The organism is Planifilum fulgidum (assembly GCF_900113175.1).
Lineage (GTDB): Bacteria > Bacillota > Bacilli > Thermoactinomycetales > DSM-44946 > Planifilum > Planifilum fulgidum.
The window spans coordinates 1-114,654 of sequence record NZ_FOOK01000008.1; the positions used below are offsets into that span (position 1 = coordinate 1).

Annotated in this window: 115 protein-coding genes, 1 tRNA gene, 3 pseudogenes and 2 other annotated features; of the genes and pseudogenes, 93 read left to right on the top strand and 26 right to left on the bottom strand. The window is 58.4% G+C overall.

What is annotated here, in order from left to right:
• Positions 1-217, bottom strand: a 217-nt coding sequence (locus BM063_RS06130) for a transposase (protein WP_483878451.1), incomplete at its 3' end; no start/stop codon positions are given.
• A gap of 378 nt (positions 218-595) precedes the next feature.
• Between BM063_RS06130 and BM063_RS06135 the strand changes: the two genes are divergently transcribed.
• The 8 genes from BM063_RS06135 to BM063_RS06170 all read left to right on the top strand — a co-directional run bounded on the left by BM063_RS06135 (position 596) and on the right by BM063_RS06170 (position 8,998).
• Positions 596-973 carry a GntR family transcriptional regulator gene (locus BM063_RS06135; protein ID WP_092036944.1) on the top strand — a complete coding sequence of 126 codons (378 nt, stop codon included), beginning with the start codon at positions 596-598 and terminating at the stop codon, positions 971-973.
• Positions 970-1,869 carry an ATP-binding cassette domain-containing protein gene (locus tag BM063_RS06140; RefSeq protein WP_092036946.1) on the top strand — a complete coding sequence of 300 codons (900 nt, stop codon included), beginning with the start codon at positions 970-972 and terminating at the stop codon, positions 1,867-1,869. The genes BM063_RS06135 and BM063_RS06140 overlap by 4 nt, the downstream gene beginning before the upstream one ends.
• Positions 1,844-2,569: a hypothetical protein gene (locus BM063_RS06145; protein WP_092036948.1), complete on the top strand. Its 726-nt coding sequence runs from the start codon at positions 1,844-1,846 to the stop codon at positions 2,567-2,569. Before BM063_RS06140 ends, BM063_RS06145 begins: the two co-directional genes overlap by 26 nt.
• 661 nt (positions 2,570-3,230) lie before the next feature.
• Positions 3,231-4,886, top strand: a complete 1,656-nt coding sequence (locus BM063_RS06150; RefSeq protein WP_092036950.1) for an acyl--CoA ligase family protein — start codon at positions 3,231-3,233, stop codon at positions 4,884-4,886.
• Positions 4,887-4,891: 5 nt separating this feature from the next.
• Positions 4,892-5,686, top strand: coding sequence for an enoyl-CoA hydratase (locus tag BM063_RS06155; RefSeq protein ID WP_245752113.1), 795 nt, complete (start codon positions 4,892-4,894; stop codon positions 5,684-5,686).
• Between the two features lie 309 nt (positions 5,687-5,995).
• Positions 5,996-7,249 (top strand): extracellular solute-binding protein, encoded by a 1,254-nt coding sequence (locus BM063_RS06160; RefSeq protein ID WP_092036954.1) that lies wholly within the window; start codon positions 5,996-5,998, stop codon positions 7,247-7,249.
• Between the two features lie 49 nt (positions 7,250-7,298).
• Positions 7,299-8,180: a carbohydrate ABC transporter permease gene (locus BM063_RS06165; protein WP_092036956.1), complete on the top strand. Its 882-nt coding sequence runs from the start codon at positions 7,299-7,301 to the stop codon at positions 8,178-8,180.
• The gene (locus tag BM063_RS06170) at positions 8,177-8,998 is read left to right on the top strand and encodes a carbohydrate ABC transporter permease (protein ID WP_092036958.1); all 822 of its coding nucleotides are present in this window, start codon (positions 8,177-8,179) and stop codon (positions 8,996-8,998) included. Before BM063_RS06165 ends, BM063_RS06170 begins: the two co-directional genes overlap by 4 nt.
• A gap of 461 nt (positions 8,999-9,459) precedes the next feature.
• Here BM063_RS06170 and BM063_RS06180 read toward each other — a convergent pair whose 3' ends face one another.
• Positions 9,460-10,647, bottom strand: a complete 1,188-nt coding sequence (locus BM063_RS06180) for an ROK family transcriptional regulator (RefSeq protein ID WP_092036962.1) — start codon at positions 10,645-10,647, stop codon at positions 9,460-9,462.
• Between the two features lie 188 nt (positions 10,648-10,835).
• Between BM063_RS06180 and xylF the strand changes: the two genes are divergently transcribed.
• From xylF to BM063_RS06225, 7 genes are all read left to right on the top strand, one after another.
• The gene (gene xylF / locus BM063_RS06185; RefSeq protein ID WP_092036964.1) at positions 10,836-11,900 is read left to right on the top strand and encodes a D-xylose ABC transporter substrate-binding protein; all 1,065 of its coding nucleotides are present in this window, start codon (positions 10,836-10,838) and stop codon (positions 11,898-11,900) included.
• A gap of 45 nt (positions 11,901-11,945) precedes the next feature.
• Positions 11,946-13,451 (top strand): xylose ABC transporter ATP-binding protein, encoded by a 1,506-nt coding sequence (locus BM063_RS06190; protein ID WP_092037169.1) that lies wholly within the window; start codon positions 11,946-11,948, stop codon positions 13,449-13,451.
• Positions 13,444-14,580: a sugar ABC transporter permease gene (locus BM063_RS06195; RefSeq protein WP_092036966.1), complete on the top strand. Its 1,137-nt coding sequence runs from the start codon at positions 13,444-13,446 to the stop codon at positions 14,578-14,580. The genes BM063_RS06190 and BM063_RS06195 overlap by 8 nt, the downstream gene beginning before the upstream one ends.
• 325 nt (positions 14,581-14,905) lie before the next feature.
• A complete protein-coding gene (locus tag BM063_RS06205) occupies positions 14,906-16,180 on the top strand; it encodes a glucuronate isomerase (protein WP_245752114.1) in 1,275 nt (424 codons plus the stop codon).
• A 576-nt stretch (positions 16,181-16,756) separates the two neighbouring features.
• On the top strand, positions 16,757-18,838 hold the full coding sequence (locus BM063_RS06215) for an alpha-glucuronidase family glycosyl hydrolase (RefSeq protein ID WP_092037174.1): 2,082 nt from the start codon (positions 16,757-16,759) through the stop codon (positions 18,836-18,838).
• A 32-nt stretch (positions 18,839-18,870) separates the two neighbouring features.
• Complete coding sequence (gene uxuA / locus BM063_RS06220; RefSeq protein WP_092036972.1) at positions 18,871-19,929, top strand: mannonate dehydratase; 1,059 nt, start codon at positions 18,871-18,873, stop codon at positions 19,927-19,929.
• 93 nt (positions 19,930-20,022) lie between these two features.
• Positions 20,023-20,868 carry an SDR family oxidoreductase gene (locus tag BM063_RS06225; protein WP_092036974.1) on the top strand — a complete coding sequence of 282 codons (846 nt, stop codon included), beginning with the start codon at positions 20,023-20,025 and terminating at the stop codon, positions 20,866-20,868.
• A 959-nt stretch (positions 20,869-21,827) separates the two neighbouring features.
• Here the strand turns inward: BM063_RS06225 and BM063_RS06235 are convergent.
• Positions 21,828-23,000, bottom strand: a complete 1,173-nt coding sequence (locus BM063_RS06235) for an MFS transporter (protein ID WP_092036979.1) — start codon at positions 22,998-23,000, stop codon at positions 21,828-21,830.
• A gap of 236 nt (positions 23,001-23,236) precedes the next feature.
• Between BM063_RS06235 and BM063_RS06240 the strand changes: the two genes are divergently transcribed.
• From BM063_RS06240 to BM063_RS06260, 5 genes are read left to right on the top strand one after another with little or no spacing between them, the layout of a single operon-like run.
• A complete protein-coding gene (locus BM063_RS06240) occupies positions 23,237-23,470 on the top strand; it encodes a DUF2249 domain-containing protein (protein ID WP_092036981.1) in 234 nt (77 codons plus the stop codon).
• Positions 23,471-23,484: 14 nt separating this feature from the next.
• Positions 23,485-23,832: a hypothetical protein gene (locus BM063_RS06245; protein WP_092036983.1), complete on the top strand. Its 348-nt coding sequence runs from the start codon at positions 23,485-23,487 to the stop codon at positions 23,830-23,832.
• Between the two features lie 13 nt (positions 23,833-23,845).
• Positions 23,846-24,394, top strand: a complete 549-nt coding sequence (locus BM063_RS06250; RefSeq protein WP_092037177.1) for a DUF2249 domain-containing protein — start codon at positions 23,846-23,848, stop codon at positions 24,392-24,394.
• 13 nt (positions 24,395-24,407) lie between these two features.
• The gene (locus tag BM063_RS06255; protein WP_092036985.1) at positions 24,408-25,640 is read left to right on the top strand and encodes a hypothetical protein; all 1,233 of its coding nucleotides are present in this window, start codon (positions 24,408-24,410) and stop codon (positions 25,638-25,640) included.
• Between the two features lie 36 nt (positions 25,641-25,676).
• Positions 25,677-25,982, top strand: a complete 306-nt coding sequence (locus tag BM063_RS06260; protein WP_092037179.1) for a metal-sulfur cluster assembly factor — start codon at positions 25,677-25,679, stop codon at positions 25,980-25,982.
• A gap of 118 nt (positions 25,983-26,100) precedes the next feature.
• Here the strand turns inward: BM063_RS06260 and BM063_RS06265 are convergent, their stop codons facing one another.
• The 4 genes from BM063_RS06265 to BM063_RS06280 form a co-directional block, all read right to left on the bottom strand.
• Positions 26,101-26,628, bottom strand: coding sequence for a nitroreductase family protein (locus tag BM063_RS06265; RefSeq protein ID WP_092036987.1), 528 nt, complete (start codon positions 26,626-26,628; stop codon positions 26,101-26,103).
• 232 nt (positions 26,629-26,860) lie between these two features.
• The gene (locus tag BM063_RS06270) at positions 26,861-27,118 is read right to left on the bottom strand and encodes a ferredoxin (protein WP_092036989.1); all 258 of its coding nucleotides are present in this window, start codon (positions 27,116-27,118) and stop codon (positions 26,861-26,863) included.
• Positions 27,119-27,366: 248 nt separating this feature from the next.
• Positions 27,367-27,975 (bottom strand): NAD(P)H:quinone oxidoreductase, encoded by a 609-nt coding sequence (wrbA, locus tag BM063_RS06275; RefSeq protein ID WP_092037181.1) that lies wholly within the window; start codon positions 27,973-27,975, stop codon positions 27,367-27,369.
• A 157-nt stretch (positions 27,976-28,132) separates the two neighbouring features.
• Positions 28,133-28,579 carry a MarR family winged helix-turn-helix transcriptional regulator gene (locus tag BM063_RS06280; RefSeq protein ID WP_092036991.1) on the bottom strand — a complete coding sequence of 149 codons (447 nt, stop codon included), beginning with the start codon at positions 28,577-28,579 and terminating at the stop codon, positions 28,133-28,135.
• Positions 28,580-28,747: 168 nt separating this feature from the next.
• Between BM063_RS06280 and BM063_RS06285 the strand changes: the two genes are divergently transcribed.
• Both BM063_RS06285 and BM063_RS06290 read left to right on the top strand, forming a co-directional pair.
• Positions 28,748-29,554 (top strand): cyclase family protein, encoded by an 807-nt coding sequence (locus BM063_RS06285; RefSeq protein ID WP_218154418.1) that lies wholly within the window; start codon positions 28,748-28,750, stop codon positions 29,552-29,554.
• Positions 29,551-30,549, top strand: coding sequence for a fumarylacetoacetate hydrolase family protein (locus BM063_RS06290; protein ID WP_092036992.1), 999 nt, complete (start codon positions 29,551-29,553; stop codon positions 30,547-30,549). The genes BM063_RS06285 and BM063_RS06290 overlap by 4 nt, the downstream gene beginning before the upstream one ends.
• An 8-nt stretch (positions 30,550-30,557) precedes the next feature.
• On the opposite strand, the gene BM063_RS06295 is transcribed toward BM063_RS06290, so the two are convergent.
• The gene (locus BM063_RS06295; protein ID WP_092036994.1) at positions 30,558-32,216 is read right to left on the bottom strand and encodes an alkaline phosphatase D family protein; all 1,659 of its coding nucleotides are present in this window, start codon (positions 32,214-32,216) and stop codon (positions 30,558-30,560) included.
• 298 nt (positions 32,217-32,514) lie between these two features.
• On the opposite strand from BM063_RS06295, the gene BM063_RS06300 reads away from it, so the two are divergent.
• From BM063_RS06300 to BM063_RS06375, 16 genes are all read left to right on the top strand, one after another.
• On the top strand, positions 32,515-32,964 hold the full coding sequence (locus BM063_RS06300; protein WP_092036997.1) for a MarR family winged helix-turn-helix transcriptional regulator: 450 nt from the start codon (positions 32,515-32,517) through the stop codon (positions 32,962-32,964).
• A gap of 120 nt (positions 32,965-33,084) precedes the next feature.
• Entirely contained in the window at positions 33,085-33,918 is an 834-nt protein-coding gene (gene racE, locus BM063_RS06305) for a glutamate racemase (protein ID WP_092037187.1), read from the top strand.
• Positions 33,919-34,014: 96 nt separating this feature from the next.
• On the top strand, positions 34,015-35,064 hold the full coding sequence (locus tag BM063_RS06310; protein ID WP_092036999.1) for a GerMN domain-containing protein: 1,050 nt from the start codon (positions 34,015-34,017) through the stop codon (positions 35,062-35,064).
• A 105-nt stretch (positions 35,065-35,169) separates the two neighbouring features.
• Positions 35,170-35,982, top strand: a complete 813-nt coding sequence (gene rph / locus BM063_RS06315; protein ID WP_092037002.1) for a ribonuclease PH — start codon at positions 35,170-35,172, stop codon at positions 35,980-35,982.
• A complete protein-coding gene (locus BM063_RS06320) occupies positions 35,915-36,565 on the top strand; it encodes an XTP/dITP diphosphatase (RefSeq protein ID WP_092037004.1) in 651 nt (216 codons plus the stop codon). Before rph ends, BM063_RS06320 begins: the two co-directional genes overlap by 68 nt.
• Positions 36,562-37,065 carry a metallophosphoesterase family protein gene (locus tag BM063_RS06325; RefSeq protein ID WP_092037006.1) on the top strand — a complete coding sequence of 168 codons (504 nt, stop codon included), beginning with the start codon at positions 36,562-36,564 and terminating at the stop codon, positions 37,063-37,065. Before BM063_RS06320 ends, BM063_RS06325 begins: the two co-directional genes overlap by 4 nt.
• Before the next feature lie 79 nt (positions 37,066-37,144).
• Positions 37,145-37,221 (top strand) — tRNA-Arg (locus tag BM063_RS06330).
• A gap of 188 nt (positions 37,222-37,409) precedes the next feature.
• A complete protein-coding gene (locus BM063_RS06335) occupies positions 37,410-37,973 on the top strand; it encodes a hypothetical protein (RefSeq protein ID WP_177199017.1) in 564 nt (187 codons plus the stop codon).
• A 22-nt stretch (positions 37,974-37,995) separates the two neighbouring features.
• Positions 37,996-39,321: a vWA domain-containing protein gene (locus BM063_RS06340; RefSeq protein ID WP_092037010.1), complete on the top strand. Its 1,326-nt coding sequence runs from the start codon at positions 37,996-37,998 to the stop codon at positions 39,319-39,321.
• A gap of 238 nt (positions 39,322-39,559) precedes the next feature.
• Positions 39,560-40,852 carry a trigger factor gene (tig, locus tag BM063_RS06345; RefSeq protein ID WP_092037012.1) on the top strand — a complete coding sequence of 431 codons (1,293 nt, stop codon included), beginning with the start codon at positions 39,560-39,562 and terminating at the stop codon, positions 40,850-40,852.
• Between the two features lie 90 nt (positions 40,853-40,942).
• On the top strand, positions 40,943-41,539 hold the full coding sequence (clpP, locus tag BM063_RS06350) for an ATP-dependent Clp endopeptidase proteolytic subunit ClpP (protein ID WP_092037014.1): 597 nt from the start codon (positions 40,943-40,945) through the stop codon (positions 41,537-41,539).
• A 4-nt stretch (positions 41,540-41,543) separates the two neighbouring features.
• The gene (gene clpX / locus BM063_RS06355) at positions 41,544-42,809 is read left to right on the top strand and encodes an ATP-dependent protease ATP-binding subunit ClpX (protein ID WP_092037016.1); all 1,266 of its coding nucleotides are present in this window, start codon (positions 41,544-41,546) and stop codon (positions 42,807-42,809) included.
• A 149-nt stretch (positions 42,810-42,958) separates the two neighbouring features.
• Positions 42,959-44,644, top strand: a complete 1,686-nt coding sequence (gene lonB, locus BM063_RS06360; protein WP_177199018.1) for an ATP-dependent protease LonB — start codon at positions 42,959-42,961, stop codon at positions 44,642-44,644.
• A gap of 117 nt (positions 44,645-44,761) precedes the next feature.
• Positions 44,762-47,158, top strand: a complete 2,397-nt coding sequence (gene lon / locus BM063_RS06365; RefSeq protein ID WP_092037193.1) for an endopeptidase La — start codon at positions 44,762-44,764, stop codon at positions 47,156-47,158.
• Positions 47,139-47,720: a ribosome biogenesis GTP-binding protein YihA/YsxC gene (gene yihA, locus BM063_RS06370; RefSeq protein WP_092037018.1), complete on the top strand. Its 582-nt coding sequence runs from the start codon at positions 47,139-47,141 to the stop codon at positions 47,718-47,720. The genes lon and yihA overlap by 20 nt, the downstream gene beginning before the upstream one ends.
• Positions 47,721-47,947: 227 nt before the next feature.
• Positions 47,948-49,054, top strand: coding sequence for a D-alanine--D-alanine ligase (locus tag BM063_RS06375; RefSeq protein ID WP_092037020.1), 1,107 nt, complete (start codon positions 47,948-47,950; stop codon positions 49,052-49,054).
• 54 nt (positions 49,055-49,108) lie between these two features.
• Here BM063_RS06375 and BM063_RS06380 read toward each other — a convergent pair whose 3' ends face one another.
• Entirely contained in the window at positions 49,109-49,567 is a 459-nt protein-coding gene (locus BM063_RS06380) for a LiaF transmembrane domain-containing protein (protein WP_092037022.1), read from the bottom strand.
• Positions 49,568-49,597: 30 nt separating this feature from the next.
• On the bottom strand, positions 49,598-50,572 hold the full coding sequence (locus tag BM063_RS06385; RefSeq protein WP_092037024.1) for a DMT family transporter: 975 nt from the start codon (positions 50,570-50,572) through the stop codon (positions 49,598-49,600).
• A gap of 210 nt (positions 50,573-50,782) precedes the next feature.
• On the opposite strand from BM063_RS06385, the gene BM063_RS06390 reads away from it, so the two are divergent.
• The gene (locus tag BM063_RS06390) at positions 50,783-52,630 is read left to right on the top strand and encodes a GAF domain-containing sensor histidine kinase (protein WP_177199019.1); all 1,848 of its coding nucleotides are present in this window, start codon (positions 50,783-50,785) and stop codon (positions 52,628-52,630) included.
• A complete protein-coding gene (locus tag BM063_RS06395; RefSeq protein WP_092037028.1) occupies positions 52,605-53,261 on the top strand; it encodes a response regulator in 657 nt (218 codons plus the stop codon). Before BM063_RS06390 ends, BM063_RS06395 begins: the two co-directional genes overlap by 26 nt.
• A gap of 38 nt (positions 53,262-53,299) precedes the next feature.
• Here BM063_RS06395 and BM063_RS06400 read toward each other — a convergent pair whose 3' ends face one another.
• Genes BM063_RS06400 through BM063_RS06410 form a run of 3 tightly spaced genes read right to left on the bottom strand, consistent with a single transcriptional unit; the run spans position 53,300 to position 55,969 of the window.
• Positions 53,300-54,139, bottom strand: coding sequence for an ABC transporter permease (locus BM063_RS06400; RefSeq protein ID WP_177199020.1), 840 nt, complete (start codon positions 54,137-54,139; stop codon positions 53,300-53,302).
• Positions 54,136-54,906: an ABC transporter ATP-binding protein gene (locus BM063_RS06405; protein WP_092037031.1), complete on the bottom strand. Its 771-nt coding sequence runs from the start codon at positions 54,904-54,906 to the stop codon at positions 54,136-54,138. Before BM063_RS06405 ends, BM063_RS06400 begins: the two co-directional genes overlap by 4 nt.
• A 37-nt stretch (positions 54,907-54,943) precedes the next feature.
• Positions 54,944-55,969 carry an ABC transporter substrate-binding protein gene (locus tag BM063_RS06410; protein ID WP_092037034.1) on the bottom strand — a complete coding sequence of 342 codons (1,026 nt, stop codon included), beginning with the start codon at positions 55,967-55,969 and terminating at the stop codon, positions 54,944-54,946.
• A 205-nt stretch (positions 55,970-56,174) separates the two neighbouring features.
• Here BM063_RS06410 and hemA point away from each other — a divergent pair, with 205 nt between their 5' ends.
• The 31 genes from hemA to BM063_RS06565 all read left to right on the top strand — a co-directional run bounded on the left by hemA (position 56,175) and on the right by BM063_RS06565 (position 87,370).
• On the top strand, positions 56,175-57,548 hold the full coding sequence (hemA, locus tag BM063_RS06415; RefSeq protein WP_092037036.1) for a glutamyl-tRNA reductase: 1,374 nt from the start codon (positions 56,175-56,177) through the stop codon (positions 57,546-57,548).
• 12 nt (positions 57,549-57,560) lie between these two features.
• The gene (locus BM063_RS06420; RefSeq protein WP_092037038.1) at positions 57,561-58,376 is read left to right on the top strand and encodes a cytochrome C assembly family protein; all 816 of its coding nucleotides are present in this window, start codon (positions 57,561-57,563) and stop codon (positions 58,374-58,376) included.
• 14 nt (positions 58,377-58,390) lie between these two features.
• Positions 58,391-59,077, top strand: a complete 687-nt coding sequence (locus BM063_RS06425) for a precorrin-2 dehydrogenase/sirohydrochlorin ferrochelatase family protein (RefSeq protein WP_177199021.1) — start codon at positions 58,391-58,393, stop codon at positions 59,075-59,077.
• A gap of 19 nt (positions 59,078-59,096) precedes the next feature.
• Entirely contained in the window at positions 59,097-60,023 is a 927-nt protein-coding gene (gene hemC, locus BM063_RS06430; RefSeq protein WP_143085258.1) for a hydroxymethylbilane synthase, read from the top strand.
• Entirely contained in the window at positions 60,020-61,570 is a 1,551-nt protein-coding gene (gene cobA, locus BM063_RS06435; protein ID WP_092037042.1) for a uroporphyrinogen-III C-methyltransferase, read from the top strand. The genes hemC and cobA overlap by 4 nt, the downstream gene beginning before the upstream one ends.
• The gene (gene hemB, locus BM063_RS06440; RefSeq protein WP_092037043.1) at positions 61,567-62,547 is read left to right on the top strand and encodes a porphobilinogen synthase; all 981 of its coding nucleotides are present in this window, start codon (positions 61,567-61,569) and stop codon (positions 62,545-62,547) included. Before cobA ends, hemB begins: the two co-directional genes overlap by 4 nt.
• Complete coding sequence (ahbA, locus tag BM063_RS06445; RefSeq protein ID WP_092037044.1) at positions 62,547-63,599, top strand: siroheme decarboxylase subunit alpha; 1,053 nt, start codon at positions 62,547-62,549, stop codon at positions 63,597-63,599. Before hemB ends, ahbA begins: the two co-directional genes overlap by 1 nt.
• Positions 63,600-63,728: 129 nt before the next feature.
• On the top strand, positions 63,729-65,015 hold the full coding sequence (hemL, locus tag BM063_RS06450; protein WP_245752116.1) for a glutamate-1-semialdehyde 2,1-aminomutase: 1,287 nt from the start codon (positions 63,729-63,731) through the stop codon (positions 65,013-65,015).
• Positions 65,016-65,084: 69 nt separating this feature from the next.
• The gene (locus tag BM063_RS17590; RefSeq protein ID WP_177199022.1) at positions 65,085-65,243 is read left to right on the top strand and encodes a hypothetical protein; all 159 of its coding nucleotides are present in this window, start codon (positions 65,085-65,087) and stop codon (positions 65,241-65,243) included.
• Positions 65,244-65,252: 9 nt separating this feature from the next.
• Complete coding sequence (locus tag BM063_RS06455) at positions 65,253-65,546, top strand: GNAT family N-acetyltransferase (RefSeq protein ID WP_092037046.1); 294 nt, start codon at positions 65,253-65,255, stop codon at positions 65,544-65,546.
• Positions 65,547-65,969: 423 nt separating this feature from the next.
• Positions 65,970-67,307 carry a LysM peptidoglycan-binding domain-containing protein gene (locus BM063_RS06465; protein WP_177199023.1) on the top strand — a complete coding sequence of 446 codons (1,338 nt, stop codon included), beginning with the start codon at positions 65,970-65,972 and terminating at the stop codon, positions 67,305-67,307.
• Positions 67,304-68,425: a phosphotransferase gene (locus BM063_RS06470; RefSeq protein WP_092037055.1), complete on the top strand. Its 1,122-nt coding sequence runs from the start codon at positions 67,304-67,306 to the stop codon at positions 68,423-68,425. The genes BM063_RS06465 and BM063_RS06470 overlap by 4 nt, the downstream gene beginning before the upstream one ends.
• Positions 68,426-68,698: 273 nt before the next feature.
• Positions 68,699-68,857, top strand: coding sequence for a hypothetical protein (locus tag BM063_RS17595; RefSeq protein ID WP_170070530.1), 159 nt, complete (start codon positions 68,699-68,701; stop codon positions 68,855-68,857).
• A 62-nt stretch (positions 68,858-68,919) separates the two neighbouring features.
• Positions 68,920-69,156: a binding site (T-box leader), on the top strand.
• Between the two features lie 42 nt (positions 69,157-69,198).
• A complete protein-coding gene (locus BM063_RS06480) occupies positions 69,199-71,850 on the top strand; it encodes a valine--tRNA ligase (RefSeq protein WP_092037062.1) in 2,652 nt (883 codons plus the stop codon).
• A 120-nt stretch (positions 71,851-71,970) separates the two neighbouring features.
• The gene (locus tag BM063_RS06485) at positions 71,971-73,314 is read left to right on the top strand and encodes a bifunctional folylpolyglutamate synthase/dihydrofolate synthase (protein ID WP_143085253.1); all 1,344 of its coding nucleotides are present in this window, start codon (positions 71,971-71,973) and stop codon (positions 73,312-73,314) included.
• Positions 73,315-73,319: 5 nt separating this feature from the next.
• Positions 73,320-74,714, top strand: coding sequence for a UDP-N-acetylmuramate--L-alanine ligase (gene murC / locus BM063_RS06490; RefSeq protein ID WP_092037067.1), 1,395 nt, complete (start codon positions 73,320-73,322; stop codon positions 74,712-74,714).
• A gap of 43 nt (positions 74,715-74,757) precedes the next feature.
• Positions 74,758-75,240 (top strand): ribonuclease E activity regulator RraA, encoded by a 483-nt coding sequence (gene rraA / locus BM063_RS06495; RefSeq protein WP_092037069.1) that lies wholly within the window; start codon positions 74,758-74,760, stop codon positions 75,238-75,240.
• 304 nt (positions 75,241-75,544) lie between these two features.
• Positions 75,545-76,336 (top strand): glutamine ABC transporter substrate-binding protein GlnH, encoded by a 792-nt coding sequence (glnH, locus tag BM063_RS06500; protein ID WP_218154420.1) that lies wholly within the window; start codon positions 75,545-75,547, stop codon positions 76,334-76,336.
• An 88-nt stretch (positions 76,337-76,424) separates the two neighbouring features.
• Entirely contained in the window at positions 76,425-77,093 is a 669-nt protein-coding gene (locus tag BM063_RS06505; RefSeq protein ID WP_245752119.1) for an amino acid ABC transporter permease, read from the top strand.
• Positions 77,094-77,133: 40 nt separating this feature from the next.
• Positions 77,134-77,943 carry a nitrilase-related carbon-nitrogen hydrolase gene (locus BM063_RS06510; RefSeq protein ID WP_092037073.1) on the top strand — a complete coding sequence of 270 codons (810 nt, stop codon included), beginning with the start codon at positions 77,134-77,136 and terminating at the stop codon, positions 77,941-77,943.
• Between the two features lie 137 nt (positions 77,944-78,080).
• Entirely contained in the window at positions 78,081-78,827 is a 747-nt protein-coding gene (locus BM063_RS06515) for a prepilin peptidase (RefSeq protein WP_177199024.1), read from the top strand.
• Positions 78,828-78,891: 64 nt separating this feature from the next.
• On the top strand, positions 78,892-79,884 hold the full coding sequence (pilM, locus tag BM063_RS06520) for a type IV pilus biogenesis protein PilM (RefSeq protein ID WP_092037077.1): 993 nt from the start codon (positions 78,892-78,894) through the stop codon (positions 79,882-79,884).
• Positions 79,881-80,456: a hypothetical protein gene (locus BM063_RS06525; RefSeq protein WP_092037079.1), complete on the top strand. Its 576-nt coding sequence runs from the start codon at positions 79,881-79,883 to the stop codon at positions 80,454-80,456. The genes pilM and BM063_RS06525 overlap by 4 nt, the downstream gene beginning before the upstream one ends.
• Entirely contained in the window at positions 80,453-81,190 is a 738-nt protein-coding gene (locus BM063_RS06530; protein WP_092037081.1) for a hypothetical protein, read from the top strand. The genes BM063_RS06525 and BM063_RS06530 overlap by 4 nt, the downstream gene beginning before the upstream one ends.
• A gap of 379 nt (positions 81,191-81,569) precedes the next feature.
• The gene (locus tag BM063_RS06535; RefSeq protein ID WP_143085254.1) at positions 81,570-82,442 is read left to right on the top strand and encodes an SPOR domain-containing protein; all 873 of its coding nucleotides are present in this window, start codon (positions 81,570-81,572) and stop codon (positions 82,440-82,442) included.
• A 134-nt stretch (positions 82,443-82,576) separates the two neighbouring features.
• Positions 82,577-83,194: a Maf family protein gene (locus tag BM063_RS06540; protein ID WP_092037085.1), complete on the top strand. Its 618-nt coding sequence runs from the start codon at positions 82,577-82,579 to the stop codon at positions 83,192-83,194.
• An 84-nt stretch (positions 83,195-83,278) separates the two neighbouring features.
• Positions 83,279-83,965 (top strand): RadC family protein, encoded by a 687-nt coding sequence (gene radC / locus BM063_RS06545; protein WP_092037203.1) that lies wholly within the window; start codon positions 83,279-83,281, stop codon positions 83,963-83,965.
• Between the two features lie 188 nt (positions 83,966-84,153).
• Positions 84,154-84,831 carry a septum site-determining protein MinC gene (locus BM063_RS06550; protein WP_092037087.1) on the top strand — a complete coding sequence of 226 codons (678 nt, stop codon included), beginning with the start codon at positions 84,154-84,156 and terminating at the stop codon, positions 84,829-84,831.
• 13 nt (positions 84,832-84,844) lie between these two features.
• Positions 84,845-85,639, top strand: a complete 795-nt coding sequence (gene minD / locus BM063_RS06555; RefSeq protein ID WP_092037090.1) for a septum site-determining protein MinD — start codon at positions 84,845-84,847, stop codon at positions 85,637-85,639.
• A 101-nt stretch (positions 85,640-85,740) separates the two neighbouring features.
• A complete protein-coding gene (locus tag BM063_RS06560) occupies positions 85,741-86,514 on the top strand; it encodes a M23 family metallopeptidase (RefSeq protein ID WP_092037092.1) in 774 nt (257 codons plus the stop codon).
• Positions 86,507-87,370 (top strand): M50 family metallopeptidase, encoded by an 864-nt coding sequence (locus BM063_RS06565; protein ID WP_092037094.1) that lies wholly within the window; start codon positions 86,507-86,509, stop codon positions 87,368-87,370. The genes BM063_RS06560 and BM063_RS06565 overlap by 8 nt, the downstream gene beginning before the upstream one ends.
• Before the next feature lie 492 nt (positions 87,371-87,862).
• Here the strand turns inward: BM063_RS06565 and cotE are convergent, their stop codons facing one another.
• Together cotE and BM063_RS17210 are read right to left on the bottom strand one after the other, a co-directional pair.
• The gene (gene cotE / locus BM063_RS17945) at positions 87,863-87,973 is read right to left on the bottom strand and encodes an outer spore coat protein CotE (protein ID WP_245752121.1); all 111 of its coding nucleotides are present in this window, start codon (positions 87,971-87,973) and stop codon (positions 87,863-87,865) included.
• Between the two features lie 145 nt (positions 87,974-88,118).
• A complete protein-coding gene (locus BM063_RS17210) occupies positions 88,119-88,370 on the bottom strand; it encodes an MBL fold metallo-hydrolase (protein ID WP_143085255.1) in 252 nt (83 codons plus the stop codon).
• Between the two features lie 480 nt (positions 88,371-88,850).
• Positions 88,851-88,921: a sequence feature (ribosomal protein L21 leader region), on the top strand.
• A gap of 12 nt (positions 88,922-88,933) precedes the next feature.
• On the opposite strand from BM063_RS17210, the gene rplU reads away from it, so the two are divergent.
• The 5 genes from rplU to obgE all read left to right on the top strand — a co-directional run bounded on the left by rplU (position 88,934) and on the right by obgE (position 92,126).
• Complete coding sequence (gene rplU, locus BM063_RS06580; RefSeq protein ID WP_092037098.1) at positions 88,934-89,245, top strand: 50S ribosomal protein L21; 312 nt, start codon at positions 88,934-88,936, stop codon at positions 89,243-89,245.
• A gap of 6 nt (positions 89,246-89,251) precedes the next feature.
• Positions 89,252-89,593: a ribosomal-processing cysteine protease Prp gene (locus tag BM063_RS06585; protein ID WP_092037100.1), complete on the top strand. Its 342-nt coding sequence runs from the start codon at positions 89,252-89,254 to the stop codon at positions 89,591-89,593.
• A gap of 17 nt (positions 89,594-89,610) precedes the next feature.
• Positions 89,611-89,895 (top strand): 50S ribosomal protein L27, encoded by a 285-nt coding sequence (gene rpmA, locus BM063_RS06590; RefSeq protein ID WP_092037102.1) that lies wholly within the window; start codon positions 89,611-89,613, stop codon positions 89,893-89,895.
• A gap of 202 nt (positions 89,896-90,097) precedes the next feature.
• Positions 90,098-90,844 (top strand): Spo0B domain-containing protein, encoded by a 747-nt coding sequence (locus BM063_RS06595; protein WP_092037104.1) that lies wholly within the window; start codon positions 90,098-90,100, stop codon positions 90,842-90,844.
• A 7-nt stretch (positions 90,845-90,851) separates the two neighbouring features.
• On the top strand, positions 90,852-92,126 hold the full coding sequence (obgE, locus tag BM063_RS06600; RefSeq protein WP_092037106.1) for a GTPase ObgE: 1,275 nt from the start codon (positions 90,852-90,854) through the stop codon (positions 92,124-92,126).
• Between the two features lie 3 nt (positions 92,127-92,129).
• Here the strand turns inward: obgE and BM063_RS06605 are convergent, their stop codons facing one another.
• Entirely contained in the window at positions 92,130-93,032 is a 903-nt protein-coding gene (locus BM063_RS06605; RefSeq protein ID WP_092037108.1) for a fructosamine kinase family protein, read from the bottom strand.
• Entirely contained in the window at positions 93,033-93,500 is a 468-nt protein-coding gene (locus BM063_RS06610; protein WP_092037110.1) for a low molecular weight protein-tyrosine-phosphatase, read from the bottom strand.
• A gap of 347 nt (positions 93,501-93,847) precedes the next feature.
• On the opposite strand from BM063_RS06610, the gene BM063_RS18285 reads away from it, so the two are divergent.
• On the top strand, positions 93,848-94,258 hold the full coding sequence (locus BM063_RS18285; RefSeq protein WP_092037112.1) for a DUF4937 domain-containing protein: 411 nt from the start codon (positions 93,848-93,850) through the stop codon (positions 94,256-94,258).
• A 425-nt stretch (positions 94,259-94,683) separates the two neighbouring features.
• Here BM063_RS18285 and BM063_RS06625 read toward each other — a convergent pair whose 3' ends face one another.
• Entirely contained in the window at positions 94,684-95,082 is a 399-nt protein-coding gene (locus BM063_RS06625) for an Asp23/Gls24 family envelope stress response protein (RefSeq protein WP_092037116.1), read from the bottom strand.
• A 154-nt stretch (positions 95,083-95,236) separates the two neighbouring features.
• Between BM063_RS06625 and BM063_RS06630 the strand changes: the two genes are divergently transcribed.
• From BM063_RS06630 to BM063_RS06655, 6 genes are all read left to right on the top strand, one after another.
• Entirely contained in the window at positions 95,237-95,686 is a 450-nt protein-coding gene (locus BM063_RS06630; RefSeq protein WP_092037118.1) for an ACT domain-containing protein, read from the top strand.
• Between the two features lie 54 nt (positions 95,687-95,740).
• The gene (gene thrC / locus BM063_RS06635) at positions 95,741-96,814 is read left to right on the top strand and encodes a threonine synthase (RefSeq protein ID WP_177199026.1); all 1,074 of its coding nucleotides are present in this window, start codon (positions 95,741-95,743) and stop codon (positions 96,812-96,814) included.
• Positions 96,801-97,757, top strand: coding sequence for a homoserine kinase (thrB, locus tag BM063_RS06640; protein ID WP_092037122.1), 957 nt, complete (start codon positions 96,801-96,803; stop codon positions 97,755-97,757). Before thrC ends, thrB begins: the two co-directional genes overlap by 14 nt.
• Complete coding sequence (pheA, locus tag BM063_RS06645) at positions 97,754-98,638, top strand: prephenate dehydratase (protein WP_092037124.1); 885 nt, start codon at positions 97,754-97,756, stop codon at positions 98,636-98,638. Before thrB ends, pheA begins: the two co-directional genes overlap by 4 nt.
• A gap of 246 nt (positions 98,639-98,884) precedes the next feature.
• Positions 98,885-99,802, top strand: a complete 918-nt coding sequence (gene ilvE, locus BM063_RS06650; RefSeq protein ID WP_092037126.1) for a branched-chain-amino-acid transaminase — start codon at positions 98,885-98,887, stop codon at positions 99,800-99,802.
• 150 nt (positions 99,803-99,952) lie between these two features.
• The gene (locus BM063_RS06655; RefSeq protein ID WP_092037128.1) at positions 99,953-100,459 is read left to right on the top strand and encodes a GNAT family N-acetyltransferase; all 507 of its coding nucleotides are present in this window, start codon (positions 99,953-99,955) and stop codon (positions 100,457-100,459) included.
• A gap of 43 nt (positions 100,460-100,502) precedes the next feature.
• Here BM063_RS06655 and BM063_RS06660 read toward each other — a convergent pair whose 3' ends face one another.
• From BM063_RS06660 to BM063_RS06675, 4 genes are all read right to left on the bottom strand, one after another.
• The gene (locus tag BM063_RS06660) at positions 100,503-100,913 is read right to left on the bottom strand and encodes an acyl-CoA thioesterase (protein WP_245752123.1); all 411 of its coding nucleotides are present in this window, start codon (positions 100,911-100,913) and stop codon (positions 100,503-100,505) included.
• Positions 100,914-101,097: 184 nt separating this feature from the next.
• A complete protein-coding gene (locus BM063_RS06665) occupies positions 101,098-102,090 on the bottom strand; it encodes an ABC transporter permease (protein ID WP_092037130.1) in 993 nt (330 codons plus the stop codon).
• On the bottom strand, positions 102,083-103,009 hold the full coding sequence (locus BM063_RS06670; protein ID WP_092037131.1) for an ABC transporter ATP-binding protein: 927 nt from the start codon (positions 103,007-103,009) through the stop codon (positions 102,083-102,085). Before BM063_RS06670 ends, BM063_RS06665 begins: the two co-directional genes overlap by 8 nt.
• Positions 103,006-103,818, bottom strand: a complete 813-nt coding sequence (locus BM063_RS06675; RefSeq protein ID WP_177199027.1) for an SGNH/GDSL hydrolase family protein — start codon at positions 103,816-103,818, stop codon at positions 103,006-103,008. Before BM063_RS06675 ends, BM063_RS06670 begins: the two co-directional genes overlap by 4 nt.
• A gap of 165 nt (positions 103,819-103,983) precedes the next feature.
• Between BM063_RS06675 and BM063_RS06680 the strand changes: the two genes are divergently transcribed.
• The 5 genes from BM063_RS06680 (at position 103,984) to BM063_RS06700 (ending at position 108,422) form a co-directional block, all read left to right on the top strand.
• On the top strand, positions 103,984-104,748 hold the full coding sequence (locus tag BM063_RS06680) for a LysM peptidoglycan-binding domain-containing protein (RefSeq protein WP_177199028.1): 765 nt from the start codon (positions 103,984-103,986) through the stop codon (positions 104,746-104,748).
• A gap of 44 nt (positions 104,749-104,792) precedes the next feature.
• Positions 104,793-105,734: a phosphotransferase gene (locus tag BM063_RS06685; RefSeq protein ID WP_092037137.1), complete on the top strand. Its 942-nt coding sequence runs from the start codon at positions 104,793-104,795 to the stop codon at positions 105,732-105,734.
• 171 nt (positions 105,735-105,905) lie between these two features.
• A complete protein-coding gene (locus tag BM063_RS06690) occupies positions 105,906-106,763 on the top strand; it encodes a nitrilase-related carbon-nitrogen hydrolase (protein ID WP_092037139.1) in 858 nt (285 codons plus the stop codon).
• The gene (locus tag BM063_RS06695; RefSeq protein WP_245752125.1) at positions 106,760-107,611 is read left to right on the top strand and encodes an NAD+ synthase; all 852 of its coding nucleotides are present in this window, start codon (positions 106,760-106,762) and stop codon (positions 107,609-107,611) included. The genes BM063_RS06690 and BM063_RS06695 overlap by 4 nt, the downstream gene beginning before the upstream one ends.
• Positions 107,612-107,660: 49 nt before the next feature.
• Positions 107,661-108,422: a YebC/PmpR family DNA-binding transcriptional regulator gene (locus BM063_RS06700; protein ID WP_092037141.1), complete on the top strand. Its 762-nt coding sequence runs from the start codon at positions 107,661-107,663 to the stop codon at positions 108,420-108,422.
• 55 nt (positions 108,423-108,477) lie between these two features.
• Here BM063_RS06700 and BM063_RS06705 read toward each other — a convergent pair whose 3' ends face one another.
• The gene (locus tag BM063_RS06705; protein WP_092037143.1) at positions 108,478-108,945 is read right to left on the bottom strand and encodes a DinB family protein; all 468 of its coding nucleotides are present in this window, start codon (positions 108,943-108,945) and stop codon (positions 108,478-108,480) included.
• A 318-nt stretch (positions 108,946-109,263) separates the two neighbouring features.
• On the opposite strand from BM063_RS06705, the gene BM063_RS06710 reads away from it, so the two are divergent.
• Positions 109,264-110,286: a polysaccharide deacetylase family protein gene (locus BM063_RS06710; RefSeq protein WP_245752127.1), complete on the top strand. Its 1,023-nt coding sequence runs from the start codon at positions 109,264-109,266 to the stop codon at positions 110,284-110,286.
• On the opposite strand, the gene BM063_RS18290 is transcribed toward BM063_RS06710, so the two are convergent.
• Together BM063_RS18290 and BM063_RS06725 are read right to left on the bottom strand one after the other, a co-directional pair.
• Positions 110,207-110,803 carry a tyrosine-type recombinase/integrase gene (locus BM063_RS18290; RefSeq protein WP_425439131.1) on the bottom strand — a complete coding sequence of 199 codons (597 nt, stop codon included), beginning with the start codon at positions 110,801-110,803 and terminating at the stop codon, positions 110,207-110,209. The two genes, BM063_RS06710 and BM063_RS18290, sit on opposite strands and share 80 nt — an antisense overlap.
• A gap of 230 nt (positions 110,804-111,033) precedes the next feature.
• A pseudogene (locus BM063_RS06725) lies at positions 111,034-111,335 on the bottom strand (alcohol dehydrogenase catalytic domain-containing protein); the annotation flags it as partial.
• Between the two features lie 407 nt (positions 111,336-111,742).
• On the opposite strand from BM063_RS06725, the gene BM063_RS17600 reads away from it, so the two are divergent.
• The gene (locus BM063_RS17600; protein ID WP_177199016.1) at positions 111,743-112,012 is read left to right on the top strand and encodes a hypothetical protein; all 270 of its coding nucleotides are present in this window, start codon (positions 111,743-111,745) and stop codon (positions 112,010-112,012) included.
• Between the two features lie 92 nt (positions 112,013-112,104).
• Here the strand turns inward: BM063_RS17600 and BM063_RS17950 are convergent.
• A pseudogene (locus tag BM063_RS17950) lies at positions 112,105-113,449 on the bottom strand (transposase); the annotation flags it as partial.
• A 572-nt stretch (positions 113,450-114,021) separates the two neighbouring features.
• Here BM063_RS17950 and BM063_RS18295 point away from each other — a divergent pair.
• The 3 genes and pseudogenes from BM063_RS18295 (at position 114,022) to BM063_RS18160 (ending at position 114,614) form a co-directional block, all read left to right on the top strand.
• A pseudogene (locus tag BM063_RS18295) lies at positions 114,022-114,281 on the top strand (sigma 54-interacting transcriptional regulator).
• Complete coding sequence (locus tag BM063_RS18155) at positions 114,235-114,384, top strand: sigma 54-interacting transcriptional regulator (RefSeq protein ID WP_281246683.1); 150 nt, start codon at positions 114,235-114,237, stop codon at positions 114,382-114,384. The pseudogene BM063_RS18295 and the gene BM063_RS18155 overlap by 47 nt, the downstream one beginning before the upstream one ends.
• A 41-nt stretch (positions 114,385-114,425) precedes the next feature.
• A complete protein-coding gene (locus tag BM063_RS18160; RefSeq protein ID WP_281246684.1) occupies positions 114,426-114,614 on the top strand; it encodes a sigma 54-interacting transcriptional regulator in 189 nt (62 codons plus the stop codon).
• The last annotated feature ends 40 nt before the right edge of the window (positions 114,615-114,654 follow it).

Here is a 114,654-nt window from a genome sequence, read left to right on the forward strand (position 1 = left end):
TTCCGTACAAATAACCGATCAAAAGCATTTTGAACAGCATGACCGGATCGATGCAAGGACGCCCATTATCTTGACAATACAAGGGGCGGCATTTTTCCGCGATAAACGAAAAGTCGATGGTTTCATTGATTTTTCTAAGCAAGTGATCTTGGGGAACAAGGTCTTCTATGTTGACTGTTTCGGGTTGAAATTCCCTGGATGGGTTCGTCCTAAACATATAAAAACCTTCCTTCGGAATTGTTTTATTCCAAATTCAACAAAAAAGGCTGTTGACCCTTCTTTGTCAACAGCCTCACCCTGCCGAAGGCAGGGTTTCATTTTTTTGGAGGAAAACCCAGGCGCATCCGGCGTGAACGGCTTTGTCCCCTTGACAGAGGGATGATGGAATGAGGGGAGGAGAATCCCCGTTTGGCCGGGATGCTCCGGCAAGCGGAGAAAAACCCGCGGCGATTCGGCGGAAATCGGGGAATGGGTCGCGGCGCCCCTGACGGTCGGGTCTGAAAAGGGATTGACATCGGACCCGGTTACCTATATGGTTATATACAGAACTATATAACCATAGTTGCCTGCCGGAGGCGGACAAGGAGGTGTTTCCTTGAGGCGCGGTTTCGATGAGACGAAGCCGATTTATCTGCAAGTCAAAGAACGGATTGAAGACCAGATCATCAGCGGCCAGCTGAAGGAAGGGGATCGGATTCCCTCCACGACGCAGCTTGTCCAATTCTACAAAATCAATCATCTGACGGTTTCCAAGGCCGTTCACTTGATGGTTGAAGAAGGAAATATATTCAAAAAAAGGGGTGTAGGGATGTTCGTGGCAGAAGGCGCCCAAGAGAAGTTGCTCCGCCGGCGCAGGGACCAGTTCGTCGATCGCTATCTCCTGCCGATGATTCGGGAAGCGGAACGCTTGGGGATGACGGAGGAGGATGTGATCCGTTTGATCCGGTCGCAAAAGGAGAGGGATCAAGAGTGAATTTTGACATCGAGATGCATCGGGTGACGGTGAAATACGGGGAGGTCGAGGCGCTGAGGAACGTTTCGCTGAAGCTTCTCCACGGGAAATTGTACGGATTGCTCGGCAGAAACGGCGCGGGGAAAACAACCCTCCTGTCCCTGTTGGGTTCCTTTCTGGAACCGACCGTCGGCACGGTCCGGATCGGGGGGATGGAGGTTTTCGACAACGAGAAAGTCATGCCGTGGGTGACGTTTGTCTATGATTCGGGCAACAGGGATGAACATGAAACGGTGAAGGGGATGCTGGAAGCGGCGGAACGGTACCGTCCCACCTTCGACCGCGAGTACGCGAACTATCTGGTGAAGCGTTTTCAGCTTCCGCTCGACCAACCGATGAAACTGCTTTCCAAGGGGCAGCAGGCAGCGGCCCGGGTCACGGTCGGTCTGGCAAATCGCAGCCCCATCACCATTTTGGATGAGGCTTATCTGGGCATGGACGCGCCCACCCGGGAAACCTTCTACCAGGAACTGCTGGAAGATCATTCCCGGAATCCGCGCACGGTGATTCTGTCGACCCATCATGTCTCCGAGGTGGAACATCTGTTTGAAGAGGTGGTCATCCTTCATCAAGGCAGCATCCTCCTGCAGGAATCAATGGATCAGGTGTTGGAATGCGGGGCGATGGTCACGGGAGATGCGCAGGCCGTGGATGAATTTACCGCCGGGATGCAGGTGCTCCATACGGAGCGGCTGGGCGGGACGAAGCGGGCGATGGTGTACGGGAAGCTTTCGGAGAATCAGCTTCTGGAAGCGGGACGGCGGGGGATTGAAATCGGATCCGTTTCGCTTCAGCATCTGTTTATTCATCTGACGGAGGAGGGAAACGCGGATGGAGTCCGCAAAGACTTATCGTAAAGTGGCCTTCGACATGTCGTACGTGCAGCTCGGTTGGTCCCTTTGGTTTTTCGGGATCGTATTGATCATATACATCGCTTTTTCGTTCCTTTTCGGCATGGATGCTCAAGGGAACAATGATCTGGGACAATGGGTCTTCAGATTCATGGGAGGGGTGGAGGCCAGAGAAACGGATTTGGGACGCGGTTTTATCGGCTTCATCCTGATGCCGGCAAAAATCTACATGATCATATGCGGATATAATTCCGTTTCGCACTTCCTGAACTATTTTGTCAGGCATGGCGTGACGAGAAAAGCGTATTTTTACGGCGCGGCCATCTCGTCCGCGGTGCTGTCGCTGGGGATTGCGCTGATGGCGGGCGCCGTCGTCTGGATTGAACAGGTGCTGTTTTCGCGGGTTCGCCTTGACGCTTCCTGGACCGCCGTCGTCCTGTCGCTTGCGTTGAACATCCTCGCTTATTATGTTATCGGATGGTTGATCGGTGCCGGTTTTTACCGGTTCGGCATCGGGGGCGTCCTGTTCATTCCGCTGGCTTTGGCATTGCTGCTGGTCACCGAATCGCTGTGGGCGGCGGAAACGCTGAGGGGGATGAACGTCGTTCCGAACGTTTCCGTCCCGGCTCTGGCCACCCTCATTCTGCTCGGCGTGGCTTTGTGGATCGTGCGGATGACCACCAAGCGGGTCCGGGTTCGATTGTAAGGGGCTCAAAGGACCAAAAGGACGTTGCTCCGGAATTTGTCCGCGGAATCCATCCGCTTCCCGAGCATGCAGAATGAATGAAGAAGGGGGAAAGAGCGGCGGCCCTTCCCCTTGAAAACGCGCCGGGGCATGATTGGGTGCGCCGATCGGGGACGGTGGCTGCTTCCGATAAGTCTGTCTCCCGATCGGCTCCAACACGCCGCCGGCGTGTTTTCTTTTTTTGAAAAGGCGGACTTCCCGACGCTCCCGTTCATTTTTTGCGTGCCGGGCGGCGGCATCGGTCCCGTGGGCTGAAGGTGAATTTGATCGAGGGACCGGCGGTTTGAGGGATTTATTGCTCAAGAGCAGGGGGGAGACGTTGGCCTTTTTACCGATCCGAACCTTTAAAATATTAATTTCAGACTTGATTAATATGATAAATCGGATTAAACTGATATCACGAAGAGACTATTTTGCATGAGCGAAGGAGGGCAGGCGGTTGGAAAGGGATGAACCTCGGCGATTGGAGGAGGCGGCGGATTGTCGGTCGGCGGCTCAAACCCTTGACGTCCGGCTGTAGAGGTTTTGCTTCTTCTTCGGCGCAGGGGAGAAATTCCCGCGCCCGTTTTCGAATAAGGGTGAATATTGAGTCTTCCGGTTTTGCGACAAAGGAGGGGCGGTCATGGAGAAGCGGTTGTTCCAGAAGGTGTGGTCCAAGGGGCAATGGGAGGGTCTACCGGTTCACCGTTCCCTCTTGACCCCGATGATGTTTCTGGAGCGTGCCCTGCACGTCTTTCCCGAAAAGACGGCCGTGGTGGACGGAAACCGCCGGTATACCTATGCGGAGTTCGGATCCCGCGTCTATCGTTTGGCGAGCGCCCTGATCAAGGCGGGAATCGACAAGGGGGACCGCGTGGCGGTGCTGCTTCCCAACACGGCGGAATTCCTGGAGATCTATTTCGCCGTTCCCCAGGCGGGGGGCGTGCTGGTTCCCATCAACCGGCTGCTCTCTTCCGGGGAAGTGAAGTACATTCTCCGGCATTCGGGAGCCAAAGCCCTGATTGTGCACGGGACGCTCGGTCACCTCCTGGAGCCGATTCGGGGTGAGCTGGATCTCCCTTTGGTGATCTGGACCGGACCGGAGAAGAAAGCGGGGGATCCGGCGGATTTCAGCTATGAAGACTTCCTGCGGGAGGGCCGGGACGAGCCTTTTGTCTACCGGGTGGATGACGAGGACCAGATCATCAGCATCAACTACACCAGCGGCACGACGGGGCAGCCCAAAGGGGTGATGTACACCCACCGGGGAGCTTACCTCAACGCGATGGGAGAGATCGTGGAGACGGGTCTGAACCTTTCCAGCGTCTATCTGTGGACGTTGCCCATGTATCATTGCAACGGATGGTGTTTTCCCTGGGCCGTCACCGGGGTGGGCGCGCTCCACGTCTGCCTGCCGAAGGTGAGGTCCGAAGAGATCTTCCGGCTGATCGGGGAGGAAAAGGTGACCCATCTCTGTGCCGCTCCCACCGTGATCATCAAGATGATCAGCGAAGCTCCCCGGGATTACCGCTTTCCCCGACCGCTCCGCATCGTGACGGCGGCGGCCCCGCCGCCTCCGGCGGTGATTGAACAGGCGGAAAGGATGGGGGCGGAGGTGATCCACGTGTACGGCCTCACCGAAACCTACGGGCCCCACACGGTTTGCGTGTGGAAGGAGGAATGGGACGGTGAGGCACCTGCGAAGCGGGCCCTGTTGAAGGGGCGGCAGGGGGTCGGATACATCCACGCGCCGGAACTTCGGGTGGTGGATGAGAACATGGAAGATGTCCCCGCGGACGGAAAGACGCTGGGGGAAGTGGTGATGCGGGGCAACAACGTGATGAAGGGGTACTACCGCGACGAGAAAGCGACGGCGGAGGCCTTCCGGGGAGGGTGGTTTCATTCCGGCGATCTGGCGGTGGTGCATCCCGACGGGTATATCGAGCTGAAGGACCGGAAGAAGGATATCATCATCAGCGGCGGGGTCAACATTTCCACGATCGAGGTGGAGCGCGTCCTTTACCGGCACCCGGATATCCTGGAGGCGGCGGTGGTGGGCGTCCCCGACCCGTATTGGGGGGAGGTGCCCAAGGCTTTTGTCACCCTCCGGCCGGGGGCCCGTCTCCGGGAAGAAGAGGTGATCGCCTTCGCCCGGGAGCACCTGGCCCATTTCAAATGTCCAAAGGAGGTATCCTTCGGCCCGCTGCCGAAGACATCAACGGGCAAAGTGCAGAAGTTTAAATTGCGGGAGCGGGCGTTGGCCGAAAAAGAGGCCCGGCTCGCCGATCGGGAGGGATGATGTTCGTGACGTTGGTGCGGGCGGAAAATTACCGGCACATTTTGCCCCGGCTGGACGGAAGGGTGGCCGTCGTTTCGATGAACCGCCCCGAGCGGCGGAACGCCCTTTCCGAGGAGCACATGCGGGAGTTGACGGATTTTTTGAAAGCCGTCGGCGGCAGCAGGGAAGTGTCCGTCGTCATCCTGAAGGGAGAGGGCCCCGCCTTCTGCGCAGGGCACGATTTGAGCGAGATGGTCGATCGGGACATTTCCTTTTACCGCCATCTCTTCGACGTCTGCACGGAATTGATGGAGACGATTCAGGCCATTCCGCAGCCGGTCATCGCCCAGGTACACGGGATGGCCACGGCGGCCGGCTGTCAACTGGTGGCCACCTGCGATCTGGCGGTCGCTTCGGAAGAGGCCCGATTTGCCACGCCCGGAGTGAAGATCGGCCTGTTCTGTTCGACGCCGATGGTCGCCTTGAGCCGGGCGGTGGGGAGGAAAAAGGCGATGGAGATGCTGCTGACCGGCGAACCCCTCACCGCCCGGGAAGCGTTGGCGGCCGGCCTGGTGAACCGGGTGGTTCCCGCCGAGCGGTTGGAGGAGGAGACCCGCGCCCTGGCCGAAAAAATCGCGGAGGCCAGCGCCTTTACGGTGGGGATCGGAAAGCAGGCCTTTTACCGGCAGCTGGAGATGCCGCAACCCCAGGCCTACGCCTACGCCAAGGAAGTGATGTCCCTCAACGCGACGGCCGCCGACGCCCAGGAGGGGATGTGCGCCTTCCTGGAGAAGCGGTCGCCCCGGTGGCGCCATCGGTGATGCGAGATGCCCGGTGAACCGGATCACCGGGCTTTTTTCGTCGGGACGGATGGATCTGAAAAAGGCGGGTTTTCAGGCAACTTTGTTTAACTAATATCCAAAATACGCGGCTCCGTTTTCTTTCTCAAGCGGATCAAATAAAGACATATCAAGCGATTGGAGGAGAAATTCCGGGTCTGATCAAGGGGAAGAAGGTTTAATCAATTGACAAACAAAAAAAGCAGTGCTATAGTTAACGTGGAAACGGAAATATTGCGATAATACGCATCTTTCGGTATGTATGCGAATTCTTCTTTGAGGGGGAGGGCCATGAAGAAGCCGGGATTGTTGCTTGTGGTGGGACTCTTGGTTTTTTTGACCGCCTGTATGCCTTCGGCCGACAGCGGGAAGAAGACGCTGACCTTCTGGCACATCGGCGTCGGAGAGGAGAGGACCATTCTAGAAGAGGCAGTGAAGCGCTTTGAGAAGAAGCACCCGGATGTCAAGGTGGAAATCGTGGTGCACCAAAACGATGCGTACAAAACCAAATTGCCCGTCGCCATGGGAGGGGGGAATCCTCCGGACATTTTCCATTCCTGGGGAGGAGGATGGCTCGGTGAATTTGTGGAAGCGGGGCAAGTCTATGACCTGACGGACAAGGTGGACGCCGACCGCTTTGCCCCGACCGCCCTGGAGGCCGCCACCTATGATGGGAAAATCATGGGGCTCCCCTTGGCGATGGATATGGTTCCGGTCTGGTACAATAAAGAAGTTTTTGAAAAGTACGGCGTCAAGCCGCCCAAGACCTGGGACGAATTGATGCAAGCGATCGAAACCTTCAAAAAGAATGGCGTGATTCCCATCGCCCTCGCCAACAAGACGAAATGGACGGGCGCCTTCTATCTGATGTATTTTGCCGATCGAGTCGCGGGGGAGGAACTGTTCCAGAACGCGGTGAGCCGGGAAGGATCCTTTGCCGATCCGGGGTATGTAAAGGCCGGCGAATACATTCAGAAGCTGGTGAAGGCGGGAGCTTTCCCCGAAGGGTTCAACGGTTTGGATGAGGATACCGGACAGTCGCGGCAGTTGTTTTACTCGGGGAAAGCGGCCATGTACGTAAATGGAAGCTGGTTTTTGAACATTATCCGCGATGAAAATCCGGAAATGGAGAAAAAGGTGGGATTCTTCCCCTTTCCGACCGTGCCTGACGGCAAGGGGGATCCGAGCAACCTGGTCGGGGGAGTCAGTCCGGTCTATTCCGTCTCCGCTTCCTGCAAATATCCGGACTTGGCCGTCGAGCTGCTGAAGGAACTGACCAGTGAAGAGACGATCAAGACCTTTGCGGAGCACCGGGGTGCCATTCCGGCCCTCAAGGGGGTTGAAGTCGACGACCCGTTTGTGAAGCAGCTGAAGGAGATGGTGGAGAAGGCGAATCACCTGCAGGTTTACTACGATCAGACCTTGCCGCCCGAGCTGGCGGAAGAGCACAAAAATACCACCCAGTCTCTGTTCGGTCTCAAGATGACGCCGGAAGAAGCGGCAAAGGCCATGGAAAAAAAGGCAAAGGAGATTCTGAAAAAATGACGGGGGCATTGCGATGCCCCCGTACAAAATCGGTTGAGGGGCAGGATAAATGAAAAAATCGTCCGTTATTCTCGCTTTCATCGGTCCGGCACTGCTCGTATATTGCATATTCGTTCTTTATCCCATCTTTTCCACCTTTTACTACAGCTTGTTTGAGTGGAGCGGGATTGAAAGCGGTGCCACCTTCGCCGGATTGTCCAATTATCTCAACATCTTGTCGGACAACGTGTTCTGGATGTCGCTGGAAAACAATCTGCTGCTGGTCGTCGCATCCCTGTTGACCCAGCTGCCCTTGGGCCTCCTTCTGGCTCTGCTCTTGTTCGCCCCGATCCGGGGTGTGCGCCTCTTCCGTACGGTCTATTTTCTTCCCTTGCTGATGTCCAGCGTTGCCGTCGGGATTTTGTGGATTTATATTTATGAACCCAACCAGGGGATTCTGAACCGCACTCTGGATCTCATCGGGCTTTCCTTTTTGAAGAGCAGCTGGCTCGGTAGCGAAGAAACCGCTTTTTGGGCGGTGGTTGCCACGATCTGCTGGCAGTTCACTCCTTTTTACATGATTCTTTTTCGGGCGGCTCTTGTCGGCATTCCGGAGGAGATCTATGAATCGGCGAGCATTGACGGGGCCGGCGCCTGGCAAAAATTTCGCCATATTACTCTTCCGCTTTTGCTTCCCACGATCATCACGTCCTCCATTTTGTCCATCATCGGTTCTCTCAAATATTTTGACTTGATCTTCGTGATGACGGGCGGGGGGCCCAACAATGCCACCGAACTGATGGCGACCTACATGTACAAGCAAGCCTTTTCCTATTTCAACATGGGTTATGCGAGCACCATCGCCTTTGTCATGTTTCTGATCGCCTTCGTCGTGACCGTGATCGTATATTCCCTCGGTTATTTCAAGAGGAAAGGAAATGAAGCCGTATGATCAGGGAGTTGAAGAAAGTTCCGCTGTACGTCCTGGCGATCCTGTTTCTGATCTTTACGGGATTTCCGTACTTGTACATGGTCATGATCTCCTTCAAGAGCCAATCGGATTTTTTTCAAAATCCGTTCTCCTTTTGGACATCCTTTACGTTTGAAAACTATGTGCGGGTCTTGCAGATGGAAATCCCGCGATATTTTCTCAACAGCGTCATCGTTTCGGTCATATCCGTCTTCGGGGTGGTCATCCTGGCGGCCATGGCCAGTTATCCCTTTTCCCGGATGAAGTTTCGGCTGAACCGCCCCCTCTTTTTTCTGTTTTTGGCGGGGATGATGATTCCCGTCCACACGACCTTGATTCCGCTTTATGTTCTCGTCAGGCAATGGGGCTTGTACGATACCCTGTGGGCTTTGATCGGGCCCTATATCGCCTTCAGCCTGCCGGTGTCGATCTTCATCTTGACGCAATTCATGCAGGAAATTCCGAGGGAACTGGAAGATGCCGCGCGGATTGACGGTTGTTCCCACTTCAGGATGTTTTGGAAGATCCATTTTCCGCTGTCGACACCGGCGATCGCGACGGTCGCCATCTATAACTTCATTCAGATCTGGAACGAGTTCGTGTTTGTCCTGGTGCTGACCTCCAGTCCGGAAAACAAGACGCTGCCCCTGGGGCTCCGGGATTTCTTCGGGGAGTTTTCCGTCAACGTGCCGGGGATCATGGCGGCGCTGGTTTTGGGAACGTTGCCCCTGCTGGTCGCCTACTTCATTTCCCAGGAGAAAGTGGTGAAGGGTTTGGCCGCCGGGGCGGTGAAGGGGTGATTTGAAGAGGAACTGTCTGCGAACGAAAGGGAGGTGGATTGCAGTCCGCCGTTCGGGATGTTTTTCACCGGTTGAAGGCGGGCCTGGCGCCTCCGGGACCCGATGGGGGAAAAGGCGGAAGGAAAGAGGAAAACGGCGCGACGCTTCGGCGCTGTCTCGGGGAGACAAGAGGGAAATCCCCTTCCGGCAGGGGCCGGGGACGGGTCAGCCCGGACCGGCCGGATTCGCCGACCGGAGAGGAGGCGTTACAGGGCGGCGGAAGCGGGGCGCCTTTCTCTTTCATCCGTCGGCGGTCCCAAGATTCGGCCGGCTGCTTTCGGAGCTACCCGGAACTTGAAGGATCGAAGGCGCCGGACCGGTTTTTTCCGCAGGGATGGCGGCAATTGGTGCCCCCCGGGGCGGGGTTCGGGCACCTGCCCGGACCTTCGGCAAAGCGCCGGGGGTTTTTTCTTTTGGCGCATTTATTCGATGGTCACCTTTGATTCGGAAAAAAAGTTTGTGATCGCCAAAGAGGAGGCTCCCAGGGCGCTCGAATAGGTGCCCAGGCTGGAGAATTCGACCCGCAGTTTTTCCCGGTGATAGGGCATGAGCCGATTGCTCAGGACTTTTTTGACCGGATTTACGATCCACTGTTGGGCTTTGCTCAGCCGGTTGCCGATGACCACCAGTTCGGGATTGAAACTGAGGGCGATGTTCATGATTCCGATTCCCAGGTATTCACCGATCTGGTTGAACAGATTGATCACCTCGGTGTGCCCTCCATCGGCAAGGTGGACCAGGAATTCCAGATCGATATCCCGGTCGTCTTTTCCGCGGAACATCGGCAGGGATTTCGCCTGGGAAAGCAGGGCGTGTTCCGATGCGTAAAGCTCCCAACAGCCTTTGTTTCCGCACCGGCACCGTTTTCCGTTCACTTCAATCGTGGTGTGTCCGATCTCCCCGGAAAACCCGGAGATCCCCTTGTACAGCTCTCCGTTCAACACGATTCCCGTTCCGATGCCGATTCCGACGCTGACGTAGACGAGGTTGGAGGATTCCCGTCCGGCTCCGTACAGTTTTTCTCCCAGGGCCCCCGTGTTGGCTTCGTTGTCGATCCAAACGGGCACCTGGAACTCGCTGTTGATCACCCCTTTGAGGTCGACATTTTTCCATCCCAGGTTGGGAGCGAACAGGATGGTTCCGTCGTTTCCGACAATGCCGGGGATGCCGATGCCGATCCCGATGATGCCGTAGGTGCTGGAAGGGGCCTGGTCGAAGACCGTCCGAAGGTCTTTTTTCAGAAGGGAGAGGATCTCGTCGTAGGACAAATCCTGGTAAAGGGTCATTCGTTCGAGGACGATGTTTCCCTGCAGGTCGGTCAGCACCGTCAGCAGGTAGTTGACGCCCAAGTCGACGCCGATGGCGTACCCGGCCGCCTTGTTGAACATGAGCATGACGGGACGTCTCCCGCCGCTGGAACGTCCGGGACCGATTTCGTACACCAGGTTGTCTTTCATCAGGTCGTTCACGATGGTGGAGACCGTTCCCTTGGTCAATCCGGTCAATTCGGCGATCTGGGCCCGGGAGATGGGGCAATGGTCCCGGATCATTTCGAGAACGATCGATTGATTGATTTTCTTGATCAGACTTTGATCCCCAGTGACTGGCATGGACAAGCCTCACTTTCCTTGATCATTCAACCATTATACTTTACAGTATCCAATAAATTGACGAAAAAAGCAAATCAGGCGAAAGAAAAAGGGTTAATTAGTTAAGTCGATGGACAAAGTTAGTCGGGTTGTGATAAGATGAAAAGAGACTGATGTTTCAGTAAAATGCGAATTGGGGGTGGGTCGGGATGAGCGGGCGGCTGCCCCGCGCACGGGCGTTGTTTGCCGTTTTCGCGGTCCTTCTTCTTCTTGCGGCGTGCGGTCAGGATGTGGGCTCCGACGCCGGGGACGACAAAATCACCATCGGCCTGTCGATAGACGATCTGCGGCTGGAAAGGTGGCAGAAGGACCGGGACTTTTTCATCGAGAAGGCCGAAGAGCTGGGAGCGGAAGTGATCGTGCAGTCCGCCAACGGGGATGATTCCAAACAGCTGGCCCAAATCGAAAGCATGTTGTCGAAGGATCTGGACGTGCTCGTGATCATTCCGCACAGTTCCGACGCGATGGCTTCCGCGGTCAATCTGGCCAAACAGGAGCAGGTGCCGGTGATCGCCTATGATCGTATGATCAACAATTCCGACGTGGACCTGTACATCTCCTACGACAATGTTCGGGTGGGCGAGCTGCAGGCGCAATATCTGGTGGAGAAGGTCCCGAAGGGAAATTACTTCCTGCTCGGGGGATCGCCCACCGACAACAACGCCAAGCTGTTCCGGGAAGGGCAGATGAAGGTGCTCAAGCCCCTGGTGGACAAGGGAGACATACGGATCGTCGGCGACCAGTGGGCCAAGGACTGGCAGGCGGATGAAGCCCTCAAAATCATTGAAAACGCCCTGACGGCCAACAAAAACCGGATCGACGCCGTGGTCGCCTCCAACGACAGCACCGCGGGGGGAGCCGTGGAGGCGCTGGCGGCTCAAAATCTGGCGGGGAAAGTGGCCATCTCCGGTCAGGACGCCGACCTGGCGGCCTGTCAGAGGATCGTGGAAGGAACCCAGACGATGACGGTTTACAAACCGATCCGGGAGCTGGCCCATCAGGCGGCCGAGGCGGCGGTTCGGCTGGCCAAGAAGGAAAAAATCGACACCACCGATGCGGTCAACAACGGCAAAAAGGACGTTCCCGCCCTCCTGCTCGATCCCATCGCGGTGGACCGGAAGAACATGATGGAGACGGTGATCAAAGACGGGTTTCATTCCTTCGACGATGTTTACAAAAACGTGCCGGAGGATGAACGGCCGAAGCGAAAATGAAAAAAGTCGGCCTTCGATGGGGGGGATTCCGTGCACGCCCTGGAAATGGAAGGGATCACCAAGGAATTTCCCGGCACCCGCGCCCTGGACGGCGTTTCCTTCGCGGTGCGGAAGGGGACGATTCACGCGCTTCTCGGCGAAAACGGAGCCGGAAAATCCACCTTGATGAAGATTTTGAGCGGCGTGTATCCTGCAGGAAGCTATGAGGGGCGGATCCGGATCAACGGGGAGGAAAAGCGTTTCCGGAACCCCCGGGATGCGGAAGCGGCCGGAATCGCCGTCATTCATCAGGAACTTTCCCTGGTGGGGGAGATGACCGTTTCGGAAAACATTTTTTTGGGAGACGAACCCCGGAGATGGGGGGTGATCGACCGGGAAGAGATGCACGTTCAGGCGAAAAAGTGGCTGGATTTCCTCGGATTGGATCTGGACCCGGAGGCGAAGGTGGGCAGTCTGGGAATCGGGCAACAGCAATTGGTCGAGATCGCCAAAGCACTCTCCAAAAAGAGCGACATCCTCATCCTGGACGAGCCCACCTCCGCGTTGGCGGATGAGGAGGTACGGCGACTGACGGGGATTTTGAAGGACCTGAGCGGGAAGGGGGTCACCTGCGTTTATATTTCCCACAAGCTGAACGAAGTGATGGATTTGGCGGATGCGGTCACGGTTCTCCGCGACGGAAAAGTGGCGGGCACCTCTTTGATCGGCGAATGGACCGAAGACAAGATCATCTCCATGATGGTCGGCAGAAAGCTTGGCGCGCTGTATCCCGGGCGGAAGAGGGGGGCGGGGGAAACGGTCCTCGAAGTGAGGAACTATTCGGTGTATCACCCGGCGCGCAGAGGAAAAAAGGTGGTTCATGACGTGTCCTTTTCCCTGCGAAAAGGGGAGGTGCTCGGGTTTGCCGGGCTTGTCGGCGCGGGAAGGACCGAGCTGTTTGCCGGCATTTTCGGCGCGCATGAGGGTAGGACGGAAGGGACGGTCCTTCTCGAGGGGCGGGAGATCACTCTGCGCCATCCGGGGGAAGCGATCCGCCGCGGCATCGTCTATCTTCCCGAAGACCGCAAACGGTACGGACTGTTTCTCGGAATGGACATCAAGAAAAATCTCACCATGGCCTCCCTGGACCGGCTGGTGAAATGGGGAATCGTCGACGAGGAGCGGGAGCTCAGGGAGGCGGAGGAGCAGGCGGCCCGCATGCGGGTCAAGATGGCCGACATCGAGATGAGAATCAGGGGATTAAGCGGCGGAAACCAGCAGAAGGTCCTCCTTGGCAAATCCCTGATGACCCGTCCGAAGGTGCTGATCCTGGACGAGCCGACCCGGGGGGTGGATATCGGCGCCAAGGCGGACATCTATCAGATCATTGGCGAGCTGAGCCGGGAAGGCGTTGCAGTGGTGCTGATCTCCTCCGATTTGCCGGAGGTGATCGGGATGTCGGACCGCATTCTGGTGATGGCCGGAGGAAGGTTGGTGGGGGAATTTGAGCAGGGAGAAGCGACAGAGGAGAAAATCATGGCTTGTGTGACGGGAGGGGGCGCCTTTGCGTAAAGCGCTGACCTTCGACCTTCGCGCATACGGTTTGATCATCGCCCTGGCATTCATTGCCCTCTTGTTCACCGTTTTGACCGACGGCGATTTTCTGTCGTCACGCAATCTGTCCAACCTGTTTCGCCAGATGTCCGTGATCTCGATTCTCGCGATCGGAATGACGCTGGTGATCATCACCGGGCACATCGATCTTTCCGTCGGCTCCCTCGTCGGATTGGCCGGAGGGATGGCCGCCATCCTTCAAGTGTGGTACGGGTGGGACACGGTGAGTGTCCTCCTGTTGACGCTCCTCGCCGGGCTTCTTCTGGGGGCCTGGCAGGGATGGTGGGTGGCATACCGGGGGGTTCCCTCCTTTATCGTCACCCTGGGAGGCATGCTCATCTTTCGGGGAATTCTCATCGGGATCAGCAAAGGGGAGACCGTCGCTCCTTTGAAGGAGAGTTTTCAGCGCATCGGCCAGAGCTACCTTTCCTATGCCGCCGGATACATACTAGCCGGAATCGCCGTTTTCCTCCTTTTTTTCCTGACCGCCCTCAAGCGAAAGAAGCGGCGCAAATGGGGACTGAAGCTGGAACATCCGGTCGTCTCCTACGGAAAAATGGCGGGTTATTCCGTCCTGATCCTGGCCTTTGTCTACATGATGAACCGCTATTTGGGAATCCCCGTGCCCATCCTGTTCGTTTTGTTCCTCCTCCTGATCTTCGGTTTCGTCCTGAACCGAACCCGTTTCGGCCGGTATCTGTACGCCATCGGCGGAAACAGCGAGGCGGCCAGGTATTCCGGCATCAACGTCAAAAGGCACATTTTTGCCGTCTTTGTCATCATGGGGCTGCTTTCATCGCTGGCAGGCCTGATCTTGACGGCCCGCCTCAACGCGGCGACGGTGGGGGCAGGTCAGATGTTCGAGCTGGATGCCATCGCCGCCTGTGTGATCGGGGGAACCAGCCTCAAGGGAGGAACCGGCAGCGTGACCGGCTCCATCATCGGGGCGCTGGTCATGGTCAGCCTGGATAATGGCATGAGCATGCTCGATATTGATCCTTTTTGGCAGTACATCGTCAAGGGTTTCATTTTGATCCTGGCCGTCTGGTGGGATCTTTCGTCGGATGCGGGAAGAGAGAGGTCGTGAGCGGCTCGTGCCGGGACTGCATGCGGCACGTCCGGTCCCGGAAGAAAGTGAAGGGGGCTGTCGGGCTTGGAAAAGTCCGGTCCTCCGAAAAGGACCCGTGAAGCGGGAGGGAGCCGGGCCGGGGTTGGATTCCGGAATTCTCGATCCCTGATGGATGATGAGGCCGGCCGGGAGAAAATGGCCGCGAAAATCTTGTGTGGTTGGGCTGGATCGGCTGACGACGGGGCCGACGCGGGGAGCGTTTGCGCCCGCTCCGCCCGCGAAGTGCCGGCGGGCGCAGCCGATCCTTTCCTTCCGGAAGCTTCTGATGACGGGAGGGAAGCCATTGTCGGGAGCCATTACCGATAAGGAACGTCTGAGGCGGGTCGTGTTCGGGGCCGTTTATAAAACCCCCGTGACGGACATGCACACTCATCTGTATGCCCCCGCCTTCGAAGGTCTGGGGTTGTGGGGCGTGGATCACCTGCTTACGTACCATTATTTGATCGCGGAAACGATGAGGCAGACGCCCCTTTCCCATGAGGAGTTCCAGTCCCTTGACCGGAGGGCGATGGCGGAGCATGTCTGGAAGACGCTTTTTGTCGATCACTCCCCGTACAGCGAAGCGTGCCGGGGGGTGCTGACCACCCTGGGGCGGCTGGGGCTGGATGTGTCCTCCCGCGATCTTTCCGCGTACCGCAAATGGTACGATGGCCTCACGTACCGGCGGTTTGTGGATCTTGTGTTTTCCGCCGCCGGGGTCAAAACCGTCGTGATGACCAACGACCCCTTCGATCCCAGGGAACGGGAGCTGTGGCTGAAAAAGGGGGACGCGCTTACAAGGGACCCGCGCTTTCGCCCTTCCCTGCGCATCGATCCCCTGCTTTTCGATTGGGGGAACCAATACCGGGTGTTGCGGGAGCTGGGATACGACGTGGGGCCGGTGTTCTCCGCGGATGATCACCGGACCGTGGAGGAGACCCGCCGGTTTCTGATCGACTGGGGGCGAAGGATGGATGCCCTCTATCTGGGGGCTTCCTTTCCCCCGGATTTCGACTATCCGTCGGATTCCCCCGCATCCCAGCTGCTGGATCACTGCGTCCTGGAGGCCTGTGGCCGTCTGAACGTTCCCTTTGCGATGATGGTCGGGGTGAGAAGGAGAGTCAATCCGTCCCTCGGCCTCGCCGGCGACATGGTGGGCCGGGCGAGGGTGGAGGCGGTGGAGCGGATCTGCGCCCGGCATCCGGCGAGGCGCTTTTTCGTAACCATGCTGTCCCGGGAAAATCAGCACGAGCTGGCCGTGCTCGCCAGGAAGTTTCGCAATCTGATGGTGTTCGGGTGCTGGTGGTTTTTGAACAATCCCTCCCTGGTGGAGGAGATCACGGAAATGCGGTGTGAATTGCTGGGGACCGCCTTCATTCCCCAGCATTCGGATGCGAGGGTGTTGGATCAGCTGATCTACAAGTGGGATCACTCCCGCCGGGTGATCGCCCGGGTGCTCTGCAGGAAGTACGAGGACCTTTTCGACACCGGCTGGCGGATGGAGCCCCGCGAGATTGAACGGGACGTGAGCGATTTGCTGGATCGAAACTTTTGGAAGTTTGTGAAGGGAAGCATCTAGCCGAACCATCCGTTTTCAACGCCATCGCTCCCCCGCCGGCGCCTTCGTCTGCTTTTACGGCCCGGAAACGGCTGAACGCTTCCGGGATTTCGGGATGACCGATCTTTCCCGGGAAGCGGGGAAACCGGCGGAGAGATGGGCCGTTCCATCGCCGCAAGTGTGGGGAGAGACTGATCTTCCGGCGATTATCGGAGGAAAACTGCGCAAAGCCCATCCCGGCCATTGGGAAGACTGACGTTTTTCCGCTTCACGCCGAAAGGCCATTCCGAGGAGCGCTTCGGTCATTGCGTGCAGGCCCTGAAACAACATCTGAAAGCTGTGCTGGTGAAGGGACATCTCTTTGAGGGCGGGATGGAGAACATCCTCCACCGGCGGGTTCAAGGCAACCTCCGCCTTTGTCAGTTTAACCCCCGCAAAGGCCGGGGGCGAGGGGGAAAGGCGGGTGCGGCTGCGGACCGGGCCCGTGCGGCCCGGCCCACCCGCCCCTGTCCTTATAAAGAGGGCGGTCAAATTTAAGGGGCGTCGCCAACATCCTGTGGCTGGAAGAGGCGGCCCATGAGGCGAAGGGGGGATTTGATGGATTTTCGCCGGGTTGAAGGGGACAGGGAGACGATCGGGGATTATGACCCGTGCTGGCTCCGCTATGAACGGATTGAAGATGAAGCGCTGGCGGAGCAATACCGGAAGTGGTGCGGAAATTTGACGGTTCTCGGCAGCTCCCCGATTCTCGAATCCGCCAGGGATGAGCTGACGGCGGGGATTTCTTCGCTGCTCGGCGTCGCGCCGGCCCTCTCCCGCGATCTCCGGGACTTTCCGTCGCTGGTGTTGACAGCGTCAGCAGAGGGACGGGGCTGGGTGGACCGGCGGGTGTGGGAAGGGCTGGACGAAGAGGGATACCTCTTGAAAACCGTGGAGCGCGGGGGAGATGCGTTCCTTCTTCTCCTCGGAAAGACGGACAGGGGCGCGCTTTACGGAGCCTTCCATCTGCTCAGGCTGATGCAGACACGCCGGCCCCTCCATTCCCTGGAGATCGTCGAAAATCCGGGAAACCGGCTAAGGATGATCAACCACTGGGATAATCTCGACGGGAGCGTCGAGCGCGGTTATGCGGGCAAGTCGCTCTTCTTTCGGAAGGGGCGGATCGTCCGCCGGCTGGATCGCATCCGGGATTATGCCCGGCTTCTGGCTTCCGCCGGAATCAACGCCATTTCCATCAACAATGTGAATGTGGGGCCCGATGAATGCAGGTTGATCACCGGCTCCCTGCTGCCGGACGTGGCCCGGTTGGCGGATGTGTTTCGCGCCTACGGAATCCGGATGTTTCTCAGCGTCAATTTTGCCAGCCCCATGTGGATCGGAGGGCTTTCCACCGCGGATCCGCTGGATCCGGAAGTTCGGAGGTGGTGGCGGGAAAGGGCGGAAGAGATTTACCGGCATATCCCCGATTTCGGCGGATTTGTGGTCAAGGCCGATTCGGAACATCAGCCGGGTCCGCTGACCTACAACCGGGATCACGCCGAAGGGGCCAACATGCTGGCCGAAGCCCTCAGACCCCACGGAGGGCTGGTTGTTTGGAGGTGTTTTGTCTACAATTTCCAGGATTGGCGCGACCGTTCCACGGACCGGGCCAGGGCGGCCTACGATCATTTCAAGCCCCTGGACGGCCGGTTTGTCGACAATGTCGTCCTTCAGGTCAAGAACGGTCCCATGGATTTTCAGGTTCGCGAGCCGGTTTCCCCCCTCTTCGGCGCCATGGAAAGGACGAACCAGATGCTGGAGCTTCAGATAACCCAGGAGTATACCGGCCAGCAAAAGGATCTCTGCTTTCTGGTGCCCCAGTGGAAGGAAGTTTTGGACTTTGACACCCATGCCGCGGGAAAGGGATCGACGGTGAAGGCCATTGTGGGGGGGAAGGTGTTTCCGTGCCGCCACAGCGGAATGGCCGGGGTGTCCAACGTGGGGGATGACCGAAACTGGACGGGGCATACCCTGGCGCAGGCCAATTTGTACGGATTCGGACGGCTTGCCTGGAATCCCGACCTTTCGGCGGAGGAGATCGCGGAAGAGTGGGTGCGCCTCACTTTCGGCCATGATTCCCGGGTGGTGGAAACCCTCCGCGACATGCTCCTGGAATCCTGGCGGGTCTATGAATTGTACACCGCCCCCCTGGGAGTCGGATGGATGGTCAAGCCGGGGCACCATTACGGCCCGGATGTCGACGGTTACGAGTATTCCTACTGGGGAACCTATCACTACGCCGATCATCGGGGGATCGGGGTGGACCGGACCATGAAAACCGGAACCGGTTTTACCGGACAGTATTTTTCGCCGAACCGCGAAAGGTTCGAATCCCTGGAAACCTGTCCGGATGAACTGCTGCTGTTTTTCCATCACGTCCCCTACACCCACCGGCTGAAATCCGGAGAGACGGTGATCCAACACATTTACAACACCCATTTTGAAGGGGTGGAGCGGGTGGAGGACTTTATCCGGCGGTGGACCCGGCTGAAGGGGAAGATCGATGCGGAAAGATATGAGCATGTATTGTCCAAGCTCCGGGAGCAGCTGGAAAACGCCCGGGAGTGGCGGGACGTCATCAATGCGTATTTCTTCAGAAAATCGGGCATTCCCGATGAAAAGGGCCGAAAGATTTATTGATATCCTTGACTGGACATCGGAGGAATGAAAAAGTGCGAATGGTATTTCGCTGGTTCGGAGTGGGGAACGACACGGTCACCCTGGAGCAGATCCGTCAAATCCCCGGCGTCGAAGGCGTTGTCTGGGCGCTTCACCGGATTCCCGCCGGTGAGGAGTGGCCGATGGAGGAGATCCAAAAGGTAAAAAAGCAGGCGGAAGAATACGGACTGCATGCCGAAGTGGTGGAGAGCCTGAACGTTCACGAGGACATCAAGCTGGGACTTCCCACCCGTGACAGGTATATCGAAAACTACCAAAAGACGATGGAAAAATTGGCGGCCGTCGGGGTGAAGGTGATTTGCTACAACTTCATGGTCGCCTTCGACTGGATTCGCACCGATTTCAACAAGAAACTGGAGGACGGATCCCGGGCGCTGTTCTATGAACATGCGAAGATCAACCGCATCGATCCGCTTAAACTGGCGGAAATGTATTCCCAAAAGTACACGCTTCCGGGCTGGGACCCGAAACGGCCGAAGGAACAGCTCGCCGCCTTGATCGAGCGGTATCGCCGTCTGACGGAGGAAGAGCTCTGGGAAAACCTTCGATATTTTCTGGAAGCGATTATCCCGGTGGCTGAAAAACTCGGAATCCGGATGGCCATCCATCCCGACGATCCGCCCTGGAGCGTGTTCGGGCTGCCCCGCATCATGAAAAACCGGGAGGATCTCCGCAGGTTGACCCGATTGGTGGACAGCCCCTGTAACGGCATCACCCTTTGCAGCGGGGCCTTGGGCGCCGATCCCGCCAACGACGTGGCCGGGATGGTGAGGGAATTTGCCGACCGCATTCCCTTTGCCCACATCCGGAATGTGAAGATCTGCGGGAACGGCGATTTTGTTGAAACTTCCCACCGGGACGGCTCCCTCGATCTTTATGAGGTCGTCAAGGCTTATCACGATTGCGGCTATAAGGGTTATGTTCGGCCAGACCACGGGAGGCAGATTTGGGGGGAGCGGGGCCGGCCCGGTTACGGGCTGTACGACAGGGCCCTCGGCATCATGTATTTGTGGGGCCTTTGGGATGCCCTGGAAAAGGGCGGGAAGCGGTGACGGCGAACACTTTCTTCCGGACGGATGCTTTGAAAAAAGCGGTCACGCGGCGGGGGATCTTTCGTCTCTGAACGTGGAGGAGGAGGATGAGTCTTGTTGCCGATCCATCCCGGATTGAAGGGAAAGGTGGCGGTCATCACCGGCGGGGGAGGCGTCTTGTGCGGCTGCATGGCGGAAGAGCTGGCCAGACAAGGCATGAAAGTGGCGATTCTGAACCGGACGTACGAAAAGGCGGCCCGAGTGGCCGAGCGTATTCGGGACGCCGGCGGGGACGCCTTGCCCGTCCATTGCGATGTCCTTCAGGTGGAAAGCGTGAAGCGGGCGGAAAAAATCGTTTCTGAAAAATACGGCCCCTGCGATGTGTTGATCAATGGCGCCGGGGGAAACCGCCCGCAGGGAAGCACCACGAGGGAAACGCTTCGGCTCGGGGACCTGGACGCCGAGGATTTGGTCACCTTTTTCGACCTGTCTCCGGAGGGATTTGAAGCGGTTTTCGATTTGAACGTGATCGGAACGCTGATTCCGACCCAGGTGTTTGTCAGGAGCATGATCCCCAAAAAAGGAACAGTGATCAACGTTTCCTCGATGAGCGCGGCTTGTCCCATGACGAAGGTACCCGCCTACAGCGCGGCCAAAGCGGCGATCAACAATTTCACCCAATGGCTCGCCGTCCATCTGGCCGACGTGGGCATTCGCGTAAACGCCATCGCTCCCGGATTTTTTCTCACGGAGCAAAACCGGTATCTCCTGATGAATCCCGACGGGTCCTATACGGAAAGAGCGCAAAAAATCATATCCCACACGCCGATGCGGCGCCTGGGCCGGCCCGAGGACCTGTTGGGAACGCTGTTGTGGCTGATTGACGAGCAGGCGAGCGGGTTTGTCACCGGCATCGTCGTCCCCGTGGACGGCGGGTTCATGGCCTATTCGGGGGTTTAGCGGGGAAGCGTCATCGACTTTTTTCTGCGGATGCAAAAAGAGGAGACTGAAAGCGGAGGGCACGGCCTGGCCATTTGCGAAGGATACGCGGCCGGGAGAAGGTACCCGCCGGAATGGCCGCCCGGGTTCCGGGATGGGGCAGCAAGGTGATCTCACTGTCATCGGAAGATGCCGGTCTGCTGCGGACGCCGGGGAGCACCGCTCCGGGCTTCTTCTTGTACGGCATACCGGTCCTGTTTCCGCCCACCGGCCGGAGAGGGCCGGTTCGCCTTCCGTGGGGAGGGAGCGCCGCCTCCATCTTCACGGCCGGATGCGGCGGCGGGGCCGGGAGCCGGTCAAAGGGGAGGCATCCGGCTCCTCCGCGGTGCAGGAAGCGCGATTTGCTTTCCGCGTCCGTTCTCCCTGTCCATCCGGCACCGCCTCGAAAGCTTTCTCCTTCCCAGGGTTCCCCATCGCCGGCAGGGGGACGGAGGCTTTTCCCGCGGCTTTGATTGGCACCACGACCTTTTGATCCGCCGGACCCGTTGGGTATCGGAAGATTTACACTTTTCCCCGTCGGCGGAGAAGGAGTGGATCCTGAAGGAACGCTTCCTTTCCGCGGGAGAGACGAAATGAGGAAAGGGTAACGGCCTGAGGGCGCAGCCCGGACGAAGTGTTTCTCTTCCGGGCACAAAGACGAAAGGAGAAGCCGGTCATCCTGGGAGGAGAATGCGGGGCTCATCATCGTTCACGACTGCGACGCGTATTTTCGGCACCGGGTGATTGATAACGGAGGCGGAGACCGGGGTTTCCCGTGCCCGAAACCCTGCACCCGGATGACCCATGTCCCCGATTTGGACCTGTCCCCGATGGGACTCGGCGTCTTGCGGCCGTGGCAAGATTTCCGCTTGCCGGATCGGGGATTCGTGGAGGAAAGGACCGCCGGTTTCGGTCGGCGGTCCTTTTCCTTTTTCAGGGAGTCAGGTCACCTGGCGGGATTTCCATTCCCGGCGGAACTGTCTCCAGGAAAACCCGACCACCCCGGCAAACGCCGCGGCGGCGAACAGAAACTCGGCGTGTCCTCCCAGTTTGAACAGAAGCGCTCCCATCAGCGGTCCCGCCGCCATTCCCAGGTAGCGGGCGAAATTGTATCCGCCCATGGCCGACGCCCGGTTCCTGTGGAAAAGGGTGGCGAGAAGGGTGGTCTGCACGGGGAGGGACAAACCGAGGCAAAGGCCGAACAGGGCGGTGCTCGCCAAGATCAAGGGCAGGGAGAAGTCCGAGAAGCCGACATAGAGCAGCGTCGCCAGCACAGTGGCGGACCCGGTGGCGACCAGGAACTTGCCGCGTTCCCACTTCTCCTGCAGGCGTCCGCCCAGAAAACTGCCGATCACGATGCATAGGGACAGGGGCAGGAACGACAATCCCTTTTGACCCGAGGACAGGCCGAAGGACCCGGACAGCAGATGGGGGAGAAAGACGAGATAATTGTACAGGGTGTAATACTGGACGAACCCGAGCAGGACGATGGCCAGACCGGTGCGCTCGGTGACCACCTTGAACATGTCCGATGGGTGAAAATGTCTGGCTTCGCTTTCCGGCTTGGTTTCCGGCAACAGGAAGGCGTTGGCGATGCCGATCGACAGTCCGGCAATCGTCAGCACCCAGAAAACCCCGTAAAAGCCGGTCCATCCGCCGACGATGCCCCCGATGACCGGACCGGCCACCGGCCCGAAGGTGACGAGCATCTGAAAGGTGCCCATCGCCCGTCCCAGCTGTTTGCCCCGGAAAAGGTCCCCTATGACGGTGGTGGCGATCACGGAACCGGCGGCGATCCCGACGGCCTGCAAGGCCCGAAAGAAAATGAGCCACCAGACGGAAGGGGAGATGGCGGCGCCGGCGGAAGCACCCGCATAGATCAAAATGCCCGCAAGAAGCACTTTCCGTCGGCCCATGAGGTCGGCCAAAGGACCGTAGACGGGCTGCATCAGGGCGAGTCCGAGGGTGAAGATGGAGATGGTCAGGTTGACAGTAAAGGAGGAGGTATGAAAGTGCTGTTGGATTTCCGGCAGCATCGGCGTGTAGATGGATTGGGTGAAGGGACCGAGAAAGGCGGCGAAGGATACCAGATAGACCAACAGGCTTCGGTTCATGGGCTCCCTCTTTTCGAGCGCGTTGATCGGATTTTCTTTCGTTTCTCTAATATTTTTGTATGCGAATCGTCAAGAGCTTTTCCGGTTGCGGACTTGACGGAAAGATCCTGTCCAAAGCGATCAGGACCGGTCGAAGATATTTCGAGGGGTGTGACGAGGATCACAATATGGGTTCTTAAACAATTTTATCATTTAAGCTGTCCGGCAAATTGATTTGATGTTTGGGGGAGATGTTCATGAAGGAGTTTGCAGCGACAATCAAGGTGACGGAATATCCGCCGCACCTGAAGCACAAGGTGATCTTTGAAACCTTTGATCAATTGAAGTCCGGCGAAGCCTTGCTTCTGATCAATGACCACAATCCGATTCCCCTGCGATACCAGTTTGAATCGATGTATCCCGAGGGATTCACCTGGGAGTACCTTGAAGAGGGTCCCGAAGTATTCCGAGTGAAAATTGGAAAGAAATAAGGAGAGCCCATGCCATGGCGAAAATCACCGTTGTCGACGAAAAAACGATCAAAATCGCGGTGGATTTGGAAGATGCGATCACCATGATCCGTGAGGCGGAGAAGAATGTGGAGCGCTATGCCAAGGACATTGTGACGATCTACGAGAAGATGCCGGAGTTTCAATTTGTCCATTTCTGCTTTTATGCCTATGACAGCGCCGCCCTGTTTGAACACATGTTGGGAGTCGACCCGAAGCAGTACCTCTCCTTTTCCCTCGACGCGCCCGATGCCTTCTTCTACGCCCTTTACGGCGGGATGGCGGCTCTGTACGAACGGGCGAAGGCGATGCTCCCTCCCGTCGTAACGGATCGGTCGCAGTGAGGAGATGATCGAGATGGGAAAACGCACGATCGAGTTGGATGTCCGGCCTTACCTGCGGAAGAAGCTGGAGCCCTTCAAACTGATCATGGACGCGGTGAAATCTCTCGGTCCGGAAGACACCTTCGTTCTGCACGCCACCTTTAAGCCCACACCGCTTTTGGGCGTCATGAAGGCCAAAGGTTTCGCCTACAAAACGGAGAAGTTGGCAAAGGATCATTGGGTGGTGACCTTCGTCCCCAAGGAACGAGAAAAGGAACTGGGGGAGATGGGGGCGGCCGAAGAGAGGCTCCCCTCTTTGCAAAAGGCGAAGGCAGACCCATCCCGGGATGAGACCCCGGATTCACCCCGGACCATTGAACTGGACAACCGCGGGCTTGAACCCCCACAACCGATGATGCGCACCTTGAATGCCCTGGAAAAATGCCGGAAGGGGGACCGGGTCGTGATTCACAACGACCGGGTTCCCGTGTTCCTGTTGGAGGAGCTGGACTCGCTCGGTTACCCCTACGAGATCGAGGAACTACCGGACGGTTCGGCCCGGGTGACGATTCAAAAAAGGTAAAGGATGGCTTGCGATGTTTCGCCTCCCTTTTCTGTTTATCGCAACGGGACTTGCCCTGTTCGGATTGTTCAACCTCGCAACCCTTCTGCAGGCATCCGGATGGATCTTCCAACCGCCGCGGAGCCCCTCCGGTTGGCTGTTTGTCCACTGGCTGATCCTCGGCTGGGCGACGATGATTGCCATGGGAGCGGTGTATCAGCTCATCAGCGTGGTGCTCCAAAGGGACGTGTTCAGCCGCCGGCTGGGATTTGTCCAGTTCGGCGTCTACTTCGCCGGGGTCCTCGGCCTGCTGGCCGGATTCGGCTTCTTCCGGGTGCAGTGGATCGCCCTGTTTGCCGCATTGGCCCTGCTGGGCATCCTGCTGTTTGTCCTGAATATCGGACTGACGATCCTTCAGGCCGCCCGGTGGAATCCGATCACTTTAAGTTCGGCCGCGGCGCTCCTTTACCTCCTGCTTACGGGGCTGGCCGGGCTTTCGATGGGGATCAATTTCGCGTTCGGACTGTGGCCCGAATGGCATGAGCCGCTCTTTTACAGCCATATCTGGATGGGGACGGTCGGGTGGTTTGGGCTGCTGATCACCGGCTTCAGTTACAAAATGTTGCCGATGTTTTATCTGGCGCATGGCATCCCCGACCGTTTGCCCCGCATCATTACATGGCTGTGGAACGCCGCGGTCCTGGCGGGGGTTGCCCTTTTTTTGGCGGGATTTCCCACCTTTGGCTTCGGCGTTTCCCTCGGCCTGCTGACCCTGGCGGTGTACGCTTACAACGTTTATATAACGAAGGTGCGCAAGGCGCGACACAAAAAGAATCCCGGTGGAGGCATACGGGTATCCGTCTACAGCGCGCGGGCGCTGGCCGTCACCTGTTCGGCGGCGTTGGCGCTTATGCTGATCGCCCCCGAGCGGGCGACGGATGAACGGTTTCTTGTCCTTTTCGCCTGGGCTTACCTGTGGGGTTGGGTTGCCATGACGATTCTCGGGTATTTGTCGAAAATCGTTCCCTTTCTTTGGTGGACCCACAAATACGGCCCCCGTGCCGGGAAGGAGAAGACCCCCGCGATGGGCGATCTGCTGGATGACCGACAGGCGGTCTTTGGCTTGGCGGCCGTGGGATTGTGCCTTTTGGCTGTGATGGTCGGTCTGGGGATGGAACAGGCGGTTTGGACGCGGTGGAGTCTCGGAGCCCTTTCCCTCTTCTCGCTGTATTATGTGTTTCTGATCGCGAGGGTGTTTGCCCGCTAGCCGGAAACCGTTGGACAGAGGAGGTGGCTTAAGGTGATTCACCTGAAGCCGGAAGAGATTCGCGAGCTGCTGCGGGAGGTTTACGATCCCGAGCTCGGAGTCAACATCGTCGACCTCGGGCTCGTGTACGAAATTCGGAATGACGACGGAGACGTCTATATCCGCATGACGCTGACCACGCCGGGATGCCCGTTGCACGATACCATTGCCAGTGCAGTCGAACGGCTGCTTGAGGGACAGCCGGGGATTCGCTCCGTCAAAGTGGACATCGTCTGGAACCCACCCTGGTCGCCCGACAAGATGTCGGAGGAGGCGAAAAGGCAACTGGGCTTCTTTGGATGATCCGGGACGAAAAAAACCGCCCCCTGAACGGGGCGGTTTGATATTGCCACCGGCGGGTTTGAGACCGCTTGGAGCTTTCCACCGACATCCGAACCCGGTAGATGCTTCGGCAAGGATCTTACTTTCCGTATCCTTCCCGGTGGAACACCCGTTCCATCGGGTACATTTCTTTTGGTTTCGGCTCTTCATCGGGAAATCCGAAGCCCAAAACGGCCACGACTCGGTATGGATCGGGGATTCCCAAAAGCTTTCGCACCCGATCCTCCCGTCTCTTCGATTCCGCCTCATCCTCGGAGTGGTAAACGGCTCCCCAGGCGGCGCCGAGTCCCAGCGAGACGGCGGTCAGCCATGCGTAACCCCCGGCGATGGATGCGTCCTGCAGCCAATATTTGCTGACATCCGGCCTGCCGACGATGACAACTCCGGCGGCGGCCTGTTCAAGCCATTTCATGTAAGGAGTGGTCGGGGCGAGGGAGCGGAGCATTTCGCGACTCTTGACGACGATGAATTCGCGGGATGGCAGGTTATTTCCGCTCGGGGCCAAATACAGGGATTGAAGCAATGCATCCATCAGACGGTCCGGAATCGGATCGGGTTTAAACCGGGTGATTTCCCGACGCTTATTAATGGCGGCAAGGACATCCATTCAAAATTCCTCCCTTTGATCCCTACGCTTCCAGACAGAAGAGAGAGTATATTTGGGAAGCAAGAAAGGGGTTTTTTGAGACGGCGAAAATGGACTGCTGAGTAAAAATGGAGATTGTTCTTATAAGGAATTCTTAACATAAACCCGTCTAATTGAATAGATGTTTAGGTATTTATTCTTTGAAAAAAGCGCCGCTTCCTCCGGGAAGGGCGCTTCTTTTTAAGCTGATCCGTCATTCCTCCGCTTTGCCGGGATCTCCGTCCATCGGCTGCGAGGAAATTTTGATCGATCCGGTGGGACAGCCGGAATGGGCATCCTCCAGTTGATCGTACAGTTCCTCGGGAACCTCCACCACGCCCCGGTTGTCGTCCCCTTCCAGGATGTTTTCGGCCAGCCCTTCATCGTCGTAGTCAAAGATGTCGGGTGCGGCCGCCCCGCAAGCTCCGCAGGCGATGCAGGTCTCTTTATCCACCATCGTGTATTTGGCCATATGCGTATCCTCCTCTCTCCACTCCAAGGTCTGTCGATCCTGGTGTCGCGCAATTTTGGCAGACTGTGCGGAAAACGGCAGGGTCCGTACATTGTAATTGAAACAAATTCTTGAACGACCTTCTGTGATTCTGCTCACAATTCGGTGGGGCTTTGTGTGAAGGAGAAATGAAGGAAGGGAGCGGGAGAGGGCGATGCACAAATGCAAAAGATCCGCCCCGGCGAAAACCCGAGGCGGATCTCCGTTTCTCACTGCATTCCTTTCTTCAGCCACTGGGCGACCTGGACGGTGCGCTTGGCCTGATGTCTGACGGCTTCCTTCACGTCTTCTTTCATGTTTCCGTCCTGGTCCACCGTGACGCTGGTTCCGTAGGGATTGCCTCCGCCCGCAAAAATGGAGGGGTCCGTGTAACCGGGGGCGGCGATGATGGCTCCCCAATGCATGAAGGTGGTATACAAAGCCAAAATGGTTTGTTCCTGACCACCGTGGGGATTTTGGGCGGAGGACATGGCGCTCACCACTTTGTTGGCCAGTTTCCCTTCGGCCCACAGCCCTCCGGTGGTGTCCAGGAATTGCTTCATCTGGGAAGGGACGTTCCCGAACCGGGTGGGAACGCTGAAAATATAGGCATCCGCCCACTCGAGATCCTCCAGGGTGGCCACCGGTTCATTTTTCGTCGCTTCATAGTGCTCCTTCCAAGCGGGGTTTTGTTCGATGGCCGACTCCGGGGCCAGTTCCTGCACTTTGCGGATCCGCACTTCGGCTCCCGCTTCCCGAGCCGCTTCGGCGGCCCATTGTGCCAGCTGATGGTTGGTTCCGGTGGAGCTGTAGTAGAAAATCGCAAGCTTGACGCTCATGTGGAGATCCTCCTTTTCGTGTGTTTGCATCTTTTTGGACATCTGACCTCTCTTTAATCTGTCCCCTTCGGCTGGTGGTGATGAGCCTTTCGGGGCGGATGGCGTCAGTTATCCTGGGTTCATGTATCTTGAATTCAAGATAAAAACCAAAAAGGAATCAGGCTTCCAACGAGAAACCCAATTTCTTCAGCAGAGAGATGAGGACCTGTTTTTCTTCCGGAGTGAGCACCCGGAAAATGTGGTGAACGGCTTTTTTGTGCTCGGGAAAAACGACATCCATCAGCCGTTTTCCTTCGTCGGTGATGGTTGCATAGATGACCCGGCGGTCCTTGGGACAATTTTTGCGGGACACCAGTTTTTTCTCTTCCAGTTTGTCGATGACGTAAGTGATGCTCCCGCTTGACAGAAGGATTTTTTTTCCGATTTGCTGGATCGGCTGGTCGCCCTTGTGGTACAGAAGCTCCAGGACGGCGAATTCCGTCGTGTTCAGGTTGTGGCTCCGGATGTCTTCCTTGATCCTTTCCGCCACCTTGTGAAAGGCCCTCGAAAGAACGATCAGCAGTTTCAAAGACAATTCCTCATTATGGGAATGAAAGGATTCCATCTCGCTCTGAAGTCCTCATTTCAGATATCTTGAATTCGAGATAAATGATACCCAAGAGGATGGGCGATGTCAACCGGCGGAGAAAAATTTGACTTTTCAAAACCCTTTTTCTACATTTGAATTGGGACGAGGGATTGCCGCAATGAAACATCGCAAGGGGGGGCTGAAGTGTTTCCCAATGGCTTTCGACTGATCGATCTGAGCCTTCCCATCGAACACGAGGCCATATCCGAACCGATGCCCGCCCGGATTCGGTACATCACCCACGATGGCGAGGGACTGGAGCAGATGCAGCAACTTTTTGGCGTCAAGAAGGAGGATCTGGTCTGGTCCGGGGGGCTCGGCTGGGCCCTTGAGGAGATCACGGCGATTACCCATACCGGCACCCACGTGGATGCACCCTATCACTACCATCCCACTTCCGAGGGCCGTCCGGCCCGACGGATTGACGAGCTCCCCCTGGAATGGTTTCTGGCGCCGGCGGTCCGCCTCGATGTTCGGCACATCGGTGCGGGCAAGCGCATCCGGATTTCCGATCTGGAGGAGGCCCTCTCAAGGATCGGTTACCGCCTGCACCCCGGCGACGTGGTTCTCCTCATGACCGGGAGGGATCGGTTTTGTCACAGCCCGGAGTACTACCGCCAGCCGGGATTGGGGCGTGAAGAAGTGTTGTGGCTCCTTCGGCAGGGGGTGCGGGTGATCGGCATCGACGCGTACACCCTGGACCAACCCTTTGCGGACATGGTTGCCGATTACAAGGAGACAGGGGACGGCAGGCACATCTGGCCGGCTCATTTTGCCGGGATCGAGGCGGAATACTGTCAGATCGAAAAGTTGGCCAACCTCGACCGGATTCCGGTCGACCACGGCTTTTGGATTTCGTGCTTTCCCGTAAAAATCGCGGGGGCGAGCGGGGCGTGGTGCCGGGCGGTGGCCATTGTGCCGGAGAAGAAGGAAGGGGGAAGGTCGACGTGAAACTCCTGTCCTTTCAGATTCAAACCCCGGACGGACCGGTGGCGCGGATCGGGGCTTTGGCGGACGGCGACCGGGTGGTTGACCTGACATCCGCCTGCCATGTTCAACTGCTCAGGGAACAAAGTTGCGATCCCCGGGCGGCGGCCCGGATCGCCCGGGCGCTGGTTCCTCCGGACATGGTGGCCTTCATCGAAGGGGGAAGAAAGACGCTGGAGGCGGCGCGGCAGGCCCTCGACGAAGTGTTGAACCGGGGTGAGGTTCCGGAGGAGATGAGGGTTTTTTATCCTCTCCAATCCCTGAAGTTGCTCCCTGCGGTTCCCCGCCCTCCGATGTTCCGGGACTTCATGGCCTTTGAGGAACACGTGAGAAAATCGGCACAGGCGATGGGACTGGGGGAAGTGCCGAAGATGTGGTATGCGTTTCCCGTATATTACAAGGGGAATGTTCATTCCCTGGCCGCCCACGGGGATGATGTCCTTTGGCCGTCCTACAGCCGGCTGTTGGATTTTGAATTGGAGATGGCGGCGATCATCGGGCGCAGGGGCTCCGATATTCCGGAAGAGCGCGCCAGGGAACACATTTTCGGCTACACCGTTTTGAATGACTTCAGCGCCCGGGATGTCCAGGGGCAGGAGATGAGCGTGGGGCTGGGACCGGCAAAGGGGAAGGATTTTCGAACCGGCACCGTTTTGGGGCCGTGGATTGTGACGGCCGATGAACTCCCCGACCCGTACAGCCTGAGGATGACGGTGCGGGTCAACGGGGAAGTGTGGTCCGAGGGGCACTCGGGAACCATCCACTGGCGTTTTGAGCAGATGATCGCCCACGCTTCACGGAGCGAGACCCTCTACCCCGGAGAAGTTTTCGGCTCGGGCACCGTGGGCCGCGGCTGCGGGCTGGAGCTCGGGCGCTGGTTGAAGCCGGGGGATGTGGTGGAGCTGGAAATCGAGGGAATCGGCGTTTTGCGCAACCGGGTGGTGCGCCCGGGCCGTTGAGGGATCCGTCACCCGGTCGTTACCAGGGAGGATTCCCCCTTTGTCCGGCGCAAGCCGGGTCGTCCGCTTTCCACCACGAAGGTTGCCCGGGTGGTGATCGGCGCACCGGGACGGGACACGTAGGGCAGGACCCGGTAATCGGTCCGCCAGATGTCGGGGGTCACGGTGCACCGGACGTATCCCCGCTGTCCGTTGAAGAATTTGATATGGGGATTTTCCGCCAAAATGCCCATGATGTCGCGCCGGGTGTCGAAACCGTCTCCGTCGGAAGTGATGGAGGTGCCGACAAATTCGACGCCGACGGTCGGCGAGTCGGGGCGGTCGAAATCGGCTTTGATTTCGTTGGCCCAATTGGAATGCACGTCTCCCGTGAGAACCACCAGATTGGAAATGCCTTTCTCGGCGATGAATTTCAGGATCCGGTCCCGGCTGGCCGGATATCCGTCCCAGGAATCCATGTTCAGCAGTTCGCCGGGGCCGACGCGCACATCCTTCTTTGAAAAAAAGACCTGTTGGGCGATCACGTTCCAGCGCGCCTTGGAGTTTTCAAGACCGCTCAGAAGCCATCGTTCCTGTTCGGCGCCGAGCAGGGTCCGGTTCGGGTCGGCCGATTCCCGGCCCGGGGGTTTCCAGCCGTCGCCGCCGGCCTGATTGTCGCGGTACTGGCGCGTGTCGAGAACGTGAAAGTTCACCAGGTCTCCGCAGCGGAAACGCCGGTACAGCCGCATCTCGCCCCGCCGGGGCATGAAGCGGCTCCGGAGGGGCATGTGTTCATAGTAGGCCCGGTAGGCGGCCATCCGGCGGCGGATGAAGTCCCTCCTTCCCTCTTCCCCTTGGGGGATGGTCCCGGCGTAGTTGTTTTCCACTTCGTGGTCATCCCAGACGACCACCCAGGGAAAGGCGGCATGGGCCTTCTGCAGATCGGGATCGGTTTTGTACAGGGCGTGCCGGTTTCGATACTCTTCCAGCGTTCGGGGCTTTCGGCTGTTGTGGGACCGGACATTGCCGGAGGGACAGAGGTATTCGCCGGTTCCGTGTTCATATATGTAGTCTCCCAGGTGGAGGACCAGGTCGAGGTCTTCCTCCGCCATCCGCCGGTAGGCCGTGTAATAACCGTGTTCGTAGTGCTGGCAGGAGGCAAAGGCGAAAGACAGGACCGGCACGGCGGCGTTTGGGGCGGGAAGGGTCTTGGTCCGTCCGACGGGGCTCAGTTCGGAACCGGCCTTGAAACGGTAGTAATAATGGTGGTCCGGTTGTAGTCCCGACACCTCGACGTGCACGGAATGGGCGAAGTCGGAGCGGGCGTAGGCGGTTCCGCTTTGAATCACGCGGCGGAATCCTTCGTCGGCGGCCACTTCCCACCTGACGGGAATGTCGCGGGGCGGCATTCCCCCGCCGTTCAGGGGATCGGGGGCCAACCGGGTCCACAGGACGACGCTGTCCGGCATGGGGTCCCCCGAAGCCACTCCGAGGGTGAAGGGATAGGAGGGAAAGCGGGGCGCAGCCTCAACGGGAACGTTTTTCAGCAGGGCGCCGGAGAGGGTGAAGCCGAGGGAAAGGGCGGTGATCCGCCCCGCTTCCTGCAGAAAGCGTCGGCGGTCCATCCGTTTCGACCGGAGGAAATCGGGATCGAGCCAATCCTCAAGTGTCGGTTTGTCCTTGTCCATGGTTTCATCCCCTTTTCAAGATCCCCGTTCCTTTCCGGTTCCCGTTGGAGCGAAGAGGGGATTTAATGGTTATACAGGTTTAATATGGTTTTCTGCTGCGCGGTTTATACAAATTCATTCAGGATCTGGTGATTTTCCGGGGATTCCGTGAAACCTGCCGGGCGGATCGAGGGTTTCTCTTTTTGGGGACAAAAACGGATTCTTCGGTCTTGTTCCGACAGGCAATCGTTTGTTTTCGCCATCGCTTTTTTATATACTTTGGATAACTTCATTGGCTTCCGGAAGGTGTGATGATTCCATGGAAAAGGACAAAGAAACGCTTTCGGAAGAGTTGATTTCGGACGTCGAGTACTTGTTGCGGGAGATGAGTCTGCTCATCAAAAGAAAGGGACGGGAGATCCTGAACCATTTTCCGATCACCCCGCCCCAGTTTACGGCGCTGTTGTGGCTGAACGAGGAAGGGGATATGACGATCGGGGAACTGAGCCAGAAAATGTATTTGGCCTGCAGCACGATGACCGATTTGATCGATCGGATGGAAAAGAACGGGGTCGTGATGCGGGTGCGGGACGAGCGGGACCGGCGGGTGGTCCGGGTTCGCATGCTGGAGAGGGGAAAGGTGATCATTCAGGATGTGATGAAGGCGCGGCGGGAGTATTTGGCGGAGATCTTGTCCACCTTTTCTCCGGAGGAAGTGGCGTCCATCCGCCGCCACCTTTCCATGCTGTATGAAAGGATGAAGGAGTAGCCGGGACAGGCTCCCCTAAAATCCAATCATCGACGCCGGAAGGCACATATGATATCGCAACTGGTTCGGCCTTTGCAAAATCGCGGGCGGATCTTGCAGAATGGAGGATTGAAAGCGATTATGAATCGGGACGACCAACCGGGAATTGGGATATTGGATTCCGGTGTCGGCGGATTGACGGTGGTAAAAGAGGTGTTGAGGCAGCTTAGGGGAGAACGCATCATCTATTTTGGGGACACGAGCCGGTGTCCCTACGGGCCGCGGCCGAAAGACGAGGTGATCCGTTTCACGTTGGAGATCGTCCGATTTTTGGAGCGGTTTCCCCTCAAGGCCCTGGTCATCGCTTGCAATACGGCCACGGCCGTGGCCATCGACGAGGTGCGCAGGCGGACGCCCATCCCGGTCCTCGGGGTGATCGAACCCGGAGCCCGGGCGGCGATCCAGTCGACCAGAAAGGGACGGATCGGAGTGATCGGCACCCAGGGGACGGTGAGGAGCGGGGCCTACGAGAGGGCGTTGAAACGGATGAATCCCCGGCTGTTTGTCGTCAGCCATGCCTGTCCCGCCCTGGTTCCGCTGGTGGAGAGCGACTTGGGCAGGACGGAAGAGGCCCGGCGGGTGGTGGCCTCCTCTCTCGCTCCCTTGCAGGTGCACCGCGTCGACACCCTGATTCTCGGATGCACTCATTATCCGCTGATCGCCGATCTGATCGGCGAGGTGATGGGGAAAGACGTGCAATTGATCAGCTCCGCCGAGGAAACCGCACGGGAATTGAAGATTCTTCTTCAGAGGAAGAAACTGCTGTCTCCGGAGGATGAGGGGCGCCCCCTTTTCCATCGCTTTTTCACCAGCGGCGATCCCGATTTTTTCCGGCGGATCGCCGAACGGTGGCTGGGTTGCTCCGTCCATGTCTCCCGGGCGATGGCGGAGACATCGGTGCCCAGCACCCTCTGATTCGGCCAAAAGGGACTCTTTTTCGATTTTTCGGTGCTAAAACCCCTCCCGGGCTCGTATACATGGGACTAGAGATTTGTCCGAGGAGGGAAAGCGATGCGGCTGAAGATCGCATGCACGGTACTCGTTATGCTCATGCTTTTTGCCCTGACGGGATGTTTGTTCGGCCCGGAGCAGAAGACTTCCGCACCGATTGATCCGCCGCCTGCGGGGGTGGAGGAGAAGTACGAACGGCAGGGAGCGCAGAAGAAGGCCGAGGAGGACGCCAAGGCGGACAAAAAGAACCAGGCGCGGGTTCAGCTCTATTTCCTGGCGAACAACGGGTATGTGGTTCCCTACGCCGTGGACATGCCGAAGGTGGAGGGGATCGCCAAAGAGGCGATGACCATGCTGGTTGCCGGCAGCAAGGCTGAATCCCGGTTGCCGGAGGGATTCCGCGGAGTCCTTCCCAAAGGGACGAAGGTGAAGGGGCTGAACATCCAGGACGGCACCGCCACGGTCGATTTTTCCAAGGAATTTCTCTCTTACCCGGCGGAAATGGAAAAAAAGATTTTGGATGCGGTGACCTGGACCCTGACCGGGTTTGATTCGGTGGAACGGGTCAACATATGGGTGGATGGACGCCCGCTCGCCAAAATGCCCAAGGGGAAAACTCCCGCCCAGGGGCTGACGCGGAACCGGGGAATCAATCTGGAGCTGGCGGAAGGGGTGAACATCGGGCAGAGCATGCCCGTGACGCTTTACTTTCTGGGGCAGGCGCCCGACAACACGGTGTACTATGTTCCGGTGACCCGGATGATCAATCGATCCGATGACGTGGCCGGCTCCGTGATGCAGCAACTGATTCTCGGCCCGAAACACGGTTCCGGACTGAGCGGGGCCCTGGCGGAGACCCTGAAGGTGAACAAACTGGAGATGAAGGATAAGACCGTCTTGGCCGACTTCGGCGGACAGCTGCTTCAGTACGGCAAAGGAAAGTCGGCGTCCAAGGACGCCATCCAGACCATCGTTCTTTCCCTGACGGAAAACACGGGAGCCGACAAAGTGAAGATCACGGTCAACGGGAAAGCGGAAGCGACCGTGGAAGGGAAACCCCTGGACAAGGCCGTCCTCCGTCCGGAATTTGTAAATCCCGCGAGCCTGTGATGCGGGTTGCGGATCGATCGGAAGGGGCGGGGGCGGCCTCTTTTCTTTTGGAGGGCGAAGCGGTTATGTTATAATAAGACGAATAAAATTTGGAGGGAACAGCCATTGCGAGTAGACGGACGAAAATATGACGAAATGCGTCGTGTTGAGATTGTACGGGATTACATCAAACATGCCGAGGGGTCCGTCTACATAAGCGTCGGGGATACCAAAGTGATCTGCACCGCCACCGTGGAGGATCGCGTTCCTCCCTTTATGCGCGGCACCGGGAAGGGGTGGATCACCGCGGAGTATGCCATGCTGCCGAGGGCAACCCAGACGCGGACGGTGCGGGAAGCCAGCAAGGGAAAATTGGGAGGCCGGACGATGGAAATCCAGCGGTTGATCGGCCGTTCCCTGCGTTCCGTCGTCGATTTGACGGCCATCGGAGAGCGGACGCTTTGGCTGGACTGCGATGTGATCCAGGCCGACGGGGGGACCCGGACCGCATCCATCACGGGTGCCTTCGTGGCCATGGTGGATGCATTCAGGAAGCTCAAGGAGGAGGGAGCCATCGCCTCCTTTCCGGTCAAGGACCTTTTGGCGGCCACCAGCGTGGGGATCGTCGACGGTCAGACCTGTCTCGACCTGTGCTTTGAGGAGGATTCCGCCGCCCAGGTGGACATGAACGTGATCATGACGGGCACGGGGAAATTTGTGGAGTTGCAGGGGACGGGCGAGGGATCCCCCTTTACTTCGGACCAGCTTGTCCAAATGCTTGATCTCGCCCGTCGGGGAATCCAGCAGCTGATCGAATACGAGCGGGAGTTGTTCGGGGACCTCTTGGACGAGATCGGGGAGGCTGAAGAGGTTGCAGACGGATCTTCGGAAAAGATGGCCGTGGACGGAGCTGATTATTGCCACGCGCAACAGCAATAAGGTTCGCGAACTGAATGCCCTTTCCGAACGGGAATTGGGCCTTCCGGTCGCCGGATTGGATCGGTTTTCGGACGTTCCGGAAGTGGTGGAGGATGGGGACACCTTCGAAGAAAATGCCATCAAGAAGGCGGAGACGGTTTCCCGGTTCCTGAACCGGCCGGTGGTGGCCGATGATTCGGGATTGGTGGTTCCTTTTCTCGGGGGAGATCCCGGCGTTCGCTCCGCCCGGTACGCCGGTCCGGAGGCGAACGACAGGAAGAACAACGAAAAACTGCTCAAGGAACTTGAGGGAGTGACCGGGCAGGGGCGGGATGCCTTCTATGTGTGCGTTTTGGCGCTGAAGATTCCCGGGGAGGAGCCGCGGCTCGTCCGGGGAGAGTGCCACGGCCGCATCGCCCTTGAACCGAGAGGGGATCAAGGATTTGGATACGATCCCCTGTTTTTCCTCCCGGAATACGGGAAAACGATGGGGGAGATCCCTCCGGAGCTGAAAAACCGGATCAGCCACCGGGCGAAGGCCTTTCAGGGGTTGATTCGGCTCCTGCGGGAGATGTACCCCCCGGAAGGGGGAGGCGGGATATGAGAGTTCTCATCGTCAGCGATTCGCACGGCCGGGCCGACCTCCTTGACCGGATCGTGGAGGACGTGCAACCGGACCACATGATCCACTGCGGGGATTTTTGCACCCCGCTGGATCGATTGCCGGAGGTCTCCCGGTCCGTGGTCCGGGGCAACTGCGATTGGGAAGAGGCGGCCGACGAACAGGTGTGGGAGGGGGCGGGCATCCGCTTTTGGGTGGTTCACGGACACCGGCACCAGGTCAAGAGGGATTTGTCCGCCATTTTCGCCCGGGCCGAGGAGGTGGAGGCCCAAGTCGCCTGTTTCGGCCATTCCCACGTGCCGGTCTGCGAACAGAAGGGAAGCGTCCTGCTCGTCAATCCCGGGAGCATCGCGCATCCCCGGGGGAGTTTTCCTCCCTCTTACGCCCTGTTGGAAGCGGAGGCGCCGCGTCGGGTCCGGGTGTCTTTCTTTAGCCCGGACGGCCGGCCCCTGTCCGAGTGGGGCGGCCGTTTTTCCCTTTGACTGGCGGAGTCATCCATTGACAAAATGCGATTACATGGTATAATGATTCAGCGCGATATTTTGATCGCATATCCTTTTTGTCCCAGTAGCTCAGCTGGATAGAGCAGCGGCCTTCTAAGCCGTCGGTCGGGGGTTCGAATCCCTCCTGGGACGCCAGGGGTTTTGCCGATCGGGCTTTCCTGCATTTTCAACCCAAAAGGGCGACGTGTGCGCCCTTTTTTATTTTTGGAACCTTGCGCCTTGCCGGATCCCTTTTTTCGGTTTTTTGGCGGTTTTATGATTTTTCGTCCAGGCTGCGGCGCCCTTTTTTTGGATGACTTCGTTCGGAAAAGATGGTAAAATTATTGGTGCTTTCTTTTTATAGAGATATAACATCGGGGGTGTTGGTTTTGAAGCGTGTTTTATTGCTGTTATTGGCTTTTTCTTTCGCCCTGATGAGTGTTGGCTGCGGAATGCTTGAAAAAATGGCGGATGCCGGGAAAGGGAAGGGGGACCAGGCGAGCGAAGAGAGTTCGGAAGAAGCAGCCGAAGCGATTGAGCCGAATAAGTCCTACAAGGAGTTGGAGTTTGAACGCATCAACTGGATTGGCGGAGCCCCGCCCGTTGAACAGGAAGGCGGAATCTGGGTTTATACAAAGGACAAGCATCCCGCGGGGTTTGGAAACCAGGATTGGGACCACGAAGACGTGCTGTATATCCAGGCTTCCCGTGAATACGAACATCAGGACATCGTCATCAGGAAATTGCAGGTGATCAGCGACGATGTGGTGAAAATCGTTGTTGACTGGGAGAAGGATATCGGGCGGGAGGCTCCGCCGCGCGATTGGGCAACCGTGGAAACGGGCGCGTTGGATGGGAAAAAGTTTGTTGTGGAAGACACTTCCGGGGAAAAGGTGAAACTCAAATAGTGAACCAGTTGGGGGATAACCGATGAGAAAGCTGCTCTCGTGCCTGATGATCGTTGGATTGATCTTTGCCGGCGGTTGCCTCCCTTTTGAGATTCCTTTTTCCAAATCTTCTTCCGAAGCGCAACAGGTTGAGAAGGAGAAAACCGAGAAAAAGCGGTTTATTCCCGAGGCTTTGAAGGGCGTGGACCTTCCACCCGCCGGCAAGTATGCGGGCGACAAATATGACTGGGCGAAAGTGAAAAAAGAGTTGGACCGCATTCCGAAGGATGCGACCGGAAGCCAGATTCTGAAAAAGTTTTATGAACTCGCCGCGGAGGACTATACTCCGTATTTTGAGTTCTACGAGACCTTCGATCCATCCAATATTGAAGTCACCCCCGGGCCGGGCGGATTGAAAAGCCTGAAGCTGCCGGAGCAAAAATCGGTCAACATCATGATCCTGGTGGATTCGAGCGGATCGATGGCCGGGAAAGTCGACGGCGGAGTAAAGATGGATCTGGCCAAAAATGCGGTGAAGGAATTTGCGGATCAGATGCCTAAAGGCGCCAATGTTTCTTTGGTCGCCTACGGGCACAAGGGGAGCAATCAAAGCAAGGACAAGGCGGTGTCCTGCAAGGGCATAGAGGAAGTGTTTCCGCTGGGCGCCTATGACGAAAAAAAGTTTAATCAGGCCCTGGACAAGTTCAAGCCCGTCGGCTATACCCCGCTGGCCGACAGTCTGAAATATGCCCACAAGAAACTGTCGAATCAGAAGAACGCCGAAAACATCGTTTATGTCGTGAGTGACGGAATCGAAACCTGCGGCGGGGACCCGGTGAAAGCCGCAAAAGAGCTCAATCAGTCGGATATCAAAGCCGTGGTCAACATCATCGGCTTTGATCTGGATGATGAAGGTCAGCGGCAGCTGAAGGCCGTTGCCGACGCCGGGGGCGGTGAATACAGCTCCGTCGATTCGAAGGTGGAGCTTGACGAGTACTTCAAGGAGGAACGTCGCCGCCTGTACAATGCCTGGGCCGAATGGGCCAGGAGACATTATAACGATGCCCAGAATGTGGCCCGGGAGAAAATGGATGAACTGGAACGGGTGACATCCGAGTTTCGGAGTGTGGCGGATCGGGAAGAACGGCGTTTTGACCGGATGAGCGAATACCTGGAAGAGGAGCGGGGGTTTGAATTTCAGCTCCTTTATAACCATGTGAAGCAGAAATACAGAGAACGGGCCGGATACTTGCGGGATTATCGCAACTACATGGAGAACAAACTTTGGCAACAGGTTCGGGATGAAAGGGATAAAGTCCAGGATCATGTGACGGACAAGCGCGACGAGGAGCAGGACAAGCTCTATTGAGACGGGAGGAGCGCCGTGAAGAACCCAAAGGATCAAGTTCCTTGGGTTCTTCATGTTTCCGCAGGTTCAGGATGTGCCGGCGGATCGGCGGCCGCACGTCGACCGCCGGTTTCTGGGCTTTTCCATCCCGCGGCTTTGCGGCAAAATCGTTGATCAGTGTCGGCGATTTGCTTATAATGTAGTGAGGGTTTCAACGCAAGGGTTTTGAAGTGAGTTCGGGTAGGAGGGAAGCGACCTCATGAAAGCTAGCTGGGAAAAGACCGAAAACAACCAGGGTGTCCTGACCGTCGAAGTGGACGGAGAGACGGTGGAAAAGGCCCTGAATCAGGCCTTTCGCAAGGTTGTCAAAAGGGTGACCGTGCCCGGTTTTCGCAAAGGCAAGGTTCCCCGTGCCATTTTTGAAAGGCGCTTTGGGGTCGAAGTGCTGTACGAGGACGCCCTGGATATTCTGCTTCCGGATGCTTACGCTTCGGCCGTGAAGGAGACGGGGATCGAGCCCGTCGATCGGCCGGAGATCGAAATTGAACAGATGGAGAAGGGAAAACCCCTCATCTTCAAGGCGACCGTCACCGTGAAGCCCGAAGTGAAGCTGGGCGAATACAAGGGGCTTGAGGTGCCGAAAAAGGATTTCGAAGTGAAGCCGGAAGATGTGGATGCCGAACTGGAGGCGATGCGAAAGCGGCAAGGCCAGCTGGAGGCCGTTGAAGACGGGACCGTGGAAAAGGGTGACCGGGTGATCATCGACTTCGAGGGCACCATCGACGGAAAGCCCTTTGAGGGCGGAAAAGCGGACGGCTTTTCGCTGGAAGTCGGTTCGGGCCGCATGATTCCCGGTTTCGAGGACCAGTTGATCGGCATGAAACCCGGGGAGGAAAAAACGATCACCGTCACCTTCCCCGAAGATTACCATGTAAAGGAATTGTCCGGCAAAGAAGCTTCCTTCCGGATCAAGCTGCACGAAATCAAGCGCCTGCGGCTGCCGGAATTGGATGATGAATTCGCCCAGGATGTCAGCGAATTCGACACCCTGGAAGAACTGAAAAAAGATATCGAGAATAAATTGAAAGAAAGGGCCAAACGGGAAGAAGAGGAATATCGCCGGAATCAGTTGGTGGAAATGGCCGCCGCCAATGCCGAGATCGATCTGCCTCCGGTCATGGTGGAACGCGAGATCGATCACATGCTGGAGCATTTCGAGCAGCATCTCAGGTTCCAGGGAATGAACCTGGAGATGTACAAACAGTTTTCCGGGAAGGACGACAAGGCCCTGCGCGAGGAGTTCCGCGAAGAGGCGGAGAAAAAGGTGCGCGCCAACCTCGTTCTGGAAGCCATCGCCAAGGAAGAGAACCTGGAAGTGACCGACGAGGAAATCGATGAGGAGCTGGAAAAACTGGCGGAACAGCTGAACCAGCCCAAGGACGAAGTGCGGCGCCTCCTGGAGGAACGCGACGGCCTGGAAGGCATTAAGAACCAGCTGCTCACGCGCAAGGCGGTCGACCTACTTGTATCCAACAGTAAAAATGCGGCATAATGAGTAGAGAGCGGTGGAAACGAGGCACGTATATCCATGCGTGCCTTGTTTTACAACCGTTCCGACCTTTGAGGGAAAGGGGTGTGGACGATGCCGTTGATTCCGATGGTGGTCGAGCAGACCAACCGGGGTGAACGCGCCTATGACATATATTCCCGGCTCCTGAAGGACCGGATCATTTTCATCGGAAGCCCGATCGACGACAACGTGGCCAATCTGGTCGTTGCCCAGCTGCTGTTCCTTCAGGCCGAGGATCCCGAGAAGGATATCAACTTGTACATAAACTCGCCGGGGGGCTCCGTGACGGCGGGGATGGCCATCTTTGACACCATCCAGCACATCAAGCCGGACGTCTCCACCATCTGCGTGGGCCTGGCTGCCAGCATGGGAGCGTTCCTGCTCGCGGCCGGAACGAAGGGCAAGCGTTTTGCCCTGCCCAACAGCGAGGTGATGATCCACCAGCCGCTGGGAGGCGTGCGCGGACAGGCGTCGGACATCAAGATCCATGCCGATTGGATCTTGCGGACTCGCCGAAAAATCAACGAAATTTTGTCGGAACGCACCGGCCAGCCGCTGGAGAAAATCGAGCGGGACACCGATCGGGACCACTTCATGGATGCCTACGAAGCCAAGGAATATGGCTTGATTGATGAAGTGATCACCCGGAGAGACCTCCGAAAGGGGTGATACCATGTTCAAGTTCAACGAGGAAAAAGGTCAGCTCAAGTGCTCCTTCTGCGGAAAATCCCAGGATCAAGTCCGAAAGCTGGTCGCCGGTCCGGGAGTTTACATCTGCGATGAGTGCATCGAGCTGTGCAATGAGATCGTCGAGGAGGAGCTGGGAGGCGAAGAGGACTTCGACCTCAGCAACCTGCCCAAACCCCAGGAAATCCGGGATATCCTCGATCAATACGTCATCGGGCAGGACCATGCCAAGAAGGCGCTGTCCGTGGCCGTTTACAACCATTACAAGCGGATCAACAGTTCCGCCAAAATGGATGACGTGGAACTGCAGAAGAGCAATATCATCATGATCGGCCCCACCGGAAGCGGAAAAACCCTTTTGGCCCAGAGCCTTGCCCGCATCCTCAACGTTCCCTTTGCCATCGCCGACGCCACATCCCTTACCGAAGCCGGATACGTCGGGGAGGATGTGGAGAACATCCTTCTGAAACTGATCCAGGCGGCGGATTACGATGTGGAGAAGGCGGAACGGGGGATCATTTACATCGACGAAATCGACAAGGTCGCCCGGAAATCGGAAAATCCCTCCATCACGCGGGATGTATCGGGCGAGGGAGTGCAGCAGGCCCTGCTCAAGATCCTGGAGGGGACCATCGCCAGCGTTCCGCCGCAGGGCGGCCGGAAGCACCCCCATCAGGAGTTTATCCAGATCGACACCAGCAACATCCTGTTCATCTGCGGCGGGGCCTTTGACGGCCTGGAGCAGATCATCAAACGCCGCATCGGCAAAAAGGTGATCGGCTTTGGCACGGACAGCTCGACCGCCGATTTGAAGCCCGGGGAATATCTGAAAATGGTTTTGCCCGAGGATCTGCTTCGGTTTGGGCTGATTCCGGAGTTTGTGGGCCGTCTGCCGGTCATCACCACGCTGGAGCCCCTGGATGAAGCGACTTTGGTCCGAATCCTGAAGGAACCCAAAAACGCGCTGGTGAAACAGTATCAGAAATTGATGGAGATGGACGGCGTTGAACTGGTGTTTGAGGAGGAGGCCCTTGAGACGATCGCCGCGGAGGCGATCAAGCGGAACACCGGGGCCCGGGGCCTCAGGGCGATCATCGAGTCGATCATGCTCGATGTGATGTTTGAACTGCCTTCCCGGGACGATGTGACCAAGTGCGTGGTGACGAAGGAAAGCGTCCTGAACAAGGTGGGTCCCCGCCTCACCACCCGCGAAGGCCGCGTCATCGAAGAAAAGAAAGAAGAAAGCGCCTGATGGATCAAAAGACAGCCGCTCGCAAACGCGGGCGGCTGTCTTTTTGTGCCATCTTGTCGGAGGTGACTATCCCCATTTTCCCCCGGCCATACTATGCGTGAAGATGAGGGACTGGTTCCGGCGCATATTTGGTTCGGGAGGAATGGGATGTGAACTGGACGGTATTTTTGATGCTGCTGCAGGTGTTTTTCTCGGTGGTCATCGGTTTGTACTTTTGGAACCTGCTCAAAAACCAGCAAACCAGCCGGACGGCCATCGACCGGGAATCGCGCAAGGAAATGGAGAAACTTCAAAAATTGCGCGCCATCTCCCTGACGGAGCCCCTTTCGGAAAAGACGAGGCCGACTTCGGTGGACGAGATTATCGGACAAGAGGAGGGGGTGAAGGCCCTGGCGGCGGCCCTGTGCGGCCCCAATCCGCAACACGTGATCATCTACGGGCCGCCGGGAGTCGGCAAAACCGCCGCCGCGCGCGTCATTCTGGAAGAGGCGAAGAAAAATCCCCTTTCTCCCTTTAATGCCGAATCCAAATTCGTGGAGATCGACGCCACCACCGCCCGGTTTGACGAGCGGGGCATTGCGGATCCCCTGATCGGTTCGGTCCACGATCCCATTTATCAGGGGGCGGGAGCGATGGGAGTCGCCGGAATTCCCCAGCCCAAGCCGGGAGCGGTCACCAAGGCCCACGGCGGCGTTCTCTTCATCGATGAGATCGGGGAACTGCATCCCATCCAGATGAATAAGCTTTTAAAGGTGTTGGAAGACCGCAAGGTGTTCCTGGAAAGCGCCTATTACAATCCGGAGGATTCCAACATCCCATCCCACATCCACGACATTTTCCAAAACGGGTTGCCCGCCGACTTCCGCCTGATCGGGGCGACCACCCGCATGCCCGAGGAGATTCCGCCGGCGATCCGTTCCCGGTGCGTGGAGATTTTCTTCCGACCCCTCCGGGCGAAGGAGATCGGCGAGATAGCCCGCCAAGCCCTGAAACGGACGGGGGTTCGCTTTGAGGAAGAAGTGATCCGGATCATCCAAAAATATGCCACCAACGGCCGGGAAGTGGTCAACATCGTGCAGACCGCCGTCGGCCTGGCCTTCACGGAGAAACGAAACCAGGTCCTTGCCTCCGATGTGGAATGGGTGGTGCACAACAGCCAGCTGTCCCCCCGTCCGGAGCTCAAGATGCCGGATTCTCCCCAAGTGGGGGTGGCGACGGGCCTGGCCGTTTCCGGCCCCAACATGAGCACCCTGCTGGAGGTGGAGGTGACGGCGGTTCCGGCGGAGAGGAAGGGCGGGGGAAGCCTGCGCATCACGGGCGTGGTCGACGAGGAGGAACTGGGGGGCGGATCCCGGACGCTGCGTCGGAAAAGCATGGCCAAGGGCTCCGTGGAAAATGTGATGACTGTGCTCCGGAGGAACGGTTTTTCTCCGGATGATTACCACCTGCACGTCAATTTTCCGGGAGGCGTGCCCGTCGACGGGCCCTCGGCCGGCGTGACGATCGCCGCGGCCATCGTTTCGGCGATCCGGGGGATTCCGGTGGACAACCGGCTGGCCATGACCGGGGAACTGAGCATTCACGGCCGGGTCAAACCGGTGGGCGGGGTGGTGGCCAAGGTGGATGCCGCCCGTCAGGCAGGGGCCTCGCGCGTGATCATCCCGGAGGAAAATATGCAGAGCCTGTTCGGGCAGATGGAAGGGATCGAGGTCATTCCGGTCCGCCGGTTGGAGGAGGTATTGGATCTTGCATTGCTCAAGGAGGAAACCGTGGAAAGGGAGCGTTCGCTTCCGGCGCCCCGGGGAATCCTTAGCGCCTCCACCACCCCGGTATGACTTCCGCGCATCCCATCCATACGGTGGATGTGATATAATAGGGAAAAGCCGAACATCTTTTCCGATGCTTGTGGGTTGCCGGTCGTATCCCGCCGTTGGGACCGGCTTTCCTTTTCAATGGAATCGTTGATCTTCTTTTTGACCCACACCTGCACTGGAGGTGCACCGAAAGCTGTGAAATCCGAAGAACTGGTACTCCCTCTGTTGCCTCTTCGCGGGTTGATCGTATATCCCAGCATGGTACTTCATCTGGACGTGGGGCGGGAAAAATCGGTCAAGGCCCTGGAACAGGCCATGGTGGACGACAATTCGATTTTGCTTTCTTCCCAGCGTGAAGTTCACATCGAAGATCCCAAACCGGAAGATATATACAAAATGGGAACCATCGCCCGGGTGCGACAGATGCTGAAGCTTCCCAACGGAACCATTCGCGTTCTGGTGGAAGGGCTTCACAGGGCCAAAATTTTGGAGTATCTCCGCGATGACGATTTTTTCCAGGTGCGGGTCGAGCGGATCGTGGTCGAGGAGAAAACCGATCTCCATCTCGAAGCCTTGATGCGCTCCGTCCTGGATCATTTTGAACAGTATCTGCGCCTGTCCAAAAAGGTGTCCCCGGAGACCTTCTCCGCCGTCTCCGATATCGACGAACCGGGCCGGCTGGCGGATGTGATCACCTCCCATCTGCCCCTGAAACTTGCCGACAAGCAGAAGATCCTGGAGACGATCGACATCAAGGAACGGCTGGAAACCCTGCTCCAGATCATGAACAACGAGCGGGAAGTCCTGGAGCTGGAGCGGAAAATCAGCCAACGGGTCAAGAAACAGATGGAAAAGACCCAGAAGGAATATTATCTGCGCGAGCAGATGAAGGCGATTCAGCGGGAGCTGGGGGAAAAGGAAGGTCGGCTCGGGGAGGTGGAGGAACTCCGCAACCAGCTGAAGGAGTTGGACGCCCCCGATTACGTCAAGGAAAAGGTGGAAAAGGAGATCGATCGCCTTGAAAAGATTCCCACCACGTCGGCGGAGGGGGGCGTCATCCGCACCTACGTGGAGTGGCTTCTGAATCTCCCCTGGAGGAAGGAGACGGTAGACGATCTCGACCTGAAAAAGGCGGAACAGATTCTGGATGAGGACCATTACGGCCTGGAGAAGGCGAAGGAACGGGTGTTGGAATACCTGGCCGTGCAAAAGATGGTGAAGCGTTTGAAGGGGCCCATTTTATGCTTTGTCGGGCCGCCGGGGGTGGGAAAAACCTCCCTTGCCCGCTCCATCGCCAGGGCCCTGGGCCGCAAATTCGTAAGGGTTTCCCTGGGCGGCGTCCGGGATGAGGCGGAGATCCGCGGCCACCGGCGCACCTATGTGGGCGCGTTGCCGGGCCGGATCATTCAGGGGATGCGGACGGCGGGGACGGTCAATCCGGTCTTCCTGCTGGATGAAATCGACAAGATGTCGATGGATTTCCGCGGCGATCCCTCCGCCGCCCTGCTGGAAGTCCTCGATCCGGAGCAGAACAACGCCTTCAGCGATCATTACATTGAAATCCCCTACGATTTGTCCAAGGTGATGTTTATCACGACGGCCAACGCGATACACAATATTCCCCGCCCCCTGTTGGACCGGATGGAGGTCCTGTACATTTCGGGTTACACCGAACTGGAGAAGGAAAAGATCGCCCGGCAGTATCTGATTCCCAAGCAGCGCAAGGAGCACGGCCTGTCCGAGGATCAGTTCCGGATCAACACCAACGCCATCCGCAAGATCATCCGGGAGTACACCCGGGAAGCGGGGGTCCGCAACCTGGAGCGGACCATCGGGACCCTTTGCCGGAAAGCGGCCAGGGAGCTCGTCAGCGGAAAGAAAAAGAGGACCGTCATCACCGCGCGCAATCTTTCCCGCTATCTCGGGGCGGAACGGTACCGGTACGGCCGGGCCGAGGAGGAGGACCAGATCGGCGCCGCCACAGGTCTTGCCTGGACCGAGGCGGGGGGAGACACGCTGAACATCGAAGTGACGGTTCTTCCGGGCAAGGGTCAATTGACCCTGACCGGGAAACTGGGGGATGTGATGAAGGAATCGGCACAGGCCGCTTTCAGCTACATCCGGTCCCGGGCGAAGGAATTGGACATCGATCCGGATTTCCACGAAAAGCATGACATTCATATTCACGTCCCGGAGGGGGCGATCCCCAAAGACGGTCCGTCGGCGGGAATCACCATGGCGACCGCTCTGGTGTCCGCCCTGACGCGGATTCCGGTTTCGCGGGAGGTGGCCATGACCGGAGAGATCACCTTGAGGGGGCGCGTCCTGCCCATCGGAGGGCTGAAGGAGAAGACCCTGGCGGCGCACCGGGCCGGAATCTCTCACGTGATCATTCCCAGCGAAAACAAGAAGGATCTGGAGGAGATTCCCAAGAGCGTCCGCAGGGATTTGACCTTCTCCCTGGTGAAACATATGGATGAAGTGCTTCAACTGGCGCTGGTGAGGGAGAATTCCGATGAGCGGAATCAAAGCTGAATATGTCGGGAGCGCGGTGAAGCCCGATCAATATCCCCGGGACGCCCTGCCCGAGATCGCTTTGGCCGGGCGTTCCAACGTGGGAAAGTCTTCCTTGATCAACCGCTTGGTCAACCGCCGGAAATTGGCCCACACCAGCAGCAAGCCGGGAAAGACCCAGACGATCAATTTTTATAAGATCGATGACCGGTTTTATCTGGCGGACATGCCGGGCTACGGTTTCGCCCGGGTCTCCAAGGCGGTGAAAGCCGCCTGGGGGAGGATGATTGAGCATTATCTGACGAATCGGAAAGAGCTGCGGGGGATTGTTCACATCATCGATCTGCGCCATCCTCCGACGGCCGACGACCGCCAGATGTACGATTGGCTGAAACACATCGGGCTTCCGGCGATTGTTGTTGCCACCAAGGCGGACAAGATTTCCCGCGGCCGCTGGCAAGCGCATTTAAAACAGGTGCGGGAAGGGCTTTCCCTCCGCCCCGGGGATCCCCTGATCCTGTTTTCCGCCCAGACCGGTCAGGGGAAGGAAGAGTTGTGGCGCGCCATCCGGGAATGGCTCTGATTTGTTCTTGACCGGCTGCCGGGAGCGGTATATAGTGATGCTGTGGAGTTCAGCGAGGGTTTGTCCCTTTCGGATCGCCTGCTTCGGGCGATATTTTTTTGTCGCGGGGCGTTGTGCCGGTCCGGGCGAGGGATCCGGTTGACCCGGTTTCCGCCGGGGCAAACGTTGAATATGTTATGAAATGAAACGCATTTCCTGATGACGGGGATTGGAAAGGTTGGGTGAGAATGAAAAGAAAGCTGCGCGTCGCTGTGTTGTTCGGCGGGAAATCGGGGGAACACGAGGTGTCGCTGATGTCGGCGGCCTCCCTCATTCGTTCGATGGACCCCGAAAAATACGAAGTGTTGCCGGTCGCCATCGACAAGAAGGGAAAGTGGCAGCTGCGGGATAAGGCCGCCGCCTTTTTGGAAGGCAAGGTGGAAAGGGGATTGTTGGAAGCGATTCAAAAAGATGCTCCTTCCGCGCCGCCTGCCCTGGTGGAGGAAAAATCTCTGGCTCCCTTGGACTTCGAGCAGATCGACGTGGTGTTCCCCGTGCTTCACGGAACGTACGGGGAAGACGGCACGGTTCAGGGGCTGCTGGAACTGGCCCAGGTTCCCTATGTGGGGGCGGGGGTTCTCGCGTCGGCGGTGGGGATGGACAAGGTCATAATGAAAAAGGTGTTTGCCCAGGAGGGCATTCCCCAGGTTCGCTTCACCCACTTTATGCGCCACGAAATGAAGCAGTTGGAACGGGTGGTGGCGGAGGTGGAGGAGACCTTCGGCTATCCCTGCTTCGTCAAGCCGGCCAATCTGGGATCCAGCGTGGGCGTTTCCAAGGCCAAGGACAGGGAGAGCCTGATCCAAGCGATGAGATTGGCGGCCCGGTATGACCGGAAGGTGATCGTGGAGGAGTTTGTCCCCGCCCGGGAAGTGGAGGTGGCCGTTCTGGGCAATGATCATCCGGTTGCCTCCGTTCCGGGAGAAATCATTTCTTCCAACGAATTTTACGATTATCGGGCGAAGTACATCGACGGGAAGTCGGAAATGCGCATTCCGGCGGAATTGCCCAAGGACACGGCGGAGGAAGTGAGAAGCCTGGCGATCAAATGCTTCCGGGCGATTGACTGCGCCGGGCTGGCCCGCGTCGACTTCTTCATCCGGAAGGACAATCACCAGGTTCTGGTCAATGAAATCAACACCATGCCCGGTTTCACCCAGTTCAGCATGTACGCCAAGCTGTGGGAGCACTCGGGCCTCAGTTATCCCGAGCTGGTCGACCGGCTGATCCAACTGGCGATCGAACGCCATCGGGAGAAGGAACAGCTGGTCACGACGTACGAAGTGGATGAATGATTCCGCAAAAAAAGGAGCCGCCCCGGCGGCTCTTTTTATTTGCACCCGGTGCCGTCAGGCCTTTTTGGTGATGAGGAAAATCCCCAGCACCACCAACAGCACGGGCCAGTAATTGTTGAGGGAACCGGCAACCCCCGGGAGTCCCGGCCAGGCGGCGATGCCCGTCAGGATCAACAGAATACCGATGATTCCGCTTCGACGGTCCTTCTGGCTGGCGAACACCAACAGGAAGGAAGCTCCGACGATGATGAACAGGAAAAACCAGTGATCCGGCCACCCGTCCACATTGGCTTGCCCCCACATGTGCAGGCTCAATCCGGTCAAAAGGCCCGCCCACAGCATCAGGGTTCGGTTGGAACGGAAGTGGGCGATCAGGAGCATGACGGCTCCGGTCAAAAACAGGATGAACTCCCAGCTGCCGAACCGCTCGGCGATGGGAAGATCGATTTTTCGAAGCAGCAGCAGCAAACCGACGACGATCAATAAAATCCCCACAACGTTCGCACGAATCATCCGGTATTCCGCTCCTCTTTTTGTTTTTTCTCATTTTTCTAATGGGCGGCGGGAAAAGGCGGGGGTGGGGCCGGTGGCAAGTTTCCGTTTCCGACCTTCTTTCACATGCTTCCTCCAAACCGGCGGCCATTCGATTTCCGCCAGCACCATTCCGACGAAGATGAGGAAGCAACCGGCCAAGGTGCGGCCTTTGAGCGCCACATCCATCCACCAGTAATCCGCCAAGGCGGCAAACACGGGCTCCATGGCAAAGATCAGGGCCACGCGGGTCGGAGTGGTGAACTTTTGAAAGTGGGTTTGGGCGAGATAGGCCAAGGAGGTGGCCAAAAAGGCCGTGACCAACAGGGCGCCGGAGACGGCCGGCACCGACCACGCGCCTTCCTCAAGCGCCCTTTTCCAGGGTTCGAACAGAAGGGAGCACCCGCCGCTCAAGAGCGCCACGGTGAAGATCTGGACCGTGACCAGATGCAGCGTTTCAACCTTCGGCGCGTATTTGGCCGTGTAGACGATCTGCAGTCCAAAGGCGACGGCGCAAAAAAGGGCGAGGATGTCGCCGCGGTTGATCGATGAGAAGTCGGCGAAGGCCAGCAGATACAAGCCCGTCACCGCCAGCAGGACGCCGGCCACGGCGGTGGGACGGGGTTTCATCCCCAGCAGCACCAGGGACCAGAGCGGAACCAAAGCGACGGACAATCCGGTCAAAAAGCCGGATTTTCCCGAGGTTGTATACAGCAGGCTGAAGGTTTGCAGGGCATACCCCAGAAAGAGCCACATCCCGATAAAGGCTCCGACGGTCACGTGCCGAAGCGGAATGCGGTAGGAGACGCCCCTCCACCGGAAAAAGAGGAGGAGGAACATCCCCGCCAGGCTGAAACGGACAGCCAAAAAGGTGAAAGGCGGCAGTGTTTCGATGGCGTTTTGGACCAGTACGAAGGTCGTTCCCCAGATAAAGGCGACCAAAAGCAGAACGGAATCGGCGATCCACCGGTGGGCGACGCTGTTCAAACATTCTCCTCCTCTTCTTCACCTTTCAATATCTTTCTTCATCTTACCACAATTGCTAGAAATGTGGGGTGGGATTCCCCGTCGAGAGAGGGGGAAAATCGTCGATGAAAAGGGAGGAATTAAGGGGGAGGATCGAGAAAGGTTTAAGCAAAAAGAAGGATTTTTTAATATTTACTTCCCCAACTATTTAAGGCGATGGAAGGATTCGCGATGGAGGTTCGAAGCTTGGCCTCTCTGTTGAGATGGGGCGTCACGGCGGTCGGATGGATCGCGATGATCATTTCTTTATTTGTCGTTCCGCCTTTTTATTGGGGATGGATCCATCTGATCCTGCTGGCCTGCTTGCTCTTCATAACGGAATATTTTCCTTTTCCCCAGGACGGGGGCCGGGTGACGGCGCACTTTCCCCTGCTGTTTACGCTCTGCTTTTTGTATTCGCCGGGAGTGGCCGGACTGATATTCGTGGATGTTCTGCTTCTGGTCACGTGGCTCCGCCGCCAATCCTTCTCCCGCGCCCTGTTTCGGACCGGCTACACGCTAATCGGCCTGATTTCCGCCTACCTGGTCTTGATCGAAGGGGTCCCTTTTCTTCTGCCCGGCGTTTCAACGGTTTCCGTCATGATCGGGAAGCTGGCCGTGTTCGCCGTCGTGTACGAACTCGTCAGCAAGGGGATCCGGGACATCCTGGAGCGGGCGGCAAATCCCCGGTACAACAGGTGGTGGTGGCGGGGAGGCCTGGAGCCCGCCTTGATGATCGGCACTTCTCTCTACAGCGCCGGAATCATCCTGATGGGGGAACAGGGGCGCGACACGGACCCCCTGTCCATCGCCTTTTTCTTCTCCCCCCTGGTGGCCTTTTCCATCTTGTCCAACGTGATCGCCCGCTTGGCCCGGCAGAAGCGAAAGATGGAGCTGTTGTTCTCGATCACGATGGGAATCAACAGGAGTTTGGACTTGCGTGAAGTGATGAACAAGACCTTGATGCTCCTGACCGACGTGGTGCACTATTCCTACGGCATCGTCTATCTGCTCCGGGATGACAGGCTGATACCGGAGGTGGTGTCCGGGGAAGGGGAGGTGGACGATCTCAAACAACCCATCCCGCTGTCCCGGGGGTTGAGCGGATGGGTGGCGGAACAGGCAGAGCCGGTTCGGGTGATCGACGCCCGGCGCGATCCCCGCTGCCAGAAGGAGCCGATGGTGGAAAAAGGGGTCCAGTCGCTCCTCGTCGTTCCCCTCGTCCTGGACGGCCATGTGATGGGGGTCATCACCCTGGGGAAGGACGAGACCCACGGTTTTGAAGAGTTGGATCTGTCCTTCCTCGCCGTTTTGGCCAGCCAGGCGGTGATCGCCATGCGCAATGCCCGCCTGGTGGAGGAGCGGGAGCGCCGGATTCTGGCGGAAGAGCGAAACCGGATGGCGCGCGAAATCCACGACGGGCTGGCGCAATCGGTGGCCGGGGTCCTGATGAAGACGGAAACGGCCATAAGGCTGTTCGACTCCCAGCCGCAGCAGGTGAAACAGTGGCTTGTGGAATGCAGGAGCAAACTGCGGGAGAGCCTGAAGGAAATCCGCTATTCGATCACCGCCCTCCGCCCGTCCCCCGCGGTGCGGGCGGGGCTCTTGCCCGCCCTGGAGAAGCGGGTCTTAGATCACCAGTCGGAGACGGGTCAAAAAGCCAGCCTTCAGGTGAAGGGCACGCCCTACTCCCTTCCTCCGCTGGTGGAAGAGGGGATTTACAAGGTTTGCCATGAGGCCCTGAACAACGCGGCGAAGCACGCCCAGGCGGAGAAGGTGCGGGTGGTTCTCCGCTACGCCGAGTCGGAAGTGTGGCTCGTGGTCCAGGACGACGGGATCGGTTTCTCCCTCGGCCAGGCGGTGGCCAAGGCGGAAGCCAACAACCGTTACGGCATTACCGGCATGAATGAACGGGCCCAGCAATTGGGGGCCGTCCTGCAGTTCATCACCAGCCCCGGGCGGGGCACCCGGGTGGTCATGAAAGTTCCAGTGAAAAAGGAGGAAAAACCAAAACATGCCCATCAAAGTGTTACTGGTTGATGATCATGCGGTTTTGCGAGACGGACTGTCCAGCCTGATCAGCCTTGAACCCGACATGGAGGTGGTGGGGGAGGCCCGTGACGGCGAAGAGGCGATCAATCTGGTGGAAAGCACTCGGCCGGACGTGGTGCTGATGGATATCAACATGCCGGGCATGAGCGGGGTGGAGGCGATCCGTCGGATTCACGCCAAGCATCCCCAGGTGGCGGTTTTGGTTTTGACCATGTACGACCGGGACGAATATCTGTATGAATCCATCCGGGCGGGAGCGACCGGTTACCTTCTGAAGGACGCCCCTTCCGGGGACGTGATCGCCGCGGTCCGTTCCGCCTACCGGGGAGAATCCACCCTGCATCCGGTCATGGCCCGGAAATTGCTGGACAATTTGAGCGGCGGGGAGCGGAGGATGGAGCGCGGCGGGGGAGACGATTTCCTCACCCCGCGGGAACTGGATGTCTTGAAGTGGATGGTGAAGGGGCTGAGCAACAAGGAAATTGCCGAACAGTTGTTCATCAGCGACAAGACGGTGAAAATCCACGTAAGCAACATCTTCAAGAAATTGGGTGTCAAAAGCCGGTCCCAGGCCATCATCTACGCCATCCAACACAACTTGGTGGAGCTGGAACAGTAGCCAAGAAAAAGGCCCTTTCGCTGCGAAAGGGCCTTTGTTTATCCGCCGGCTTCCCGATGCCTCAGGAGATGCCTTTCCACCCGGGAGACGGCCAGGTACATGAGCGTTGCCAACAGCGCCACGATCAAAAGGTTCAACATGACGAGGGTCAGGTTGAACACCTGGAACCCGTAGATGATGAGATATCCCAGGCCCGCCTTGGACACGAGGAATTCTCCGACGATGACCCCCACCCAGGACAGGCCGACATTGACTTTGATCGCCGCGATCAGATCGGGGATGCTGGAAGGGAAAATGATTTTGACGAACAGCTGGGAGCGCGTCGCCCCGAGGGCGCGGGCCAGGATGAGATGATCGGGGTTGGCGCTTTTGAAGCTCTGGTGCATGACCAGCGTGGTGATGATGATGGTGATGGCCACGCCCATGGCGATGATCGATCCGTATCCGGCGCCGATGGCGACGATGAACAGGGGTCCCAGGGCCACCTTGGGCATGCTGTTGAGGACCACCAGGTAAGGGTCCAATACCCGCGAGAGCATGGGCGAGGCCCAGATCAGCGTGGCCAGGGCGGTGCCGGCCGCCGTCCCGATCGCAAATCCGATCAGCGTCTCCACGAGGGTGACCGCGATGTGGTGCAGCAGCTCGCCGGAGACGGTGAGATTCACCGCCAGATTCCACATCAGACTGGGACTGGAGAACAAGAAGGGATCGATCACCCTTTCCCGGGCGGCCCACTCCCATCCGATGATGAAAAGGAGGAGGATGGCCGTCCGGTAAAAGGCGATTTTCCACTCCCGAAGCCGCATTCGGCGCAGGTGTTCGGCGTGCAGGGGCGACACCGCCCCCCGCTCCAGCCATCTTTTGATCCCATCGATCATGGCTGTTCCAACTCCTTCCACAATTCATTGAAGCGGCTTCTGAACAGGGGGTGGCTGCGCGCTTCCAGGGGATCGGCCCTGCGGACCTCCTCGGGCAAGGTGATCATGCGCCGGATCCGTCCCGGCCTGCGGGATAGGACGACGATCCGGTCCGCGAGGGCCAGGGCCTCCTCCAGATCGTGGGTGATGAGCACCGTGGTGATTTTGTGCTGCCTGCGGATGGAGGCGAGGAGCCTTTCCAGATGCAGTTTGTTCTGGTAATCGACCGCCGAAAAGGGTTCATCCAGAAGGAGAATGTCCGGCTGGACGGCCATGGTTCGGACCAGGGCGACCCGTTGCCGCATTCCGCCGGAAAGCTGGGATGGATAGTGGTGCATCACGGAACCCAATCCCATTTCCCCGAGCAGGTAACGGGCGTGTTCCAGGGTTTTCAGGCTCTTTTTCCCCCGAATTTCCAGCCCCAGGGCGATGTTTTCCTCCACAGTCCGCCACTCCAAAAGGCCGTCCCGCTGCAACATGTAGCCGATGCGGGGGGAGGGGCCCTTCACGGGCTCCCCGAACAGGCGGATCTCCCCCGACGTGACCGGCATCAGGCCGGCGATCAGGGAGAGAAGCGTGCTTTTGCCGCATCCGCTGGGTCCGACGACGGCCACCATCTCGCCGGGGGCGACGTGGAGGGTGATCGGCCCCAGAGCGTGACGTTCGTCCTGCCTTGTCAGATACGTTTTGGTCACATGATCGATCTCAATCGCATCGATCGGTGTCATGGCGATTCCCCCTGACCGGAGTGCTTGTTTGCGCCCGTCAATCCAGTTCTTCCATCACCGCTTCCGCGATGTCCGTGCGCACGATTTTCTCATACGGGATGTTGCCGGGAAGTTCCCCCGCCTGGCGCATCACTTCCAACAGGTGTTCGTATTCCGGCCGTTCGATAATCGGATCCGGCGCCCAGGATTCCTGGGATTGATACCGCTTCACGACCCGGATGAGAACTTCGGGGTCGGTATCGGTAAAATAAGGGGAAATGGCGTCGCTGATCTCTTCGGGCGAATGCTCATGGGTCCACTTTTGGGCCCGGTGAAGGGCGCGCACAAAGCGGCGAATCACTTCCGGGCGCTCTTCGATGAATTGGGCCCGGGTGATGTAGGCGGTGTAGGGAAGTTTTCCGCTGTCGACGCCGAAGGAGGCGACGACATATCCTTTTCCTTCCTTCTCCAGCATGGAAGCGGTCGGCTCAAACAGTTGCGCAAAATCGCCCGTGCCGGAGGCAAAGGCGCTTCCCAGGTTTTTGTAGTCCACGTTTTGGATGATCTTTACATCCTTGTGGGGATTTAAGCCGTTTTTGCGCTGGACATATTCGCTCACCATCTGGGGCATTCCCCCCTTTCGCTGGCCGAGCAGGGCCTTTCCGCGAAGATCGCTCCAGCGAAAGTTTTCCATCGGTTCCCTCGATACCAGGAAGGAGCCGTCCGTTTGGGTCAACTGGGCGAAGGCGGTGACCGGACTGGACGCCCCGCGGGCGTTGACATAAACGGCCGCCTCGACGCCGACCAGAACGATGTCCGCATCCCCGGACAAGAGGGCGGTCATCGTCTTATCTCCGCCAAAGCCGTTGGACAGCTGGATATCCAGACCTTCCTCTTCGAAAAATCCCTTGGACAGGGCAACGTATTGGGGAGCGTAGAAGGGTGAACGGGTCACCTCCACGACGCGGAGGGTTTCCAGCCGGTTCTCTTCCGAGGGAAGAAGGGCCTTTACGATCCCACCGATCACCGCCAGGCCGATGACCACCGCGGCGGCGATGACCCATTTGCGGGACAGGCTGGGCATGGCTTCGTCCTCCTTTGTTGGATCTGGGCTAATGTCATCGTATGCCCCGGATTCAAAATCTGTTCAAAGGTGTCGACTTTTTGCCGGAATGGCCTGTGCTATAATGGGGATAGACTGAAAAAACGGGAATGATAAAGATCACACCTTTTGTGGGAAAGGTTTCAGCGGGAATGGTCACTTTTGTCCCGGCAATCGGGGTGATTGGATGCACATCATGGCGTTAGGGCTGAATCATCGGACGGCTCCGGTGGAACTGCGCGAGCGGCTGGCCTTCTCCGAAGAGGCTCTGGAGGAGGCGCTGACGCGGTTGCGCCACACCAAAAGCATTCTGGAATGCACGATTTTAAGCACCTGCAACCGGATGGAATTGTACGCCGTTTGCGATCAGCTTCACACGGGGGAGTACTATCTCAAAACCTTTCTGGAAGAGTGGTTCGGCGTACCCCGGGAGGAATTCGCCGACCACCTGTATGTGAAGCAAGACGAAGAGGCCGTGCGCCATCTGTTCCTGGTGGTGTGCGGACTGGATTCGATGATCATCGGAGAAACGCAAATTCTCGGCCAAGTGAAATCGGCCTTTTTGACCGCCCAAAGGCACGGGGCGACGGGAACGCTGTTCAATACCCTGTTCAAACAGGCCGTCACCCTCGGAAAGCGGGTGCACGCCGAGACCGAAATCGGGCAGAACGCCGTATCGGTCAGCTATGCGGCGGTGGAGCTGGGGAAAAAGCTGTTCGACGGATTTTCCGGGAAGACGGTGTTGTTGGTCGGAGCGGGAAAAATGGGGGAGTTGACCGCAAAGCACTTCCACGAGGCCGGGGCGGACCGGGTGATCGTGATCAACCGCACCCTGGAGAAGGCGGTGAAGGTGGCCAAGCGTTTCAACGGGGAAGCCCGCCCCTTCGACCGGTTGGTCGATTCCCTGCGAGAGGCGGATATTGTGGTCTCGTCCACGGGTTCCTCCGATGCGGTGATTCGCCGGGAGATGGTGTCCGAAGCGGTCCGCTTCCGCCAAGTCCCTCTTTTTTTGATCGACATCGCCGTGCCGAGGGACGTGGAGCCCTCGGTTCATGAACTGGAACAGGTCTACCTCTACAATATCGACGATCTGGAGGGAATTGTGGAGGCCAATCTCGTTCTGCGGCGGAAAGAAGCGGAGAAAGTGAAAGGGTGGATCGAGGAGGAAATGGTCCGCTTCCAGGAGTGGCTCCAAACTCTGGGCGTCGTGCCCCTCATCTCCGCCCTTCGGGAAAAGGCGATCGCTATTCAGGAGGAGACGATGCGGAGCATCGAGCGGAAGCTTCCGGATTTGACCGAACGGGAGCGCCGGGTGATCCGGAAGCACACGAAGAGCATCGTCAACCAGCTTCTGCGCGATCCGATCCTTCGCATCAAGGAGATGGCGGCGGGCCCGGATCGGGAAGAAGCGCTGGAGTTGTTCGTCCAGCTGTTCGCCCTGGAGGATCGCCTGCCCTCAGACGAGGAAACCGCCCGGAACGGGGAGACGCTGGCTGCCCGCCTTTCTTCCCGGCTGGGCAGGCCCGCATACGCCGGAACCGATTTCCCGACGCGCTCGTAAGGGGGAGCCGTCGTGTTTACCGAGCGGTGGTTTGTCGATCTCATCATTTATTTATATGCGTTCAGCCTGCTCTTTTCTTTCTCGGATCTGTTCCACCCGAACCGGAGGATCCAGCGGTTGGCCCTGGGGCTTTTGGTGGCGGTGTGGCTCTCCCAAACCCTTTTTTTCGCGTTTCGCCTGGCGTCGTGGTTTCCGGCGCTCACTTCCTTTGATGCCCTGTTTTTCTATTCCTGGGTCCTGATCACGCTCACCCTGGTGATCAACGCCGCCTATCGAATGGATCTGTTTGTCTTCTCGGCCAATTTGATCAGTTTTGTCGTCATGGCGGTCAATCTGTTCGTCGCCAGGGATTCCGGAAGCCCGGCATCGGAAATCCTGCTGTCAGAGCTGGTGTTCATCCACGTCACCATGGCGTTCGTGGCCTATGCCGCCTTTTCCCTGTCCGCGGTTTTCGCGGCTTTTTACCTGATCGGAAACTTTCTGCTGAAGCGGAAGAAATGGAATCGGGTGCTGCGCCTTTTGCCCAGCCTGGACCGCCTGCATTCCTTTTTCCACCGCTGGGTGATGATCGGCGTTCCCCTCATGCTCCTGTCGATGATTTTGGGGCTGGTCTGGCTTCACCAGAAGGTTCCGGAAACGCCCTGGTACGATCTCAAGATTGCCGGTTCTCTGCTGGTGCTCATCGCCTACGGCTTGCACCTGTATTTCCGGCTGTCGGGCCGGTGGCGGGGGCGCAGGTTGGCTTGGTGGAATTTGCTCTCTTTTTTTACCGTCTTGTTGAACATGTCGATTTCCGGAACCGGCGTTTCTTTCCACCGATGGTTGTAGAGGAGCGAAGAGAGATGACACAACATCTTTACCCGATGATGATCGATCTCACCGGCCGGCGTTGCCTTGTCGTGGGCGGGGGGACGGTGGCCGAGCGAAAGGTGGCCTCCCTTTTGGCCGGAGGCGGCGATGTGGTCGTGGTGAGCCCTTCCTTGACATCGGGGCTGATGGATCGCTTCCGGGCCGGGGAAATCGAATGCCGTCTCCGTCCCTACCGCCGGGAGGACGGAGAGGGTTGCTTTCTGGTAATCGCCGCCACCGACAAGGAGGCGGTAAACCGGCAAGTGTACGAGGATGCCCGGGCCCGGGGGCAGTGGATCAACGTCGTGGACCGACCCGATCTGTGCAATTTCATCGTGCCTTCCGCCGTCCGTCGGGGAAGGCTGACGATCGCCGTTTCCACCGCAGGAGCCAGCCCTTCCCTCGCCAAGGAGATCCGGATGCGTCTTGAAACGGAATACGGGCCGGAATACGAAGTGTTTCTCGACTTGCTCGTCGAAATGAGAAAACGCATTCAGTCGAAGGTGGACGACACCCGGCTCCGTTACCGGTTGATGGGCGAGCTGGTCCAGGAGGAGTGGATTCGGCTCTGCAGGGAGGATCCGGAGCGGGCGCGCCGGAGGATGGAGGAGTGGGTGGATCGGAACATCCTGGAGGAAATGGCCGTGGCGGCGGATTCCGCGGCGGGGATCAGCGGGTGAGGAATTTATGGGCAAGAGCGTGAAAACCGTAAGCGTGGGAACGAGACAAAGCGCCTTGGCACAGACCCAGACCCGGTGGGTGATGGATCGGCTGAGGGAGTTTCAGCCGGACTGGGAGTGGCGGATGGAGAAGATCCTGACCAAAGGGGATCGCATTCTTGATGTCACCCTGTCCAAAATCGGGGGAAAAGGTTTGTTCATCAAAGAGATTGAGAGAGCGCTCCTCGAGGGGCGAATCGACCTGGCGGTCCACAGCATGAAGGACTTGCCGGCGGAAATGCCCGAGGGGCTCGTGGTCGCCGCGGTCACCCCGAGGGAGGATCCGCGGGATTGTCTGATTTCCCGCACCGGGGCGGGGTTGGACGAACTCCCCGCAGGATCCGTTGTGGGCACCAGCAGCCTTCGCCGTCAAGCCCAGATCCTTGCCCGCAGGCCGGATCTGGAGGTGAAGCCGGTCCGGGGAAATGTGGACACCCGGCTCCGCAAGTTGGAGGAGGGACGGTTTGACGCCGTCGTGCTGGCCCGGGCGGGCCTTTCCCGGTTGGGTCTGGAGGATCAAATCACCGAGGTTTTGTCTTTTGACAAGATGCTGCCCGCCGTGGGGCAGGGGGCGCTGGCGGTTCAGTGCCGAGGGGAGGATGCGTCGGTGCTCCGCTTGATCCGGAAGATCAACGATCCCCATGCCGAGAAGGCGGTCCGGGCCGAACGGGCTTTCCTCCACGCCTTCGAGGGAGGCTGTCATCTGCCCGTCGCCGCCTACGCCCAAGTGGAAGGGGAGAAGGTGTGCCTGGACGGGCTGGTGGCTTCTCCGGACGGCCGCCGGGTGCTGCGGGATCGTGAGGAAGGGAACGACGCGGAAGCGGTGGGGCGCCGTCTGGCGGAAAAGTTGCTCCGATTGGGAGCGGAGGAGATCTTGTCTGCGGTGCGAGCGGAGGTGGAGCGATGAGTGTGGGAACGGTTTACTTGGTCGGGGCCGGGCCGGGGGATCCCGGTTTGATCACCGTGAAGGGACTGGAGTTGATCCGGCGGGCGGACGTGCTGGTGTATGATCGCCTGGCCAGCCCCCGCCTGCTGGGATATGCCCCCGAAAAGGCCGAACGGATCTACGTGGGCAAGCGCCCGGACCGGCACACCCTGTCGCAGGAGGAGATCAACGAATTGCTGGTCCGCAAGGCGAAGGAGGGGAAGACCGTCGTGCGGCTGAAGGGCGGAGATCCCTTCGTGTTCGGCCGGGGCGGGGAAGAGGCTGAGGTCTTGGTCGAACACGGCATTCCCTTCGAGGTGGTTCCCGGGATCACTTCCGCCATCGCCGTTCCCGCCTACGCGGGGATTCCCGTCACTCACCGGGATTTCAACGCTTCCTTCGCCGTAATTACCGGCCACGAACGGCCGGAGAAAACCGAGTCCTCCATCGACTGGGGACACCTCGCGCGAGCCGCGGAGACGCTGATCTTCCTGATGGGAGTGGGCAACCTTCCCTTCATCCGCGAGCAATTGATCCGCCACGGCCGCTCTCCGGACACTCCGGTCGCCCTCGTCCGCTGGGGGACCCGCGTCGATCAACAAACCCTGACGGGCACCCTGGCGGATATCGCGGAGCGGGCGGAGCGGGCAGGCTTTCAGCCCCCGGCGGTCATCGTGGTCGGCGAAGTGGTGAAGCTCAGGGAGACCCTGAAGTGGTTCGAAAGAAAGCCCCTGTTTGGCAAGCGGGTGTTGGTGACCCGGGCGCGCAGCCAGGCGAGCGCCCTGTCGGAGCGGATCGAAGCCCTCGGCGGGGAGGCGGTCGAATTTCCGGTGATCCGCATCACCCGCCCCGCCCGGCAGGACTTGTTGGATGCGGCGCTCCGCCGGTTGGAAGACTACGATTGGGTGGTGTTCACCAGCGTCAACGGGGTGAAATGCTTTTTCCGCCGGCTCCGCGAACTGAACCTGGACATCCGCCGGATGGCCAAGGCGAAAGTGGCGGCCATCGGGCCCCGGACGGCGGAGGCCCTTTTGGACAAGGGGATTCAGGTGGACGTTCTCCCCGGGGAATACCGGGCGGAATCCCTGGCCGAAGCGATGGCATCCCGGGTGGAAGCCGGCGAAAAAGTGTTGCTCCCCCGGGCCGATATCGCGCGGAAGGTGCTGGCCCGGCAGCTGGAGCGGTGCGGCTTGGACGTGACCGAGGTGGACGCCTACGACACCCGGGTCGGGACGGAAGACGCGGGTGAGGTGGCGCGGTTGCTGGAGGAAGGGGCGATCCACGTGATCACCTTTACCAGTTCCTCGACGGTCCGCAATTTCGTCGAGGCCATCCGCTCGGTGCGGGAGGATTGGAGATCTTTGATCGCACCGGCGCAAATTGCGTGCATCGGTCCCATCACCGCCCGGACGGCGGAGGAGTTCGGCCTCCGGGTGGATGCCGTGGCGTCGGAGTATACGATCGACGGCTTGGTGGACGCGGTGATTCGGTTGCCCCACAGGACCTTTTCAGAGGAGGGATCCCGATGAACTCCTTTCGGCGCCATCGTCGGCTGCGCCAAAGCGGAGCCATTCGCAGCATGGTCAGGGAGACGCGCCTTGACGTCACCGACCTGATCGCTCCGCTGTTTGTCGTGGAGGGGGAAAACGTGCGCGAGGAGGTTCCCTCCATGCCGGGGGTGTTCCACTTTTCGGTGGACCGGCTGGAGGAGGAACTGTCCGAGCTGGTCGATCTCGGCATTCCGGCGGTGATCGTGTTCGGCGTGCCGTCGAAAAAGGACGCCGTCGGCAGCGAGGCCTACTCGGAGCAAGGCATTGTTCAACGGGCCGTCCGCCGCATCAAGGAGCTGCATCCCGACTTGTGCGTCATCGCCGACACCTGCCTCTGTCAGTATACGGATCACGGCCATTGCGGCGTGGTGAAGGACGGCGTGATCGTCAACGACGAGTCCTTGGAATTGTTGGCGCGGACGGCGGTTTCCCAGGCGCGGGCCGGGGCCGACATCATCGCCCCTTCCAACATGATGGACGGTTTCGTCCGCGCCATACGGCAGGGACTGGACGAGGCCGGGTTTGAGTATACGCCGATTCTTTCCTATGCGGTGAAGTACGCCTCCTCCTTCTACGGTCCTTTCCGCGAAGCGGCCCACTCGGCCCCTCAATTCGGCGACCGTAGGTCCTATCAGATGGATCCGGCCAACGCCCGGGAAGCCTTGCGGGAGGCGGCCTCCGATGTGGAGGAGGGAGCGGACCTCCTGATGGTGAAGCCCGGTCTGGCCTACATGGACATCATCTGCCGGGTTCGGGAGCGCTTTGACCTGCCCATCGTCGCCTACAATGTCAGCGGGGAGTACGCCATGGTGAAGGCGGCCGCCGAGCGGGGGTGGATCGATGAGCGGGGGGTCGTGATGGAGCTGTTGACGGGAATGAAGCGCGCCGGTGCGGATCTGATCTTGACGTATCACGCGAAGGATGCAGCCCGCTGGCTGCGGGGAGGGATCGACTGATGGCCGTGGAAGCGATGGATGTCCTGGACAGGCGGCTTCTCAACGAATTGCAGGAAGGAATCGAGTTGGTGGAACGCCCCTATCAGGCGTTGGCCGACAAGCTGGGGACGACGGAGGAGGAGGTGCTGAACCGGGTCCGTGCCCTCAAGGGAGACGTGATCCGGCAGATCTCCGCCATTTTCGACACCCGCTCCCTGGGGTACAAGTCCAGCTTGGTGGCCGCCAAGATCCCCGAGGAGCGGATCGACCAGGCGGCCCGGGTGATCAACGAACACCCGGGAGTGAGCCACAATTACAAGCGAAACCACGCCTACAATTTGTGGTTTACCATCGCCGTGCCCCCCAACAGCCGCCTCGGCCTGGAAAAGACGGTGGAGCTGCTCGGGAAGATGGCGGAGGCGGAGCAGGTGCGCCTGATGCCCACCCTGAAGCTGTTTAAGATCGGCGTTCAGCTGGATATGACCGGACAAGAGGATATGAGCAAAGCGAAGGCCAAGCCCGCGTACGGTTACGAAGAGCGGACAAAGGCGGCCCAAACCGTGTCGGACTTCGACATCGCTGTCATCCGCGAACTGCAGAAGGATTTGTCCGTCGAGCCCCGTCCCTTTGACGCTTTGGCCGAAAATATCGGGGTCTCCACCGAAGAATTGCTGCGGGCGGGCCGGGAACTGCTCGAGCGAAAGCAGATGCGCCGCTTTGCCGCGGTACTGTACCACCGCAAGGCGGGATTCCGTTTCAACGGGATGGGGGTGTGGGCGGTTCCGGAAGAGAAGGCCGACGAGATCGGGATGAAGATGGCCTCCTTCAAGGCGGTCAGCCACTGCTACCTGCGTCCCACCTATCCGGACTGGCCCTACTCCATTTTCACGATGGTCCACGGACGGACGAAGGAAGAATGTGAGGCGATTCTCCAGTCGATCGAGGAGGAGACGGGCATCCGCGAACGGGATGTTCTTTATTCCACCAAGGAATACAAGAAGACGCGGGTCACCTATTTCACCCCGGAGATGGACGAATGGGAGGAGAAGGTGATCCGGCGGTTCGGGATTTGACGCATGCGCCAAAGGCCGGTGTTCTCTCTCCTCATCCGGGATGCCGGCCTTTGGGTTTTTCCGGAATGCTTGCGGGCGATGCCCGGGGGCTTCTTCTCTGCCATCCAATTCCCGAAGGGGGCGGTGTTTTTGCACAAAGGTTATGAAGGGTCCAAAGCCCGGTACCAAGAGGCGGTCCGGTTGATCCCCGGCGGGGTCAACAGCCCGGTCCGTGCCTTTCGCTCGGTGGAGATGAATCCGGTGTATATCGAGCGGGGAGAGGGTTCCCGCGTTTTCGACGTGGACGGGAACGAGTACATCGACTATCTCTGTTCCTGGGGGCCCCTGATTCTCGGACACGCCCACCCGAAGGTGGTGGAGGCCGTTCAGGAGACGGCGAGAAGGGGAACCAGTTTCGGCCTGCCCACGGAGCTGGAGACGGAGATGGCCAGAGAAGTGGTTCAGCGGGTTCCCTCGGTGGAAGTGGTGCGCATGGTCAACTCGGGAACGGAAGCGACCATGAGCGCCCTGCGGCTGGCCCGGGCGTACACCCGGCGCGACAAGATCCTCAAGTTTGAGGGGTGTTATCACGGGCATGCCGACAGCCTGCTGATCAAGGCGGGTTCCGGTGTGGCCACCCTGGGATTGCCCGACAGTCCGGGGGTGACGGAAGGCACCGCCCGGCATACGCTGACGGTTCCCTACAATGATTTGGACAGCGTCGAATGGGTTTTCCAAAAGTTCGGAGACGACATCGCCGCGGTGATTGTGGAGCCGGTGGCCGGAAACATGGGCGTGGTGCCGCCCAAACCGGGCTTCCTCCAGGGTTTGCGCCGCATCACTTCCGATTACGGAGCCCTGCTCATCTTTGACGAAGTGATGACCGGTTTCCGGGTCGATTACCATTCGGCCCAGGGCAGATTTCAGGTGATGCCCGACCTGACGACCATGGGCAAGGTGATCGGCGGCGGCCTCCCCGTCGGCGCCTACGGCGGTCGCCGGGAGATCATGGAGATGATCGCTCCGGCGGGACCGGTGTATCAGGCCGGCACCCTTTCCGGCAACCCGCTGGCGATGGCCGCCGGGCTGGCCACCCTCCGGGAACTCCGGCCGGAGGTGTACGAGGAATTGGAGCGGAAGGCGGCCCGCCTGGAGGAGGGCCTCCGCCGAAACGCCGAGGAGGCGGGGATTCCGCATCAGATCAACCGGGTGGGATCGATGATCACCCTCTTTTTCACCGGCGAGCCGGTCACCAATTATGACGGCGCCCGGTCCTCGGACGCCAAACGGTTTGCCCGCTATTTCCGCCTGATGCTGGAAGAGGGCGTCTTCGTGCCCCCTTCCCAATTCGAGGGGATGTTCGTCTCGGCGGCCCATTCGATGGAAGATATCGAGCGGACCATTGAGGCCAACCGCAACGCGTTGAAGAGACTGTGATCAGGGAAGAGAACAGGCACGGCCCTGCGCCGTGCCTTTTTCCATCGCGGTGAACCAGGAGGTGATCGGATGGAATTTCGAGCCCTGACGGAACGGGCCGCCGAGGCCTTTCACCCCCTTTACAGGGAAGCTCTCCAAACGTATCCGGAGGCTTTTTACCGGACTCCCGAAGAAGTGGCGGGATCCGTGGAGGAAAATGCCGCCTTTTTGAGGGAGCGGAAAGGCTAGGATGACTTTGTGTGGGGGAGCTTTGACAATAAAACGCTGGTGGGAATCGCCGGCTTTGTCCGGCAAACGCTGATAGAAACCCGTCACCGGGACCATGTGTGGGGCGTGTATGTCCGCCCCGAGCACCAAGGTAAAGGCGTTGCCACCCGGATGATGGAGGCGCTCATCACCTGGGTGAAAGCCCTTCCCGGGCTGGAGATCATCACTTTCACCGTGGTGTCCGAAAACCGTCCGGCCAAAGCCCTGTATAAAAAATTGGGCTTTCAAAAGTACGGAACCTATCCGCGCTCGATGCAAGTGTAGGATCGGGTTCTCGACGAGGATTACATGGTGTTGTTTTTGAAGGAATCGCAGGAGAGCCGCAAGTAAATCGGAATCATTACCGGGTTGAACGAGGGGCGTGAAGAAGACGGGGGTTGGTTGATCCCCGTTTTCTTTTTGTGCGTAATTTCCTTCATTGTCACGATTCGGGCGTCTTTTCGGTGAAGTCTCACTCCATCCGCCTTGGACCGGGGCACGGTGCGGACGAAGCCGGGGAAGTCTCCCTGCCGGTACGAGCGGTTATATCCTTTTTCCGGCCGCATATAGATAGATTACAGTTGAAATCTTGCGGCCTTCATTTTTCCATCATCGCATGGCGTTTGAAAGCTTTGCAGGATGGATGTCGGGTGGCGCAGGGATGACGGATCGCGGTGGGATCAACGCGTGAAAGGGGAGGGATTTCTGATGGAACGAGAATACCAGCAGTTCCGGTTCGACATATCGGAAAAAGTCCGCCTGCATCCGCAACAGCCGGGGATCAAGACGCTGGTTGAGCTGGATCTGTACCCCGATGTGGAAATCGAGGATCAGGAGACCCATCTCAGGATTCACGGCTATTTGAGGCTGGCGGGAAGATATGTCGGGGATGAGGAAGATGGGATCGGCAAAGGGGAGGATGCGGCCGGAGGGGATGAGGCGGCTCCGGAAGTCCGGCAGGAAGGGGAGAACCTCGAGGAAATCGCCTTTGTGATTCCGGTGGAGATCACCCTTCCTTCCGATCGGGTGGATGTGGATCGCATCGCCGCGGAAGTGGAATCCTTCGATTATCAGGTGCTGTCCCCCTTCGAGTTGCAGATCGAGGCGGTGCTGGCCATTGACGGCCTGTTGTCCGATCCGAAGAAAGACGAGGAAGCATACCGGGACAGCGTCGTTTCCTTTGCCGGGTCCTCCTTTCAGTCCGAAAAGGAAGGCGGCCCGGATGCGGAAGAGGAGGCATCCCCGGACGAAGTGCATCTGATTCATGTGGATTACGGCGGAGAACCGGCCGGAAAGCGGGAGGAGCCGGACGCGCAGCATGCGGAGATTCAATCCCTGCCGCAGGAATCCTCCGCATCCGGCGATGAGAAGCGGGCATGGGAACAAAACGGCGCGGACGGGGATGAAGCCTACGCATTTGCGGTGGAATCCTCCTCTTCGGGAGAATCTCCCGCGGAGGAATGGTCCCCGGATTCCCCCTCCTTCGCCGGCGCTGCTTTTGAAGAGGATGCGGATGCGAAGGCGACGGACAGAGGCGGGACGCGCGACCGGGAAAATCCGGAGGAACGCGGTCCGGCAAGCCGCGTGCGGCTCGGTTTTCATCCCGATGAAGAGGATTTCGACGAGGCTTTCCAACTGGCCAAAAAGTTGCTCCGGAAACCGTCCCCCGACGAGTTCGGGCCGGACCGGGGAGCGGCGGATTCCCCGGCGGAGGACGAGACACGGGCCGAAGCTGGGGAAAAACTGGAGGAGGAATCGGCGCAATCCGCAGATGATTTGGTTTCCGCGGATGTTCGGGAAGGTGAACAGGGGGCCGGAGAGGGTGAAGGACTCCACTGGGCCCGGCAGTTTCTCGGCGGAAAAGAGGATACCTTTGTGAAGATGCGGATGGTGATCGTCCAAAAGGGGGAAACACTGGATACCCTCGCCGAACGGTACGGCGTTTCGGCCAGTTCGATTCTTCGGCTCAACGGATTGGAGTCCGGGCAATTGGAAGAGGGACAGATCGTATACATCCCCGGAGAGGAGCGCAAAACGGCCCAATGACGGTTCGGGAGAAAATGGGGAAAAGCCCTTTAAAGTCCAGCCGGAACGTCAGAAGCGGGATCCTTCGCCGGGTCATCGCCCGTTACGGGTGGACCCCCGTTTATGCGGAGAAGGTTCGGGGAGTGTGGCGGGTGGAGACGGAGGACGGGGCTTTCGCTTTGAAAAGAGCTGCCTGTCCGGGGAAGAAACTTTCCTTTTTGCACCGGGTGCTGGAAGAGGCCCGGTCCCAAGGAGTGGACGTCCTGCTGCCGTGGGTTCCCAGCAGGGGAGGACGCCCTTTTTTGGAGGAGCAGGGAAGGGCGTGGTACGCCACGCGCTGGTACGGCGAGGTTTCCGAACCCCGGGAGGCGCCTGCGGAAGAGCTGATCCGGCAACTGGCGATTCTTCACCGGGTTCTGGAGAAGACCGCGGGCGGAGAGAAGGCGTTTCGGTACCGGGCGGAAGGGAAGCTGGTTGAGCGGTGGAGAGATCAAAGGGAGCGGGTTCGGGAATACGGCGGCAAACTGAAGACCCGCGGGTTTGCCTCTCCCTTTGAGCAAATGCTGGGCGATCATGCGGAACTGCTGGATAAGGCCTTTTCCTTTGCCGTCCGGGGAATGGAGCGGTTTGTGGAGACGGAAGGGGGGATTCCTCCCCGTTACACCCTTTGTCACGGCCGGATTCACCCCCACAATCTCCTGAAGGGGGAGCAGGGATGGAAGTGGATCGATTGGGATCACGCCCGGGTGGACAGCCCAACGCGGGATCTCGCCCTGTTTTTCCGGCAATTTTCGAACTCCGCCCAAGGGGGGAGCGGGATTCTTTCCCTCCTTTCGATCTATGAACGGGAGCGCAAACTTGAGCGGAAGGAGAAAAAGCTCCTCGCGCTCTACTTGGCCTATCCCGACGGGATCGGCCAGCTCCTTCGGCTATACCGGAAACCGGGAGGAATGGCGGAAGCCGAGGCGGTCCGTCGCCTGCGGATGGAGTTGGATCGGCTCCACGGGGTGCAGGAGGCGATCGGTGAGCTCTGGCCGAAACGCCCCCTCCGCAAACGGCGGAAAGGCTCACCAGCAGGAGAAAGCATGGCTGTTGCCGCGCTTCGGGGACGGGTTGACAAGAAGGGAAGCGGCGATTGACGGGAAAGTCCCGGGCGAAAGATGCTTCTGGCCAGGGGTTTGCCCGATTTTTTTTTGGATGAATCCGATCGGCTGGAAATTCCGTTTCTTTATAAGAACAAGGCCGCCATTCCGCGGCCCTTCGATTGCGAAACAGCTCGAAAAATCAGCAAAAGGCTGGTTTTCTCTTCCAAAAGATCGAAAAATGTCGGGGAAATTTTTTGTTTTGGCTGGACAAGATGTCGATAAAAGCGCAAAATAAATAGAAAAAGGTTCGCAAGGGAGGCATATCCGGTGGGTATGGTCAAGTCCCTGATGCGAAGCGCCTACCGCGGCCTGCTGTTCATCCTTTTTCTCAGCGTCATGATGCTGGTGACCGTTCTGCTGCTCGCCTTCTTGGCCAATCCGTCGCTGATGTGGGAGAGCGTGCAGGAGGCCTTTCGCATGCCCTAGAGAAAGAACCGTTTGACGAGGAGCTTTTTCCGTTGTAAAATAATTGTTGCCAATTGAATCGGGTAAGTGCGATGAGAGGGAAGAGTAGCCGGTGGCTGCCTTTCCAGAGAGAAGAACCCCCGGGCTGAAAGGTTCTTCAGGCAAAGCCGGTGAAGGTCGCCCTTGAGCAGTCCTTCCGAATCCCGCGAAGGGGTAGTAGGTTGGACCGTTCCCGACGTTAAAGGGGAAAAAGCGCACCGGATCGTCCCGCGATCCGGTGAACAAAGGTGGTACCGCGGAGAACTCCTTCCGTCCTTTGGATGGAAGGAGTTTATTTTTGAGCGAGCAAAGGAGGATGAAGGATGGCGGGAAAAGGGACGGAGCTTCCATCCGCCTATGATCCCAAGCAGACGGAAGAAAAATGGTACGATTACTGGATGAAAGGAGGCTTTTTCCAGGCCGGAAAAGATCCGTCCAAGCCTCCCTTCACCATCGTGATTCCTCCGCCCAATGTTACGGGGAACCTGCACATCGGCCATGCTTTGAACAACACCTTGCAGGACATCCTGATCCGCTGGAAGCGAATGCAAGGATACGATGTTCTGTGGCTTCCGGGAATGGACCATGCCGGAATCGCCACCCAGTCCCGGGTGGAGGCCAAGCTGCGGGAGGAGGGAATCTCCCGCCACGACTTGGGACGGGAAAAGTTTCTGGAGAGGGTCTGGGAGTGGAAGGAGCATTACGCGGGGGTCATCCGCGAGCAATGGAAAAAGATGGGACTCTCCCTGGATTATTCCCGGGAGCGCTTCACCATGGACGAAGGCTTGTCCCGGGCCGTCAGGGAAGTGTTTGTCCGCCTGTATGAAAAGGGATTGATCTACCGGGGCAAATATATCATCAACTGGGATCCGGAAGCCCGGACCGCCCTGTCGGATATCGAAGTGATTCATAAGGAAGTGCAGGGCAAGCTGTATCACCTGCGGTATCCGCTGAAGGACGGCAGCGGGTACATCCAGATTGCCACCACCCGGCCGGAGACCATGCTGGCGGATACGGCGGTGGCGGTCCATCCCGAGGATGACCGCTACAAGCACCTGGTGGGCAAAACGGTGATTTTGCCCATCATCGGCCGGGAAATCCCGATCGTGGCCGATAAGTACGTGGATCCCGAGTTCGGCAGCGGTGCGCTCAAGGTGACTCCCGCCCACGATCCCAACGACTTTGAGATCGGCATGCGCCACAATCTGCCGCAGGTCCTGGTGATGGACGAGGAGGGCAGGATGAACGAAAACGCCGGTCCCTACAAGGGGCTGGACCGCTTTGAATGCCGCAAGCGAATCGTGAAGGACCTGGAAGAGGCGGGCGTGCTGGTCAAGGTCGAGGATCATGTGCATTCGGTCGGACACAGTGAGCGTTCCGGCGCCGTGGTGGAGCCGATCCTCTCCACCCAGTGGTTCGTGCGGATGAAACCCCTGGCGGAGAGAGCGATCGCCCACACCAAAAGCGGCGAGGGAGTCCGTTTCGTACCCGAGCGGTTTGAGAAGATTTATCTCCACTGGATCGAGAACGTGCGGGATTGGTGCATTTCCCGACAGCTGTGGTGGGGTCACCGCATTCCGGCCTGGCACTGCGGGGACTGCGGCGAAATCACCGTTTCCCGGGAGACCCCTGAAAGGTGCTCCCACTGCGGAAGCACATCCCTTGAGCAGGATCCCGACGTGCTGGACACTTGGTTCAGTTCGGCCCTGTGGCCCTTTTCCACGATGGGCTGGCCGGAGGAGACCGAGGACTTGCGCCGCTACTATCCGACGGATGTGCTCGTCACCGGCTACGACATCATTTACTTCTGGGTGGCCCGCATGATTTTCACCGCCCTGGAGTTTACCGGAAAGAAGCCCTTTAAAGAGGTGCTGATCACCGGAATCGTCCGGGATGCGGATGGGCGCAAGATGTCCAAATCCCTGGGCAACGGCGTGGACCCGCTGGAAGTGATTGAAAAATACGGGACCGACGCGATGCGGTTCATGCTGTCCACCGGGTGCACTCCCGGAAACGACCAGCGTTTCCGCTGGGAGCGGGTGGAGTCGGCCCGCAACTTCGCCAACAAGATCTGGAACGCGTCCCGCTTTGCGCTGATGCATTTGGCGGAGGCGAGGAAGGAGGATCTGGCCCTGTCCGGCCCCTTCTCGGTTTCCGACCGCTGGATTCTCCACCGGTTGAACGAAACGATCGCCGAAGTGACCCGCCACTTGAACCGGTACGATTTCGGGGAAGCCGGCCGGGTCCTGTACCACTTTATCTGGGATGAGTTCTGCGACTGGTACATCGAATTCTCCAAGCTCTTCCTCTACGGGGAGGATGAGGAGGCCAAGCGCGTCACCCGGGCGGTCCTCTGCCATGTGCTGGACCGATCCCTGCGCCTGCTTCATCCCTTCATGCCCTTCATCACGGAGGAAATTTGGCAGAAGCTTCCCGGAACCGGCCCCAGCATTTCGGTGGCGGAATGGCCGGTGGCCGACGAGTCTCTCCAAGCTCCCGACGCGGTCAAGGAAATGCGGATTCTGATCGATGTGATCCGGTCCGTGCGCAACATCCGGTCCGAAATGGAGATTCCGCCCAAAAGGAAGATCACCCTGCTGATCCGCACCGAACCGGAGGTCCACGCCGCAATCCGGGACAACGAATCGGCCATCTGCCGGTTGTGCGGCGCGGAAAAGGTGACGGCGGGCCCCGATGTCACCCGTCCCGACAAGGCGATGACGGCGGTGGTGTCCGGCGCCGAAGTGTTCCTCCCCCTGGAGGGGATGATCGACATCGAAGAGACGATCGCCCGCCTGGAGAAGGAGCTGAAAAAGCTCGATTACGAAGTGGAGCGGGTGGAGAAGAAACTTTCCAACCCCGGGTTCGTCCAGAAGGCTCCGGCCCACATCGTCGAGGGAGAAAGGCGGAAAGGGGAGGAATACCGGGAGAGAAGGGAGAAGGTTTTGGCCCGTCTGCGGGAGCTGAAAGGGTAGGGAGCGGCAGCCTCCCTGCCCTTTTTTCCGAAAAACCTTTCTTGATCGGCCGAAGGATCCCCGTTATCATGAAAAGGGTAAACGCAGTTTGAAGCATTGAGGAAAGGGATCGAGGGCAAGATGGCTCAAGAGCGGTTTGTCACCAAAGAGGACGTGTTCAATTGGATGGAACAGGGATGCGCTTCGGGGATTCAGCCGGGGCTGGAACGGATGAACTGGGCCCTCGAGCGGCTGGGGCACCCCGAGAGGCGCCTGAAATTTATCCATATCGCGGGGACAAACGGCAAGGGGTCCACCGCGGCCATGATTGCGCAGGTCCTGAAGAAAGCCGGATATTCCACGGGGATGTTCGTCTCCCCCTATGTGACGGAATGGAATGAGCGGATCTCCGTGGACGGGCGCCCCATCCCGGAATCTTCCTTTGTCCGCTGGGCGGAACAGCTTCGCCCGCTGGCGGAGGAGATGGACCGGGAAGTGGGAAAACCCACCCCCTTTGAATTTTGGACGCTTTTGGCCCTTTGCTATTTCGCCCGGGAGGCGGTGCCCTGGTTTGTGGTGTGGGAGGCGGGACTGGGGGGCCGTTTGGATTCCACCAACGTGGTTTTCCCCCTTGTCTCCGTCATCACCAACGTTGGTCTGGATCATATACATTTATTGGGGAACACTCCGGGCAAAATCGCGGAGGAAAAAGCGGGAATCATCAAGCCGGGCGTGCCGGTGGTGAGCGGGGCGGAGGACCCGGACGCCATCTCTGTGATTGAGAAGCGGGCGAAGGAAAACAAGAGCGATCTTTATCTCCTGCACCGCGATTTCTGGGCGGAGATCCTCGAGTCGGGGCCCGGAGGACAGCGTCTCCGGTTCGGAAACGTGTACCGGACCCTGTCGGATCTGCAGCTGCCCCTTCATGGGGAACATCAGGTGAAAAACGCGGCGGTCGCCCTGATGACCCTGGATCTGTTGCGGCAATTTTACGCCGCCGTGCTGGAGGACGAGGACATTCGGGAGGGGCTGTCCGCCACGGTTTGGCCCGGACGGTTGGAAAAGGCGGCCGATCGGCCGGACATCTGGCTGGACGGGGCGCATAACCGCGAGGCGGCGCGGGCGTTGGCCGAATCGGTTCGGGCGATTCGCCGCTCGCATACATACGAGCGCCTCCATCTCATGCTGGCCGTCTCGGCGGACAAAGAGGTGGACGAGATCTTGACTCCCCTGCTTCCCTTGGCCGACTCCGTAATGGTGACCCGGGCCGACATCTCCCGGGCGCTCCCGGTGGAGCAGCTGGCGGATGCGGTCCGGCGCATGGCGCCGGAGATGGAGGTCAAAAAAGCGCCGACGGCGGCGGAGGGACTTCGCCGTCTGAGGGAGGAAGCGGGGAGCGGGGACATGATTCTCGTCACCGGGTCGCTGTTTTTGGTTTCTGAGGTTCGCAGCATGCTGATGACAAATAAGGAACAAGGTTGGTGAGGCGAGTGAACGGGATCAGGCACGCGCATTTTATCGGGATCGGCGGATACGGAATGAGCGCCATCGCCCGTGTTCTCCTCGACATGGGCATCCGGGTCACCGGTTCGGATGTTGCGGAAAACAAGTTGATCAAGCGGCTGCTGGAGCGGGGGGCGATCGTCCACATCGGCCACGATGCCTCCCATGTGGAGGGGGCCGATTTGGTCGTATACTCCTCCAGCATTCCGGAGGAGAACGTGGAGAGGGTCGAGGCAAAGCGGCGGGGGATTCCCGTCCTCCACCGCTCTCAGATGCTGGCCCGGCTGCTCAACGACCGGTTTGGGATCGCCGTTGCCGGAGCCCACGGCAAAACCACCACCTCTTCGATGATCGCCCAAACCCTGGAGTTGTGCGGGAAAGATCCCACCTACGTGATCGGCGGCGAGATTCTCGGCCTGGACGGCAACGCCAAAGCGGGAAGCAGCTCCTTCGTGGTGGCGGAAGCCGATGAAAGTGACGGGACGTTTTTGGAATATTACCCCGCGATCGCCGTGGTCACCAACGTCGAAAAGGATCATCTGGAAAATTACGATGGAGATTTCAGAAACTTGAAAAAGGCCTATCGCCAGTTTTTGAGCCAGGTGAAACCGGATGGCCTCACCGTGCTGTGCCTGGATGATCCCCACTTGCGGGAAATCGCCCGTGAACGGCACCATCGCCTGATCACCTACGGCATCGACCATCCCGCCGATTACAATGCCGTCGACATTCGGCGCCACGGCAGACAGGTAAGCTTCCGGGTGGTGCGCGGGAAGGAGGAACTGGGGCAAGTGACGCTTCAGGTTCCCGGCCGCCACAACGCGAGCAACGCCCTGGCCGCCCTGATCGTCTGCATGGAAATCGGCCTTTCCTTTCCCGAGATTGCGGAAGCCCTCGGACAGTTCCGGGGGGCCAAACGCCGCTTCCAGCTGATCGGCGAAGTGGACGGAATCACCGTGGTGGATGATTACGCCCATCATCCGACGGAAATCCGGGCCACCCTCGCCGGTGCCAAGGCGATGGAGAAGCGCATTGTCGCCGTTTTTCAGCCGCAGCGCTTTTCCAGGACTTACTTTTTGATGGAGGAGTTCAGCCGGGCTTTCGATCAGGCGGATGAAGTGATCATCACCGACATTTACTCCCCTCCCGGAGAAAAACCGATTCCCGGCGTGACCTCGGAGCGGCTTGCAGAGCTCGTCCGGCGGAACAGCAACCCCAACACGCTGTATTGCCCCACCAAGGAAGATGTGGTGGACACTCTGCTGAAACGGATCCGCCCGGGGGATTTGGTCATGACCATGGGTGCCGGGGACATCTGGCGGGCGGCCCAGGATCTCGTGTACAAATTGGAGGCGCGCGCCCGGGTGGGGAAGGAAAGTTGACAAACATCCGGTAACGTTCGATCAGGAATGACAGGAGGCAGTCATGGACGTCAAAACCACTGATTTGTGCGATCAGTTTGCGTCGCAAGCCGCAGTGTGCGAGGATATTTTCGTCTCTTTTGGCGGAAGGAAACGGTTTTCCGGTCCGATCGCCACCGTCCGCGTGTTTGAAGACAATGTGCTGGTGCGGAAAATGATCGAGACGGTTCCCGCCGGCACCGTGCTGGTGGTGGACGGCGGCGGCTCCAGAAGGTGCGCCCTGCTGGGAGACCGGCTGGCCGCCGTCGCGGTGGAACGGGGGATTGCCGGATTCATCATCCATGGTTGCGTCAGGGATACGGCGGAACTGGCCCGGATGGACATCGGTGTGTTGGCGTTGGGGAAGGTTCCGCTGAAAAGCCGCAAGGAAGGGACGGGAGCCGTCGGCGAGACCGTTCGGTTTGCCGGAGTGGACTGGGTTCCCGGACACCATGTGTACGTGGACGAGGACGGTGTGGTTTTGCTTCCCCAAAAAGTGGAACTCTGAAGGCGGCCGATGCGGGCCGCAGAAAGGATGTGCCGCGCAGAAAAATCGCGGCACATCCTTGTTGGAACGACATGACGAAGCGGGGTCGTCGGACCGCGCTTTTTTCATTTCCGCCGGCAATGCATTTGAATTAGGTAGATTTTCCTTTCGGCTGGACTTGAACTGGCCTTGTGGAAAGCGGTATATTGGATGACAGACGGTTTCAAATTGAAACTACCGTCAGAAAGAACAAACTCCGGGCCATTTTTGATCATCACCGGCGTCCGGAGCATTTGGCGGAAAGGGAGGGGGCGTTGCTGTGAAAATGCCGTTCAGTAGAATGGGTCTGATTTTTTTGATTTCCGTTCTGGCGCTGAGCGTTTCGGCCTGCGGCAGCGGGGAGAAGGGCTCCGACGGGAGTGAGGTTCCCGAAAAGATCACCATCGGAACCGATACGAGTTTTGTCCCCTTTGAATTCCTGAATCAGGACACGGGGGAGTATGAAGGGTTCGACATCGATCTCGTCAAGGCCATTGCCGAAAAGATCGGGATCGAATATGAATTGAAGCCGATGGATTTCAACGGTTTGATTCCCGCGTTGCAGACGGGAAACCTGGATATGGCGATCGCCGGCATGACGATCACGGATGAGCGAAAAAAAGTGGTCGATTTCACCCGCCCTTACTATGACGCGGGTTTGTACATCCTGGTCCGTTCCGATGAGAAATCGATCAAGGGCGTGGAGGATCTGAAGGGAAAAGTGGTCGCCACCAAACAGGGAACGACCAGTTTCAATTATGCTTCCAAGCTGGACGGCCTCAAGGAAGTGCGGCCGTTTCCGAACATCGATCAGGCATACATGGAACTGGAGAAGGGTTCCGCCGATGCGGTGATCTATGATTCTCCCAATGTCCTTTATTACATCAAAACCAAGGGAAAAGGAAAAGTGAAGGCCGTCGGCGATCTGCTGCAGGCGGAATCCTACGGAATCGCCTTTCCCAAGGGAAGTCCGTTGAGGGACAAGGTGGACGAGGCCCTCGGCGAGCTGATGGAAGACGGCACCTATGAAAAGCTTTACGTCAAGTGGTTTGGCCAAAAGCCTCCGAAGAAAGAATAACCCGGGTTGGACCGTCAACTGGAGGGTTCATCGGAGTTTCGGGCGTAACAAAGATGTTGCGCTCTTTTTTTGAAATGGGGGAGAGAGAGTGAACAGGAATTTTGATCTGGATTGGTCGGCGGCGGTTGATGCGATGCCGCTGCTTCTGGAAGGGGCGAGGCTGACCCTCGTCATTTCCGTTGTCGGGCTGTTTTTCGGATTTTTGATCGGTTTGGCGGCAGGCCTTGCCCGCACTTCCGGGAACAGGATTTTGTCGGGCATCTCCGCGGTCTATGTCGAATTGATCCGCGGCACGCCCATCCTGGTTCAGGCCATATGGATTTATTTCGCTCTTCCGATCGCACTGGGGATGGAAATCGAGCGGCTGACCGCCGCCATTGCCGCCATTGCCGTCAATTCCGGGGCTTATATCGCCGAGATCGTGAGGGGTTCCATCCAATCGGTTCCGAAGGGTCAGGTGGAAGCGGGGCGTTCCCTCGGGTTGACCCAGGCGCAGACATTTTGGCATGTCGTTTGGCCCCAGGCCTTCAGGCGGATGATCCCCCCGTTGGGTAACCAGTTGATTATCAGCCTGAAGGACACCTCCATTTTGACGATCATCGGCGTGGCGGAAATCGTGCGGCAGGCCCAGCAGGTGGTCGCGTCCAATTTTCGGGCCTTCGAGGTGTATACCACCGCCGCGTTGCTGTATTTTGTCATGACCTTGACCATTTCTTTGATCTTGCGGGGAATGGAGCGGAGGCTCAACGTCGGTTGAATCGGCTAAGACCCAATGACGTCGGAACGGGGGGTTCGGGATGGGTTTCAAGGCGGCATTGATTCAGATGCGCGCGGTTTCCGGGGAAGTGGAAGGGAACAGAAAATCGGCGCTCCGGCTGGTGGAAAAGGCGGCGAAAGCAGGGGCCCGATTGGCGGTGCTGCCGGAGCTGTGGCCGACGGGTTACCACTTGTCTTCCCTGCGATTTCGGGAATTGGCGGAGACTGTTCGGGGGGAGACGGTCTCCCTTTTTCGCCGGATCGCCGCCGATTGGAGGATGGCGCTGGTCGTTCCCTTCGCTGAGAAGGATGGGGGGAAGCTTTACAATTCGGCGGCGGTGATTGATTCCTCCGGGGAAGTGGTCGGAGTCTGCCGCAAAACCTTTCTGTGGGGGAGGGAGAAGGAGATCTTCACCCCGGGGTCGAGGTCCTATCCGGTCATTGCCACGTCCCTTGGGAAAATCGGCGTGTTGATCTGCTATGACGCGGAATTTCCGGAACCGGCCAGGCTGCTCGGACTTAAGGGGGCGGATCTCATCGCCGTTCCGTCGGTATGGAGCATAGAGGCGGAGCCCCGTTGGGACATCCAGCTTCCGGCCCGGGCTCTGGACAACACGGTCTTTGTGCTGGGAGCCAACACGACCGGCGAGGGAAGCTGCGGAAAGAGCAAGCTGGTGGCTCCCGACGGAAGGGTTTTGGCGGAAGCGGCCAGGGACGGGGAGGAAGTTTTGCTCGGCGAGGTGGATTTGTCGTTGATTCCTCAAACGCGCGAAAGAATCCCCTACTGGAAAGACTACGATCCCTCGTTGACCCCCGGGGGATGTTCCGCGCCACGGGAAGGCGGCCGGTGACCCGCGATCTTTATACTTTTTTCGGAGGAAATAAACCGGGAGGAGAATAAAACGCTTCCGCTTTGGAGGTTAGTTGTGCCAAAATAAAGATGCAGGAAATCGATTGGAGGTACACGCCTTGTCCGGAGGAGAAGCGGGTGGCGGAACTGGTCTTTTCCTTTGTGATCGGTTGGTCCGCGGGTCTTCTGCTTCCCCGCCTTGCCCGGCGGTTATTGGAGAAGGGAAGCGGAGATGCGGATTACCGCTGCGCCGCCTGCAGGCGGGCCGCTGATGACGCAAGAGCCGAAGTTCTTTTTGATCCGGGTACCCATCGAACCCCCCTCTGCCGGAGTTGCGGCCGTCCTCTCTTTCCTCCCGCCGGTTGGGCTCCCTGGCTGACGGGGGGAGGGTTCGCCGCGGCCCAAACCGTTTGGGGAGGAACGGGGGAGCTGTGGGTGGCCTGGGTGTTGGTGGGGATCCTCGTTCTGGTGACATGGACCGATTTTTGGGCCATGACCATCCCGGATGCCGTGACGGTTCCGGGAATGGTGTTCTTTTTTCTGGTGCGCCTGGTGGTCCGGGAGGACCCCTTTTTCTTCCATTTGCTCGGCTTTTTTGTCTCCTTTCTCCTGTCGTATTTCCTTGCCCGGCTGACCGGCGGCCTGGGAGGGGGAGACGTGAAACTGCTGGCCATGTCCGGGTTGGCGCTGGGGTGGACGAACGGACTGCTGGCTTTTGCGCTGGCGGTCGCAAGCGGCGGCTTCCACGGCCTGTATCTGCTGGCGAAAGGAGGCCGGGGGCGGGATCCGTTTCCCTTCGGCCCCCATTTGGCGGCGGGCATTTTTGTCGCCCACGGCTGGGGCGAAGGAATCATCGATTGGTACGGGTCGTTCTTTCCCCGTTAGGGCGGTTTTTTGATCGGCGGTTCCGTGCGAAACAACGGTCGAAGCAAAGGGGTAAGGTTGCGATATGGGGTTCCGGCGATATCGGTTGGGCTTGGAGTGGACCGATTCCTTTTTCAAACTGGTCGAGGTGCACCAAAGCCGCGGGAAAATCCGCGTGACCGATGCGGCGGTGCATCCGCTTCCGCCGGGATGGTTCCGGAAAGAAGGGGTGGTGGAGCCGGAGAGCGTGGTGCAGGCGGTCCGGGAGGCATTGAAGGGGAAGAAGCTGCGCACGCGCAAGGTTCACATCGCCATCAGCGGGGGACATGTGCGGGTGATGCGGCGGCGCCTTCCGGAGTTGGGGAGGAGGAGGCTTCGAAAATGGGTTCAAAGAAAGATTCTCCCCGAGGCGGACCTGCCGTGGGAGGATCCGGTGTTTGATTGCTGCCCGGTGGGACATGTCTGGGAGGACGGCGGAGAGCAGGACGCGGTGATTGTGGCCGCGTCCCGCAGGACCGTCACCGCTTTCGCCTCTTTGGCGGAATGGTGCGGATTGGAACCGGTCCGTCTGGAACCGGCGCCCTTGGGGTTGCACCGTTGGCTGGTCCACGCCCTGCCCGGGGTGTTTTCGAGGCGGATGACCGTTCAAATCTCGCCCAGAAGCGTGGAAATCAGCTTTTTCGAGGGAGACATCTGGCTGGAGACCCGCGTTGTTTCTCTGCCGGTCTCTCTTTTTGCCGAGAAAGGAGCCTCGCAGGCGGATCCCCTGGCTCCCCGGCTGAAGGGGGAAGAGGAAGTGAAGCGTTACGGGGAGGCGCTGACGGCAAGCCTTCGGGAGATCCTGGAAGACTTCAGGGAACGGAACGGATGGATGCCCAAGGAGTGGGTGCTGACGGGTGAGGGGGTGGATTTCTCCCTGCTGCGCGATCGATTGAATCCGGAAGAGGGTGTGGTGACGATCAGTCCCTTTCCCGGGGAAATCATGGAGGACAGCCTGCGGGAGCGGGTTTCTCCCTGGCTGGGCCCTTGCCTGTCGGTTCCGATCGGCCTGCTTCTGGACGGGGGGATGTCGGCGTGAGGGTGAATCTGCTGCCGCGGCCTTCCTGGGGGAGACGCCATTTTTTCCTGGGACTGTTGCTCGTGATCCTGTGGCTTGCGGGGTTCGTTTCGGCGGTTTTTTGGCTCTTTCTTCTCCAGGAAGAGCGGATTTCAGAGGCGCGGTCCAGACTGGAGCGGCTTGAGCCCGTGGAGAGAGAGGTGCGCAAGCAGGTGCGGGAACGGGAGGCGTTCATGAAGGAACACGGTCCTGCCCTTGCCTATGTAAAGGCGGTGGATCGTCTGGACCGGGAGCGGTTGAAGTGGGACGAGGCGATCAGCGCCTTGGAGGCGTCGCTGCCGCCGTCGGCGACGGTGTTTGATCTTCAGGTGAAGGGGAACCGGTTGGACGGGAAGGGGGCGTTCCACACGGTGGACGATGTGGCCTTTTTTACGCAGATGATGGAAAAAAGCGAGTCGATCACTTCCTTTTCGGTGGACAGCATCGGGAAGAGCGAAACGGATCCCTCCCTGGAAGTGAAACCGAAAAAGGCGTGGATCGTCCGTTTTCATTTGACCGTGGACAAGCCCGCCCAAAAGGGGGATCAGCCGTGAAGGGGCGCTCTCCGCTGTGGTGGAAATCGGGCCGTTTTCTGGCCTGGATCTGGGTGCTGGGCAGCCTGCTGATCGCCGGTTCCGCACTTCCCTTTTTGTACGGACAGTGGAGGGAGATTGAGGGAGTGTCCGCCAAATACCAAGCGATGTCCTCCTATGTGGATGCGCATCGCAAAGAGTTGGATTCGGATCCCGGCACCCCCCCGACCCCCGATGCCCTGTCGATGCTGGCCGACAAGGTTCCCCCGGACCGGGACATCCCCCGCCTGTTGATGCAGCTTCGTGATACCGCCGAGAGCGCCGGCGTGAAGTTGAATGCGGTTCACGTCGCCGACAGCCGGGAGGAGTTGGACCGGCTGGCCGCCCAAGCGGAAGAGGAGGGGAAAAAGTCCGGAAGAAAGGGAAAGGGTTCTCCAAAAACGCCGAAGATCGCCCGCGTGGAACCGGTGTGGCTGGATGTGTATCTGACGGCGGAACTTCCGGAGCTGAAGGAGTGGTTCCATAAGCTTCACCAGATGACGCGGATCGTCTCCGTCCAGGAATGGGAACACCGGTTGAAAAGCCGGCGGGGTTACGGGAATGCCCGGATCCGGATCCTGGTGTACGCGTATCGGGATCCCGCGCTGAAGGAGCTTCGGGCCAAGGGTCCGCCGGAGATTTCCCGGGAGTCGAAAGATCCCATCCGGGTCCGCCCCAAGAAAGAAGAAAAAAAGGACCGTTCCTCCCGTTCCTGAAGTGCGTGGCCGGATCTTTCGGTTCTATCGTTTCTATCAAATCATAGATAAGTAATAGAGGCAGATTTGACAAGGAGACGATGGACCGATGGAGACGAGAGGAAATCATGTACGGCCCGCGTGGGGGAACGGAAAAACCTCATTTTGCAAGGGGGATTCGGATTCCACCCGCAGGGGGGAGGCCCATCGGGTCAGCGTTCGCATCCGGGCGGCAGGACGTTCCGCCGATCTTTCCGGAAAAAGGCCCGAAGGCCGTCAGGGGGATGCGTTTCCGCCTTCCGGCGGAGAGAAGGAAGGAAAACCGTCCGACGGGGAAAAGGGCCTCCGGTCTCTGACATCCCGGCGCCTCGGAAGTTCCGATGCGGAGATTCACTGGGGAGTGCCGCGTTCCCCGATAACCAAAAAGCGGATGAAGCGGCCGGGATATGCCAAGGGGAAGCGTCAGCCGATGGGGACGGTGCTGCTTTCCGTCGGAGCGGCGCTCGTTCTGGGGACGATCATGGGATTTTCCGTGCTCACCCTGTTTTTTTCCGATGATCCGGCGCTTTCTTCCCGATCCATCGATGCGCACCTGGAGCGAAATCCGGCGCCGGAGGAGAAGGCGGCTTCAGAGGAGCGGAAATCGGCTTTTTCTTTGGCCGATCTGAACGCGGTGCTGATCCAAGGAGGAAGCTTTGCGGAAAAGGAGCGGGCGCAGCAGGCGATTCAGTCTCACCGCAGCAAGGGGCGCGCCGGGGTGATGACCGACGCTTCCCCCCACCGCATCTTTTTGGGGGTGGCAAAAAACCGGGACGATGCCCTGAAACTGTCGGTCATCTATCAGAAGGAAAACGTGGACGTGTACCTTAAGGATTTAAAGGTGAAGGGAGATGGCGTCCGCCTGTCCGAAGAGGCGATGCAAGCGGCGGGGGAGGATCTTTCCCGGTTCGTGGAGGATGGTCATCGCATCTTTCAGACGCTGGCGGAATCCACCGCTTCCTTTCTGGGAAGTTCCTCTCCGGCGGGTTTTCCCGATCCCAAGGGCCTCGAAGAGGTTCACCGCCGGATGATGGATGCGGGCACCCGCCTGGAAAAACAGCTTCCCTCCGGGGCCCGGCCCCATCTGCAGGACCTGATGATGGCTGCGGATCAGGCCGTTCAAAGCGCGAGGGAAGCGAGCCGAAATCCGAGCGCGGCGTTGGCTTGGCAGGCACAGGAGGGACTGGTCCGGTACGCGTTGGCCTATGAGGCGCTGGTCTCCTCGTTAAAGTGATTGTCTTGCCGCAGGATACAGGCCCCGCCCTTGACTTGGTCCGGAACATGTGTTCTAATAAGGCAAGGTCATCCTTTTTCGTTGAACCGATTTTGCCTGCTGCTGACGGGTCAAGGGTGAGGTGAAGAGGTGCGGTGCGACCGGAGTTGGTATTGGCTTCGCGATCTCCCCGGCGCCGGGAAATTCTTCGCCGGCTGGGCCTTGCCTTTTCCGTCCAACCTGGTGAAGTGGACGAGGCCGGGTTGACGGGGAAGGATCCCGCTGAGCTGGTTGAACGTCTGGCTTTGTCCAAAGCCCTCGATGTGGCCGGGACCAAGGAGCGGGCGCTGGTGATCGGCGCCGACACCATCGTCGTGTTGGACGGTGAAGTGCTCGGCAAACCGGCGGATTCGAGGGAAGCGATCACCATGCTGGAGCGCCTGCAGGGACGGACGCATCAGGTATACAGCGGATTGGCCGTCGTGGAGGTGCAAGGGGGTTCGCCTCTGCGAAAAGCCGTCGGTCACCGGGTGACGGAAGTGACGATGCGGCCGGTGGACCGGGAGGAAATCGAATGGTACGTCGGGACCGGTGAACCGTTGGACAAGGCCGGCGCGTACGGCATTCAAGGGTTGGGCGTCTTGCTTGTGGACCGAATTGAAGGCTGTTACACCAATGTGGTCGGAATGTCGGTTCCGCTGCTCCTTCAGTTGACGAAGCGGTTGGGCTACGCTCTGGTTCGCGATTTTCGATTGCCGGACGATGAGGCGTGACATCTGTGGGCGGGACACCCGGGTTTTCCTCATTGCCGGCGAGGATGAGGGAGGCTGGATGTCGTGAATCCCGAAAAGCATCTGATGATTCGCGATGTGCCCGAAGAGGAGCGTCCCCGCGAACGGCTGGTCCAGCTGGGAGCCGAACATTGTTCCAACGCGGAGCTGATCGCGATTCTGCTCAGGACCGGGACCTCCTCGGAATCGGTGATCGCCCTGGCCAGCCGCGTCCTCTCCAAGGCGGGGGGAATCCGGGGCCTGACGAATACCACCCTGGAGGAGCTCATGGAGATCCGGGGCATCGGAATGGCCAAGGCGGTGCAGCTCCTGGCCGGCATCGAACTGGGACGGCGCATTTCGCGGGCGATGCCCGAGGAGCGCATGACGATCCGATCTCCCCGGGATGCGGCGGAAATGGTGATGGACGAGCTGCGCTATCTCAAACAGGAGCATTTCATCTGCCTCTTTCTCAACACCAAAAACCGCGTCATCCACAAGGAATGCATTTTTGTCGGAAGCCTGGACACCTCCGTGGTTCATCCGCGGGAGGTGTTTCGCGAAGCGATTCGGCGCAGTTCCGCGGGAATCATCTGCGTGCACAATCATCCCAGCGGGGATCCGCATCCGAGCCGGGAGGACATCGACGTTACGTACCGGCTGTACGAAGCGGGCGAAATCGTCGGAGTGGAACTGATGGATCACATCATCGTGGGAGACGGCTGTTATTTCAGCCTGAAGGAGAAAGGAATGTTTCCCGGCCTGAACGGGTGAGACGGGCGGGACTCCACAGGTGAAAAGGGCGCGGGGAAGGAGGGAAGCCGTGCAATCCGACGGGGATTGTTCGGATTCCCTTTCTTTTTGCAGGCATTTGCAAATTTGCCGGGAGATCGGGGGCGTGGCATCCAGAAGGAAAATGATGGCCTTTGACGAAAGAGTAAGAGGAGACGGGGTGACGGCACATGAGCAAACTGGCGAAGCCGGGTGTGACGATTAAGGGAACCAAGGACGGTCTGTTGTTTCTGCTGGACGAAACCCGGCCTTTTTCTGCACTCCTGGCTGAGATCCGGCACAAACTGGAGAACCCTTCCTCGCAGATTTGGGATGGACCGGACACGCCGGTGCTGATCAAGTTGGGGCGAAGGCAGATTACCCGGGAAGAGGAGAAAGAGCTTCGTCGGGTTTTTTCCATCCGAAAAAATTTAATCGTCCGTTCCATCGAGGCGGAAGGAATGCACTACCTGGCCGATTCATCTCCGGGCATCAAGCTGCTTTGCGGAACGATCCGTTCCGGTCAGGTCCTGGAGCATCGCGGCGATTTGCTTTTTTTGGGGGATGTCAACCCCGGCGGCTGCATTCGCTCCACCGGAAGCATCTACGTGTTGGGGGCGCTCCGCGGTTTGGCCCATGCGGGAAGCGAGGGGGATGAATCGGCGATTGTTGCGGCATCCGTCTTTCGGCCGACTCAGTTGAGAATCGCTGGGGTGATTTCCCGCCCCCCCGACGAGTGGGATGAATCGGAAGTGGGCATGCGTTTCGCCTATTTGCTGGATGAGCAGATCGCCGTCGAATCGGTTCACGATCTGGGTCAGATTCGCCCGGAACTGGAGTGGAGGGATAAACGCTTCAAATCCCTGTAAGGAGGGAGAGACGGTGGGGGAGTCGATCGTCGTCACTTCCGGAAAGGGAGGGGTCGGGAAAACGACCACTTCGGCCAATGTGGGCACGGCGTTGGCTTTGGAAGGCAAAAGGGTGTGCCTCGTGGACACGGATATCGGTCTGCGCAACCTGGATGTCCTGCTGGGCCTGGAAAACCGGATCGTATACGACCTGGTCGATGTGATTGAGGGCAACTGCACCCGGCAGCAGGCACTCATCAAGGACAAGCGCTGCGACACGCTGTACCTGATACCGGCGGCGCAATCCAAGGACAAGTCGGCCATTTCTTCGCAGCAACTTCGATCTCTGATCGCCGAATTGAAGGAGGAGTTCGATTACGTCATCATCGACTGCCCCGCGGGAATTGAACTGGGCTTCAAAAATGCCGTATCCGGAGCGGATCAGGCCATTGTCGTGACGACGCCGGAGAGCGCCGCCGTCCGGGATGCGGACCGGGTGATCGGCCTGCTGGAAAAGGAAGATATCGGCAAGCCGAAGCTGATCGTCAACCGCTATCGACCGCGCCTTGTGAAGGAAGGCGGAATGATGAAGGTGGACGACGTGGTGAACATCCTGGCGGTCGATCTGCTCGGAGTGGTTCCCGACGACGAGACCATCATCCGCACCGGAAATCAAGGGGAGCCCGCCGTTTTCGAAGCCAAATGCCCCGCCGGAAGGGCCTATCGCAACATTGCCCGCCGCATACAGGGGGAGGCGGTTCCGATGCTCCCGCTGGAGAGGCAGAGCGGCTTTTTTTCCAGGTTGAGGCGCTGGCTCGGTTTCGGATGATCGAACATTTTTACATATTTGATGCCCCTTCGCATATTCCGATGAGACAAGTCATATGTTGGTACCGATAATGCTTGGCCACAAAGGGGCGGGTGACGGATATGCGAGAATGGGGCCGGGGAATTCGCAAGCGGCGTCAGAGGCGGGTTCGGGCGATCCGGGAAGGAAAACCCCGCTTCAATGGCGGCATGAGATGGAAATATAGGGATAAAGAAGAAATGTCAGGTTGGGATGTAAGTCCGTGGAATCGGCCCGGACCCTGGAACGAGAAGACCAAGCATCGCAAGGAAAGCCGCTTTTTGATCCAACTGTTTTGTTCCTTTCTGCTTCTGACGTTCACCTATCTGATCTTCCAGTCCGACACGGCGGCCGGGCGCAAGGCGCAGGATTTTGTCGCCCAGGTGATGGAACGGGATTTTAATTTTGCCGGAGTTGCCGAATGGTATGAGAGCAAGTTCGCCGGCAGTCCGTCGATCCTTCCCGTTTTCAAACCGAAGTCGGAGAAGGACTCCCGGGAGTCTGTCTCCTGGTCCGCCCCCCTGCAAGGGGATGTGATCCGTCCCTTCAGCCGTGACGGCCGGGGGATTGTGATCGCCGCAAGCGGTCCGGGCCCCGTCACCGCTTCCGCCGAGGGCCTGGTCGTGTTTGCGGGTGAACGGGAAGGATTGGGAAAGACGGTGATTGTCCGCCATCCAGGGGGAAAGGAGACCTGGTACGGATGGCTGGACAAGATCCGGGTGCGGGCAGACGATTGGGTGAAAAAAGGACAGACCATCGCTTCGATCGGCGAGCGGTCGGGAAGGTCCCTGTTGTATTTTGCCCTGAGGGTGAACGATCGGTTCGTCGATCCGGGGGACGTGATCCCGCTTGAGTAGCCTGCCCTGGCAGGGGATCCGCATCCGCATTCACTTTCTTTTTTGGGTTTCCATTTTGTGGTCGGTGCTTACCGGCCGTTTTATCGAAATCGTCGCATTGTTCGTGCTGGTGATCATCCATGAACTGGGACATCTCACCGCCGCCTGGAGCCACGGGTGGCGGGTCACCGCCCTTGAGCTGCTTCCCTTCGGCGGCGTTGCCCGCACGGATGAATGGGGGACGGCTCCGGCCCGGGAGGAGATTCTCGTCGCCCTCGCCGGCCCCTTCCACAACGTGATGATGGTTTTGGCGGGTTTTCTCTTTTATTTTTTCGGCCTCTGGACGGAGGAGTGGACCGCCTTTTTCGTCAAGGGGAACGCCATGCTGGCCGGCTTCAATCTGCTTCCGATCTATCCCTTGGACGGAGGCAGGGTGTTGCAGGGCCTTCTCAGCTATGTCCTTCCCTATCGCCGCTGCCTCGACTGGACTTTCAAGGGAAGCCTGGTTCTTTCGCTCGGCTTGCTGTTTCACGGTCTGTTCGGAACGGGGGAAGTGCATCTCAATCTGGTGATTGTCTCCCTCTTTTTGTGCCATGCCAATTGGACGGCGCTCAAGCAGAGGGAATGGCAATACATGCGATTCCTCATCCGGAGACGGGATCGGCCGCTTGACGGCGGCCGGATGGTCCGTTTGCCCGTTTCCTCCGAGGACCGGTTGCTCGCGGTGTTGAGGCGGTGGAAAAAGGAGGTGTACCATGTGATGGAGGTGTTCGACCGAAAGGGGCGCCCCTTGGGATCCGTCCCGGAGGAAGTGGTTTTGAAGCGCTTTTTCGAGGGGGAAAACCCGCGGGCGCGGATCGGTGAGCTCCTGCGGTGAGGTGCGACGGACAGGCGGCCGGTGTCCCGGAAGCGGGCACACCGGCCGACGAGCTTTTCACGCTCGGTTTTGGTAAGCTTGTGCCAGGGCACAGATGCTTCGTCCCAGTTCCAGTTCGGAGGCGTTGCTTCATCGGCTTCTTACGCCCGATGTGGCCCCGTTTGATATCCACGTACTGCGGCGGGGAAGTGGGGCAAACCGCTTAAAATGCAGTTCGCGAACACCACTTTTTCTTCTATCTTTTGAAGTCCTTCGCCGAATTTTTTCGGACCGCTGAGCGTTGCGGCGTGCTCCCTTTTCGTTGGCATCTTTCGGCTAGCCGAAGTGACCGGGAAGGATGACGGTTTCGTCCGGCCATTTTAACAACCTCTTGAGGGTTTCGTCATGGACCGGAGCCCGGGTTTCGCCTCTGCCGCCCAAGTCGGAACGAGCAATGGATTCCCAAAAGCAGTTGGGCGGCTGTGTGGCTACGGCGGTCACTTCCGTCGTCCCTTACCGAACATTCCGGTCGTAGTAACTGAGCGGCACGCGTTCCACGTAGCGGATCGTTTCCTTGGCCACGTCCGTTTTGGTGTTCCCGTCGTAGGAATACCAGATGTTCACATGGAATCGCCGGTTAGCGCTCATTGACCAAATAGGGATGTTTCCGGCAGTGTGACCGGGAATGCGAGGACCTTCACCCGGGCGAAACCCACGATGAATTCCCGTCGGGTTTCCCCATTTCAAGGGGATTTGGGGAGGCAGGACGTCAACGGGGTGGATGCCGCCGACTCCCAGCCGCGCGGCCAAAGGGGTCCCCGCCGATGCGATCGGCGTGGACGTGGGTATCCAGCACGGTGACGACCTTCAGCCCCTTATCTTTGATCCAGCGGAGGTATTCATCGATATGGCGCAGAGGATTGACGATGACCGCCTCACTCCGGGAAGCGACGACGTAGCGGAGGCACCCGGGGGGCCGGATCGCTTGCCGGATCATCAGCTCGTCTTCCTCAGGAATCATTCCCCCATGTTTCCATTCCGCCCCGCAGGTTGACCGCACTGCATTCCGGACGGCGCAAACCTTCGGCGACGAGGGCCGAAGCCCCGCCTTTTGCACCGCGGCGATTGTTCGGCCCTTTGGCAGCCGGTCGGGCCGATTTTTCTGGGGTAGGGGCGACCCCCTGGCTGAATCCTCCTCATCCTCATGTTCCAACCGTTCAAAATGCGGCCCGTGATGGCCGGAGTCACACCGCGGGTTGCAGACATCCACAACAACCGTTTTTCCCCTCCAGCAGTCGCTTCGGTCACGGAAATTTCCTTGGTTGAAAGGGGCATGAACAAACCTCCCTCCCGCACACCGATGGTCCCTTTCCGGAATTCGTCAAGAGGCGAGGGAAGGAGCCCCCTTTTTCCTTGGAGCTGTTTGGTTTTTTGCGCCCGAAAATTTGACAAATCCCCTGATCTGTGGTAGGATTTACGTCGTGTATCTTTGCTTGCCGACCCGGACAAGCAACCGCTCAGGGCGGGTTTTAAAGGGAATTCCACCCGTCTCTGGCGAGTCTCGATAAAGGAGGTTAACCGGGGATGTACGCGGTCATTGAAACGGGGGGCAAGCAGTACCGCGTGCAGGAAGGGGACGTCATTTTCGTCGAAAAGCTGTCTGCCCAGGAAGGGGAGACCGTCCGCTTCGACAAGGTGCTGCTGCTCGGAAAAGAGAATGGAACCGTGATCGGAACGCCGACGGTCGAAGGGGCTTCCGTCACGGGGAAAGTGGAAAAGCACGGAAAAGGAAAGAAGATCACCGTTTTCAAGTTTAAACCGAAAAAACGGTACAAGCGGACAAAAGGGCATCGCCAGCCCTTCACCAAGGTCAAGATCGAAAAAATCGAGGCTTGACGACGGATGATACGCGTCACCGTTTTCAGAGCGCCCGACCGGCGGATCCGGCGGGTGCTGGTCGAAGGGCACGCCGGATATGCGGATCCCGGAGAGGACATCGTCTGTGCGGCGGTGTCGGGGATCACCCTCGGATTGGTCAATTCGACGGAGCGGCTTCTCGGGATTCGGGTTCATCAGGCTTCGGACCGGGAAGGAAGGGTGGATTGCCGCGTGCCCGAGGGGCTTTCCCCCGAACTGGCCGAACGGGTCCAGCTGTTGATGGAAGCGATGGTGACATCGCTGGGAATGGTGGCCGAGGAGCACCCCGACTTTGTTCGGTTGTCGGATTCGGTCGGGAAGGAATAGAGGAGGAGGTGGAGAAAATGCTGAAAATGAACCTGCAGTTTTTTGCCCAGAAGAAGGGCGTCGGTTCGACGAAGAACGGTCGTGACAGCATTGCGAAACGCCTGGGCGTGAAGCGCGGCGACGGTCAGTTTGTCACCGCCGGAAGCATTTTGGTCCGCCAACGCGGAACGAAAATTTACCCCGGCATGGGCGTGGGACGCGGCGGCGACGATACGCTGTTCGCCAAAGTGGACGGCGTGGTCCGCTTCGAGCGGTTGGGGCGCGACCGCAAGCGGGTGAGCGTTTATCCCAAGACTGTTTGAGTCGGGTCTTCGATGGAAGCCCCCCGGTTTTCCGGGGGTTTTTTTGTGTCTTGATTTTAAAGTATAATAATATGGATTAGAATGCCCATTTTTTTCAACGAAATGCCTGAAAGACGGTTTTCATGACGGATTTCGTTCCCTCTCGCGCTCAACCCGGTGGCGGTCCGCCCGAAAAAGTTTTTGAAAAAGGGAGTCGGTGAGGATGCAAGGATGGTGGACGTGGTTGAAACCCTTGAGTCCAGCTGTCCTTTGTCTGTTTTTTTCTGCGGTTCAACCCTGGGGATGGAGGGCCGGGATCGTTCTGGGCGTTTTGGGGGTTTTTGCGCTGCTTTTGGGGGTCCGCCATCTCTATGAACGCGAAAGCGCACGCTTCCGGATCCGCCAGGCGGAGACCTCCCTCGGCCTGTTGGAGCGGAAGCGGCACGATTGGATGAATCATGTCCAGGTCATCATGGGATATTTGTCGATGAAGCAGATCGATCGCATTCGTCCCTATCTGGAGCAGTTGGTCAAACAGGCCCACCGGGAGAGGTGCCTTGCCCAAGTGAAGCACCCGCCCCTGGCTGTCGCCCTGGTCTCGCTTCCTCATCGATTTCCCGAATGGGATTGGGAAGTGGAAATCGGGGAAGGCTTTCAATCGATTCCACCTTCCGAAGCGGAGCGGATTTGCCAGATGGTGGAGGAGACGACCGAGGAGATGGGGCGCATGGTTTCCCCCGATGATCGGATGACGGTGCGGTTTCGTTTTGACAGGGGGGAAGATGGGGTGATCTTTTCGGTCAATGTCTCCCGGGAGCGGAAAGTGAGGAAATGCGACTGGGAACGGCTGAAGAGACGGATTGAAAACTGGCAGGGAAATTTTCAGGCTTTCGACGGGGGCTTCATGGCGGAACTCCCCCTTGGCGGGGGAAAATCCGCCGGAAACCGATTGTTGTCGTGGGGCAGGTGACGGACGGATGTTTGTCGATTACGTCAAAATATATGTGCGAGGGGGAGACGGCGGCAACGGGGCGGTCGCCTTTCGACGCGAGAAGTATGTTCCCCGGGGAGGCCCCGCGGGAGGTGACGGGGGACGCGGGGGCGATGTGATTTTCCGCGTGGATGAGGGTCTCCGCACCCTGATCGATTTTCGCTACCAGAAACACTTTAAGGCGAAACGGGGAGAACACGGCCGGTCGAAGGGGCAGCACGGCGCCAGCGCCGAACCGCTGGTGGTGAAGGTTCCGCCCGGAACCGTGGTGAAAGATGCCGAAACCGGGGAGGTGATCGCCGACCTGACCCGAAAGGGACAGGAGGTGGTCGCAGCCCGCGGCGGCCGCGGGGGAAGGGGGAACATGCGTTTTGTCTCCCCGTCCAATCCGGCGCCGGAAATCGCCGAGAACGGGGAGCCGGGGGAAGAGCGATGGGTTGAATTGGAACTGAAGGTGCTGGCGGATGTGGGATTGATCGGTTATCCCAGTGTGGGAAAATCCACCCTGCTCGCCGCGGTTTCCGCTGCCCGTCCCAAAATCGCCGACTATCATTTTACGACTCTCGCTCCCAATTTGGGGGTGGTGGATGTCGGGGACGGGCGGAGTTTCGTGATGGCCGATCTGCCGGGGCTGATCGAAGGAGCCCATCAGGGTGTCGGCTTGGGCCATCAGTTCCTGCGCCATGTGGATCGGACGAGGGTGCTGGTCCATGTGGTGGATATGGCCGCCCTGGAAGGGAGGGATCCCTACGAGGACTGGGTGAAGATCAACCAGGAGCTCAGGCTGTACCGGGAGGATCTGGCCAATCGCCCGCAAATCGTGGCCGCCAATAAGATGGATCTTCCCGATGCCCGCGGCAATTTGGCCGCCTTTCGCGAAAAAGTGGGGCCGGACGTTCCCGTCTATCCCATTTCGGCGGCCACCCGGGAAGGACTCAGGGAACTTCTTTTCGCCGTGGCGGATCTTTTGGATCAGCAGGAACAGCCCCTGGAAGAAGAGTCCGGCTCCGGGTACAAGGTGTACCGGAGCCGGGAGCCGGAGGAACCCTTTGTGATCCGCCGGGAAAACGAGGTGTTTGTGGTGGAGGGGGAACGGGTGGAAAAGTTGGTGGCGATGACCAACTTCGCTTATCATGATGCCGTTCGCCGCCTGGGCCGCATCCTGCGGGAAATGGGGGTCGAAGACGCCCTCCGGGAAAGGGGGGCGAAGGAGGGCGATACCGTCCGGATCGGCGGAATGGAATTTGAGCTGATGGATTGAAGGTCAGCCGGCGTATCGTTCGGCGATGCGGTCCACGGCGGGGCCGTAGGATTCTCCGAACAGATTCAGGTGGACCAGAAGATAATAGAGCTGATACAGCGGCTTTCTCTCGGAAAACCCCGGCGCAAGGGGAAAGGCTTCGTTGTAGGCGTCGTAGAAGCGGGAGGGGAATCCGCCGAACATCTCCGAAAAGGCGAGATCCACCTCCCGGTCCCCGTAGTAGGCGGCCGGATCGATGAGGAAGGGAACCCCTTCGCTGTCCGCCAGGGCGTTTCCGTTCCACAGGTCGCCGTGCAGGAGGGAGGGACGGAGGTCGGGGCGTTCCAACCACCGTTCGAGGCGGTCGCACAGCCGGTGGAGGAGCCGGCTGCGCCGTCCGGGCAAAAGGCCGCGTTCGGAGGCCAGCCGGATTTGCGGCACAAGCCGCCGCTCCCGGTAAAAATCGGTCCAGCTGCGGTACCAGCCGTTGGGCTGGGGGAGAATCCCGATGAAATTGTCTTCCTCCAAACCGAAGGCCTCCGCCGCGGACCGGTGGATTTCCGCAAGCCCCCGCCCCAGCTGTTCCGCCGCGCGCCTGGAGGACAAGCCCCGGGAACCGGAATCGATCCATTCCATGAGGATCCATCCCTCCCCGCCCTCCGGGGGATCGTTCCACGCATGGACGCGCGGAATGCGCACCGCCTTTGCCGCCCGGCCGAGCCGCTCCAGCCCCCGCGCTTCGGCGGCAAAAAAGCCGGGAGGCGCATTTCGGTGCCATTTGAAAAAGTAGGTGCCCCTTTCCGTCGTCAACCGATATGCCCGGCTGATGCTGCCGCCCGGCACCCCCGCCGCGTGCCGCAGGGGACCCGGGTCGCCGAGCCTTTCGAGCGCTTTCAGGGCCGCCTGCTTCCAATCCTCTGAAGGCAATCAGATACCCTCCCGTTCCCGGATTTTTTGGAGAAGGGCGCGGCATCCCGCTTCCACCAGCTCATATACTTCCTCAAAATTTCCCGTGTAGTACGGGTCCGGAACGTCGGACCGGTCCGCGTCGGGGATGAAATCGGTCAGCAAATACAACTCGGCGGATGCATCCTTCGCCATGCGCCGAAGGGCGGACATGTTGCTGTTGTCCATCGCCACGACGATATCGAAGCGATCCAGATCTTCCCGGGAGATTTGCCGGGCGCGGATGCCCTCGTGGGAAATCCCGTAACTGTCCAAAATTTCCCGAGTTCCCCGGTGAGGAGGTTCGCCCTCGTGCCAGCCGCCGATTCCGGCGGAATCGACGCGGATTTTCTCCTCCAACCCGGCCTCTCGCACCATCTGACGAAAAACGGCTTCGGCCATCGGAGAACGGCAGATGTTGCCCAGACAGACGAACAATACGGATATCATGCGCCGGCACTCCTTCCCCGTTGGTGTTCACGTTCACTATGATAGCACAACGGAAGGGAAGGGGCTTGGCAAAAGTGGCAAAACGGACAAAACGTCCGTTTTCGGGTTATTGACAAAGCGTCGGAGGCGCCGAGCGCCCCCTGCTGCATGGTGAGTCGGAAAATCGAGTCCCCAACCTTTTTGGAAACGTTGTAAAACCATCCCCATCGGATGCCGAAGGGGGGTGTGCCGCTTCGTTGCGATGGCAAAGGCACTCAGCGGCCCCCTTCTCCCGACACCATGTTTTATAGAGCTTTTGGCACGGAGTTGGTCAGTAGTCTTGAAACGGACAACATGATCATTTTTTTATGTTGTCGGACGGTCGGTGGCGGGGAGGAGAGGATGGCAGAGAAGGCGTGACTCCGCTGACGAAAAGAGGGGATGGGGAAAAAATCGTGTGCCAAGTGCCTGAAAATCGGAAAACGGCCTTTTCCCGGGCGCAGTGCGCCTGGAAGGCCATCAGGGAGGTGGACGGATTCCACGAACAGTGGGGCGGGTGGAATGTCCGCCGCCCCACTGAAGCGGGCATTCTCGCCCTGTGGCGTGATTGCTCCTCCCATGATGCCTTCATGTCCGATGTGCATGACTCCATTTTTCATGGGACCAAACAGGAGCAACCTATGAACGCCTTTCCGTCACCCTGTTGGAGGGCGTCCCGTCCCTTTCCGTGGAAAGAGGCGCCATCCGCCGGGCATTGTCCGGCCGATGGCTCTGCGTAAGCGATGATCAACTTCATCCTGAACGGGTCGACTCCTTCATCGGGGAACAAAGTCTGGTCAGAGAGGAGGCTGCGGCTTTCCTGGGCCGGGCGCTGAACGGATCGAACCGCTTCCTCTCGTTTACCCTTTGCCGGAATGAACCCCCCTTTGGGTCCGTCCGGGACCGCCGGATCTTTCGCCTGCAAGAAGAGTGGTTGGTATAAGCCCGGCTGAATCGTTTCACCCATACTGCTGCGTGCGCGGAAAAATAAGGCGCTGCAAAACGTTCTGATGTCCGTTTTCAGCTCCGGAATGCTTCGAAGCGGCGATGGACGCGCGTCGAAACCGGTTCCCCGGGAACCGGTTTTTTGGCGTCCCCCGCCGACAAACATCGCGGGACCGGAAGCTTGCCCCCTCACGGGAGGGAAAGGGACCGTTTTCCCTTGTCAGCGAACCCGGGGGGCCTCTTTGTCGCCGTCTTTTTCTTTGAGCGTGTTTTCATCGGGAAAACCGACTCCCTCCACATACATGTTCACTTCCACCACCTTCAGCCCGGTCATGTTGGTGATGGCCCGCTCCACGTTTTTTACCACCTGATCGTAAATTTCCGGAACGTTTCGTCCGTATTCGACCACCACTTTGAGATCGACGGCCACTTCCGTCTCCCCCAGCTCAACGGTGACTCCCTTCGTCAGATTTTTTCTTCCCAACCGCTCCGCAAATCCCTCGACGATTCCCCCGCTCATGGACAGGATTCCATCCACCTCGCTGGCGGCGATCCCGGCGATGGTTTCCAGCACTTCCGTCGAAAAGCGAAGTCCGCCCCGTTGGTTTTTGTCCGCCATGCAATCATCCTTTCCGTTGGGTTTTTTCCATGAGTTTCATTCCCGTTTTGCGCGGCGGGGAATCCGTTCGGCATCCCCCCCTTGATGCATCGGTGGAGGAGGGGTATAATGTGTCTATTAATAAAAGACATTTGTCTTTTTCAGGGGGATGGTCATGGCGCATTCGGAAGATCCCTTTTATCTCGTACGGGCCGACGTTTTGCCCGAAGCGATCCAGAAGACGATTGAAGCGAAGCGGATGTTGGAGACGGGGGAAGCGCACACCGTTCAGGAGGCGGTGGAAAAGGCGGGCATAAGCCGCAGTTCCTTCTACAAATACCGGGACAGCGTCTTTCCCTTCAACGCCATGATGAAGGAGAAAATCATCACCCTTTCCCTGACGCTGGAACACCGGTCCGGCGTTCTGTCCAGCGTCCTGGGTTATCTGGCTTCATTGGGATGCAACGTATTGACGATTCATCAGACGATTCCGCTCCAGGGGGTGGCCAATGTGGCTCTCTCCGTCGACACGGCGCAGGTGACGAAAAGGGTGACGGAGATCACCGAAGGCCTTCAGGAGCTTCCGGGCGTCCGGTCGGCGATTCTGGTCGCCTCCGGCGAGTGAACGAAGCGGGGCAAGAGGGATGAGCACAACGGGAGTGAGGAGGAACCACCCATCATGTGGAAGGGAATTTTGGAACATTATCGGGATTATCTGCCCCTTTCAGAACGGACGCCGATCATCTCCCTCCAGGAGGGGAACACGCCCCTCGTCCGAGCCGAGACGCTCTCGCGGGAACTGAACATCGACCTGTATTTCAAGGTGGAAGGGGCCAATCCCACGGGCTCCTTCAAGGACCGGGGAATGGTGGTGGCCATCGCCAAGGCGGTGGAGGAGGGCAGCACCGCGGTGATCTGCGCCTCGACGGGAAACACTTCCGCTTCCGCCGCCGCTTACGCCGCACGGGTCGGCCTTCGCGCCGTCGTGTTGGTCCCCGAAGGTCACATCGCCGTGGGCAAGCTCTCCCAGGCGGTCATGTATGGAGCCGAAGTTCTGGCCGTGAAGGGAAATTTCGATCAGGCCCTGGACATCGTCCGTTCGATCAGCAGGGACCATCCCTTCACGCTGGTCAATTCCATCAATCCGTACCGGCTGGAGGGACAAAAAACGGCGGCCTTCGAAGTGTGCGACCGGCTGGGGGAAGCGCCGGACGTGCTGGCCATTCCCGTGGGGAATGCCGGAAACATCTCGGCTTACTGGAAGGGCTTCGTGGAATACCACAGGGCGGGGGTCATCCGTCGGCTGCCGCAAATGTGGGGATTTGAGGCGGAAGGGGCGGCCGCCATCGTCCGGGGAGAGCCGATACCCAATCCGGAGACCGTCGCCACGGCCATCCGCATCGGCAACCCCGCCAGTTGGAAACTGGCCGTCCAGGCGCAACGGGAATCGGGAGGGCGCATTGAGAGCGTTTCGGACGAGGAGATTTTGCGGGCCTATCGCCTGCTGGCCCAGGCAGAGGGGATCTTTGCCGAACCCGCTTCCGCCGCGTCCCTTGCCGGCGTGATCAAAATGCGGGAGAAGGGATGGCTTGCCCCCGGCACCCGGGTGGTGGCCGTATTGACCGGCAACGGCTTGAAGGATCCTTCCACCGCCCTGGAAGCCGTCACCGTGAAACCCCGCGTCATTCCCTGCGATCCGGAGGCCGTGCTCCGGGCGATTTCGGAAAGAGGGGTCCGCCATGGCTCCCTTTGACGATTTTGAAGTGGTGGTGCCGGCCAGCACCGCCAACATGGGGCCCGGCTTCGATTCCCTGGGGATGGCGTTAAACCTTTTTCTCCGCCTGCGCTTTTCCCATCAGGACCGGATGGAGATCGTCCTCAGGGGGGATCAGTGGAAGGGCGTTCCGGCCGACGGACGGAATCTGGTCATCCGCGTCATGCGCGAAGCCTTTCGCAGGATGGGAAGGAAGCTGCCCCCCTTCCGCCTGGAAATGGAAAGCGACATCCCGCTGATGCGGGGGCTGGGTTCGAGCGCCGCGGCCGTCGTCGGCGGACTGCTGGCGGCCAACCATCTGCTGGGCGGCCCTTTTAGCAAAGAAGAGATTCTTCTTGAAGCGACGCGTCGGGAAGGGCATCCGGACAATGCCGCCGCCTCCCTCTTCGGGGGTGTGGTGATCTGTTCCTGGGACGGCGAGCGGGTTTACCACGTGCAGGGTGATCCCCCTCCCCTGCACGTGGTCACGGCGGTTCCCTCCTTTTCCCTTTCCACGGAACAGGCGAGAAAGGTGCTTCCCAAAAGCCTCCCCCATCCCCTGGCGGTGCTGGCGAGCAGCCGGGCCAATCTGCTGACGGCGGCGCTGCTGACCGGCAAGTGGGAGCTGTTGGAGGTGGCGATGGAGGACTGGTTTCATCAGCCCTATCGGTTTCCCCTGGTTCCCGGCATGGAGGAGGTGCTGGCGGATTCCCAGCGGCACGGAGCGCTGGGAGTGGCCTTGAGCGGCGCCGGACCCACCCTGATCGCCTTTACGCGGGAACCGGAACGCGTCGGAAGGTTCATGAAGGGAGTGTTCGCCCGTCACGGCATATCCGTGCGGATCCTGTCCCTGCTCCCCTTTGCGGAGGGGGCCACTGTACGCTTGACAATCGGAATGGGTCGTAGTAAATTCATGGGAAACACCGAAGGAGTTGAAACATGAAAAAGACGGTTGCATATCTGGGACCGGCAGGAACATTCACCCATGAGGCGACGCGTGCTTTTTTCCCCGCAGACGATGTGAAGCTGGCGGGATATCCTTCGATTCCCGACGTGTTGGATGCCGTTGACGCCGGGCAATGCGATTACGGCGTCGTCCCGGTGGAAAACGCCATCGAGGGATCGGTGGTCCTCACCCTCGATTGGTTGATCCATCAGGTGGATGTGTTGATCGTCGGGGAACTGGTGTATCCGATCGCCCAGTGTTTGCTGGTCCATCCCCTCCAGGCGGAAAGGAATGCGGGGGAATGGACCCGGGTGGTTTCCCATCCCCAGGCGGTGGCTCAGTGCCGACTGTACCTGCGGAAACATCTCCCCGGCGCCGAGGTTTCTTTCGCCGAGAGCACGGCGGAGGCCGCCCGGCAGGTGAAAAGCCGTCCGGACAAGGCGTGGGTGGCCATCGGGACCCGGACGGCGGGGGAGCTGTACGGCCTGCATGTGCTGGAGGAGGATGTCCAGGATCATCCGAACAACTTCACCCGTTTCATCGCCGTGGGCAAAAAGCCGCTTCCCGACGGACACCGGGAACCGGACCTTCACAAGACGAGCCTTCTGGTCACGCTCCCTTCCGACTATCCAGGGGCTCTGCACCAGGTCCTGTCCGCCTTTGCCTGGCGCCAGCTCAACTTGTGCCGGATCGAATCCAGGCCGACCAAAAAGGGGCTGGGCAGCTATCATTTCTTCATCGATGTGGAGAAGGATTGGGATCCGGTGTTGATGGCCGGTGCGGTCGCGGAGATCGAAGCTTTGGGCTGTCACGTGCGCCGGCTGGGCTCTTTTCCCTGCTACCGTGTGTCGCAGGGGGCGAAGTCGATTGTTCGTTGACATTTTGTTGTGACGTGACTATAATGTTCGATAAATAAAATATTGCAATCCTTTTGATAGTCAGGAGGATACCTAGGGTTCCGCTTCGCCTTGGGGCGAAGGACTGGTCCGAGCGGTATCAACACCGTTGATCGGTGTACACCGTGGGGAAAAAAGCCTCGTGCGGCAGGTTCTGACTAGAGGTCGGAGTCTGCACGGAAGAGGCTTTTATCATTTTGTGCATATATCGGGGGGAGTGCTGAGCCAATGGAAGAGAAAGCAGAGCGATGGGTGTACATCAACGGGGAGTATTATCGGAAGGATGAGGCGAAAGTCTCCGTTTTTGACCACGGTTTCCTGTACGGCGACGGGGTGTTTGAAGGGATCCGGGTCTATGACGGAAATGTGTTTCGCCTGAAGGAGCACCTGGAGCGCCTGTACGATTCGGCCAAGTCGATCATGCTGGAAATCCCCATGACCATGGAGGAGATGCAGCAGGCCGTCGTCGACGCGGTCCGCAAAAACGGATTGCGGAACGCGTATATCCGGTTGGTCGTCTCCCGCGGAGTGGGATCCCTGTCGCTGGATCCGGAGAGTTGTTCCAATCCCCAGGTGATCATCATCGTCGATCAGGTTCGCCTCTTTTCCAAGGAATTGTATGAAAACGGCTTGCCCATCGTAACCGTTCCGACCCGGCGCAACATTCCGGACGCACTCAATCCGAAGATTAAGTCTTTGAATTATCTGAACAATGTCCTTGTAAAGATCGAGGCAAACCGCGCCGGCGTGGGGGAAGCGCTGATGCTCAACGAACACGGATATGTGGCCGAAGGATCGGGGGATAACATCTTCATCGTGAAAAAGGGCGTCCTATACACTCCCCCGGGATATGTGGGAGCCCTGGAGGGGATCACGCGCAGGGCGATCATGGACCTGGCGGATCAGCTGGGGTACCCGGTCAAGGAACAGCCCTTCACCCGACACGACGTGTATATCGCCGACGAGGCGTTCCTGACGGGAACGGCCGCCGAGGTGATCGCCGTCGTTGAAGTGGACGGCCGCCGGATCGGCACCGGCAAGCCGGGACCGATCACCCGGAGGTTGTTGGAAGAATTCCGGAAGCTGGTTCGGGTGGACGGCGTGCAGGTGTATCCGGAGTTGAGCGCGGCGCCGCAAATGGGTTGAGGCAGGCGCCCGTTGGATTGGCGCACATCATCCGTCGGGGGAAGCGAGGCTCTGCCAAAGCGGCGGGCATCGCTCCCCGACGCCACGCCCCGGGCTGCTTTTGGCCCTTTTTTGTTATTCGGCGCGATGCCATGGCCGGAGGAGAAGAGGATGCACATACGACGGTTGAATCCGGAAGACGCAATGTCCTTTCGGGAACTGAGGCTCAGGGCGCTGAAGGATCATCCCGATGCCTTTGGAACGTCTTACGAGGAAGCAGCGAATCTCTCCATCGAGAAAACGGCGGAAAAGTTGAAGCCTTCCCCCGACGCCTTCGTCCTGGGCGCCTTCGATGAGGCGGGAAAATTGGTGGGCATGGTCGGCTTCCACAGGGAGAAGGGCATGAAAAAGAGGCACAAGGGAGTGATCTGGGGGATGTATTGCCTTCCCGAATGCCGCGGGAAGGGAGTGGGAAAGGCGCTTCTGGCGGAGGCGGTGAAACGCGCCAGGAAGATGAAGGGGCTGGAGCTGATCACGCTCCGCGTGGTCGCCTCCAATGACCCCGCCAAGAATTTGTATCTGTCCGTGGGATTTCGGACGTGGGGGAAGGAACCGAGGTCGCTGAAAATCGGTTCCCGGTACATGGATCAGGAACTGATGGTATTGGATTTCGGATAAAAAGCGGGCGGGAGCGTTTGGAAGAAATGCTCCCGCCCGCTTTTTATTCCTCGGCGCTTGTCAACAGGGTCTCCAGGGTGCGTCGCATCTCCGGAGTCAACGGACGGCTCCGCTGCTCCCGGTAGTCGAAGTGCACCAGCACCGCCCGGCCGACGGCGATCAGTTTTCCGCTGTCCCGGTCCGTGATCCGGTGAAGGACGGTGAAGCTGCTGTTTCCGATCCGCTCGATTTCCGTGGTGATCCGGAGCCACTGGGCGAAGGAGGCTTGCGCCTTGTATTCGCAGCTGGTGGAGGCGACGATCAGTTTCCAGTTATTAATATCCAGGTCGGGATCGAGCATCCGGAACAGTTCCGTCCGGGCCGTTTCCATGTAGGTGTAATAGACGGCGTTGTTCACGTGTCCCAGCGCGTCGCATTCGTTGAAGCGCACCTGCAGCGTCGTAACCAGCGGCATCTTGGTTCCTCCCCGTGGGTGTATGTTTTCTTTCTTTCTCATTTTAAAGGAAAGAAAAAGTTTTTTCACGAATAGGGGCTTGTTTCGGCCGCCGCTTTCGGCGGCATCGGGGCAGAGCCCCCGTTGATGCAGTTTACTGCGGGAACAAGGGGAATCCCTCCGTGGCCCGGCGAGGGGATGCCGGTCATGCCAGCACATCCCGCCGGATGAACACGGCGAAGGCGATGACGAGTGCGGCCGCCGACCAGAGGGACAAAACGGACAGGGAGAAGGGAAGGCTCATGCCTTCGATCAGAATCGGGGCCCCGGACAGGTAATCGGTCAGCTGCAGGTTGGTGAAGGCCAGATATTTGAGGGTGGTCCAGGATGGCGCGAGCTGGACCAGCAGGTTGCCCGCGATCACCGCCGCCAGCATGATTCCCATGCTGGCGGCGGTGCTGCGAACGAGCACGGACACCATGAAGGAGAGGGTGGCCACGGCCGTGCAGGTGAACCACGCCAGCCCGAGGGCCATCAGGATGTATTTCCACTGGGGAACCAGATGCACGTAATCGGTGATGAGGTGTTCGCCTTTCATCTGGAACCCCGTCAGCACCGGCATGTCCCATCCTCCGTAACCGAAAACGATCCCGGATATGAGATAGGCCAGGATGCCGGCGATGAGGAGAAGCAGGGAAGTGACCAAAATCAGAGCGACGTATTTGCTGAGCAGTATTTTCCAACGGCGGACCGGTCTGGAGAGCAGGAGTTTGATTGTCCCCTGACCGTATTCGGAGGACACGATGTCCGCGGCGACGACCACCACCAACAAGGGAAGGAAAAGGGAGATGGACTCCTCGACAAATTTCCGGACAAAGGTGGGGGCTCCGGGCGCCGACGGATTGATGTCGTGATCCAGATAGTATTGCTGCACCTGAATCCGCAGCCGCATGAATTCTTTCCATTCTTCCGGAACCCGGTTGGAGGCCAGGCGATTCTGCGTGTCGACGATTTGTTGTTGCAAAAGGGCCCGCCAGTCGGAGGTGCCCATCTGTTCCATGGTGGTTTTGTAGGTTCGGTATTGGCCGTAGGTAAACACGGGAATCAGGACGAGCAGGATGAGAAAGATCACGAGCATGCGCCGTTTGCGAATCACTTTGAGAAGCTCGTTGTAGACCAGGCCGGTGAAGTTACGCAATGGGATCGCCCTCCGTCATCTGCAGGAAGATGTCTTCAAGCGTTTTCTTCCTCGGCTGGATCCCGGAGACGAGGATGCCTTCATTCACCAGCATGCGGACGGTTTCCCCGAGATGCTTCTCCGGGAGTTGGGAAAAAATAAGGTTTTCCCGCTTTTCCACGTTGGAGACGTAGGGGAGGTTTTTCAGGAGCTCCGCCCCCCGATCCGGAGGATCCAATGTCCATTCGACGACCAGGGAGTCTCCGCCGATCAGGCGGTCGACGCGGTCGGTTTTGAGCAGCCGTCCCCGGCTGATGATTGCCACGCGGTCGCACATCAGCTGGACTTCATGCAGGATGTGGCTGGAGATGAACACCCCGATCCCTTCTTTCCGGGCCAATGTCCGGATGAAATCCCGGAGTTCCCGGATGCCTGCGGGATCCAGCCCATTGGTCGGCTCGTCCAGAATCAGCAGTTTCGGCCGGCCGAGAAGGGCCTGGGCGATGCCCAATCGCTGCCGCATGCCGAGGGAGTAGGTTTTCACCTTGTCATCGATGCGTTTTTCCAATTCCACCAGGCGAATCACTTCATCGATCCGTTCCGGCGGGATGTCTCCCGCCATGCGGGCGAAATGTTCCAGGTTTTCCCTTCCGGACAGGAACGGGTACATTTCGGGATTTTCCACAATGCATCCCACATGTCGGATGGCCTTGAGAAAATCCTTTTGGAGGTTGTGACCGGCGATATGTACGGTTCCCCCGGTGGGGCGGATCAGGCCGACCAGCATCCGGATGGTCGTCGTTTTTCCCGCCCCGTTCGGCCCCAAAAAGCCGAAGATCTCTCCCGGGAACACCTCGAACTGGATATTTTTCACGATTTCCCTGCCGCCGATCCGCTTGGACAAATTTTTCACCGACAATACCGGTTCGGGCCGGGTCATGGGCGGTCATCTCCCTTTTTCGGTTCTCCCATGGCGTGAAGAAGGCGTTCGGCCATCTTCCGGTATCCCTCTTGATTGGGATGAAAATGGTCGCTGTACAGGTAGCGCGACGGGTCGAGTTGAAACAGGTCGAAGGTGGGCACCACCACAACCCGGGTGAATTGACGGGAGACTTCGGTGATCGTTTCGTTCCACTCCATCACCAGCCGGGAGGTCTCCCTTTGGTCCGGGAGATCCCCGAAGGGGTTGTACAATCCGTAGATAAAGACGGGGGCTTCCCCGTTCAGTTCCCGAATCTCCTTCAGAATGCGGGACAGGTTCTTCCTGTACAATGACCTTCCTTTGTCGATGGCCACCCGGTCCACCTGTTCCGGACCTCCGCTGGCCCTGAACAGGTCATTTCCGCCGATGGTGATGGTGATCCAGGTGGCGCGCCTGAGAAATTTCCGCACTTGCGGCTGCCGGATCTGTTTGGCCAGATCGGAGGAGGTTTGTCCGTTGATCCCGAGATTGACGGCGGTGACCTTGTCACCGTAAATTTTTTGCATCGCATCGTGGACCCGCCCCACATATCCCTTTCCCGTCATGTCTCCGGTGCCCCGGGTGAGGGAATCCCCCAGGCTGACGAGCAACTTGTTTCCGCTTTCGGAATCTCTTTCTTCGGGGGCGACGACCGCGGGTTTCGGAGCGGTTGGGGCCGGGTGGAAAAAGTCGATGACAGCCAGTGCAAAACCGGCTGCCAGCAGGATGAACGAGAGGAGAGCCGCTGCGCCGATTGCGGTCCACAAGGGTTGTCCTTTGATCGCCAAGACCATCACCTTTTTCCGCTTGTAGTGCGACTACTGCCTACGATATCCGGATCGGCAATGATCGTCAACCATCCAAGGGAGCTTTTGATCAAAGTAAGGGAGCAATTCGCCCATGGGCGCATATGTATGATATTGATCATCGCTTTTTGTGGAGGGGAGCTAACCGTGAAAATTCATATCGTGCAACCGGGAGAGACCATTGAAAGCGTGGCCGAGCGATACGGCATTTCCGTCGAGAAATTGCTGGAGGCCAACGATTTGTCGGAATCGGATTCCCTGGAGGCGGGCATGAAGGTGCGCATCCCCACGGGGCGGGTGCCCGTCGCGCAGCAGACACCGGCGGCCGAACCGGCGGGGGAGCGGCCGAAACATCGTCCTGAGCCGCCGAAGAAGGAGACCAGACCGCCCAAAAAAGAGCACAGACCGCCGAAAAAAGAGTACAGGCCGCCGAAGAAGGAGAATCCGTATCCGAATCCGTCTCCATCGCCCTGGGTGTCTCCCGACAGGAGCCCCTGGCGGGAAAGTCCCCCGTATTGGATGAGTCCCTGGGAGACTCCCCGCCGTTATCCCTACCCGTCGGATGAGCGGTATCCGGAGCCGGGTTATCCCCGACCGGAAACCCCCCGGCATCCTGCGCATCATCCCGGCTACCCCCATCCGCACAGGCCGATGATGCCTCCCATGCCTCATCCAGTATATCCCTGGACCCCCTGTTGTTATCCTTGCCTTCCCTTTCCGATGATGCCGATGCCGTATCCGATGATGCCCGGTCCGTACATGTATCCCCCGCCGAAATTCCCCTGCCGCGGGATGGAGAGCGATTCCGTTTGGTATGACTCGCTGGATTCCTCCTGGGAGGGGTCGGTGAGAACCCACGAGGCCGAAGAGGGCAGTTCCGCGACCGATATCTGGGATTCCCGGGAGAACTAGCGGACGTGGCGGGATCGAGGCCGATTGTCGGGGGAGGGAAAGGGATGAACCCGGAGTACGTTCCCGAATGGGAACAGATTTTGGGGATTCCCGTCAACGATTTTTTCCCTTTCCGGAGAATCGTGCGGCTGATCACGCCGGCGGGGGACTGGGTGGTGAAGCCGGTCCGCGACCCGGTCCAATTGCGCTGGTGGATGTCCGTCGACCGGGAATTGAGGTTTCGCGGATTCCGGTCCATGCCGCCGATTTACACGGACGGTAGCCGGTGGTTGATCACGCCGATGATCGACGGGTTTCCGGTGAGCTACCGGGACAGGAATCAGGTCCGCAAGGCGGCCCGCCTTCTGGCCCTCTTTCACCGTCTGGGACGCGGACTGGCGACTCCCCCCTTTCATCGGAAAAGGCATCCATTCCTTCACCGGCTGGACGCGCGGCTCTCCGAGTTTGCCCGCCTGCTGAAAACCTGCGAGGGGATGGAAGGGGAGATCGGCGAATTGATCCGGCAATACGGCCGGCAGTACTACCGCTACGGTATGGAGGCGCGGAAGCAAATCGCCGAATATCCCCTTTCCCTTCTGTTCGAAAGGGAGTGGCGCGGGCGGTTTGTCGTTCATCAGGATTTGGCCAGTCACAATTGGCTCTTGGACCGGAGGGGAAAGCTCTGGCTGATCGATTTTGAAACGGCGGATTACGACTGGCAGTTGGGCGACTTGTGGCAGCTGCTTTCCCGGGTGTTGCCGGAACAAAACTGGAACAGCTCCGTTTGGCACGAGGTGATTGCGGTTTACGGGGAGATTCGTCCCCTCTCCTCCATGGAGCTGTCGATTTTGAGAAAACTGCTCGGATTCCCCAACGAATTTTTCCGGGAAAGCTTGGGGGTGGTCAAGGGAAGAAGGGGCTACCATCCCGAGGTGGTCATTCCGTATTTGAAACGGATCGCGGAGGCGACCGGCAGGTGGAGGCGTTTTTTGCGAACGATTCGTTGATCTGCGGCCGTTTCACGCATCAAGGGGGCTGCCCCGCTCTCTTCCCTTGGGGCCGAAGGCGGCCCCCTTTTTTTCTGGCGGGGGAACACGGCAACTGGTGAGGGAAGCGGGCTTGTGCTAAGATGGGAAAAGAACGGGATCGATCATGGGAATTGCTGGGAGGCAGCGGTTATGAGAGTGGGGCTGGCCCAAATCCGTCCGGTATTGGGGCGGGTGGAGGATAACCTGGAACTGCATCGGGACATGATCCGCCGCGCCGAGGCCGAGCGGGTGGATTTGTTGGTGTTTCCCGAACTGAGTCTGACGGGATATTCCCTGAGGGATTTGACCCTGGATGTGGCCCGCACCCTCCGGGATGAATCGATTCGGCGTCTGGCGGGTGAATCGGAACGCCTCGACTTGGTGTTCGGCTTGGTCGAGGAAGGACCGGGGCATCTGTTTTACAACGCGGCGGTCTACGCGAGCGAGGGGGAGATTCGGCACGTTCACCGCAAGGTGTATCTGCCCACCTACGGGATGTTTGAGGAGGCCCGCCATTTTGCCCGCGGCCGTTTTTTCCGCAGTTTTGAGACGCGGTTCGGCCGCGCGGGACTCCTCATCTGTGAGGATGCCTGGCACCCTTCGGCGCCCTATCTGTTGGTTCAGGACGGGGCGGAAATCCTCATCGTGATTTCCAACGCCCCCGCCAAGGGGATGGGCGCCCGGGGGATGTCCGCCGAGGAGAACTGGTACGGCCTGTTGTCCAACCATTCCCTGCTTCACGGCGTGATCACCTTGTATTGCAACCGGGTGGGGACGGAAGACGGAATCACCTTTTTCGGCGGGTCGGCGGCGTTCGATCCCTTCGGGCGGTTCCTCGTGCGGGGGGAGCGGTTTGAATCCCGCCTGGTAGTGATCGATGTGAATCCGGAAGATGTGCGCCTCGCCCGTTACCAGATGCCGATGCTGCGCGATGAAGATCTGGAGCTGACCGCCCGGGAGATCGAACGGATTCTGAAGCGGCGGTCCGAAGGAGGGGAACTTCCGTGAATCCGGTGGAAGAGATGCTTGCCCGGGCGCCCTATTTGCGATTGGATGAGGAGCTGGCCGTGGAACTGCTGGTCCGCGCCCTCCGGGAAGAGGTGGAGAAGGCCGGCTTCCAAAAGGTGATTCTCGGGCTTTCCGGCGGGATTGATTCGGCCTTGGCCCTGTTTCTGTCCGCCCGGGCCTTCGGCCCGGAGAATGTGGTGGCCGTCTGCATGCCGTACAGGGAGAGCAGTCCCGCCAGTGTGAAGGATGCCCGAAAGGCCGCGCAAGCCGCCGGAGTGGAGATGGTCACCGTGGACATCACGCCGCAGATCGATGCGTATTTCGCGGGGTTTCCGGAGGCTTCCCCGTTGCGCAGGGGAAACAAGATGGCCCGGGAGCGGATGAGCATCCTGTACGATTTGTCGGCGGAGCATCGGGCGCTGGTGATCGGAACGAGCAACAAAACCGAACTGCTTTTGGGTTACGGGACCCAGTTCGGAGATATGGCCTCCGCGGTCAATCCCCTGGGGGACCTGTACAAAACCCAGGTTCGCCAATTGTCGGCCCACCTGAAGGTTCCGGAATCGATCCTGCAAAAACCGCCCAGCGCCGATCTGTGGCCGGACCAGACGGATGAGGGGGAACTGGGATTTTCCTATCTGGATGTGGACAGGCTGCTCCACTTCATGGTCGACCGCCGCTATTCGCGGGAAAGGCTGATTCGCCAGGGATTTGATCCCGGATTGATCGACCGGGTGCATCGGCGGGTCGTCGCCAACCAGTACAAGCGGAGGCTGCCGGTGATCCTCAAGCTGAGCGGGCGGACCGTCGGCACCGATTTTCGCTATCCGCGGGATTGGGGTTTGTAGCCCCGCGGCAACGCAGAAACGGACTTTTTTGGCGGGAGGAGTGAGGCAGATGGCTGGTCATTCCAAATGGAAAAACATTCAGCATCGAAAAGGACGCCAGGATGCACTGAGGGGAAAACTGTTCGCCAAGTTGGCGCGGGAGATTTTCGTCGCCGCCCGGGAAGGGGGCGGCAATCCCGACAACAACCAGAAGCTGCGGCTGGCCATCGCCAAGGCGAAGTCGCAAAACATGCCGAATGAGAATATCGAGAGGGCCATCAAGAAGGCGACCGGCGAATCCGGAGGAAAAGCCTACGAACGGGTGACCTACGAGGGATACGGCCCGGGAGGGGTTGCGGTGATGGTGGAGGCCTTGACCGACAATCGGAACCGCACCGCGGCCGATATGCGGTACATCTTCTCCAAAAAGGGCGGAAGCCTGGGGGAAGCCGGCTGCGTGGCCTGGATGTTTGAACGGAAGGGACATCTCACCATCGACCGGAACAGCACCGACAAGGACGAGGATGAGGTGCTGATGCTCGCCCTGGAGGCGGGCTCGGAAGACTTCCAGGTTTCCGGGGATTCCTATGAGATCACCACCGCCCCCGAGGATTTCGAGGCCGTGAAAAACGCCCTGGAGAAGAACGGCTTCTCCTTCACGACGGCGGAGGTGACGATGATTCCCCAGAATACCGTCTCCCTGACCGGGGAGGAGGCATCCAAGATGATCGCCCTCCTCGAGGCCCTGGAAGATCACGATGACGTGCAGAACATCTATTCCAATTTCGACATCGACGAGGACGAAATGGAGAAGCTCAGCCAGGAGGCGTGAAAATGCGGAAGGTTCATCGGAACCGGGTTCCGATGAACCTTTTTTCGCGGGGGAATCAGTTGTCTGACGGGTGGATGGTGAAAAAGGGCAGCTTATCAACGCCGACCATCCGGGCGTAGACGAACAATTGTCCCTTGTGGTGGATTTCGTGATCCAGCATGGTGTTCAGCCAGTGTTCCCCGGTGGCGCGATAGGGCCCCCAGGAAATCGTTTGATCCAGGTGGCGTTCGGTCAAGGACTCGAAGTCGGCTTTGGTCTTATCGGTATACTCGTCCACCAGGCGCCGGACATCCTCCATCGTCTCAAAGGAGGGAGGCTCGCCCATCTGCGGGAACGCTCCCTCTTTCACGGCCTCAACGAACATGCAGGAGGATGTGCCGATGTGGATCGCCAGGGAGCCGAGGGAAAAGGCTTCCTTCCAGGGCTTGTAATGCGTGTGTTCGTTGCCGATCGCCTCAAGGAGTTCGTGAAGCACCTTCCGGTGATTGAGCCATCTGGAAAGAAGCGAGTCCGCCCGGTTCATCGTTCCACTCCTTTCTTTTCGGAAAATTTTTCAATCCATTTTAGAATAGACCCTTTAGTCGCGGCTTGTCAACTTTGCCCGAAGCCCCCGGATCACGGTCAGGAAAAGGAAATGCCCCGTCCGGAAGAGGAAGCCTGAAAGGCCGCCGCGCGCCGGCGGGCGGGATGAAGGGCTGAAAAATAAGAGAAATGTAGTAGAATAATAGAGTATGGGACCGCCTTTTTATTTACAACAAAAAAGGGATTGCCTTCCCTTTGAAGGGGAGGAACCTTTTTTTAGAATCGACATATATAACAAACGGGAGAGGAGAGAAGACCTGTGAGGCTGGGCGTTTGGGCGATGGTGTTTCTTCTGTGTTGGTGGGTGATCGGCCCCGTGCCCTTGGAAAAACAAGAAGTGAAGGGGGCGTCGCCGAAGGTGCATCATCAGGAGGTTTCCGGGAAGAAATGGAAGGGGATTGAGTCGAACGCGGTTTTTGGAAGGGAGACGGAAGAAGGGAAAACCGTGGTTTTCGGCGTGGGGCCGACGGCCAAAAAGGCGGAGAGCAAATCCGATAAGAAGGAGATCAAAGGGGCGGAACAGGATTTGCAAAAGAAGCCCCAGCGGAAAGAAGCAAAGGCTTCTCCCGAACCCCGAAAGGATGACGGGAAAAAGGGCGGTGACGGGAGAAAGGACGATAAGAAGCGTCCCGTCCTCTACTTTAACGGGCCCAGGGACAAAAAAAGGGTGGCCCTTACCTTTGATGACGGACCGGATTGGAGGTACACGGACTCCATCCTGGACATCCTGAAGCGGGAGAAGGTGCGGGCCACCTTTTTTCTCGTGGGGAGGATGGCGGAGCAGCGTCCCGATCTGGTTCTCCGGATGGTGAGAGAAGGCCATGTGGTGGCCAACCATTCCTGGAACCATCCCAATTTGACCCGTTTGGATTCACGGCGGATGAGCGAGGAAGTGGACAGGACCAACCGTCTGATTTCGGAGATCACGGGAAGGTCGCCGAAGTTGTTCCGGGCCCCCTACGGGAATCTGGACCGGCGCGTGGAGGAAATGATCCGCGAAAGGGACATGATCATCGTCCATTGGAATGTGGACACGCGGGATTGGGCGGGGAGGCCGACAGACCGGATCGTCTGGACGGTCCGCCAGCAGGCCGGGCCGGGAGCGGTGATCCTTCAACACACCGCCGGCAGAAATCTGGACAACACGGTGAAGGCCCTGCCCCGGATCATCGCCGATCTGAAAAAACGGGGCTATGAGATGGTCACCGTGCCCGAACTGCTGGGCGTTCCCGCCTACAAGGAAGAGACGGGACGACAAGGATTCCCGGGAGCGGTTCGGTAGATCCCATGGACCGTTGTCCTGAGGAAAAATGCATTATCATTAACATGTACGCCGGAATGCCTATAAATAGCGGGATTCCGGCGTTTTTTTCGCTATAGATGTCCAATGTCATCCGAACGTTAACGTGACCCAAGCGTTCAGCCACCACCTTGGGATTTTCACCCAGTTGGAGGAGAATGGTGGCGTGAGTGTGCCGAAGGTCGTGAAAGCGAATCTTCGGCAGATCGCTATTCTTTAAAACGGCGTCCATATCCCGGTTGATGACTGCCGGATCGACTAGATTTCCCAACTGAGTGCACACGACTAATCCGTTATCGTTGTAAACAGGGCCAGCCGCCAGCTTTTCCTCCAACTGCTTCTTCTTGTGTTTTTCAGATAGACCACAGTGTCTTCCGGTAGGGTGATCGTTCTTCTGGCACCTTTGGTTTTCGCTTCCTGAATCTTTACTTTTCCGTAGGGTTTGGCCAAGGTTCGCCGGACGCTCACCCGCCCATTGTCCAGATCTACATCCTCCCATTTCAGAGCGAGGATTTCTCCTTTGCGCATTCTTAGTGAGAGCTAACACATAAACAATGTGATACCGTCGGCCTTCGGTCAATTTAAGGAACCGTTTGGCCTCTTCTATCGTCCACACTTATATGTCTAGGAGTGGTTTTCTTGGAGGGGTGATCAGGGCGGCGACGTTTTCGGGGATAAACTTCCATTTGTAGACCGTGCGGAGCGCCCGGCAGATCGAGCGGCTTCACTGGAGGCGCAGTATTCACAGCTACCACAGGCATAACCCAACCAAGGAATGGCGACACGGTCCCCTTCTTTAACTTCAGTTACACCTTTTCGCGCACTTTCTACAATGCCCACGCCTTCGTGTCCAGGAATGAACGGAAGTTTCGGTTTGATTGGCCAATCTCCTTTAGCGGCATGAATGTCGGTGTGGCACAACCCGGAGGTTTCGATTTTGACCACGATTTGCTCGGGACCGGGTTGGGCTTGTTCACTTCCTCAACATGTAGTGGCTGATCAAAGCTGCTGTGAACAACAGTAGCCAGCATTTTGGCCATTTCTACTCACTCCTTTTTGGGATTTTTACTGAGTTGAATGAAAAAAGTATGCCAAATTATATTCATCTCTGCGAATTGAAATTATTACGCGATAATTGTTAACTAAACGTTATATTGCAACGATTTGGAACAGTACAATTATGGAGTATTGTGTTACAATACAGGTAGGTGAAACAATTGGGGGTGGTCGGTTTGCTGAAGAATCCAACAAAAGCAAAGCCCCTATTGTTTCCTCCTGGAAACGAAGCAAGGAGTTCGGCGTAGACCCGGTGCAAGTGGAAAACGACATTTTAATGGGAGGAGAGCTGAAAGACCGACAGGGGCAACTGCATGAATTTTTTCGAACCTCTAACCGCCTGTTGGAATAGCTTTATACTTAGCTGAAAAAGACATCTTTCATGCTTATCGTGTCGGATCCGGAAGGATATATCGTTCGTTCTTGGGGAGCTCCTCCTTTTATCCATAAAGCGAGAAAAGTGTGGCTAGATACCGGAGCCAATTGGCATGAATGGGTTAAGGGTACCAATGCTATCGGTACCGCTTTGGCGGAAAAGGTCAGTGTGGTCGGTAAAGAACATTATTGTCGTGAAAACTATTTTTTAACATGTTATGCGTCACCGATCTATTCTCCGACTGGAGAATTATTGGGTCTTTTAGAAGACTGGTGAAAACAGACATATCTGTTCATAATTTGGGCTATTTGTTCGTGGAATTTAACGAAAAGGGAGACTGCCCACCGATATACGCTGATTAGCCTCCTACCATTTTCTGTTTTTGCGCATGCCAAGATGCCGGTGTGAGGTCGTTTTTCCTTAAACCGGCATAGCCGTTTGAGGTTTTGTACGATCGCTGTACAGAGAGCTTGTTCCTGCATACATTCCAGTCCTCTGCTTCGCGCACGATTCAACCCGTGTTCGTTTTTGGCTTCGGCATACCCATGTTCCAAGCGGGTGCGCTTCTTTTGAATATCCCGGTACTTTCCGTCCCGTTGAATCAGCCTGACCCGGTTTTTCGCCCGTATTTCTTCGACTTTCTCCTGTCGCTTCCGTTGGATCTCGGTATCGTTTGTTTTTCGCTTCCAAGTCGGTATCTCTTCCATTTCGGGATTGCACAGAGAAATCAGTAGAATAATCCTTTGCGAAAACAAAGATCGAAGATAATAAGAGGTGCCGCAGTTTTTGTCCCCCGACAGCGTCCGGATCCGGATTTGTTTGTGCCTGAAGCGCACCTCGGCCAGTTGTTGAAGACTCACTTCCCGCTCCGCTTCTCCCGAAGCGATGCTTGCCGTCGTCGCAAACGCCGGATTCCACGTCCGTCAGGTTGTGAACCGAGTAACGCAGGTGGGCTTCCTGTCCGTTGCTTTTCCGATACAAACGGGCATCCGGATCGGTGACACTTCGATGGGTTTGGTTGGAAAACTTTTTCCCGCGAAAGTTTTCACGGGCGGCGTATGCTTCAGAACCATACGGCATTTCTTGCTTTGAGGCGGCGGATGCAGAGGGATGGTTGTTGTCGTCATTCGGCGATCATTCGGGTGATCATCTGAATCAGCGGACACCCTTTGGTCTTCTTTTTCCAGCTCCAACAGATAGTCCTCCAGCGATTGAACGGGAACCAATATCTTTTCCTTCAAACTGTGGATCGAAGCATTTGCCCGGACCCGGGTTCCGTCCACACCGGCATGGACATCCGGTTTGACCAGGCTGGCGGTGATACATTGATCAATCACATGTGGCATGATTCGATCATATGGTGTTTACGCCAAAGCGCCCTTGTTTTCACAAGGGTGATTCGGTCCGGAAGGGGGGATTCGAAATCCAGTCCGCAAAACCACAAGTACCCGGCATGCATGGGCAATAAGCCTAACAGCTCGCGTTCCGAATGATTAAAAAGGTACTCCAGAATGTGATCCGAACGAAGAGTTCCGGATCAATCGAAGGACGTCCCATCTTCTCGGAATAAAGGGGGGCCACCCATTTGTGTACCTGGGAGAAATTGATGACGTCTTTCAATTTCCGCAGAATATGGTTTTGCGGTACGATCGCTTCCAAGTCGATCATTTGAAAAAGACGGGGTTGGACGTGTGAACGCTTTGGCGCTTTCATAAATCATGCCTACTGTCCATATTCGGCATGCTCAATCCAACATTCGATACTAACAGCCGGAAAACCTATCCCTTTGAATGACTTTTTCACCGGGCTTTTAGATGTAAGTGGAGATGCCCGAAATCACCATCCCCATACATTGTGAATGGTGATCGCGGCACCCGAGCTTGTCAAACACAAATGTTACTGGAAAATGCTCGAAACGAGTTGACTCTTTGTCTTCTGAAAGCTGATATGATTGTTCAGACGGTGGGCCAGCCCCTGATTTCAGTGGACGAGAATGGTTTGATTACTCGGATCAATCAAGAGGCTGCTAATCTGTTGAAGCGACCAATCTTTGAATGTATTGGCCAACCCTGTTTCACTGGTTCCATTCTTTAATCCCGAGGATCCATTCAAAAAATAAAGTTCGTATCGGACAATGGTGGAAGAGTAACGACTTGAGTGGTTAAAGTGATACAGGATGGGCGAAGAAAGGTATATCGGGCGACGTCCGGAAGAACCGTGGAAGAAATTGAAGAATTTTGAGAGTGGAAAATCCGTTTCCCTAATTAGCGAACCTAATTAGCGAAATGGTTTTGCAATGCCCTAAGATCCGAAACGTTCTCAAAACCGCTGCGGCAGTTGCCCGTACAGATGCAACAGTGCTCATTCAGGGAGAAACGGAACCGGGAAAAAATGAGTTGCCCAATATATTCATGAGGCAAGTGGAAGGACAGGGCCATTAGTTGTTGTAAACTGTGCTGCCATTCCGGGGCAACTGATCGAATCGGAGTTGTTCGGTTATGAAAAAAGATCCTTTACAGGAGCGAAGCGAAGGACATATCGGTAAATTCGAGGCGGCGAACGGGGGAACTCTGTTTCTTGACGAAATCGGGGAACTGCCCTTGGGTGTTCAGGTGGTCCTGTTAAGAGTGTTGGAAGAAAAAAGGTGAAATCGGATTACATCAAACCGAAGCCTGTCGATGTTCGGATTGTGGCGGCAACCAACCGAAAATTAGCTCAAGAGGTGAAGGAAGGACGGTTACGTTCCAATTTATATTACCGTTTGTGTGAATTTGAATTGTTTTTACCCCCACTTCGAGAACGTTCCAACCTTGTTCAGTTAGTCCACCATTTCTTGCAAAAGAACGCTCGGGATGTCGGGGGGGACAGTTCATTTTAGACGATGATTCCTGGAAGAAGGTTCCACCCGTCACTATTTG

Coding starts and splice junctions, on each gene's coding strand:
- BM063_RS06145 (WP_092036948.1), top strand. CDS start 1,844: ATGGAGTCCGCAAAGACTTATCGTAAAGTGGCCTTCGACATGTCGTAC.
- BM063_RS06150 (WP_092036950.1), top strand. CDS start 3,231: ATGGAGAAGCGGTTGTTCCAGAAGGTGTGGTCCAAGGGGCAATGGGAG.
- BM063_RS06160 (WP_092036954.1), top strand. CDS start 5,996: ATGAAGAAGCCGGGATTGTTGCTTGTGGTGGGACTCTTGGTTTTTTTG.
- BM063_RS06165 (WP_092036956.1), top strand. CDS start 7,299: ATGAAAAAATCGTCCGTTATTCTCGCTTTCATCGGTCCGGCACTGCTC.
- BM063_RS06170 (WP_092036958.1), top strand. CDS start 8,177: ATGATCAGGGAGTTGAAGAAAGTTCCGCTGTACGTCCTGGCGATCCTG.
- BM063_RS06180 (WP_092036962.1), bottom strand. CDS start 10,647: ATGCCAGTCACTGGGGATCAAAGTCTGATCAAGAAAATCAATCAATCG.
- xylF (WP_092036964.1), top strand. CDS start 10,836: ATGAGCGGGCGGCTGCCCCGCGCACGGGCGTTGTTTGCCGTTTTCGCG.
- BM063_RS06190 (WP_092037169.1), top strand. CDS start 11,946: ATGGAAGGGATCACCAAGGAATTTCCCGGCACCCGCGCCCTGGACGGC.
- BM063_RS06215 (WP_092037174.1), top strand. CDS start 16,757: ATGGATTTTCGCCGGGTTGAAGGGGACAGGGAGACGATCGGGGATTAT.
- BM063_RS06235 (WP_092036979.1), bottom strand. CDS start 23,000: ATGAACCGAAGCCTGTTGGTCTATCTGGTATCCTTCGCCGCCTTTCTC.
- BM063_RS06240 (WP_092036981.1), top strand. CDS start 23,237: ATGAAGGAGTTTGCAGCGACAATCAAGGTGACGGAATATCCGCCGCAC.
- BM063_RS06245 (WP_092036983.1), top strand. CDS start 23,485: ATGGCGAAAATCACCGTTGTCGACGAAAAAACGATCAAAATCGCGGTG.
- BM063_RS06250 (WP_092037177.1), top strand. CDS start 23,846: ATGGGAAAACGCACGATCGAGTTGGATGTCCGGCCTTACCTGCGGAAG.
- BM063_RS06255 (WP_092036985.1), top strand. CDS start 24,408: ATGTTTCGCCTCCCTTTTCTGTTTATCGCAACGGGACTTGCCCTGTTC.
- BM063_RS06265 (WP_092036987.1), bottom strand. CDS start 26,628: ATGGATGTCCTTGCCGCCATTAATAAGCGTCGGGAAATCACCCGGTTT.
- BM063_RS06270 (WP_092036989.1), bottom strand. CDS start 27,118: ATGGCCAAATACACGATGGTGGATAAAGAGACCTGCATCGCCTGCGGA.
- wrbA (WP_092037181.1), bottom strand. CDS start 27,975: ATGAGCGTCAAGCTTGCGATTTTCTACTACAGCTCCACCGGAACCAAC.
- BM063_RS06280 (WP_092036991.1), bottom strand. CDS start 28,579: ATGGAATCCTTTCATTCCCATAATGAGGAATTGTCTTTGAAACTGCTG.
- BM063_RS06295 (WP_092036994.1), bottom strand. CDS start 32,216: ATGGACAAGGACAAACCGACACTTGAGGATTGGCTCGATCCCGATTTC.
- BM063_RS06300 (WP_092036997.1), top strand. CDS start 32,515: ATGGAAAAGGACAAAGAAACGCTTTCGGAAGAGTTGATTTCGGACGTC.
- racE (WP_092037187.1), top strand. CDS start 33,085: ATGAATCGGGACGACCAACCGGGAATTGGGATATTGGATTCCGGTGTC.
- BM063_RS06310 (WP_092036999.1), top strand. CDS start 34,015: ATGCGGCTGAAGATCGCATGCACGGTACTCGTTATGCTCATGCTTTTT.
- BM063_RS06325 (WP_092037006.1), top strand. CDS start 36,562: ATGAGAGTTCTCATCGTCAGCGATTCGCACGGCCGGGCCGACCTCCTT.
- BM063_RS06340 (WP_092037010.1), top strand. CDS start 37,996: ATGAGAAAGCTGCTCTCGTGCCTGATGATCGTTGGATTGATCTTTGCC.
- tig (WP_092037012.1), top strand. CDS start 39,560: ATGAAAGCTAGCTGGGAAAAGACCGAAAACAACCAGGGTGTCCTGACC.
- clpP (WP_092037014.1), top strand. CDS start 40,943: ATGCCGTTGATTCCGATGGTGGTCGAGCAGACCAACCGGGGTGAACGC.
- clpX (WP_092037016.1), top strand. CDS start 41,544: ATGTTCAAGTTCAACGAGGAAAAAGGTCAGCTCAAGTGCTCCTTCTGC.
- lon (WP_092037193.1), top strand. CDS start 44,762: ATGGAATCGTTGATCTTCTTTTTGACCCACACCTGCACTGGAGGTGCA.
- yihA (WP_092037018.1), top strand. CDS start 47,139: ATGAGCGGAATCAAAGCTGAATATGTCGGGAGCGCGGTGAAGCCCGAT.
- BM063_RS06375 (WP_092037020.1), top strand. CDS start 47,948: ATGAAAAGAAAGCTGCGCGTCGCTGTGTTGTTCGGCGGGAAATCGGGG.
- BM063_RS06380 (WP_092037022.1), bottom strand. CDS start 49,567: ATGATTCGTGCGAACGTTGTGGGGATTTTATTGATCGTCGTCGGTTTG.
- BM063_RS06390 (WP_177199019.1), top strand. CDS start 50,783: ATGGAGGTTCGAAGCTTGGCCTCTCTGTTGAGATGGGGCGTCACGGCG.
- BM063_RS06395 (WP_092037028.1), top strand. CDS start 52,605: ATGCCCATCAAAGTGTTACTGGTTGATGATCATGCGGTTTTGCGAGAC.
- BM063_RS06400 (WP_177199020.1), bottom strand. CDS start 54,139: ATGATCGATGGGATCAAAAGATGGCTGGAGCGGGGGGCGGTGTCGCCC.
- BM063_RS06405 (WP_092037031.1), bottom strand. CDS start 54,906: ATGACACCGATCGATGCGATTGAGATCGATCATGTGACCAAAACGTAT.
- BM063_RS06410 (WP_092037034.1), bottom strand. CDS start 55,969: ATGCCCAGCCTGTCCCGCAAATGGGTCATCGCCGCCGCGGTGGTCATC.
- hemA (WP_092037036.1), top strand. CDS start 56,175: ATGCACATCATGGCGTTAGGGCTGAATCATCGGACGGCTCCGGTGGAA.
- BM063_RS06425 (WP_177199021.1), top strand. CDS start 58,391: ATGACACAACATCTTTACCCGATGATGATCGATCTCACCGGCCGGCGT.
- cobA (WP_092037042.1), top strand. CDS start 60,020: ATGAGTGTGGGAACGGTTTACTTGGTCGGGGCCGGGCCGGGGGATCCC.
- hemB (WP_092037043.1), top strand. CDS start 61,567: ATGAACTCCTTTCGGCGCCATCGTCGGCTGCGCCAAAGCGGAGCCATT.
- ahbA (WP_092037044.1), top strand. CDS start 62,547: ATGGCCGTGGAAGCGATGGATGTCCTGGACAGGCGGCTTCTCAACGAA.
- BM063_RS17590 (WP_177199022.1), top strand. CDS start 65,085: ATGGAATTTCGAGCCCTGACGGAACGGGCCGCCGAGGCCTTTCACCCC.
- BM063_RS06465 (WP_177199023.1), top strand. CDS start 65,970: ATGGAACGAGAATACCAGCAGTTCCGGTTCGACATATCGGAAAAAGTC.
- BM063_RS06470 (WP_092037055.1), top strand. CDS start 67,304: ATGACGGTTCGGGAGAAAATGGGGAAAAGCCCTTTAAAGTCCAGCCGG.
- BM063_RS06480 (WP_092037062.1), top strand. CDS start 69,199: ATGGCGGGAAAAGGGACGGAGCTTCCATCCGCCTATGATCCCAAGCAG.
- BM063_RS06485 (WP_143085253.1), top strand. CDS start 71,971: ATGGCTCAAGAGCGGTTTGTCACCAAAGAGGACGTGTTCAATTGGATG.
- rraA (WP_092037069.1), top strand. CDS start 74,758: ATGGACGTCAAAACCACTGATTTGTGCGATCAGTTTGCGTCGCAAGCC.
- glnH (WP_218154420.1), top strand. CDS start 75,545: ATGCCGTTCAGTAGAATGGGTCTGATTTTTTTGATTTCCGTTCTGGCG.
- BM063_RS06510 (WP_092037073.1), top strand. CDS start 77,134: ATGGGTTTCAAGGCGGCATTGATTCAGATGCGCGCGGTTTCCGGGGAA.
- pilM (WP_092037077.1), top strand. CDS start 78,892: ATGGGGTTCCGGCGATATCGGTTGGGCTTGGAGTGGACCGATTCCTTT.
- radC (WP_092037203.1), top strand. CDS start 83,279: ATGATTCGCGATGTGCCCGAAGAGGAGCGTCCCCGCGAACGGCTGGTC.
- BM063_RS06550 (WP_092037087.1), top strand. CDS start 84,154: ATGAGCAAACTGGCGAAGCCGGGTGTGACGATTAAGGGAACCAAGGAC.
- BM063_RS06560 (WP_092037092.1), top strand. CDS start 85,741: ATGCGAGAATGGGGCCGGGGAATTCGCAAGCGGCGTCAGAGGCGGGTT.
- BM063_RS17210 (WP_143085255.1), bottom strand. CDS start 88,370: ATGATTCCTGAGGAAGACGAGCTGATGATCCGGCAAGCGATCCGGCCC.
- rplU (WP_092037098.1), top strand. CDS start 88,934: ATGTACGCGGTCATTGAAACGGGGGGCAAGCAGTACCGCGTGCAGGAA.
- BM063_RS06585 (WP_092037100.1), top strand. CDS start 89,252: ATGATACGCGTCACCGTTTTCAGAGCGCCCGACCGGCGGATCCGGCGG.
- rpmA (WP_092037102.1), top strand. CDS start 89,611: ATGCTGAAAATGAACCTGCAGTTTTTTGCCCAGAAGAAGGGCGTCGGT.
- BM063_RS06595 (WP_092037104.1), top strand. CDS start 90,098: ATGCAAGGATGGTGGACGTGGTTGAAACCCTTGAGTCCAGCTGTCCTT.
- obgE (WP_092037106.1), top strand. CDS start 90,852: ATGTTTGTCGATTACGTCAAAATATATGTGCGAGGGGGAGACGGCGGC.
- BM063_RS06610 (WP_092037110.1), bottom strand. CDS start 93,500: ATGATATCCGTATTGTTCGTCTGTCTGGGCAACATCTGCCGTTCTCCG.
- BM063_RS18285 (WP_092037112.1), top strand. CDS start 93,848: ATGTTGTCGGACGGTCGGTGGCGGGGAGGAGAGGATGGCAGAGAAGGC.
- BM063_RS06625 (WP_092037116.1), bottom strand. CDS start 95,082: ATGGCGGACAAAAACCAACGGGGCGGACTTCGCTTTTCGACGGAAGTG.
- BM063_RS06630 (WP_092037118.1), top strand. CDS start 95,237: ATGGCGCATTCGGAAGATCCCTTTTATCTCGTACGGGCCGACGTTTTG.
- thrC (WP_177199026.1), top strand. CDS start 95,741: ATGTGGAAGGGAATTTTGGAACATTATCGGGATTATCTGCCCCTTTCA.
- thrB (WP_092037122.1), top strand. CDS start 96,801: ATGGCTCCCTTTGACGATTTTGAAGTGGTGGTGCCGGCCAGCACCGCC.
- pheA (WP_092037124.1), top strand. CDS start 97,754: ATGAAAAAGACGGTTGCATATCTGGGACCGGCAGGAACATTCACCCAT.
- ilvE (WP_092037126.1), top strand. CDS start 98,885: ATGGAAGAGAAAGCAGAGCGATGGGTGTACATCAACGGGGAGTATTAT.
- BM063_RS06655 (WP_092037128.1), top strand. CDS start 99,953: ATGCACATACGACGGTTGAATCCGGAAGACGCAATGTCCTTTCGGGAA.
- BM063_RS06660 (WP_245752123.1), bottom strand. CDS start 100,913: ATGCCGCTGGTTACGACGCTGCAGGTGCGCTTCAACGAATGCGACGCG.
- BM063_RS06670 (WP_092037131.1), bottom strand. CDS start 103,009: ATGACCCGGCCCGAACCGGTATTGTCGGTGAAAAATTTGTCCAAGCGG.
- BM063_RS06685 (WP_092037137.1), top strand. CDS start 104,793: ATGAACCCGGAGTACGTTCCCGAATGGGAACAGATTTTGGGGATTCCC.
- BM063_RS06690 (WP_092037139.1), top strand. CDS start 105,906: ATGAGAGTGGGGCTGGCCCAAATCCGTCCGGTATTGGGGCGGGTGGAG.
- BM063_RS06700 (WP_092037141.1), top strand. CDS start 107,661: ATGGCTGGTCATTCCAAATGGAAAAACATTCAGCATCGAAAAGGACGC.
- BM063_RS06705 (WP_092037143.1), bottom strand. CDS start 108,945: ATGAACCGGGCGGACTCGCTTCTTTCCAGATGGCTCAATCACCGGAAG.
- BM063_RS18290 (WP_425439131.1), bottom strand. CDS start 110,803: ATGGGAGGATGTAGATCTGGACAATGGGCGGGTGAGCGTCCGGCGAAC.
- BM063_RS17600 (WP_177199016.1), top strand. CDS start 111,743: ATGCTTATCGTGTCGGATCCGGAAGGATATATCGTTCGTTCTTGGGGA.
- BM063_RS18155 (WP_281246683.1), top strand. CDS start 114,235: ATGAAAAAAGATCCTTTACAGGAGCGAAGCGAAGGACATATCGGTAAA.